Genomic DNA, 115343 nt, shown 5'->3' with positions numbered 1-115343 from the left:
CTAAAAAGATATAATTTTCACTTTATTAAGATTAATAAAACAGCCCACATCATTCTTTATACAAATGGTAAATCCAATTGGGTAAACCATGGTTTTGGCTGAATTTTAAAAATTCAATCACAATGTTGATTTTATATCTTGAATCTTTTACACTACTGTTAAGTGGTTAACACAAATAAATTTTTTTACACTTAAATGTAAGCGCTAACAAATAATTACAACTAAGTCATAGCACTAGATTAATTACATATTTCATAGATTTACAGTTTTATTGATTTCACCATTTCACATAGGAGTTGATTAGTTGGCAATCTTGTTTGACAGTGATATCAATTGGGATTCTTGCTTACAGTTTGGTACTAGGCAATTCTTCAAAGAGAAAGCATCTATTTACCAGCAAGGTATGATGGGGGATGGATTTTATTATATCCAAAAGGGATTAATTAAAGTGACTACTACCACTTCGATTGGAAAAGAGCGCTTGTTAAACATCGCCATTCCTGGGCAATTATTAGGAGTGCAAGCGATGGACCGTCAGCCCCATTTTACGACGGCAACAGCGGTAAATGACTCTATACTTTATTTTTTCTCTTGTGAACATTTTCAAAAATTAATTAAGGATCAGCCTTCAATCCTTAACATTTTTATCAAAACCGTCATTCATAAAATGCACATCCTAGCTGATAAAATATATTTGGACTCTCTCACACCAGATCAACAATTGGCGGTGATTCTTCTAAATATTTGTTACGAGTTTAAGAATTATGAAGCTCCTCTTACACAACAAGACCTTACAAAATGCACTGGCTTAACGAGAATCACATTATATAAGATTTTAAAACAATGGAAAGAAGAAGAAATCCTTGAGATCCATAAGAAAAAATTCTTAATAAAAAAACCGGATGAATTAAAAAAACTTCTTGGTAAGGTGTTGTAATGAAAAATCTGCGTTATTCATGGCGACCATTTTTAAAATACGGAAAAAAACTTGAGGTAGAAGAAAATGAAATCGTTTACCATCAGGGCAGTGAAGGCAAGGGCTTTTTCTATTTATCTAGGGGTGGTATAAAGATCACTCTCCTTTCACATGAAGGTGTAGAGCGAACGGTGAATTATGTTCCAGAAGGTATGTTATTTGGGGAGCATGGAACTAGAAATGAACCCTATTTAACCTCTGCCATCTCAAACTGTCAATCTGAAATTTATTTTTTCTCTGATGAAGCTTTAGTGATGATTTGTAAAGAACATCCTGAGGCGGCATGTATTTTTACTAATTCATTAATCTATAAATTTAGGATTCTGGCAGAAATTATTGCCTTTCTTAATTCACCTATAGAACAGCAAATGGCTCATTTCCTTTTAAAACTAGTAAGTGAAAATGGTAATTTTTCAATCGACCAAACATCGTTTGCCCGCTACATAGGAACTTCCCGGATTACCGTAAATAAAATACTTAATAAGTGGAAAAATCAACAATGGATCCAAATCTCAAAACGTACGATCGACATCCTTGAAATCGATCGATTAAAAGAACTCAGAGACTCAGGTGTGATAAACATTTTAAACTTGGATGTATTAATGTTATCCAATTAAGAATAAAGATAAATGAATAGAAGCAGGAACCCTTGTAGGGTTTCCTGCTTCATTTTTAAAGATTTACTTTTACATATTTAGCTAAATAGATTTGTCCTTTTTGCTTGTAGTTTAGGAGAAATCCGGCAGGTACACAGTTGGACGTGATGGGTAATCCCACATCCGCGATAAGCCTATTACCTTCTACTTTCCAGTTTACGGATTGATAGAGCGGGAATCGATGGTGATAATAAGTATTTTTACAAATATTGGCTGCTTTCCATTTTTGACCTCTCCCGGTAATTTGAATGGTTTTATTCGTTGCTGTAATTTCGAAAACACGTTCTATGGTGTGGACGGGGTTGTCGATGTCCATCTCCTCGTAAGCCTGCCTTCCATTTGCAGTTTCTACTCGCTGGAGAATGTGTGCCTCCTTCTGTACTACCCATGTCCCTGTGCCAAGAGTTATTATTACGACGACTTCTTTTATTCCATCATTATTGAGATCTATTACATGTAGTTCGGGAGTCCGTGATTCACTCATTGCCACTTCCCATCCGAATGTTTCTACCACTTCTTTCCCTATTTTGACTCGAAAATCAATATACAGTTCTTCTTTTGGATTAGGAGTAGCATATAAATAAACCTTTTCCTTCTCATTTGCTACGACGAGAGTTTGTCTCGGTTCGGTTGGTACCTCAGCAGATACTATATTTGATGCGATAAATATCATACAAGCTAGGATAGCCAGGATTCTTTTCAATGCTTGCCCTTCTTTCCATTCTTGTTGTAAAGTTTGTGGCATAGCTAAAAACATACTGTGAAATGCTTCCAAATTAATTTATTTTATTATGTGATTTTGAAGTGGCACTAGCTTAGATTCCTTGATGCCTTCTAGCACTAGTCTTGCTATTTTCTTGGCACCAGTCTCCTTAAAATGTGTGTTGTCCTGAACACCATTTGGATAGTTCTTGTTCTCCCCAGGTTTTAGCCAAAGAAAAACATCCTTCGTCCTATCGGGTCCAAGCTCTTGAAACAATTCCTTGCTATTGGCAGTAAGGTCAATCACAGGTACATGTTCCTCCAAACCAAGTTCTTTCATAGCTGCTGGATACTCACCATGTGAATTACGTGCACTGCCTTCTTTGGTAAAGTTCCTTCGTTCAACGGGTGTAACAAGGACAGGAATAGCTTGTTTGGCACGCGCACCATCAATATATTGTTTTAAATAGCTCTTATATGTAGAGTACGGTACAGTATAACGGCTCGGATCGTTTATTTTTTCGTCATTATGTCCAAATTGAATAAAAAGGTAATCCCCTTTCTTAATTTGCTTCAAGATGGATACGAGTCTCCTTTCAGCAATAAAACTTTTTGAACTCCTTCCTGGTATAGCAGCATTTTTCACCACAATGGTATTATCGAAATAGCGTTGAATAAATTGTCCCCAACCCGCTCGAGGTGCATACGAACTTGAATATTCAGAAACAGTTGAGTCTCCCGCTAGATATACTGTTATACGTTTTTTGTGGGGGTATCCGTTATTGGCCATTTTGGCAAAGCTATTTATTGATATTAATCCAAAAACTAGTAATAGCAAGGTTGCCATTACTATTTTCCCATTAACTTTTTTTCGCATACCACCACTCCTTGATGTTAACCTCTAGGTATATTATATCGGTGATTATGTACCGATTATGCATTATTGGTGACTTTAATCGTTCGAGCGCCCCCTATGTCATGAAAAAAATATTGGCGACCAGACCCATCAAAATGAAGGGGCCTAGTCGCCAATTGAGATGGATCCATTTCTCTGTATCCTTAGAAACTATTTCAGATTGATACTATGTCTAAATTGATCATAATCCGTTTTAATAAAATGAAAGGCTGAAGCGTTTCCGCCGTGATCGGGGTGAGTTATTTTTAATAATTTTTTATACCTTGTTAAGACCTCTTTATCGCTCGCCATTTTTGAAAGTCCCAATTTTTGACGATAATCAATTGTGTGAGAAGGAGAAGGTGTATGGACTTTTTCTTCAAATTCAGGGTCTTTTTGTTTTCCTTTAAATAGTTCACCTTTTATTTTTAGCAGTTCATTCGTCAAATCAATATTCTCTTTTAGCAATTTCTTAGTTTCCATTTGAAATTCACTTTTCTCTTTTTCCAGTTTCATCAAATCTTTTTTTAATATGTCTATTTGCTGGATTAATCTAGCTATTGAGGTTTGATGGAGATGTTCGATTCCTTTTATATGTTCATCCTGTGCCTTTAATTTTACTTTTAATTGACGGATCATCATATCCAAATCGGAAGGACGATTAGTTAACGGTTTTGATGCTGATTCTTTAAGCGGATAGGTAGGTTTCTGTATTCCACTGCCCACTTTTTCAATCTGTCCTTCACGAAGCATTCGACGAACGATTTGAACAGCCGTGCTATCGGCAACCCCTGCGTCCTTTAATAAATGAAAGGCTTGATCTGTATTGTTAAGTATGTACCCCGTATCCTGTCCTGATCCCTTATAGGTAATCTTTCTTTCACGAAACCAACGTCTAACGGTTTGAATACTAGTATCTTCAGTGACTCCTGCTTCTATTAACAACTCGAAAGCTTGATCTGTGTTCAAAATGTTCCCCTTCATTCTCACTTTTTTATCATTATTTTATATGAGGAAATTTATAATGTGAATGGATAAAAGAGACTATCATTTTCGACAAAGACCACTATCAATGGTCACGATTTACTATATAATTTAATAAATGCTTTAAAAAAGAAATATTGCGCGGTATCTCCTGCAATGCTTCCATTGCCTGACAGTAATGTTCCCACATCTCTTTTCTAGCCCCTTCAGAACCTAGAATAGACACAAAAGTCGAGTTATTGTTTTCTGCATCCTTGCCAATGGGTTTTCCTAATAAATTCGTATCCCCTTCAACATCAAGCAGATCATCCTTTATCTGGAAAGCAATTCCGGCATGATGGGCGAATTTTTTTAAAGCGGCTATTTCGGACTCCTGCACTCGGGCAAGTATAGCAGGCATGATCAACGATGCTTCGAATGCTAAACCCGTTTTATAAAAGCACATTGTATTCAATTGTTCCAACGTCAATTGTTTCCCTTTAGAATTCAAGTCCATCGCTTGACCCATACACATAACTGCCGTCATCTCTGCCGAATAGTGGATTAATTGAAGGACAATGTTTGAATCAAATTGGTCAAGAGATGCTTGTTCTTCAATAGCTTTCTGAGTCAGGAAAAGGCCCGTTAACTCCGCGATCGAAACGTTAAAAACCTGATGGAGAGTTGGACGCCCTCTACGGGTAGAGGCATTATCCTGGGATGGTAAATCATCGAAGATTAAGGAAGCCGTATGCATATATTCTAATGATTTCAAAAGCGGCACGATGGCAGATCTATTTAGTCCATATTCGTTTACTCCCATAACCCAAGTCATGATGGGCCTTAATCGCTTTCCATCCCCTTCAAGACTGTAATTGGCAGCATCAATTAGTGGCTCAACGTCCTTAGTTTTATGGATTTTCAAGATTTGGTTGATCTCACTGCGAATGGATTCAACCGTATCTTTAAAAATTTCCTGCTCGTTTCGTTGATTCCTCAGCGTTATTATCATATGGTCTCGGAGTAGTTTATCAAAGAAATCAACATCATCCGCTTTACGCACCATTTTTTGAATGACACGATTAAATGCAGGATTTCCAGCAGCAAAAAGCTGCATCACTTCTTTATATTTATCTCTGCCCATACGTTCTTTATAGCGCTTAAGGCCGTTTATTGCCCGATCGAGAATCACCTCACAGGCCTTGCTATCTGAATGATACACCTCATGGATCAAGTTGGAAATAACAGTCCAGTATAATTCAAACGGGTTAATCAAATCGGCACGTTGATCATGATATTTTAAATAATAGGTATAGGGTGTTACCCTGCCATCTTTCAAGTCTTCATACATATCAGCAAAATCATCCGCAAGCTGGTTGTAAATACCGTAAAAAAAGGTGCGATTATCAATGCCTTCATCTTCTGGAGCATTAATGACCGAGCGAACAATCAATCGAGATGAAGAGGATTTTAAAATGACTGGTATATATAGTTCTTCATTTGTGTAAGTTGGATTGGATAAATCCTTTATACGGTCTACTTCCTGAGAATGAAAAAACACGTAGGCCAGCTCGAAAAACTTCTGTCTAGTTTCTAGTCGCAGACTAGATGTTATGTACTCAAAGGCATCCCGAAGTTCGGAATGAATAAATCGGATCAGATTCACATTTTTTCCTGTCCAATTACCTAATTTAGGAACGATTCCTGTAATGAGACTGGTGCGTATCAAATTGGAATACTGTTTTTCCTCTTCTATAGATAAGATTCCTGCATCAAGAAGGTCGTCAATAAAGGGATAGGTCAAACCATAGGAATATCCTAGTCTAATTGCATCAGCAAGTTTCTGTGAGCGCTCTTCAGCGGATAACTCATCCCCCATTTCTTCCATTTCATTCATGAATACCCCAGCGATGATTTTAATGAGCTTGCGCTGAGCATTTTCAGCATCCATCCCGTTTGGAATATTAGCAGAGACAGTCTTGAGTTTGTTAAATACCCAAATCAGTGTGGATTCAATGCCCTCCTTTTGGGCCATACGGTATAATCCCGCCATACTAAACATCTCATTATTTGTCTTTCGTTCTGGAGAACCTGAATGAATCAGTTGATTTTTCAAGTTGTCAACAACACGTTTGACTCTTGTCTGTGTCTCTGGAGAATCAAGGGCCTTTCCTAAATCGCGCATGAAAATATAAGAAATGCTCCGATCTAAGTAATTATCTAATTTACCAGTGTAATTTAGCCATTGGATATAATTGTGATAAGCTCGAGAATCAGGTTTTCCCTTGCCACGAGAAATGAAGGATAATATAGAATGATGGATATGGTTCCGTTTCCAGGATTGAATATCTTTTGTGATCGTCTGAACATAGTTCTTTTCTACAACCTGTTTATAAAGTGAATGAAAATAATGAGCAGCTTTCTGCTCTGCAATCTGATAGCTTAAATTTGGGTTTTTTATTAACTCCTTATTCATACATTTCATTACCCTCTTCTTAAGGTTGTTTTATTCTAATTAACTATCAAACTATTCTAATTATATTTAATGTTATAGAGTTTAACAATATAGTTATTAAATAACGAGACCGTTTAAATAATAAACGGTCTTCAAAAAGTTAAAATAAAATTGTCGATAAAAATACAACTGTGGTTACTGTAATCGCGCTAAGTAAAGTAGATAACAAAACAACTTGTGCAGCGTATTCTGGATGATTTCCATATTCTAATGCGAACAAAGCACTATTCCTTGATGTTGGAAACGAGCTTGCTATAAACAACGCCTGTGCTGTAGTTCCATCCAGCTTTAAAGTTAAAATAATAATAAATGCAATGGCTGGAGATAAGATTAAACGACCAAATAAACTTAAAATCAGCGGCAATGAGAAACGACTGATTTTTATATAAGCACTTTGTGCCCCTAATGTAATTAGCGCCACTGCCAAAAATGCATTGGAAGTATTGTTTATTGGAGTCCATAGAAAAGTTGGGACGTCGATATGATACATATGGAGGAACAATCCTAATAAAAAGGCATATATGACGGGGCTTTTTAGAAACTCCTTCATTGCTTTCAATCCATTTTGATCAACGGAAACAGAATTCAGTAATCCATATGTGTAGGTAAGCAAATTTTGAAAAATCATGACAACAATTTGTATGGATGCACCCAATGGGTTATGTTGAAAAACGAGCTGACTGACAGGTAAACCAAAGTTTCCAGAATTATTTAGGACGACACTATTTTTAAAAGTGGAAGACAGTCCGTTATCAAATCTTGCCACCTTTGATATTAGACTACTTATGATCATTAAGCATGAACATTGTATTACTAAAAAGCCAAGAATATGCAAAAGTGTTTCTCCGCCAACATTATTTTGATAAATATTGACAAAACTGACACAAGGCATGAGAAAGTAAGTATTTAGCTTTGATAAAGTGTTCATATCAAACTTAAATTTCCGATGGAGAAAGACACCAGCTCCTATTAAGGCAAATACAGGCAAAATGACATTTAATACAATAAGTAAGAATACTTCCATAAAACTCTCCTTTATTCTACTCCCTTAAAATCAAATTTAGTCCAAAAACTCTTATATGAGTCTTTGGACCATGATCTAACTTTTAGATTGGAATAATTGACAATAGAACCGCAACTAAAATCATCACCGCTGTAGATCCGCATGCCCATTTTAGAAATGAGCGCTGAAGATCGCCGAAATCTTCTCCAACCATACCAACTAATAAATAAGTAGACGGTACTAATGGGCTTAATAAATGAACCGGTAATCCTAATAGTGATGCTCTTCCAATCATTGCTGGATCAATTCCATACACACTTGCCGCTTTAGCAAGCAATGGTAAAACTCCATAATAAAAGGCATCATTCGACATAAAAAATGTAAATGGAGCACTAGCTATTGCTGTAATGAGAGCAAAATGGGAGCCCAAAACATCAGGAATATGAGTAATCATCGAATGTGCCATGGCATCCACCATTTTCGTCCCTGAAAGAATACCCGTAAAAATCCCTGCAGCAAATACCATGGAAACAACAGATAATGCATTATCCGCGTAGTGCATGATTCGTTCTTTTTGTTCATGTATATTTGGATAATTAAGCGTAATCGCAATGGCAAAACCTATCATAAACAATACGGTAGAAGGCAGTAATTCTTGGATTAAAGCAACTAAAAGTAGAACAGTTAATAGATAGTTTACAAGGATTAGTTTTGGACGTTTCAGATAAGCATCCTCAGAAGTAGCTGCCATCATTGACATCGTACTATAATCTATTTCTGCAACTCCTACACGTTTGCGCTCTTTTCTACCAAGGCAATAAGCCATAAATAATACAAACAACACACCGCCTATCATGCTTGGGATTACCGGTGTAAAGATATCCCCCATCTCAAGATGAAGTGCTGTCATTGCTCTAGCAGTTGGTCCTCCCCATGGAAGAAGGTTCATCACACCTGAAGAAGATACAGCAATTCCTGCCAGGACCAGAGGTCTCATGCCAATACGTTTATACAAAGGAAGCATTGCTGAAATGGTAATCATATATGTAGTCGTTCCATCACCATCAAGGGAAATTAATAACGCAAGGACTGCTGTTCCAATCGCTATTTTTACAGGATCCCCTTTTACGACTTTCAAGATTGTCGAGATGATCGGATCAAATACACCTGCATCTATCAAAATTCCAAAAAAGAGAATGGCAAAAAGAATCATGATTCCTGTTGGTGCTACGCTTCTAATCCCCTCAAGCGCCATTGGTCCTAATTCTTTTCCAAATCCACCTATTAATGCAAATACAACCGGCACCACCATTAAAGCGATCATAGCTGATAGACGTTTTGTCATAATAAGTATCATAAAAATAAAAATCATTAAAAATCCTAAAGTTGCCAGCATCATCTTCACCCCTTTTGTTAGTAAATTAATAATAATCTAAATATTCTAAGGTGAAAACGTTTCCAAAATAAAGTTATTATCGTACATTATTCTATATTTAGTTCATTTTGTTCACGGATATCTTAACACGCAAAAAGGATGCCAATTGGCATCCTCACTTAACAGAATAATATTTTCTCTCCGGCCTCCCAACAATTCCATACACCACTTCCGCTTTTGCCTCTTTTATAGAGGAAAGATATTCAAGATATCTCCGTGCTGTAATTCTAGATGCACCAATCTCCTTTCCCACTTCTTCAGCAGAAAGACTCTGTTTTTTCAATTGAAGAGTGTTTTTCACCTTTTCAAGGGTAATTTCATCAATTCCTTTAGGTAATCCAGTACCCTTCCCCAACTTTTCAGTCGTATTTTTACCGAACAGGAGGTCAACATAATTCTGGTCAACCTCTTGGCCTGACGATAGAATAGAGTGTTTTTTAATAAATTCTAAGACCACTTCTTCAAATCTTTCTCTATTTACAGGTTTAATTAAATAATTTTCTACTCCGTAGCTTAAAGCTTTTTCGAGGAAAATCTTATCAGTCGCAGCTGTGACCATAATAATGCTTATCTTTGGGAAACGCTCTCGAATGATGGGAAGCAAATCAGACCCTAGCATATCTGGCATATAGACATCAAGAATCAATAAGTCGGGGATTTTCTCCTTTAGCAGGTCTAGAGTTTGCTCACCATTTAATGACTTTCCCACAACCTCGATTTCCTTAAACTTATTTAAAAATTTTTCATGGATATCGGCTATTCGGAAATCATCTTCTGCAATCGCTACTTTTATCCTATTCAAGTTTTTCACTCCTCTCAATTTCCTTCGGCAGGTATACGGTAAAAATAGTTCCACTTTCCTTGGTACTCTGCACCTCAATCATACCATTCATTTCCAACACAGCATCCTCTGCATTGGATAGGCCAAATCCCCTCGGCTCAGACCCTTCTTTAGATGTAAACCCTCTTGAAAAAAGGAGTGGAATTTCCACATCAGTTATTCCTTTCCCATTATCCGAAATCTCAAATATGATATCACTGCCAATATCTGTAGCAAAGAATTTTACCGTGGGAGAACCCACACCATAAACAGCTTCAAATGCATTGTCAATTAGGTTTCCAAGAATTACAATTAAGTTCGAAAGTTTAAAATGGGATGGCAATTCCTTTAAAAAGCTATCAGAAATGATCTCAAACTTTATTTTCTTTTCAGAAGCCTTACCCAATTTTCCTAACAGAATAGCTTGGACTTTCGTGTCTTTGATATGGTTAAAAACAATAGAATTCTGAAATTGCAACACCTGTGTTTCAGATTGGAGCATTTCAATGGCCTGTTCGGTTTCTCCTAGCTGTAGAAGTCCTAATAACACATATAACTTATTGGTATATTCATGTGTTTGCGCACGAAGATCTTCCGAATAGCTATTTACTTCTGATAGGGTGTTTAACATTTGCTCAATTTCTGTTTTATCACGAAAAGAAGCAACCACTCCACTTACGCCAGACTCTTCAAAGAGTGGAGTACAGTTGACAATAACAGTTTTATCTTTCCAGACCATTTCTTTATCAACTTGTGGGTTTCCTGATTTTAAAACTTCATATAAATAATCAGAAGGAAACAGGCCATCTACTTTTATATGACGGACTGACCCGTTTATTTGTAATAGTCTTTTAGCTGGCTGATTCATCATCGTGATGAATCCCTCTTTATTAATTGCTAAAATCCCTTCTTTCACTCCATGCAGCACTGCATTCTTTTCTTTATATAGTGCAGCAATTTCAAAAGGTTCTAACCCCATGGTATCTTTACGAATATTTTTTCCCAGAAGGATACTCCCAAAAAGAGAAACCAAAAATGCAAAAAGAGATACAAGAAGTACCTTGTTAAGATTATTCATAATTTGCTGATGGACATCTTCAAGCAAAAAACCTACAGAAACGATTCCGATCACTTCACCCTTTTTATTAAAAATAGGTGATTTCCCTCTTATTGAAGGCCCGAGTGAACCCTTAGCCTTAGACACATAATATTCCCCTTGCTTAATTGCCCTCTCGTTATCTCCACCTTTCATTTTCTTACCAATCATCGATGGTAAAGGATGCGAAAATCTTGTCCCCTCTTTGTTTCCGATGACAACAAACTCTGCACCGGTTTCATTCCGAATCTTCTCTGCTAAAGGCTGTATTGTTTTGGATGGATCACTTGTCTGAACCGAAGAAATAATCGTGGGTATAAATGAAACCGTTCTTGAAATTTCAAGCGCCATCCTGCCCCTGTTTTCCTCTATTTGTTTACTTTCCATATAACTGAAAAATACTGTTAACAAAATGATTAAAAATAACCCTAGTAATAGAACAAGCCCAAATATTTTTATCTGTAGCGATATGTTTTTGGATTTCAGGTGGCATACCTCCTTATTGAACTGCGTGGAATCGCACAAAATTCATTATATCCTTTTAAGGCTCAGATTTCTTTGTGGAAGTTGCCGTTAGTAAAAATAAAAAAAGTACCCCTACGAAAGAGGTACATTGAGTAATTTAAACTATTTTAAAGTTGTAGCCACTGTACTTTCGGGTGATGTTACTTTGTCATAAAAATCGACGAATTTATCACGGTCGGCACTGTCACGGTAAGCCATGGCCACACGTGGATGTTCATTCAGTACACCTGAAATCATATAAGGAATGATATAGCCCCACTCCCACTTTTCACGCATTTCAAGCATATGTTTCTCAATAACTCCAAGAACTGGTTTAATCTCGTAGCTTGATTTTTGGATGTAGCTAACGAGAAGTTCTGTATTACAGTTACCTGCTGCCCGGCCCATGCCATATACAGACGAATCCAAGTAGGTAACCCCATTTCTAAGTGCAGTTAAAGTATTGGCAAAGGCTAACTGCATATTGTTATGTGTATGGATTCCCAGTTGTTTGTTAGGGATCATCTCTTTGAATTTCTTTACTTGATGCTCAATATCTACTGGGTCTAGACTACCAAAAGAATCAACAATATAGACCACATCAACAGGGCTTTGCTTCACCAATTCAAACGCTTTAATCAGCTGTTGTTCAGGTACACTTGATAATGCCATAATGTTAAGGGAAGTTTCATAACCCAAATCATGGAACATCTGGACAAGTTCTAAGCCCTTATCCACTTCACGGATATAGCAAGCCACACGAATCATATCTAGAACACTTTGTTCACGAGGGAGAATATCGTTGGGATCTACACGCCCAATATCTACTAGAGCTGATAGCTTGGTGAACTTTTTCACAGGGATAATTTCCTTCAAGAAGTTATCATCAAGAAATCTCCATGGATTTGGCTCGGTCGCATTAAGAAGTTTAGGAGAATTTTTGTAACCAATCTCCATGTATTCAACACCTGAAGCACTAAGACCTTCATACAAGTCTTGAACAAATTCGACACTAAAGTCCCAATTGTTAACTAGCCCTCCATCTCGAATGGTACAGTCTAAAATTTTGCTACTTTGTTCCATAATCGTATTTCCCCCTGTATATTTCACTTTTTCAATATTATTTCACACTTTTATGCTTTTAAGCGCTAAAATTTCTTATTGTGTTTATATCACGGTTTGTCCAACGATGTCAACCTAATTTCCGAAAATTCGTAAAATCTTCGAATATATCAATATATTAGCCCTACTGTGATTTAAACATTTTCCCAGGATTTAATATACCAAGTGGATCAAATTGGTCTTTTATCATTTTCATTAGATGAATAGAACTAGCATGTTCTTTATATAGATAGTCAATTTTTCCAAGTCCAATTCCATGTTCGCCTGTAGCTGTTCCACCACATTCAATCGCAAATTCTACAATTTTTTGGTTAACGGTATGTGCCATATCTGACTCAACATGGTCCTTCGGATCAATCATAATTAATGCATGAAAGTTTCCATCTCCAACATGACCAACGATACCGCCAACCAATCCATAAGTTTCGAGTAACATACTTGCATGAGAAATGGCATCAGGCAGCTTGGATAATGGAACACACACGTCCGTACTCATATTTTTCTTCGCTGGATAACCATGTTTAAAGGCATATGCAAGGGTATGACGCGCCTCCCACAACTTCGCTTTTTTCAGAGAGTCTGTTTCGTATTCAAATTGACAACAACCTTCTAAATCTGCTAATTCTTTCGCAAATTTAACATCGGCCTTAATCCCTTCTTCATTTCCGTGGAACTCCATAAATAGTGTTGGCTGCTCAGGATATAAAGTTCCGTTATGTACATTTACTTGTTTCATAGAACGAGCATCAACAAGTTCAATTCGGGCTATGGGGATGCCCGCGGAGACCATAGCGTTCGCCGCATTAATCGCATGATCGACAGAAGGAAAGACAGCTCTGCATGCAAGTGTCGCTTCCGGAATTCCAAAAACTTTTAAAGTGATTTCAGTAAAAACTCCTAATGTTCCTTCTGAGCCAACAAATAAAGGTGTTAAATTATACCCTGAAGAAGATTTTGCTGCTAACCCGCCTAGGTTTACTATTTCCCCATTTGCTAAAACTACTTCAAGTCCTCTAACTACATCTTTCATGGCACCATATTTAACAGTGGTTGTACCTGAGGCATTCGTACTCGTCATCCCGCCAATCGTCGCGTCTGCACCAGGGTCAACTGGAAAGAAGAGACCATACTTTTTAAGTGCCTTATTTAATTGTTTACGAGTAACACCCGGTTGCACCTTTATAAGAAGGTCCTTTTCCCTAACTTCAATGATATGATTCATGAATTGAAAATCCATTGAGATTCCGCCTGAAACGGGGATTGGATGTCCTTCTAGGCTGGAACCGGCCCCAAAAGGGACAACTGGTATTTTATACTTATATGCTATTTTCATAATTTCTGAAATCTCTATTTTACTTTTAGGGAAAACCACGATATCTGGTTTTACAGGTTGATGATACGATTCATCCTTGCTATGATGTTCTAAAATGGTAGGATTTTCACTTATTTGTTCATCAGGCAGAAGGTCTCTCAGAGCTTTTTTCCATTCCAAAGATTATACATCCTCTCATCGTAAGTAATTATTAATTCATTATTACTCTATTATTATCTTTTTACAAATAATTCACACAATTCTCCGCAATGTTTTTCTATTATCCAAATAGACTATGAAAAAACAGTGTTATTTTATCTTATGTTTGCTGGTCTAATTGTTTGGAGGCGACCAACTAATATAAAGGTAAATGTTAACGAATAATTTGCTATTAGACTAGTTGAAAAAGGCATTGGATTTTAAAATCCCAATGCCTGAATGTTTCCTTCTTTCATTTTAAACTGCTTTAGATAAGCTAATGTCTTGTACTTCAGTAGTTTTTCCTTTTTTCAAGCTAATCATTGCGATAAAGGAGATACAGTAGAGTAGTGCGAGATATCCCATTGCTGCCGTAACATTAGCATGCTGCAAGATATATCCTACTAATATTGGAGATAATCCTCCTAATGCTCGTCCAAAGTTAAAGATTGTGTTGGTTGCTGTGCTTCGAATTTCTACTGAATAGAAACTGCTTATTAATGCCCCATAACCCGCAAACATACCATTCGAGAAGAACCCGACGATTGCACCCCCGATTAATAGACCCGCACTCCCTGACGCATAGGCATATAAAAAGACAGCGACTGCTGATGCGAATAAGAAGATTCCATATGAGCGTTTCATCCCAAAGCGATCGATAAAGTGTCCAAAGGTTAACATTCCTGCAATCATACCAGCCGCAGTGCTAATCGTCCAAAGGGCAGAGTTTGAAACCGACAAACCTTGGGATTGTTGCAGCATAGATGGAAGCCAAATCATCAAACCATTATATCCAGCAATTTGGACAGTTGCCATGATCGCTAGAGCAATCGTTGTTACTGAGGTTCTTGGCGTCGCAAACAATTGCTTTAATTTCCATTCTCTGGGCACAAGTTGTTTTTTATTCTGGGTTTTCAACCATTCAGGTGATTCATCCAATTTCTTTCTTACGATAAAGGCGAAGATAACCGGAACCAATCCGGTGAAAAACAATCCCCTCCAGCCCCATGAAGGAAGGATGATTGCACTAAGAAGAGCAGCAAGAATCACACCGTATTGAGCACCAACGCTGACATAAGAAGAAGCTCGTCCTTGTTTATTTTTTGGCCACGCTTCCGCTACAAGCGCCATACCGATCCCGTATTCCCCTCCTGCACCTAAGCCGGCAATAAATCGAAAGATGTAAACTTGTTCAATATTTTCGGCTAAGCCGGTTAATGCGGTCCCGATAGCAAATAGTAGAATTGTGTAAGTAAAGATTTTAACTCTCCCAAATTTATCTGCTAATATACCGAAAATGACTCCCCCAGCTAGCATTCCTAGATTTGTAATTGAAGAAATGAGACCGCCTGCCACCATGTCAATATGAAACTGAGCAATAATCATTGACATGGCAAAGGAGATGAACATGATATCCATGCCCTCTAATGTTAACCCTGCAACTGATGCGACTACTGTTTTTCTGCGATAATCCATTTCTGTCGTTCTCCTTTCAAGCCTCTCTGGACTATGATTAAAAGATAGTTGGCAAAAATAAAATGCCCTTTCATCCAAAGGACAAAAGGGCATTCATATACGTAACAAAGTATACATGAATTTTACTTTTGCCTTTTTGGCCTCTCTGGACCAATTTAAAGGAATTTAATTTCAACTAATAGTATCACGATAATTTTCATGTGACAATAAGAAATAACTAGTATTTTCTTTTGGAAAGAAGGTCATCACATTATTCACTTCTATTAAATGATTCACTGAGATTCTTTAACGTGTAAAGTCTGCCAGTTAACAGAAATAATTCATCGTAACTATTTTTTACGTATTCCTCAATAATTTTGAGCCCTTCTTTAAATTGATCCACTAAATAATACGTATACTTTTCATCCCAATCAAACTTATTAATTCTAAACAATTCATCTGAAAGGATCTGAAACTTATACTCTTCTATAAGAAGTTTTATTTGAAACAATTTGTCTGGTGTAAACCTGTTGCTGTTTTTATTGATATGACTTTTTTGAACATATGTTATAAATCCATTAATATTTTCAGCAAGCAAATTCGCCTTTTGCATCTCAAACTTCATAACGGACACTCCTCACTATCGAAAAAACATTATTATGAAGAGTGTATGTTTTGAGACATCAGTCTGACACCCTTTTTCTTTTTAAATGAATATAAAATGAATAAAAGAATGAACCAAACAGGTGTTAATAATAAAGCGGTACGAGTTGCTTCGGCAAATAGCATAATAATAAGAATGAGTGCAAATATCGTTAGGACGACATAATTGATAAACGGTGCGAACGGTGCTTTAAAAATCGACTTTTCATGTAAATCAGGACGTGATTTCCGGTAGCGCAAATGACAAATTAATATGATGCTCCAAACCCAAATAAAACAAATCGCACTGATCGTTGTCACGATACCAAAGGCTTGTTCTGGAATCAGTTTACTTAAAAGAGCACCGGCTGATAGAACAAGTGTGGAAATAAATAATGCGTTACTTGGTACATGGTTTTTATTTAATTTAGCGAATTTAGCAGGTCCCTGTTTATGACCACTTAAATTAAACAAAATTCGGCTGGTTGAAAATAATCCGCTGTTACACGCTGATGCCGCTGATGTTAAGACAACAAAATTGATAATTCCTGCTGCAATTGGAATTCCTACTAAGCTAAACGTCTTAACAAATGGACTATTAGCTGCATTCAGTTCAGTCCAAGGATTGATACATAAAAGAATGAAAAGGGCTCCCACATAGAAAAATAGAATTCGCAACGGGATTTTATTAATGGCAGATGGAATATTTCTTCGAGGATTAGATGTTTCCGCTGCGGAGACACCTACTAATTCAACACCTACAAATGCAAAAACAACCATTTGAAAAGACAAAAAGAAACCTGATATCCCATTTGGAAAAAGACCACCGTGTCCCCAGAGATTCTTGATTGAAACTGTTCCCGAATCGGTTTGAAATCCAATAACCAATAAAATGATTCCTATTACGATTAAAGCTAGAATGGTAATTACTTTGATGATTGCAAACCAAAACTCTAACTCTCCAAATAGCTTTACGGTTAGTAAATTTAATCCCAATAATACAATTAAGCAGATTAAAGCAGGTATCCATTGCGGAATATCGAACCAATATTGCACATATACCCCCACAGCAATAATATCAGCCATGGCGGTCATGATCCAACAAAACCAATACGTCCATCCTGTCACATAACCAGCCCACGGTCCAATGTACTCTTCCGCAAAATCCGTGAATGATTGATAGCCCGCATTCGATAATAGCAGTTCCCCAAGTGCCCTCATCACAAAAAAACAAGCAATACCGACGATTAAATAAGCAAATATGATAGATGGACCTGCTAACTGGATCGCTCTTCCTGAACCAAGAAATAAACCTGTACCAATCGTACCGCCAATCGCAATGAGTTGTACATGACGATCTTTTAAATCTCGTTTTAATTCTTGCTGTGCCATTTTCATTTCCTCCTTATTTTTGTAAAGTTCAAGTTGTGAATTGATGAGCAAAAGGTTAAAAACCATAAAAAAAGAGACTGGATCAGCTCCAATCTCATGGTCAAAAGAATAACAAATAATATTTATTACTCTTTTATTAGAATAACAAATAAAATATGTACTCTTCTGTCCTTTTGCCTGAGATTGTGAACCCTTCGGCGCCGCAGATTTCTGCGGTCTCTCCAGAAGCTGCTCCTGCTATAGTTTGACCCATAACAATCATAGCTTGCTTATTATTTAATTTTGAATAGAAGAACCAAAGGTTCAAATCCCCGCTAAAAATTATTCAACCATCATCAAATCTTAAATTTTACATTATTGTTAAATAATTTTTAATTTTAGTAGTATTCAATCACTTTGTCAATACATATTTTCAGGGCCTAGATTGGAGAACAAAAAATAAACCCACCTCATTCGTGAAGGGGTTCATTTTTTTCTTAATCTCCTAGGACCAAAAAATATTGAATATGATTGGCTGAGATGGGGGTGACCGCCATAATGCGATAACCGATACTTAGTAATTGTGACAACGTTTCTGCACAATTTTGCCGTGGCGGCTCAATTGGAGCATGGTAACTTTTATAAAGATTTATGAATTGATTATGGTTTGTACAGTGGAGCAAGATCACATGTCTACCGGTCCATGCTTGACCAATCATTGTTTGGGGTTGACCTTGAATTTCCCTTTTACTTCTCATAATGAACACCCTCGTGGATTGATACTATAGATTATGGAAAAAACCTTGTACAATGTTCTTACCATTTCTAACACAAAACGATAATTCTATAAGGTGTGGTTTGGGCGGGGATACTTTTGGTGGCTGGTCCATAAATGACAATAAGATCCCTGTTCGCGGGGTTTCTTGTAAAGGGTTGCCCATTTGTTAAAAGTATTTGGGTATATGGAGATATATTTAATCGTAACCGTCCATCACTACTCTCCAATTCACTATTAAAGTAATCAACTTTTACATTCTGATATGGGCTATCTTTAACCATGACAAGCGCTGGATATTGTGGAGGGTAAATAAGAATAGCAGGTGCATTTCCGTCATAATAACCAGTCACGCGATCTCCTATAGCCACAATTGCATGGTCAACAAAATAAGTCGTGGATGACACCACGAAATTCACAATTGCTCCCGTGCCATTTTCTACAGATATTAATTTATTACAGCCTTCTCCTGTACCATGTTGACCTACAAGGTCAGTAATCATGGTGACAGTTCCATGAAACGAAAAAAATTTTGTCATCCATTTACCTCCTATGCTGATAAAAAATGCAGCTCGACACTAGTACGTACTGCTTAACTTTGTTCCAAAAATCTCTGTTGCCAATGATGTGGATATAAATTGAGTTCCATTCCATGTTAAAAGGTTTTCGACATAACCTAATGTATCCGCATTAGACGTACCAATAATCCGTTGAAGAACAAGTAAATCATAATTTATTCCTTTTCCATTTGTAACAATGGGATATAACGCTGTTGCTGCAAGAACCTCGCCCTGAACTGGCTGTTTTAATTTTCCATTTTCATCATAGAGCTCAGATAGATAATCATAACCTTTGTAACTAATGTCTAGGGTGAAAAGCAAATCTAACGAAGGGCTTCCCACAGTCACTTTATAAAAATCCTCATAATTGACTTTGAATCTATAACTTTTATTATATATTTCAACATCAAACAATAGCATAGGGATATTATTTCTATAGGAGTAAATATAGAAAATACCGTATCCTCCGCTTCCCCCCGTTTCAATACTTACCAAAATATCCAATATATTATCATTAGAAAAATCCCCGAGAAAAAGCTGAGCATTGTATCCAGCATTATTTTGAAGATTAATAGATGAAATCCGTTTCGAACGCCCGTCTTGAATGACTAGTGTAATTTGATCAGCGAAGACTTCAGTTTCACCGTTTTTTCTTCCATATAAATAGACGTAATCTGCTATACCGTCACCTGTAACATCACCTTTCCTCATGCCAAGCAACATAAAGTTTCCAGGATAAGTATCATTAACAAAGGTTTGTTCTTGAAATTGCCTGTACAAATAGATCCCCCCTTCAAACATTTGTATGACTTGATTTACCATATGCAGGTAAATGCCTAGATGACACCGTTTTTAGGTCTGGAAGGAGTTTTGCTGAAAAATAAATACACTTATACGAAAGTACAAGTTGATAGGTAAATAACTAATGAATAAATAAGCTTATGACAAATCCAATCGTTTACATGCTTTTAATAAGGCAACAGAAACTCAAAAGAGAGCGGATACTTTCCCCCTCTCTTTTGTTGATGCTTAGTTTTCATTATTTTAGTCTAGGTTTAGCAGGATCACAGTTGGGTGGATCAAGTTTTGTCGATTCTGCTAACTTCATTAGATAATAACATTCTTCACGGTACATATGATCCGCCATTAAGGGGGCAAAGGTACCTAATGCTTGCTTACTTAGTCTAAGTTCTTCTATTTCCTGTAGAAAGTTTTGAAATAACTTAATTTCTAATTGACTGTCTAAGTTCATTTTATCCAAAGCAGGAAAAGAAGCTAAATTGGTTCTTAAATACCCTGCAAGTTCCACGGATTTTAAGTAGAAATTCTCAAAATTCTTCAAATATGAATTGCTTTTTTCTCTAAGTTTTTTTTCAACACCATCTAAATTGGTGGATATTGCTTCTGCATGCCCTGCCGCATCCAATAACCATAATAGGTGATGGTGGAGCTCGTGATACACAGGCGGGACTTCCCCAGCCTTTAAGTGCTCTAAAATTCTTAAATACTCCTCTAATTCATTTACCATATGATTTATAAAGGTAGGCGAAAGGTGAATTTTTATTTTTCCAATCAGATGTTTTCTTAATAATTCCAATTTAAATTCTCTTAATTTTATAACTTCGGATTCAGCTTCCCTGGATAATGTCCATAAATTTGCGGATTTCGTACGCTCAAGTAATGTGTCAAATTCTCTTATAAACGTTAAAGCCGTTTCAATTTCCTCTGTTTGAACGGGGGCTAACGATTCGTATATAAACCTTGAATGATCACCTAATATTTGGAGCCAGAATCGGTGTTCGAATCTAGCAGTTTTCTCAAAGACATCATTCATGTTTATTCCTCCCAAATAGTAATCCACACGCTATATTGATGTTATTCTTCTAACTTGCTTCTTATGAACAAAGTTAGGAAAAATAATTATGCATAACCTTGCCGCGAATGTGGATAAACATCTTCTTGAAGGACATGCATATGATTAGTAAGTAAAAAGGAGACCTATGTTTATTGACATTGGTCTCCCTTTAGTTTCATAATTTATTTGTTTATTATTTTATGTCCTTCAGTAAATCCTCATAAATTTCGTTATATTCCTTAGCAGATTGCAACCAACTGTAATCTTGACCCATTGCCTTTTTTACTAAGTTAGTCCAATATTCTTTTTGATGATAAAAATAAATGGCTCTTTTAATGGTATGGAGCATATCATGGGCGTTGAAATTCTTAAAAGTGAAGCCGTTACCATTACCAGTAAATTCATTAAAAGAATGGACGGTATCATTTAAGCCACCGGTTTCTCTGACAATGGGGATTGTTCCGTACTGTAAGGCAATAAGCTGTCCTAATCCACAGGGTTCAAACTGTGAAGGCATTAAAAATAAATCAGCCCCCGCATAAATTTGATGTGCCAGCGTTTCATTAAAGCCCAAGTATACTCGTACTTTATCCGGATACTTATGTGCCATTTGCTTTAAGAAGTTTTCATATGTAGGGTCTCCTGAACCAAGCACTATGAATTGGATATCTTCCTGAATCATAGTTTGAAATACATGGAGTACTAAATCCAAGCCTTTTTGACTTGTTAAGCGTGTGACCATGGCAATGATTGGCGTACTTTCTTTTTCTGGCAGCCCAAAATATTGCTGTAATTCTTGTTTATTTTCCACTTTGCCTTCTAGGGATTCGAGGTCATAAGGTAGAGCAATATCACGATCTATTTTAGGATTATAGGCTGTATCATCAATTCCATTTACAATTCCAATTAGCTTATGACTATATTTTCGTAATAACCCATCAAGTCTTTCCCCAAAATATGGATTTTGAATTTCCTCTTTATATGTTGGGCTGACAGTGGTTACAATATCAGATGCAATAATGCCACCTTTCATAAAGCTAATATTCCCATAAAATTCAAGTTGTTCACTATTAAAATATTGATGGCCTAATCCTAGCTGCTCACTCATCACCTCATATGGAAAAATCCCTTGAAATTGTAAATTGTGAATCGTAAAGACTGTTTTAATATCCTTATACATTGGTATATGACGATAATTAGCATCTAATACAAAATTTACCATTCCCGTATGCCAATCATGGCAATGGATCACATCTGGAATAAAATCGAGATGCGGAATACACTCTAGAACGGCCTTAGAGAAAAATGAGAATCGTTCACCATCATCATAATGACCATATAAGGAATCTCGAAAAAAATAATATTCGTTATCAATCAGATGATAGGTTATTCCATCATGCTCAGCAGTTAGGATACCGCAGTATTGACTGCGAAATCCTACCTGTACATTTATCGCTTGTTGAAAATGAAATAAATTTTTAAGTTTCTCAGGAATTAAACTGTAATTTGGTAAAATAACACGTACTTCAGTCCCTAACTTTTTTAACGCCTTAGGAAGTGCACCCGCTACATCCGCAAGGCCCCCTGTTTTGACAAACGGAACACACTCTGATACTGCAAATAAAACTTTCACGTATTCTCAACGCCCCTTTTGGACTTTCCCTTTTTCTACTAGGTAGGGTTTCTCTCTCGTACCTACCAATTGTACACCATTATCAATCTTGACATCCTTATCCAAAATTACACTATCTAGAATACAATTCTCTCCTATTTGACACTTCTGCATAATAATAGAATTACGAATCACAGCTCCTTTTCCAACTTTAACCGAACGGAAAAGAATACTATTATCTATTTCTCCTTGAATAATACAACCATTTGCAATCATCGAGTTCGTAACCTTTGCAGCATTTTTATATTGTGTTGGCGGCTCATCCTTTACCTTCGTAAAGATTGGCTCATTCTTAGTAAAAACCTGCTTCCATACGGTTGGCTGCAGCAAATCTAAACTATTTTGATAGTAGCTTTGGAGAGAGTCAATTGTGGTAATATAGCCAGCCCATTCATACATATTAATTTTAAATTTATGACGTTTATCATGTATAACATCAAAAATCGTGTAATATCCTTGATTTTTGTATTGTTCAAACAGAGAGAGTAATAAATTCTTATCCAAAATGTAAGTTTGCAGCGATTGTCCATTATGAAAAACCTCAGTAATATCTGCTTCATTTTCGATATGGTGATCTAATATTTTACAAAAATCAATAGACCCGATTGTATTGCAATTCGTAATTACTACGTATTTTTGTTTACTTCGTAAAAAATAAGTAATATTTTTCGCAAAATGGGCAAAGGAACCAAATCGCTCGATTCTGGAAGTGCCCTCAGGAGAAAAGACAAACAGACCATCACGCTTTCTGTCCAAGTCCCATTGTTTACCGGATCCTAAATGATCTATCAGTGAACGGACTTCTTTTCCCGTAAAAATAGCTACATTCGTAATGCCTGAGTTCACCATATTTGATAACATAAAATCGACTAATCGATATCGGCCGGCAAAGGGAAGTGATGCGAGAGACCGATGAGCAGTTAGGTTTTTAAACGTGTCAAATTCATTAGTTGCATTAATAATTCCAAGCATTGAGCACGGCATAGAATCGCCCTTCCTTTTCTGAATTTTTAACTAATCTTCCTCCGCATACAATATGACGGCATCACTGTTCTTTGAATGGCGAATTACGGCATTGTCCTCCACTTTCATTCCTGGAGCGATAATAGCGCGCTCAATTACCGCATTTTTCCCGACTCGGGCATCTGGCATGATCACAGAGTCATGGATGACACTTCCTTCTTCCACTGTAACTCCTTGGAACAAAACGGAATGCTTAATTGTCCCTTCTACAATACAGCCTTCATTTATTAATGATTCTTCGATGTGAGCAGTCGGTGCGATATATTGTGGCGGATGGTTTGGATTAACCGAGTAGACTCTCCAATTCCGGTCATAAAGATCCAAGTTCGTTTCCTCTTTTAATAAGTCCATATTCGCCTCCCACAGGCTGCCTACAGTCCCAACATCCTTCCAGTAACCTTTGAATGGATAAGCCACAACTTTTTTCTTTTCTTCGAGTAGTAGTGGAATTATATCCTTGCCAAAATCATTGGATGATTCAGGGTTTTTATCATCCATTTCTAAAAAGGTTTTTAAAACCGGCCATTTAAAAATGTATATTCCCATCGATGCTAAGTTACTTTTTGGATCTTTCGGTTTTTCCTCAAACTCAATAATGTCTAAATCCACATTTGTATTCATAATCCCAAAACGGCTTGCTTCCTCCCAAGGCACCTCAATGACAGAGATGGAAACATCTGCCTCCTTATCAATATGATAATCGAGCATTTTAGAATAATCCATTTTATAAATATGGTCTCCAGACAGAATGAGGACGTATTCTGGATTGTATTGTTTTAAATAATTTATATTCTGATAAATCGCGTTCGCCGTACCTTTATACCACCTAAGACCTGCCGTCTCCGAATAGGGAGGCAAAACGGTAACGCCGCCACTAATTCTATCTAAATCCCAGGCGTTTCCAATTCCAATATAAGTATGCAATACAAGGGGCAGATACTGAGTCAATACTCCAACCGTATCAATTCCTGAGTTTGTGCAGTTACTTAATGGAAAGTCAATAATTCGATATTTCCCTCCAAATGAAACCGCCGGCTTTGCTTTATCTCTTGTTAGTGCACTCAATCGGCTACCTTGACCGCCTGCTAGCAGCATGGCTACGCACTGTTTTTTCTTTCCCATATCTTTTACTCCCCTTTCTTGTTTTCACTGGTCGTAAGATGGATATACCGAAAGGCGGGATCGTCATTTCTAGATGACTTGTCTGGTTATGAAACGCTTTATCAACGGATTTGATCTTCTTTTTATTTATTTGCCCAGAGCCACCAAAGGAAACCGCATCACTATTAAAAATTTCATGGTAATAGGTGTAGGATGGAACCCCAACTTTAAAGTTTTCATATACGATTTCGGTAAAATTACAAACGATAATAAGAAGATCACTTTGATTTTTTCCTTTTCTTATAAAAGAGAAAATACTTTGATCTTTGTTATTAGCATCAATCCACTCAAATCCTTCATTTGAATGATCTAGCTCCCACAATGCTTTCGTACGTTTGTAGAACTGCATCAATTCTTTAAAGTAATGATGTAAAACGCGGTGCATCTCAAATTCGTGTAATTCCCAATCTAAATCCTCTAAATCCTTCCATTCATCAAACTGACCAAATTCTCCACCCATAAATAGGAGCTTTTTACCTGGGTGTGCCATTAGAAACCCATATAATAAGCGTAGCTGGGCAAATTTCCGCCAATAATCGCCCGGCATTTTATTTAAAAGTGATTTTTTACCGTGTACAACTTCATCATGTGAGAATGGTAGGACAAAGTTTTCAGAGTAAGCATACATAATAGAGAAAGTTACTTTATCATGCAAATACTTTCTATCCCGAGGTTCCGCCTCCATATATTTCAAAATATCATTCATCCAACCCATATTCCATTTATAGTTAAAGCCTAAACCCCCTTCATAAGTAGGTCCTGTAACAAGCGGCCAATCTGTCGAATCTTCTGCAATCATTAAGACTGTTGGATCGGTCTCAAAAACCACTTTATTCAGATTTCGTAAGAAGGAAACTGCATATTCATTTTTTTGAAAAATCCCCCCTGCATTCCAGTACAGCATATTGGCAACCGCATCCACACGAAATCCATCAACGTGGTAGTATTTCATCCAGAATAAGGCGTTAGAAATTAAAAAGCTTTTTACTTCACCTTTCCCCAAATCAAAATTTGCTGTTCCCCACACCTCATTCTCTCGGACAAATACATCTTTATATTCATAGACAGGCCGACCATCAAACATATATAAACCATGGGCATCCTTACAGAAATGTCCAGGAACCCAATCAAGAATAACACCGATACCGTTTTGATGGCATTGGTCGATAAAATACATTAAATCTTGTGGACTGCCATATCGACTTGTCGAAGAAAAGTATCCTGTTCCTTGATATCCCCATGAACGATCATACGGATGTTCAACGAGCGGCATCATTTCAATATGTGTAAAATGATGCTCAAGCACGTATGGAATCAGTTCATCAGCTAACTCTCTATATGTATAAAATGTTTCCTTATCCTTTTTCCTCCAAGAACCTAAATGAACCTCGTAAATGGCAAGTGGTTCTTCGTAAACACTTTTCTTTCTTTTATTTTCGAACCATTTTTGATCCTTCCAATTATATCCTTCAATATTATAAATAACAGAAGCAGTATGAGGCCTGAGCTCTGAATAAAATGCATAGGGATCTGCTTTTAAGAACGTATTTCCGGCGGCTGTATAAATTTGATACTTATAGATTTCATCTTCTAGGAGGCCTGGTATAAATATGGACCATATTCCTTCGTTATTGAGCTTAGACATTCCATGATTGCTGCCATCCCATTTATTGAAGTTTCCGACCACTTTAACTTCAATAGCATGAGGAGCCCAAACAGAGAAGCGAGTACCCTTTACCCCTTTTTGCGTTTCAAGATGAGCACCAAATACTTTGTAGCTTTCATACAAACTTCCTTCATGAAAAAGGTGTACTTCATAATCTGTAGGATTTGTTACATTCACATTTTCACCTCTTTCTTTCAATGTTTTGGCTCTTTTGTAGTTTTTCATAAATGAAGTGTTTAATGCATAACAAATAGAGTTTGCAAGAAGATGAAAACGACTCCGAAAAATCAGAGTCGCCTATATTAATTATCAGTATTTTTCAAGAAATAATTTATTACTTTTCTATACCGCCAAATATCTTTAGTATCAACTGGGAATTCCTTTATATCCCAATACGTTTGGTATTTCCTATGTGCAGTCAGTGTACCATCAGGATATTGCATAAACGTAAGTACTCCATTATTTTCTTCATCTTCTATGGCGATGTAGTGTTTAGAACCATCCCAGCTCGCCAAATCACCAAATCTCTCACAAAACTGCTCCACATTCGCTTTGCTTCGAATAATCATAACATTCCCTCCCGCCTCATTTTAATTTGATAGTATTATAACATACTAGAATGGTATTGCATTATTACAAGAGTTATAAAAGTCATAAAAATTCGCAATATTCATTAGATTTAATCATAGAAATAGTACAGAAGTATTAATTCGTTCCGTTCAAGCTCCTGGAGGGGAAATGAGCATGGTATTGGCAAGTAAACAGACATAATCAATTCGAACGATTGATTAATGAGGTAATTGAAATGATGAAAACCCTGCCATATTAATACTAACAATAAAAAAATCCCAAGCTAGATAGAATTTGTATATCTACCGCTTAGGGATTTTCTATTATATCAAAATCGTCTTCTTCGATTACGCAAGAACGCTGGAATATCTAGAGATTCTTCTGGCTGTTCTGGGTGTCTGTCATAATCTTGCATTGGTTCACTTCGGTGGATTGGATTACGTTGTACTCGTTGCTCCCTTTGATATGGATTGGGTATTTCTTCAATTGACGGCTGGGTAGCTGTTGGAATTATTATATCTTCTTTCTCAGTGAAACCAGTGGCAATAACCGTCACAATAATTTCTTCAACTAAGTTCTCGTTTATAACTGAACCAAAAATCATATTTAATTCTTCATGAGAAGCAGAAGCAACGATATCTGCTGCCTCCTGTACTTCAAACAGACTTAAATTATTCCCCCCAGTTATGTTCATGATTACACCATGAGCACCATTAATCGAAGTTTCAAGTAATGGACTATTTAAAGCTTTCTGTGCAGCCTCAACAGCACGATCTTTACCTTTGGCAATCCCAATTCCCATTAACGCAGTTCCCTTATGGGACATAACCGTCTTCACGTCAGCAAAATCTAGATTGATTAAACCTGGTACAGCAATTAAATCGGAAATTCCTTGAACACCTTGTCGTAGTACATTATCCGCTTCACGGAAAGCTTCAATCATCGGTGTCTTTTTATCTACTATCTCTAATAAGCGATCGTTAGGAATAATAATCAAGGTGTCTACCGCTTCCCTCATACCGCTAATTCCATTTTCTGCGTTCGTTGCACGCTTTTTGCCTTCAAATTTAAACGGACGTGTTACAACCCCAATTGTCAGCGCACCAAGATTTCGGGCAATTTCAGCAATGGCAGGCGCTGCGCCTGTTCCTGTTCCACCGCCCATTCCTGCTGTAACAAAAACCATATCTGCGCCTTCCAACACTTCCTTGATTTGCTGTTTACTTTCTTCCACAGCTCTTCTGCCTATTTCCGGATTTGCTCCTGCTCCCAAACCCCTTGTCAATGCTGTACCGATTTGCATTGTGACGGCTGCCTTAGATTGATGAAGAGCTTGTGCATCGGTATTAACGGCAATAAATTCTACACCCTCAACGCCTTCTTCAATCATACGATTCACGGCGTTATTTCCCCCGCCGCCTACACCGATGACTTTAATCGTGGCGAGTTGGTCCATAGATGTATCAAATTCTAACATGTTCATTTCTCCTCTATAGTAATTTAGGTGGCAGGATTTTTCCTGATGCTTTCCAATAATCGCAGACCAAAAATTTTTTTCCAGATCGAAAAAAAGGCGGCATTTTTGATTTAGTTGTAGTCTACTTAACTATAAATATATTGTCCAGTTAAGATACACCTATTTATCTGATAAAAAAATAGTAAAAAAAACTCACCTTCAATTACTGAAACTGTCTTCTCTTTTTTATTATTTGGCTGTGTTAAACATGTCTGTTGATTTCCGTTCCAGGCACAAGCGGTTCGCGGGCGTGCCGGGGAGCCNNCCCGCAGGAGTCTTCGTGCCTGAAACGAAGGTCAACAGAGTGTTAATATCAACATTAATCTTTAACACAGCCTATTATTTAAAAGTAAAAAAAGGGAAACCAGTGTGGTTTATTCACATTGGTTTCCCTTTTATTCATACCTTTAAGCGATTATTATAATGAGCAAGTCTGTCTAAATCCGCAGTCATTCTACGACACCTAATATAGTCCTTTTTACGGCGTTTTTCGACTCTCATTCTCACTGTATGATTTCTACTGTAGTCTTCATAACCTACTCCATGGGCACTACGCATCGCTTTTTCCATTTCGCTCGTATAACTTAATTGTAAATGATTAATAACAAAATCATTCCTTTCAGTTTTTTTCACTTGGCGAATTGTTCTTTAATGTAGGTTTCATCTTATCATTGAATGCTGGGTCACACAAAGTCGAAAAAACGGTGTATTTTGCTGTATTAAGGAATGTCATCCAAACTCGAGAATATATCTCAGACATTCTAACTTTTTTAGCCAAATCCTTCCATATAATGCTTAACCTATAATTCCCATTGCTGATCATCAGTGACTGAGTTGACCATTAAATAAAGAAAACATCTATATAGTTCAGAAGATTGATTTTCTAACAAATAAAAGGAAATTTTCAATGATTTATAGAAATGTTAAATTGGAGGTGCAGTGTTATGACGATCATATATACACCTAGTGACGTACAGGAATTGCTTGGAATTGATGCAATTACATTACGGAAGTATGCTACCCACTTGGAAGGTCATGGGTATCTCGTTCAGCGTAATAGTAGAGGACATAGAACATATTTTGATAAGGATATTCTCACCCTCCGCAAAATAATCGAATTCACTAAACAAGAGGGTATGACGATGGACCGTTCTGTCGAAGCAGTAATGGCATTGGCCAATGAAGAAAATAACCTGGTTACTGAAGAAAATAATTCGGTAACCTTTAAGGAAGTAGTGCCCTTACAGACAATTAATGATGGCGATGCTGAGCAGAATACTAATACTAATGAGCTATTGAATCGTGTAGAACATTTGGAGGAAATAAACGTAGAATTAATCAAACTTTTGAAGGAGAAGGCAGTACGGGAAGCTAAGCAAGAAGAGAAAATTAATCAAATATGGAAGTATGTAGACCGGATGGAGCACCAGGAGAAGGAACGCGGGCTAATGATTGATGAAGAAACAAGAAAGCAAATCGCAGCCGCAGAGCAAAAGAAATGGTGGCAGTGGTGGAAATGAGAAGAGCCGTGCTAAAGATAAGCATGGCTTCTTTTTACAAGCATATGTCAGCAATGAAAAATTTTTTCATCTCGGGCATTAGTCGCCTCCACTTGTTACCGGTGTTTGTTGATTTCTTGTTTGCACTAGCCGGCTCCTGCATTTTGACCTTCCCACCTGGCTCATACACAGTCACTACACTTATAAAAATAACAACAATCCCCCAAATTAATCCTTTACTACCTAATACCTTTTTCCTTGATTCAAGAGCTAATGGTATGATGATAATACCGAACGGCTGATACTCTCATTTGCATACAATCCTTTGTAAAAATCATTTAATCCTATCAATAGCGAAATGAAAAATTTGAACAAGTACGCACTTCTTCATTACATAGTGAAAAAAACTATACTGTAAAATTTATTTAGTTTCCCCTACCTTATTTTATTAGGAAAAAATTATCTTTTCTTTTCCATACTAAAAAGAAGAATTACTATTATACTTTTTCTAAAGTGAACAAGGCACTACAAAATACTAAAAATAATTATTAAATTATCATGAAATTAGGTTGACCCCCCTTGGTCGGAGTCAACCTTAGATTACCAGTTAAAATTTATCTAATCGACTCTTGACTTACTAAAGGTTTCAACCCAGCTGTTTCCATATAATCTTTTCCCCAGTTATACATAGCATCGAGAATCGGCATCAAGCTTCTCCCTTGTTCAGTAAGGGAGTATTCTACTTTTGGAGGAACCACGGGATAGACTTCGCGTTTTACAATCAAGTCTTCTTCCAGTTCTCGCAATTGATTAACTAGCATTCTCTGTGTGATCCCTGGCATAAGAGCTTTCAGTTCACCAAATCGCTTCGTTCCCTCTTTGCCTAGATGCCATAATATAAGCATCTTCCATTTACCACCGATAACGGAAAGAGTTAATTCTTTTTCACAATTAAACATCTTATCCTGCATTCGTGACATTTCACTTCACCTCCATATTTATTATAACTCACAGTATACTTTTTTCACTATATAAAATAAAAGTATGTACTTGTAATATACTTCCATACATTATATATTAGCAGTGAATACAGAATTCTATTCTGCTGCTCAAGAAAGGAGTTAAAAAAAATGGAACAATTTAAAGCATTGATGATTGATAAAAATGAAAACGATTTTTCTGTTCAAGTCAAAAATATTACCTTAAATGAGTTACCTCAAGGTGATGTTTTAATCAAAGTTGTTTATTCTGCTATTAACTATAAAGATGGTTTAGCAAGTATTCCGAATGGGAAAATCATTACAACCTATCCCTTTATTCCAGGTATTGATTTAGCAGGGGTAGTCGTATCCTCTCAAGACCCACGTTTCCGTGAAGGGGACGAAGTCATTGCAACAAGCTATGAAATTGGTGTTTCCCATTATGGTGGTTATAGTGAATTTGCCCGAATTCCTGGTGATTGGATTGTCCAATTACCCAAAAATTTAACGTTGAAAGAATCAATGATTTTGGGGACAGCAGGTATTACTGCAGCCCTCTCCATTCAAAGGTTAGAAGATAACGGTTTAACACCAGAAAAAGGCAAAGTTCTTGTTACAGGAGCAACTGGCGGCGTAGGTAGTTTAGCTGTTTCCATGCTTTCAAAAAGAGGATACGAAGTAGTCGCTAGTACTGGTAAATTTTCTGAGCATACTTTTTTACATAAGATCGGTGCAAAAGAGATTATTTCTCGTGAAGATGTCTTTAACGGTAAAATCAAGCCCCTTGATAAACAAATATGGGCTGCGGCGGTTGATCCAGTAGGGGGGGAGACACTTGCATCCATCTTAAGTAAAATCCAATACAATGGTTCTGTTGCGGTCAGTGGTTTAACTGGTGGAGGAAGCATTCCTACCTCCGTGTTTCCGTTTATTTTACGTGGCATAAACCTTCTCGGTATTGATTCTGTTTATTGTCCAATGGATGTTCGGCAAGAACTATGGAATCGCATGACAACCGATTTAAAACCTTCTACTCTTTCTGAAATTATACAGAAAGAAATTACACTTAAAGAATTACCTCAAAACTTGCCTACTATTTTAAAAGGACAAGCAAGAGGTAGAATCATTGTAAAGATATAAAAAAAATAAGAGAAGAGAGGGACTCAAATTCTCTCTCTTATGTTCTTACCTACTTAACATGACCACATTTTTTCTTGATCTAAAGTGATCACCAAGTCAGTCACTCCAACAAACAACCCATTTTCAACGACTCCCGGTATCATGTTAAGCATTCGTTCTAACATTTCAGGCTGAACGTGCTCAGGAATTTGGCAGTCAAAAATATAGTTCCCATGATCTAATTCTTTGCCAAACTTTCGTGATCATTGGCAGAGGGAGGTTGTTCCATCCATCCCTTTTCTATTAATAGATTTATACTTATTCCATCTTCAGCAATTAAGGCAACTTCGTTAATCATTCGTGCGTAATCTGCCGTTAAGTCTCTTCTTTGTCCCATTGAATCTCGTACCTCTTTAGATTAACAAACTTGACTGAATCCTAACTCCAATACCATTTTCACCATTGTTTTCTGCATTTCAAGATGCACACCACTGATTTTAATTGCGTTAATAGGTCTACGTTTCCCGAACCAACCAGTTAAATAATTTTGCTTCCTAACAAAATCAATCTTTTGTTGAAAACTTATTTCTATTTTAGTTAGAACCGCTGCTTGGCAGGGTGATAAGCTTCAATTCAACATCCATTTAGGCCATTATACTAAGTGGGCTCCACCATCAATAAGAACAGCCGTACCAGTAGTAAAACCATTTTTAGCAAGGTATACATAGGTTTCAGCTATGTCTTCCGGCTTTGCAATCCGGCCAACAGGGAGCTGTTGTGCAATGCCGTTGAACAGTGCTTGCCTCTGATCATCTGGCATTCCTGCATAGATTGGAGTGTCTACGATTCCAGGTGAAACCACGTTTACCCTAATAGGGGCTAGGTCTACGGAAAGTCCTCGAACCAATCCTTCAATGGCTGAATTGATTGCCGCTAACGTAGTAGCGCCTTGAGGAGGACGAACGCCATATACACCAGAGGTTAAGGTGATTGAGCTCTCATTGTTTAAATATGGAAGTGCTGAGCGGACGGTAATATATTGCCCCCAGAACTTACTATCAAACGCCTCTTTAGCACTTGCCACAGGCAATTCGCTAAAGTGCCCCATTGCGCCTTCTCCTGCTGTTACCACAAGGTGGTCAAATTTTCCAACCTTGCTGAAAAATTCTGCTACTTTTTCTTCGCTTCGAAAATCGATTCTTCACTTTCCAACATTTGTTTCAGCACTTTAGCAGCATTTCGGTTAATTTTGCAGTTCATATCATTGTCTCCTATTCTAACAACTTTTATCTTTTTAATTAAGGAATCCTGTAAACAACCTCATAACCTGATTTCACGGTTTCATCCATATTCAATTCCCTAGAAAAATCAAAAAGGTTTCCTTGCTGATGTCCTCCTTTTTACCTTTCGCTTTTTGTAATTTCTGCCAGAAGCTCGTATGAATGCAGGCGAGCTTTGTGGTCGTAAACTTGGGCAATGGCCATGATTTCATCTGCCTGGCTCTCCTCCAAAAATGTATGCAGCTTGTCCTTTACCGTCTGCTGGCTGCCAACAATCGATGAGCCTAATTGCTGCTCGAGAGCCTTTAATTGGTAGCTGCTGGACACTTCGGATATGTCATCTACCGGTGGTTGAAGCGGTGTAAGGTTGCCACTCATCAGATTCAAAAATTGCTGCTGTATTGTTGTAAAAAGGCGCTTTGCCTCTTTATCCGTTTCTGCTGTAATGATATTCAATGCCACCATCGCATACGGCTTATCGAGAACATTCGAAGGCTTAAACGCCTTGCGATAGATCTGTAGAGCACCCAGAGTGTTAAGTGGCGAGAAATGGGCGGCAAACGCGAATGGCAAACCCAGTTCTCCGGCCAGCTGCGCACTGAAGCCGCTTGAACCCAGCAGCCAGACTGGAATATTCAAACCTTCACCTGGAATCGCTTTTATAGGGTTCCCTTGTGCCAGTGATGGATCAAAGTAACCGCGGAGTTCCGCTAATTGCTCAGGAAAGTCATCTCCGGCACTTCCCAAGTCGCGTCTCAATGCACGAGCGGTCCCCTGATCTGTACCAGGTGCCCGCCCCAGACCAAAGTCAATTCGCCCAGGATATAATGATTCAAGAGTGCCAAACTGCTCAGCGATGACGAGCGGTGCGTGATTCGGCAGCATGATTCCTCCTGAACCAATCCTGATTTTTGATGTACCTGCTGCCACATGGGACATCACCACAGAAGTGGCGGAACTGGCGATAAACGGCATATTATGATGTTCTGCGAGCCAAAAACGGTTGTAACCAAGTTTTTCAGCAAGCTGTGCGAGTTCCAATGTATGGCGGAAAGAGTCAGCAGGAGTACTTCCGGCTGTTATCGGTGAAAGATCAAGCACCGAGAATGGAATTTCGTTTAGTTTATTTGCATGTTTAGACATAAGTTCATCTTCTTCCCTATCTAATTTTTTTAAAAAACTAATCTAATACTGGAATTTTATGCGTCGGAAAGTAAGGCAACACAAACTCTCCAAGCTCCTGGATGACTTCCTCGGGAGGGCGCTTTGAAAAATACAATACAAATGCCAGGTGATTGACACCAATGGATTGAAATTGATATAGAATTTCTAATAACTGTTTGCGCCCTACACGAAATCCTAACGGAATCGGAACAGGAAACGAATCGGCATTTTCCGATAAATCGATAAATAAAGTCTGAGTGAAAGGTTTAAACACTCCTGGAGCGTGAATTTCCGACAACTCGCGATATTCGTTAATCAATTGAGTTTGTTGTGGGAAAATCCTCGGGTACTGGATCCAGCCGTCCCCATTCTGGGCGATCCATTCAATCGATTGATTGCTGAATCCTGTCACCATGGTCGGAATCGAAGAAAAAGGTTTGGGGATCATTCTCATATCCGTTCCATCGATGATGCCTAAATCGCTGTTGATTGTCGGATTGTCCTCCTTTAACAGCCGTTCAAGGAATGCATAATTCTTTTTAAACAGCCCTCCACTTTCCAGCTTGGATATTCCCAAAGCTGTGAAATCTTTATCCCGGTCTCCTGAAGCCACTCCCATGATCAGGCGTTCAGGAAACAACCGGTCAATAGATGATGCTTCCTTTGCCACTCGGACAGGATGGCGCAGCGGGAGGACCACACTCGCCGTCCCAAGTGCAATATCCTTGGTATGGGCCGCAAGATAGGTCAAATAAATCCATACATCATACATTTGACCATTATCATCAATATTCAAATTCTGAATCGTAACGTCCCGAAGCCACAATGCCGCGAAACCATGGTCTTCAATTTTGCGGGCAAGCGACAGCTGATTCTCCATAATCGGATATTTGGACATCCTTGCCGTCGGAATCGCGAAACCAAGCGTCATTTTATCCTGTTGGTACAACCTGTTAAATGCTCGATGCTGTAATAAACTCACTTCAATTCTCCTTATATTTTTGTACCAATGTATTTTTCGAACTTTTTAATCGTCTCCTCATTACGGCGATAATACGTCCATTGTCCGATTCGCTTCATTTCAACCAGTCTGCTTTGCAGCAGAATCGATAAATACTGTGAAGTAGTGGATTGCGAAATCCCGGCCTTGCTTCGGATATCCCCTACGCAAACCCCGCCTTCAAATCCTTCATCAGCAATAATATGGGCTTGCGGTGAAAAATGACTGTCGGGATCTTTTAACATTTGAAGAATGCTCACCCTCGTCTGGTTCGACAATGCCTTAAAAATTTCAACGGCTTGTTCATCATTTAAGCGTTCCAATTCCTGCTTCAATGTCATTTGCCTCTTTCTATATCGATTATCACTATCCCAATGGAAGCTGGATAGATGATCTGAAAGTATAACGCCAAATCGGTAATTCGCGATATTAATATATTAGCCATCTGGTCCGTCCAAATCAAAAGATTTGTTTCGAAGGAGATACGGCGAAAAACTCCCATCTTAAAAAAGACGACTAAAAAACCTGCATATAACAGGTTTTTCCGACGGTTCCGCCACTCCATCTTTGTAAACTTATTCCATTATCTTTAGCTTATACACTTCTCTAGTTGATACAAGGTCTGCAATATTGTTCCTGTATTCCTGATAATGAGCCGACTGAATATGGTGTTCCAGCGCTTCCTCATCCTTCCACACTTCATATAAAACAAAAGTTTGGTCTTCAGATTGGTGCAAGTCATACTTTATACAACCCGCCTCTTCCCTTGATGCAGCTTGGACCTTTTTGAGTTCTGATAATAGTTGCCCCTGCAGGCCTTCTTTTGGTTTTAATACAGCAGTAATTACAATATGCTCCATTTTCATCCCCCTTAATAATGAATAGTTTGTCTTTCTTTTATAAAGTTTTTAAGGTGGCGGTGGCGTACCAGATCCACCAATAACAATTTCGGAATTAAACAATTAAGAATAAGCTTACATTTACAATGTTGCTTTACAAAACCTATTAGAAAAGAAGCACCTTCGCTTAACTGTAAGGAGGGTGCTTTTTTCTACCCATCATTAAAAATTAAAATGTTCGAAAGGTCCAACACGACTAAACCAAGGCATTTTTAATCCATTTTATTAATCATTTTTGGTAACATATTCCTTCACCCATTGCTGGGTGCAATCTTCAAGGCAACCTGTGTTATATCGTTCTCCTCCTTCTATCCCCTGAATCACTTGTTTAATGCGTTGAATTTCGTAAACTTTTTCCATATGTAACACTTTCTTTGTTTGAGAAGGAAGCAATGATAGGCGCAAACCGGGCGAAGGTTAGCTTACGAAGAAGCAGCTTGCCAGTCAGGCATAGGCAACGGGCCTGCTTTTTGCCCGTTGTCGTTCAAAATCGAGTGAAGCCCAATGACTTTGGGTCAGTTGGGAAGCGTTTTTGCTTCCTTACTGACCCTTAGCCTACTTGGCTTTGCCTATTTTGTTTGCCTGGCGCTGCCCTTCACACGGTCATAAGCCCACTCATTATAATTGAGAGAACAAAGAAGGCTACTTCCGTCCGAGCGTGGCAGTCACTATCCAGAGGTATAAGACGCCTAATGGCAAAGGGTTCGATGCCCTTTTGCCATTAAAAAAACATGGTCTGAGCATCCGATGCGAACAGCTGCAGAAAGGTAGAAGCATCGGTTGAAAGGAGAGGCTCGATGCAAGAGCTTTTCAATTAAGAAAAGCGATTTTTATTCAATAGAATTTCGAAGAAAGACTTCGAAGAAAAAGAGCGTACTGTCTCCTTGCGTCAGCATGGAGGCAGTCGGCCTTTTTAGGGGTCCGATGCCCCTAAAAAGCCGCCAACACACTTTTAGTCATTAGGAGCAATACATAGCGAGCGACACGATTCATGGCGTAGCCGGGAATTTTCCATGCTCTTAGGTACACTAAAACATCCGATTAACATCTTCCCATTCGTCCAAACAAAGCTACTCCGGTCTGTTGTTGTTTTAGAGGATCCTTCATTAACGCTATCGCGGCAACAACTGCCATAAATGCCTTTTGTGCTGATTCTCAATCCTGAGCAAATTTCTTACTGTCGGGTATGTTCCTATTCTTATTTTTATTTCTTCTCACACTGCTGAATTTGATGGATGCTGCTGAAGTCGCTGTATAAATTCAAATTTTTTTGAATTTTGTTGAATTTTAGCTTATAATTATTGTCGACTGATTTCATTAAAAATTTACATTGTCCTAATAAACGAATATTTCTAAACAATCCTCTTTTCTTATTTAACGCACTTTATAACAAAAAATGTAAGCGTATACACTATCCCTAATTTTTATAAGAGGTGATATAGAATGAAAAGTCAATTTATTTCATTAAATGTTAACGAATCTCCAACCGATGAAAAAGTGAGGCTTTCAAAAGTTTGGGGAAATTTTATTTCCGGAAAAGAATTGGATGTAAAAGTGAGACCTCTAACCCAGCAATCATGGATTCGTTCCTTAGAACATGGTATCAATCCGATAAGAGGAATAGCCCCATTTACTTTAACAGAGGAAAAGATTTTAGAATATAAATCGTCTATGCCTCTTTATTCCATTATAAAACCTATATTTTCAGAATTAAAAGAAGTAGCTATCGACTCAGGTCATCTAGTGGTTTTTTGCAATAATAATGGAGAAATTATTGATTTAGAAGGAGATTCGTTGCTTAAAAGGGCAGCGGAAAGAATGAATTTTACAGTTGGAACTTCATGGTTAGAAAATAATATTGGAACTAATGGTATTGGTACTGCTCTCGCTACAGGTTCTCCTATGCAAGTTTTTGCTAGTGAGCATTTTTGTGAACCCGTCCATAATTGGACATGTTCAGCCGCTCCTATTAGAGATCCTGCAACAAATGAAATTATTGGAGTAATTAATTTAACAGGGGAATGGAGGCTGATACATCCTCACTCGTTGTCTACTGCTATTTCAATAGCACAGACCATTGAAGGGAAACTTCTTAATATACTTGAACTTGAACGGTATAAGTTATTGGACCATTATATTGAATCAAGTATTAGAAACCCAAATAGAGTAACAGCAATACTTGATCGTGCAGGTCAAGTAATAAAGGCTAACCATCTTTTTTATGCAAATGGATGGGTCGAGGACAATAGCAACTGTATAACTGATCTAGAAAATCTAAATTTAATAAATGAGCAAAGATGGCAGTCGAAAAAAAGTGAAGGTTGGTGGTTCGAATTAGTTCCTTTTTATTATAGGAATAAACGAATCGGATCCGTTGTACAGGCTATTTCACCAAAGGTTTCCGCGAAGATTTCTGAAAATAATGTAAAATATTCTTTCTTAAATCTTATTGGTGAATCTAAAGATTTTCAATCTGTGATTTCAGAAGCTCGTACTATTGCAGACCTAAATTTACCGGTACTTATTGAAGGAGAAAGCGGAACCGGAAAGGAATTATTCGCACAATCTATTCATGCTGCTAGTTCTCGTTCTTCAGGACCCTTTATTGCTGTTAACTGTGGGGCAATTCAAAAAGACCTTGCAGAGAGTGAATTATTTGGTTATGAAGAGGGAACCTTTACAGGAGGACAAAAGGGAGGAAGATCAGGGAAATTCCAACAGGCCGAAGGCGGAACTATATTTCTAGATGAAATAGGGGAAATGCCGTTAAATTTGCAAACCATTTTACTACGAGTTCTTGAAGAAGGAGAAATTGTTCGCCTTGGTGGTAAGAAGCCTATGAAATTAAATGTAAGAGTTATTGCAGCTACCAACCGTGATTTAAAAAAAGCTTCACAAGAGGGAACATTTCGTCTTGATCTTTATTATCGACTGAACATTCTTTCGCTACAGATCCCACCATTGCGTGGTAGATCGGAAGATATTCCTCTGCTACTAGACCATTTGTTAAAAAACGTTTGTAGGCAGATGGGACGCCCCCAACTTAAGATCGATAATGAAGCATTACAATTCCTTGAACAATACGAATGGCCTGGGAATGTTCGAGAACTGCGAAATTTCGTTTATAAAATGGTTGTGAAAGTACTAGATAATAATCCAATAACTATTTCTGATCTTCCAAAAGAAATTATTGATCATAAAAACAATAAACAGCATGACTATAATACTTCAAATCATAACAATACTAAATATGGGCAATCTCTCTTAACCCCACAATATGATTCCAAAACTAATATCCAACTTTTAAAAGATCAGGAACTACAGACTATATTAAAGGTGCTTGATGACGTAAATGGTAATGTTAAAGAGGCTGCTAAAAGACTAGGAATACATCGAAGTACAATATACCGAAAGCTCTCGCGTCTTAATGAACTTAAAAATCAAGGGAATGTTACTACGTTTACTACATAAAGTACTTACACGAAAAATGTTGTGAATTATATAAATTTATAAAATAAAAAAATCACAAAGTCATTTCAGAGAAGTGATATTATTCCTTTTGTGTAGACAGTTTAGACCTATGGCTATCCTAGGATTACAGCTGTCATCAGATAAAATTCCTATTCTTTATTTTTTAGAACTTGACATAATCCTGCAGACTTTTCGGTGAATAACTACCTTTTTAGAATTAAGGACAGACGTAATTTCTAGCGTCTGTCCTCAAGAAATGTTCAGTTTTATGGTACTAAGATAGCTCGGCCATTTATTTTACCTTCATGGAGTAATTGTAGAACTTCGTTCACTTGATCAAAAGGAAACTTAGTAGAGTGAAGTTTTACTTTACCTCGACCAAACAGTACCATAAGTTCGTACAATTCGTTATAGTTACCAACTAAGCTACCAACAATGCTATATTCATTATTTATAATATTTAAAGATGGGACGTTTACAGTTCCACCATAACCAACCACAAAATAATGCCCACCCTTTCGAAGCATCTTCATACTATCAGCATGGGTTTGGTCCGATCCCACAAAGTCTATAATGATATCGGGTCCTTTGTCTTCTGTTAATATTTTTATGTTTGGAATCATGTTATGGTCTGCTTTTACTGCGTTGGATGCTCCTAATTCCAACGTCGCATTTAAACGTGCTTCATCTCTATCAACAGTGATAATGTCAGCGTTTCCAAGTTCGCGCATGATTTGTACACCAATATGTCCAAGTCCGCCCATCCCGATCATCACAACTTTAGTTCCAGGCATAGCTAATGGTGCTGCTTTACGAACCGCACGATAAGCTGTAATGCCTGCATCTGCGAATGGAGCTACATCCGCAGGATCCACAATATCAGGTAATTTAATTAGTGCACGTTCAGAAGTTTTTAGGTATTCTGCATATCCTCCATCAACGGTAAGTCCGGAAAATTTTAATTTTTCACAATGCATATCTTCTCCAGCTCTACAACTCAAACATTTTCCACAACTAGATACAGGATGAAGAATTACTGGATCTCCAACTTTAAAATCAGTAACAGCGGAACCCACTTCATGAACCCATCCAGCATTTTCATGTCCAATAATATGAGGCAATTCAGTTTCTAAGGTTTCAGCCCATACGCCTTCTATTAAATGTAAATCGGTATGACAAACCCCAGCGCCAGCAACTTTAATAATGACATCCGTCGGGTCGGTTATCACTGGATTGGGGACCTCTTCAATAACTAATGGTTTGTTATATTCATATAATCGTGCTGCTTTCATTCATTTCCATCTCCTTTTTCTGATTATTTTGTTTGATAACGTGTATCCAGTAGGCCACGACAATAGATACCATTAAACTCCATTGACATACGTGTTCTTCTAGCTTCTAATAGATAGTCTTTAAGTTCTAACGGTTCGATTCTTTCTCCTGTATGCTTTTTAAAAGCTAAATCATTAGGATGACTACTTAATCCTAAATCTTTATTAAGGGTTAAATAACGATTTAAAACTGCTCTATCTTGAATAGCAGAATGGGATTCTAGTTCATTTATAGTAAGGCTTAATAATTCCTTATCCATTCCAAAGTTAATCAAGTCACGAAGTAGCTTCTCTTGTCTTGCAATATACGATTTGATTTGGAACTTTTTCCGCACTTCATTTAAATCTCCTGATGCCATATCACTAAAAACTTCACTGAATGATTTTCCTTCAGCCACTCCTTTATTTATTGCCTCTGAAGCAGAATGATCTTTAAGATTAAAATTGAAGTTTTTTACCCAGGGAATTTCCATTACTCGATCCCTGATGTCTTCGGCCATTATAAAAGCGAAATTTGGAGAACACCAATAAGTGGGAAGACGCATTGAAACACTGACATTATCTCCTTCAATATTCACTTCATCTATGAAATTCATCTCTACAACAGACTTGTCAAGCTCAGGGTCGTATACTAAATTAAGTTTCTCCATAACTATTTCGTGATGTCGCAATTGGAATTCTCCTTTCCTAAACTGATTTCTATTATAGAACAGCTAATTTTTCCTTACGTAATAGTGCTTTCTGTGTTTCAATATCAATGTTATAGAGGGCAGCCGCGTTTTGGCCTAAAATTTTCTTCTTTACATTTAGATCCAACTTAGCTCCTGTCTCTTGAGCAATATCATCAGGTAATTCAAAGGCCATAAATTTCTCAATTAGCCAACCTGGTTCCCAAATCGCATAATCACTACCAAATAGAATTCTGTCTTCACCTACCCAGTAAAGTAACTCACTTATGATTTCTGCAAAATATCGAGGTCTATCGTGAATGAACGGCATAACCACAGCCAATCCGGCATACACATTTTTTTCCTGAGTAGCGATCCAACAAAAATCTTCTAATCTAGGAAGGCCGCAATGCTCTACTATAAAATTTAATTCAGGATAACAACTAGCTGCATCGTCTACGTCAGCAACATCAAAAGCATCTCTATTTAAAGGAGTAACTGTTGGTCCTTTATGAACATGAATATTTTTAATTCCTAGTTCGATACATTTCTCAAGATATCTCTTAGTCCGAGGTTCTGATAATTTATAACCTTTTGATTGCCCATACCAGTCAGCGGTATAAAGTTTAATACCTTGCCAACCATACTTTTCTATATTTTCTTCTAATTTTTCTAGGCCAAGTTCACCGTGTCGAGGATCAAGCGTACCGTTACAGATAAAACGATTTTTATACTGTTTAGCTAAGCGGTCATTGGCTTCAAAATCTCCGAATCCATTTTTATAAAATTCATTAAGCCAAACGGGTTGAAAAATAGCCATGTCTGCGTAGCCTTTTACTAAAACATCATTAACTAAATCAACAGGATTCATTTTTCTAAACTTTTCATAAGGCCATAAAAGATCTTTAGGAGTATGATCTTTATGGTAGTCATAAAAACAACTAATAAATTCTTCACCATGTCGATTTAATTGGTTTTCTGGACTTCCATCCCATAGGGCTATATGTGCATCAATAACAAAAATTTCTTCTCCATTAGCAGTTTTAAACATTTCAATTCCTCCCGGTATTATTTTACGAAAATTAAATTCTAAGAAAATTCACTACAGTTATTTTAGTAGTTTTATAAATTCCTTTATAAATTCGGGATGATCAATCCATGCGCGTGATGTAACAAAGTTTCCATCTACAACCACTTTTTCATCAACAAACGTTGCTCCCGCAGCCTTTAAGTCTGGCTCTAAAGACCAAAATGCTGCACATCGTTTTCCTTTTAGATAGCCTAACGGAATAAGAGCAATTGCTGCATGACATTCGAAGGCTAATGGTTTATTAGACTCTACAAAATGTTTCACAATTTCATTAAAAGATTTATCATTTCGAATATATTCAGGAGCTCTTCCACCAGGAATGACAGCGCCTTCATATTCACTCGGATTAACTTCGCTAAAAGCGAGATTCGCTTCTACACGGTATCCAAGTTTTTCTGTAAAAGTATCAATTCCTGGTTCAAAATCATGAACAACAGTTTGAATGACCTTTTTTGTTGGTGCAGCAATATGAACCGTATATCCTTCCTCTTGTAACCGATGTAAGGGGTACATAACTTCTTGAGACTCTGCCATGTCCCCTGTAATAATTAAAATTTTCCTATCCAACTTAAAAACCTCCTTCCTGTTTCATTAACCTCATGTATATTACTTGCAATTAACGTGCCAATTTAAAATTGAAGATCTTTACTATTGAAATACCATAGATACCGACACTGTCACAGATAAAGATTTCAAAGGATCTTTCCATTTTTTTAGATAATTGAGACAACGAAATGCATTAAGGAACATCATTATTATGTTGTTTTTATAAATTTAATTTCGTGCATGTTTATAAAATAAAACTTTAAAAAGTATTAAATAATACTTTTTCCAAATTCGCAATATTCAACTTTTGTCTTAAAATGCTACATTAATTACTTTATTTTGCGACAAATTTTAGTTATTAATCTAGTGAAAATGGTTTAAATGCTAGATAAATATTTGCATAAAACTTGCTAATATAATTTACGAAAGAGTTTTAACTAAAACCTATGAAATCAACAAGACGAAATAACGCTTACTTAGAAATTCCTCAAATAATTAGAAATAATAAAAAAATGATGATTTAGGTATGGTTAGGTTACTGGTTCACTATCGGTCACTAGGGAGTATTTAGCCTTAACATCCATAGATCAGGACTAATTTGCGGTAACGGAGAAGCCTCTTCATTATCTATGTATCCAATAACGTGAATATCCTAATGTCTCCCCAATGCGTGCGAGATTCATTGATTCCTGTAATGCTTCTTTTGCCGTTTGATTAGTTGAGATAGGAGACTGATCTAAAATGCTTAATTTCATAAGATGAAAATCCCCTTTTCTATTATTCCGCTTCTTTCAATGTCAATTTATATTCACCAATTTGCCCTTTTTCGTATAGATTCGTAATTGATGTTGAATATTCTTGAATCGTTCCGCGGAACTCAAGATGTCTCTCGAGTACGATTACATCAAATCTTCCTTTGTATAATAACGTTACTATGTCATGGTAGTCGTCACTTGTAACATAAAAAGTTAACGATATCTGAGTTTTACCTTCTATCTTTTTTTCATCATATTGTGTGATTTTAATTTTAGTATCATTTAGTTGGATTTCTGTAACCATTTCATCATCGTCCCTTTCTAAAAGATAACATCTTCCTTATACATTTAACGTACTCTAACTTAGTTAGAAATGACGCCGTATGATATGATTTTTCTAGAATATCGTGACGAACGTAAACTTTCTACGTTCGTCACAACCATGTAAAAAGTTAATCAACCGGTAATACACCCGTTCGTAATATAAGGTTAGCCAGAATTTTCTGGTTGACCTTTTTGTTTATGGTCTTATTATTACGGTAGTCGGGGTAGAACTTCGCACCCGTGGAACTCGATTCCGTCAGCTAAACTGTTCACCCCCTACTTGTATAAACATGTTTCAGGCTGGTTGGGACCATGATCCCGTTTAACAAGCGAACCTATGACATTACAAGCAGCTATAGGGGATACCGACTAATATGTATTTCTAGGAGGAGGAGAAATCAATATGAATCCAGTGATTGGTCTGGATGTATCAAAAGGAGAAAGCCAAGTTCAAGCATTTTTAGATAAAGGTAAACCATATCGTAAGAGTTTTAGTATTAAACATGCCAATTTGGTGGATCTTTCCGTTTATACCAAAATACCCAGTAGAATACTAAGTTAGATTAAAGGTAAATGATGATATATTCCTATTAAGTACTCTTTTGCTTTAATAAGTGGTTTGTATTCTTCCTCCATCAAATAGTCGAGAATAAATCGATCGTTTTCTTTTTTTATATCCCTAAGAGTAAAGAAATAAGGTGAATCTTCTTGTAGATCTTTTAAATCTTCAATTCGTTCCGCCAACACTTTGTTTTAAAGTTAAATAGTAAGACTATATAAGCGGTTTGTCTCATAGTATACTTTTTAACACTATGTAAAATAAAAGTGCGTACTTTAATTGTTGTTATATACGTTGTATACTTGCAATTGTTCAGTGAAGGGACATGATATCCCTTATTGCTGGCAGGTACAGATAATGCACTATAAGGATAATATTACTGTAAAAGTATAATTACCCTTTGAGAACATTATCACTGTACAACAATAAAAAAATTATAGGAGTGAATATAGATGGAATTACAATTAGCATTAGATTTAGTCAATATCCCAGAAGCAATTCAGTTGGTAAAAGAAGTGGAGGAACATATTGATATCGTAGAAATCGGAACACCTGTTGTTATCAATGAAGGTCTCCATGCAGTAAAGGCAATAAAAGAAGCATTCCCTAATTTAAAAGTTTTAGCAGACCTAAAAATCATGGATGCAGCTGGTTATGAAGTAATGAAAGCTTCTGAAGCAGGTGCAGATATCGTCACAATTCTTGGTACTGCTGAAGATATGTCTATTAAAGGTGCTGCTGAAGAAGCGAAAAAACAAGGTAAAAAAATCCTTGTTGATATGATTGCTGTAAAAGATCTTGCTGGACGTGCAAAAGAAGTGGACGCTATGGGTGTTGATTATATTTGTGTGCACACTGGCTACGATCTACAAGCTGTTGGAAAGAACTCATTTGAAGATTTACAAACTATTAAAAGTGTTGTAAAAAATGCTAAAACTGCAATCGCAGGTGGTATTAAATTAGACACACTTCCAGAAGTCATCAAAGTACAACCAGACCTTGTCATTGTAGGTGGCGGGATAACTGGACAAGCTGATAAAAAAGCTGCTGCTGCCAAAATGCAACAAATGATTAATCAAGGGTAATTCAGATCATGAATACAACTCAATACCTAGCTGAAATCATAAAAGAGTTAAATCGCTCCGTAGATTTAATTTCGGATGATGAAGCTGAAAAATTAGTAAATGGGATTCTTGAATCAAAAAAAATCTTTGTTGCAGGCGCAGGTAGATCTGGATTTATGGCCAAATCATTCGCCATGCGAATGATGCACATGGGGATAGATGCCTATGTGATTGGAGAAACAGTAACCCCTAACTTTGAAAAAGATGACATCTTAATCATTGGATCAGGTTCAGGAGAAACAAAAGGTTTAGTTTCCATGGCTGAGAAAGCAAAAAGCATCGGTGGGACGATTGCAGCTGTAACCATTTTCCCTGAGTCCACTATTGGACAATTAGCGGATATCACAATTAAGTTGCCTGGCTCACCTAAAGATCAGTCGGAGAGTGATTTTAAGACGATTCAACCAATGGGCTCATTATTTGAGCAAACACTTTTACTATTTTACGACGCTGTGATTCTTCGGTTCATGGAGAAAAAAGGTTTGGATACCAATAAAATGTACGGTAGACACGCCAACTTAGAATAAATATATTATTCCTCGATGGAAAGACCTAAAGCTGTTTCCATGCAAAATTGCGGTCTTTCTGTTAGAATGAACTACTTCAATTTGTAATAATTTTAGGAGTGATAAAATGATTTCTTTAAATGGAAAAACTGCAATAGTTACTGGCGCAGGTAGAGGCATTGGACGTGCTACTGCTATCGCCTTAGCAAAAGAAGGCGTTCATTTAGGCCTAATCGGCTTAAATATGGCTAATCTAGAAAAGGTAGCTGCTGAACTAGCACAATTTGATGTAAAGGTTTCTGCAGCAACTGCAGATGTGACCGATCTTGAATCCGTTACCCATGCTGTTGAACATATCAAATCAGACTTAGGCCCAATTGATATCCTAATCAACAATGCTGGTGTTGCTAAATTTGGTGGGTTCCTTGATCTAACACCAGAAGAATGGGAAAAAATCATCCAAGTCAATTTAATGGGTGTGTATAATGTAACAAGAGCAGTATTACCAGGAATGATTGAAAGAAAATCAGGAGATATCATCAATATCTCTTCATCTGCTGGCCAAAAAGGTGCTCCAGTTACAAGTGCTTACAGTGCTTCTAAATTCGCTGTTTTAGGGCTAACAGAATCACTTATGCTAGAAGTAAGAAAACATAATGTCCGTGTTACTGCTTTAACACCAAGTACGGTCGTTACAGATTTAGCCATTGATACAAATCTTGTTAAAGGCAATGAAGAAAACGTGATGCACCCAGAAGACCTTGCAGAATTAGTCGTGGCTAGTTTAAAATTTAATCCAAGAGTATTCGTTAAAACAGCTGGATTATGGTCAACAAATCCATCATAAAACGAAGCAGATCCAGTGGGGTCTGCTTCTTTAGTTCGTACAAAATACTCTTATATGTATCTATGATACAAGGACATTACTTTCTATAAATCAACAATTAACTGGTTAACTTCATTCTGTGCTAAGCGTACAAGTATTTAATCGTATAAAGTAATAATTTGCCCATCCATGATTTTAATTAAAATATAATTTTTCCTATTAGTTCTTCCCTTTTATATTTATATCGCAAAACTTTTCATTTACATGGCCTTTTCAGCTATTTATTCTTTAATCTATTAAATCGATTAATTTTATATTGTTCAAAATCCCATTTCGATAAAAATTCTTTTGTAGAAAAATAGCCCGACCTATAGAGAAAATCGACTTCATCCCTATCCAAGTCAAAATCAGTAGCATTGATGTCACCTGTTGGAATTTGAATGGTCCGTTCAATTGCATCCTTGTTCAAATATCGTAAGTCATGGGCCTGAATCATTGTTTTAATTATGTTTTTAAAAAGGTGGAGGGGGGTTGGAATAACAGCATCTATGTTCACTTTATCTTTAACAAAACGAAAGCCGAACGTTGGAAACCGAGGATTGGCCGTATCAAATAACCATATTGGGAAGTTACTAAGTAAACCGCCATCTAAAATATAAGATTTTTTGCGGTCTTTTGATTTCCAGATAACAGGACGGTAAAAAAATGGCAACGATGCACTCATCATAACGGCGGATGAAATTTTTAAATCAGCAGGAGTCATCCCATAGCGGTCCAGATCATCTGGTAAAATAAGCATTTGCCCATTCGAAACATCAGAAGCAATTATTTTTAATTTATCTTTTGGAAGATCTGCAAACGTCTTAATCCCTTTATCTGTAAGAAGCGAATCCAGCCATGTTTCTAAATAATCATTTTTATAAATACCAAGATGAAACATTAGTTCTAATAAGGAGCCAAAAATAGGAATTCGATTCAAGTACGTCCTGCCTCGAAGCTTTGAAAAATCTAGTTTACTTAATTGATCTCTAATTTCATAGCTTTTATAACCGCTGGCCAAAAGTGCAGCGATGATAGCTCCAGCTGATGTTCCAGCCAATCTCTGCCATTCTACTTTTTCCTCTTCCATCGCATGAATCGCTCCAATAAAAGCAATTCCCCTAGCCCCACCACCTTCAAAAACAGCATCTGCCTTCAATATTTTTCCACCTCCCTATTTATTCATTCATTATATATCCTACCTATTTCACTATTTCATTGATAAGTAAGAATCAAACGAATTAATAACTCTATAATAGTATCTTTATAGTATACTGCCTGTGATTATACGTCGAAAGTCATATTTCCCATTTCTTTCTACCTCATCTTTTTTAAATAGTAAAATTAAACCTTCCATGGAATATACAAAAAAATGAGGATTAACATCCCTCATTTTTTTGTATATTTCATCGAATAGTTTTTGGTTGCTCAATTCCTATTCTTGATCTTGCAATCTGACATCTTCTGTTTTTGATTCTATTACATGAACAAGTTCTTCAATAATATCGTTTAGTCTCATAATGCTGGTATCTTTTCTTAAAATATTTGAAGTTTTATATATTAAAGTCTTTTCTTGGTCACTCATAAATAAAGTCTTTTCTTGGTCACTCATAAAAATGCCTCCACTTTTATTAGATATCAAAAAGTCAATTGAATCTTCTTACGGTGCAAGTAATCTATGACTGAAATACATTCCACATATCTACGAGAAAGGTTTCTAATCAGAATTAATATACTGATCTAAAATTTTTCTATAATCATTTTTAGGTGATGATTCATTAATAAATCGTGTATTTAACTCATTAGCCAATAGCAGAACAAAATCTTTGCAGAGATTTAACTTAATAGCAGAATCAAAGGCTTCTAGCAATTGTTCAGTGCTAAGGTTATGCATACTTGCTCACTCCACTTTACTCAATTACCTACATTCAAGTAATAATATGAAGATGGAATACTCAGTTGTAAAATCGTTATTATTAAAAAAAGCAGCTTGCCTTGAAGGTAAAGCTGCTTTTTTGTGCAATTTAGGTTATCTATTAACAAAGAAAGGCACATCTTTAATAAAATGTTGTTTCTTTTAGAAATGTATATTATTTACTTGGAGCTACTAGTCCACGTACGCTATCTTCCAATCTACGAGCAATATCTTCATGCGTTTCTCTAGCTTGTTTTAAATAGTTGTCTGTTACAGATTCCCAAGCATTCAGTGCTTCATTTGTAGATTCGATGAATGCCTCGCTGCTTTGTTCTAAACGCTGCTCTGTTTTTTCAATTAATTCAAATGCAGAGTTAATTGGAGTTAAATAAAGCTCCTCTAATTTACTAGCTGCCTCATTTACTTGACTTTTTAAAGATTCAGTCATTACTTCAGTAGATTCATTTCCGTTAATAACATTGTATTGGAATATCCCATTACGCAAATTGCTATTTATTGTTGTAGCTTGTTCAAAAAGACCCTTTAAAGTATTGCGGTACACTCCATTGAACTTGGTTGTTTCTTTTATAGCCTTTAAGTAAAGTTCTTGCTGTTGTTCTCTAAGTTCTCTTGTACGAGAAACTGCAGATTCAAATTGGCCCCAAAAAATATTAATAAATGAATCCGTAACATAGCTTGTTTCGTTCTGCTTCTCTACTTTTAGAACTTCCACTTTTGGTACTTCCACTTTTGAAACTTCCACTTTTTTAACCTCTCCTTTTTTAACTTCCTTTTTTAGGACTTCTTCTTTTTGATCAATCACCTTTTGGCTCATCTTCGTTCCTCCTCATTTGTTTCGTTAATTTCTCTATTTTATCCTCCATATGAAAAGGAGGAAGGTAGAGCTCGAGAAAACTCATGTACATGTTGAAGAATTTATCGAGCATGGATTGGTATTGCTCGAGTTGTATTGCATGGCCCTTTAAATAACCTTTTCCAGTATCAGTTATTGAATAACATCGTTTGGCAGGACCACTTCCATTTGTATGCCACTCTGATTGCACAAGATTGTCTTTCTCTAGTTGTCTCAATAAACGATACAAGTTTCCTTGGTCAAGAGTGTTAAAACCGAGAGCTTGAAGCTTTTGAATGAGTTCATAGCCATGAAGTGACACCCTACTAAGAAGCAATAATATAAATGGAAGGATAAATTGCTTAGATGGAGTAACATTTTTTTCATTATTGTTATTTGTCATGACTACACCTCAATAAAATTACTATAGGTGTATTTTACACATATGAGCTAGATTTCGTCAATAGCACAAAGACAAAAAATGTATAATATTTATACAATTTAATAATGAATAAATTTTATGACTATTAAAAACAGATCTGTAACAATTGCTTATGAATTAGGGGAATTGCTGTCTAACTCCCCTCTTCATTATTTCATATTTCCGTAAGTTATTATTAAAAATTATCTCATGAATTTGGAACAAATTGAATATATAGTTACAGTTACTAAAGCAGGATCATTATCAAAGGCAGCTAATCAATTAATGGATTTATCCTTTGAGCGCAATCTCATTATGTAATAGGTATTACACCCTACTCTTTAATTCTTACTTTTTTTCATCAGAAAAATAAGATTGACAAAACTTTGTTGAAAAACTTATACTTCAATTGTTAACCAATAAATAACTTGAGTTTACATTAAATGAATAGGGGGATATAATGCTTCGATCACACAATCAATTAAAAATGTGGATTTTGAGTGCTTTATTTGCTGCCATTATCGGCATCTTGGCTCAAGTTACAATCCCATTACCACTTGTTCCGATTACAGGACAAACACTTGCAGTTGGTTTAGCTGCGACAATTTTAGGATCTAGATACGGCACTCTTTCTGTTATTTTTTATGCCTTACTTGGGTCTATAGGCATTCCTGTTTTTAGTGGAATGTCAGGTGGATTCGGGGTGATAGTAGGTCCCACTGGGGGTTATATTATTGGCTTCATCCCAGCAGCATTTTTAACAGGCTATATTTTAGAAAAAACTAGCTTCTCTGTCATGAAAGGTATGATTGCAAATACAGTCGGTATGTTTGTCACTTTGGTTATCGGGACCATTTGGCTAAAACTTTCGGTTGATATGACTTGGACGGCTGCCTTTACTTCTGGGTTTTTACCATTTATTGTCGTTGGTTTAATTAAAGCATTTTTAGCATCATGGATTGGGATTACGGTCTATAAAAGACTTGTATCAGCAAAATTGTTATCTTCATCTAATCAAATAACTGGTTAAAATATTCGAATCAAGATAGAAAAAGGCACCTACCACAAGTAATAAGGGTAGGTGCCTTTTCTAATAAAAAGAGTTTATTTAGCTGAAAAATGAAAAAGCGTTTCTACTTGTCGAACTACTTCATCTTTATCCGCCTCAACCACTTTGAAATGCTGTGGTTTATTAAACAATTCACTTATTTGTTCAGGTAATGGCTGCTTAATATCACAACGTTCGATAGACTCATTAAATTTTGCAGGATGAGCGGTTGCAAGAGTGACACAAACCTCATTTGGTTGATTACACGTTTCGTATGCTGCGACCCCGCAAGCAGTGTGTGGGTCTAATAAATACCTTGTTTCATCATAGTACTTACTGATAGTTTGCAAGCATTCTTCCCCAACAACTCCATGCGCTGCAAAATCTTTTTTCACTTGATGGAGTAATTCCTCGTTAACGATGATTTTTCCGTCCGTCTTGAATTTCTCCATTAAGTCAGTCACATCTTTAGGATTTTCACCTAGCAAGTAGTACAGATAACGTTCAAAATTGCTTGCGACTTGGATATCCATAGAAGGACTATAGGTACTGCGGAATTCACCAGGCTGGTACACGCCATCACGGATAAAATCTTCTAAAATGTTATTCTCATTTGTTGCTACGATTAGTTTACCTACAGGAAGTCCCATTTTCTTGGCAAGATATCCAGCAAAAATATCTCCGAAATTACCGGTCGGCACACTGAAGTTAACACTCTTTATGTCATTCTCTTTTTTAATTTGGAAGTACGCATAGAAATAATAAACGGTCTGCGCTAAAATACGAACAAAGTTAATGGAATTAATGGCACGCAGGTGATATTTATTTTTCAGCTCGACATCTGCAAACAATTCCTTGATAATTCTTTGACCATCATCAAACGTTCCTTTTATAGCCAAATTCAATACACTTTGGTCATCAATAGTCGTCATTTGTAATTCTTGCACCTTACTTACTTTACCGTGGGGATGCAAAATACAAATGCGAATGCCTTCTTTTCCTCTTACACCTTCAATGGCTGATGCCCCCGTATCTCCCGAAGTTGCACCAAGAATATGAATCGTTTCACCCTTCTTCTTTGAAACATAGGAATATAGGTTTCCTAAGAATTGCAGAGCAATATCTTTAAAAGCAAAGGTTGGTCCATGGAAAAGTTCTAATACATACATATTATCCTTAAGCTTTTGTACCGGTGTTACCTCTGGGTGGCGGAAGCTAGCATAGCTTTTTTGGATCAATTCCTTTAACTCATTTTCTGGAATTTCACCGTCAACATAATAGGAAAAGATTTCGAAAGCTAATTCTTGATAAGTAAGTTTTGACATTGCCTTTAACTTTTCTGCAGGAAGTTGAGGGATTTTCTCTGGTACCAATAATCCCCCATCGTTTGCCAATCCCATTAAGACTGTATCAATAAAACCAATTTTATTTACGCTTCCGCGTGTACTAACAAAGTTCATAGTTATCCTCCATTGTTGATAATTTTTTAGATTAATATTGGTGCTGTTGTTTTTCTTCTAATATTCTTGGCACTTTAATATATAAAATTTATTGTAACATAATTGAGCGAATAGTCTATAAATTGTCGTTTTTGAAAGCGTTTTTATATTAATTACATGTTTCGATAGTAGATTTCCTCGCAATTACTCAACAAATAGGGGTACTCCTCATATTTCATAAGAAAGTGACGATAAAAACTCAATACACATATACAGGAATAAAAAGGATTATATGGAATATTACTCTTACAAGAAAAAAATCTTGTGACAAAAATTGAAAGGTTGTGAGTTAATGAGACTTTCTGATCTACAACCTAAGAAAAACTTCAGCTACATCTTCATTCAATTTCCTGGAATGAAAATGAATGTCCCTATGCTCTCGAGTGAGGAGAGAAAGGCGGTGAAAGAAGAGGTTGCTTTATGTCTCCAATTAAATAGCAATAAAAAGGTTCATCAACTCTATTTTGTCCGCACAGAAAGTATTAAACCCTTTGACTTTACCGATGAAGGAATTGGAGCAAAAGCATTTTATAGAGTTGTGAAGCTAAATGAAAACACCCAAAACTCAAACACGAATGAATACGTAGAATTTGCCACGATTATTACAGATGAAGTAAAAATTGTACAGAAGAAAACAGAAACAGGCTTCGACTTCGTCTTAATGTTAAATAAACGTGAAATCGGAATAGTTGCTTCGATGGAAGTAGAAGTTGCTAAAATAGAATATGAATCAGTGCTAACCACTAAAGAATCGAATGAGCTTGTTGCTACTAAAGATAATAGTAAAAAAAATAAACCTGTCCATGACAGGAGAGCAATCATGGAGATTTTCTTAGGAGGCAATGTCTTTCAGGATATTGGAGTTATGAAATCGATCCGAATACTTTTGGAGGGCGTTAAAAGAAAAGTGCGGGTCTTTTCTCCTGCGGCATTAGATTTTCTCGGTCCGGGTGATCAGAACCAAACCATTTTAAACATGAGGGGGTGTAAATGAGAGTCGTTACTTTAATAAAAACTTCATAATAGTAAAATCGAATCAAAAGGATTAAATGGATAATCCTTTTCGATAGAATACACTTTAGGAAAGGAATGAATATAGGCCTCAAGCCTGTTACTTAATAAGGAAAACTAATCGAATCCATTTATTATAGGGACTTAACCAATGAGTTAAGTCCTTTTACTTTTCAGACAATTACATACTCAGATTTTTGGTGCCTTGAAACATATGGATTATTCGTAACCCAAAAGCGCCATGGATAATCCCGCGCTTCACCAGATTTGTCAATTCCAATCCTTTTGCCGACGGATATACTTTCCGGACAAAAGCCTTTGGCGATATATAAAGGTGGAAGTGTAAGGGGATGGCTATAATCCTCCATGGTAATCCCCAAGGATTTTGTCAAATTGCCAGGGCCATTGGTCAATTTTATAAGCTCTTCCACACCTCTCCTAATTTTCATTAACTCGAGACCCGATTGAGGTTCAAGGGCCCGGATCAAAACTGCTTCTGGTTTTTCTATACCGCCGCTTACCACATTGAAAAGACAGTGTGTGTGCATTAAATAAGTATACGCAAGGCCCGAATGTTGGAACATGACTTCGGTTCTAGCCGTCCTTCTATTATTGTAACTGTGTGCAGCCCTATCCCCTGGACCTATATAAGCCTCTGTTTCAACTATGTATCCTGCTGCCATCCCCTCACTCGTTTCTTTTACAAGGAGGCATCCGAGCAATGCCTTTGCCAGTTCAAGGGTGGGCTGATCATAAAAATCCAAAGGTAATGGTACGATTTCTTTTGTGAATTCTCCCACGTTCTATGCCCTCCATTTAAATGATTTTCTTTCACGAAAATATTTGAATGTCTATAAAAAATTGTTTGTTTATTATTAACATTTAATCCTCTCGTTATATATTAACTTTATAGATGTTGATTTTTGTTTCATTTATCGCCAATTTCTTCATTTATTGACTAGGAGAATTTTGACCTGTATTGTATCAAATAACGGACCGATTCCAGGGGAACGTATATAGAAATTTTGCAGGAGAGAAGGGGTATGGTTAATGAAGCAATATAACACGCGGGCAATCATGGCGTCGCTGCTCATTTGCGGTTTTGTTGGTATGTTTAGTGAGACGGCACTTAACATTGCGATTAGTAATTTAATGGATGTGTTTCAAATTTCGGCCGCGACCGCACAGTGGTTGACGACGGGATTTTTGCTTACACTCGGCATTCTAATGCCGATGACTGGATTGCTGCTACAATGGTTTACAACTAGGCAATTGTTTATCGGGTCGCTCGTGAGCTCTATTGTCGGCACAGTGATTGCGGCGCTCGCGTTCAACTTTGAAATGCTAATGGTCGCTCGCATTCTACAGGCGGCAGGCATGGGTCTTTTGATTCCGCTCATGTTCAATACAATCCTCGTCGTGTATCCACCTGAGAAACGTGGAGCCGCGATGGGCTTCGTTGGACTTGTCATCATGTTCGCGCCGGCAACTGGCCCAACTGTTGCAGGTCTCCTAATCGAATATTTTACATGGCACTACATCTTCTGGCTCTCGCTTCCATTTTTGGTTATTGGGCTGTTGGTAGGGCTGAAATATTTGGAAAATGTCACCGATGTAACAAAGCCTCGGATTGACTTACTATCCGTGGTATTATCAACGATCGGTTTCGGAGGGGTTGTCTACGGTTTCAGCAAAGCAGGAGAAGGTTCCGAGGGTTGGACCAGCACAGTCGTGCTTGCTTCTATTGCTATCGGGTTAATCGCGCTCGCTTTGTTCACACTACGGCAGATGACTATGAGCGACCCGATGATGGACCTGCGCGTCTTCAAGTATCCAATGTACAATGTAGGATTACTTATGGTGCTCTCGTGTATGATGATCATTTTGTCGAGCATGATTATTCTGCCAATGTTTCTTCAAAATGGTATGAAACTGTCAGCATTTACTGCTGGGCTCATGCTGTTGCCGGGCAGCGCACTAAACGGCATCTTATCACCACGTATGGGACGTTTATTCGATAAGTATGGACCGAAGTGGCTGGTTATTCCCGGACTTGTTGTCGTTGCGGTAACGTTATGGTTTTTCTCCAGCATATCCACCACATCATCGGTCGCTTTTATCGTCGTCCTTCATATCGGATTAATGATCGGCATTTCCATGGTGTGGATGCCTGCACAGACCAACGGCCTGAACCAGCTGCCACCTGCCTTATACCCACACGGAACGGCTGTCATGAACACGTTGCAGCAGGTCGCGGGTGCGATTGGTACTGCAATCGCAATCATCATCCTCACATCTGGAATGGAGAAGTATTTGCATGACTCCTCTGCACCAACTCAGCAGACAGAGGTGGCTAACGCTATGACGGCGGGCTCACAGCATGTGTTCTTGTTTGCAATGATCGTGACGCTGGTCGGTCTCGTTTTGGCCTTCTTCATCCGCCGCGTTGTCGTCAACCATTCAGCAATGAATCCAATGCATTAATGACTATTTCTAATTTTGTCTGAGGACTTCCTACACAGGTTGTCCTCTTTTTCTAGGCCAAAAAAGGCTCGTTTGCATTTCCATTTAAAAATAACCCCCTGTCCTCTCACATTTTACCAGATAGCCAGCAGGAAAAATTACTCGTTCTGGGTAGGTCAATTGGTGGTATTTTTTTAAATATAGCTTCTCACAAAATAACAAAAAGCCACCAATTGGTGACTTTTTGTTATTTAATAGTGTTGATCTAATCCTATATCTTATATTACTCCCTGTGCGATCATCGCATCTGCTACTTTTACAAATCCAGCGATATTGGCACCGACAACTAGATTCCCGGGTGCTTCATAATCTACTGATGCTTTCATACTCTTAGAATATATATCTTTCATAATTCCTTGTAATTTTAAGTCCACTTCTTCTTGTGTCCATGTAAGCCTTGCACTATTTTGCGCCATTTCTAACGCAGAGACTGCAACTCCACCTGCATTTGCTGCTTTGGCAGGAGCAAATAAAACATGATGTTCGATAAACGTCTCGATTGCCTCCAGAGTTGAAGGCATATTTGCACCTTCGCCCACTGCCTTAACACCATTCGAAACTAAAATGTCTGCCGCTTCCTTATTTAACTCATTTTGCGTTGCACAAGGTAATGCAATATCACAAGGGATGGACCAGATGCCTGAACACCCTTCTTGATAGATTGCATCTGGATGTTCTTTAACATATTCAAAAATTCTTTTATTCTCTATTTCTTTTAATCGTTTGACCGTATCTAGATTAATACCGTTTGGATCATAAACGTAACCGCTTGAATCACTGCATGCTACTACTTTTGCTCCAAATTCCAATGCTTTTTCGATTGCATAAATAGAGACGTTTCCAGAACCCGATACTACCACTGTACTTCCTTCGAAGCTTAATCCATTATCCTTGAGCATTTCTTCAACAAAATATACTAATCCATATCCTGTTGCCTCTTTCCGGCCTAAGCTCCCGCCATAACCAATGCCTTTCCCAGTTAGAACCCCTGCTTCATATGCACCTTTTAGTCTTTTATATTGTCCGAACATATACCCGATTTCTCTAGCTCCTACTCCAATATCACCAGCAGGAACATCCACATCCGGCCCGATATGTCTGCTAAGCTCCGTCATAAAACTCTGACAGAATCGCATAATTTCAAAATCGGATTTCCCTTTCGGGTCAAAGTCAGAACCGCCTTTTCCACCGCCGATTGGCTGACCTGTTAATGAGTTTTTGAAGATTTGCTCAAACCCGAGAAATTTTATGATGCTTGCATTAACAGATGGATGAAAACGTAGTCCCCCCTTATAAGGTCCAATCGAGCTGCTAAACTGAACACGATACCCGCGATTCACTTGTACATTCCCTCGATCATCTACCCATGGGACACGAAAGCTAATTAAGCGCTCAGGTTCCATCATTCTTTCGAGGACAGCTTGCTTAATATATATTGGATTTTTCACAAGGACAGGTACTAAAGAATCAAGTACTTCTTTAACAGCCTGCTGGAATTCCCCTTCATTTGGATTACGCATTTGAACCGTTTTAAATAAACGATTTACGTATTCTTTAACGATTTGCAATTGATTCTCTTCTACTCTGTCCAGCATTTTCATATCGGTCAGCCCCTAATGTATTATAAAGTTAAGAAAATTCCCTTTTCTTACGTGTGTTTTCATTTTATAATTTTATAATTAATAGTTTCAATCTTAATTTTCGATGAAATTAATGCGTTTTACGCATTAAATGGAGTGATATAAAAATGGAAATAAGGCAAATTCAATATTTCTTGGAAGTGGCAAAAAGAGAACATGTGACTGAGGCTGCAGTTGCCTTGCATGTTGCTCAATCTTCGGTCAGCAGACAAATCTTCAATTTAGAAGAAGAATTAGGTGTAAAACTTTTTATACGTGAGGGAAGAAGTGTAAAGTTAACCCCTTTAGGCAGAATTTTTTATGAACGAATGAAACAAGTGTGGTATTTAATGGAGGACGCAAAGCGAGAAGTAGAAGAAAATTTAAACCCTGAAAAAGGAACCGTTCGAATTGCATTCCCGATTAGCATGGCGGCCCATACATTGCCTTCTATCATTTACGCATTCCGTATTCGGTACCCAGAAGCGAAATTTCAAATGAGTAATGCCCTTTATTATGATTTAATCGATGGTGTGATAAACGGTGAATTTAATTTGGCCATGATTGCCCCCATGCCCAATCAGGAAAAAGAGAAAAAAATCAAAGGAGCTACGTTATTTACAGAAAATATCGTTGCCCTCCTCCCGCTCCATCATCCATTATCTGATCGGAAAACAATTCGGCTGCGGGATTTAAGGAATGACCCATTTTGTGTCCTTCCTGAAGGGTTTGTATTTCGCGAACAGGTGGTTCAAGCATGCAATGATTCAGGTTTTTCACCACAAATCGACTTTGAAGGAAAAGATATTGATGCATTAAAAGGCTTAGTCTCTGCAGGCTTAGGTGTAGCATTGATGCCTGAGATGACATTGGTAGATAACACCCCGCGTTCTACCGTGGTGCTTCCAATTTCCGATGCGAATCTCACTCGAACAGTCGGTGTCATCTATCCGACCCAACGTAAACTGCTCCCAACCGAAGCATTATTTTATGATTTTCTGCTTGAAACTTATGAAAGATTAAATGAGTTTCGGAATTAATATGTTCTTATCCGCCAGAAGTAAAAAAAGAGGCAGGCCTTTTAAAAGGTCCTGCCTCCCGATCCTTAATGATTATTGTACCTGTAATGGACACTGCCGTTTGAATTTGATGGTAAAAAATATCAAAGTTGCAGTTAGGAATAAAACAAAGAAAATCGCAATGTGCCCGATATTATTCCACATATAACCGAAATCACCAGTTGAGATAATCGACCTGAAGCCAGAAATCGAATAGGTCATAGGTAAGAATTTCATTATATTTTGCAGGAATGTTGGGCCTAGTTCAATCGGGTACGTTCCTGCACTGCCTGTTAACTGTAATATTAAGATAATAACCGCTATGAAACGTCCAGGATTATCAAGAGCTGTAACAAGGAATTGAATGATGGCTAAGAATGCCCAGCTCGTAAAGATACTTAGCATTATGAAATATGGAATGCTCTTCACTTCGAGACCAAGACCCGACAGCATAACCGCATCTACTAAAAGCGCCTGGCCAATTCCTACAGCTAAAATAACACTTGTTTTTCCAATGAACCATCTAAAACCGTTCTTCGGCTCCGAGGCTGGTTCAAACATTGGAAAAATAACGGAGAGCATTAGAGCACCGACAAAAAGACTAAGTGACAAGAAATAAGGTGCTAATCCACTGCCATAGTTTGGAACATGGTTCATCTTGTTGTTTGAAAGTTTTACTGGATCAGCGAACATATCATAAACTCGATCATTGGCTTTTACATCACTGGCATCCTTAGCTCCTTCAGATAGTTGATCGCCCAATTCCTTCGATCCATCCACTAGTTTAGTCATCCCGCTGTTCAAATCCTTCGAACCACTCGCAAGGGCGGACATTCCGTTATTTAAGTCTTTTTCACCCTGATATAGCGATGTGGTGCCAGATGCTAATTTATTTGCCCCCTGTGCTAACTTATTTGTCCCTTCATTTAATAAAGCGGAACTGGATGATAATTTCCCTAACCCTGAAGTTAGACTGTTTGAACCACTTTCAAGTTGACCGAATCCTTTTTGTGCTTCCTCAATCTTTGCACCAAACTGGGTAAGTCCTTGAGTTATCTGTTCTTGGCCATTTAATACCTGTTTTGCTCCGCCAGATAATTGGGTAATACCATCAGCCAGTTTCTGTTGTCCTTGATTCAACTGATTAGCCCCTTCGGCTAATGAATCGGAGCCTTGTTTTATCTTCTCAGCACTGCTAGACAAATCTCCTACACCAGAAGCAACCTGCTGGCTGCCTTTCGACAATTTGGTCAGGCTATCCTTTAGTGCGTTTAGTTTTTCCTTCTCTGTTGGATCAGTCGTACTATCCTCCATGCTGCTTACTTGATCGAGCAGCTGCTGAAGTCCTTGACTGACCGTATCTGCACCGGACTTGGTATGGTCAGCTCCTGTCTTCCAACTACCTAAGGAAGCTGAGAGCTGCTCAGAACCATTTACAATCTGCTTTGATCCGTTTTGCAGACTAGGAACATTTTCTGCAACAGATGTTAATCCATCCGATAATTGCTTCGTGCCATTCTCTGCTTTTTTCGCACCTGCTATCAACTTCGTATTGGCATCTTTCATTTGGCTGAGACCAGTGCTGAATTGCTGCAATCCGCTTTGGAGCTGTTTTGAACCTGATGAAGCTGAAACCACTCCATTTGAAAAAGCAACAGATTTATCTGCTAAAACCTCAAGGTTTTGCTTAATCGTTTTAGCACCATCGTCTACTGATTTTGCACCATTCGCTAATTTTTCTGCACCACTGTTAGCAGATGTAATTCCATCTGATAAACTACCTGCCCCTTCTTTGGCTTCTGCCATCCCGTTTGAAAGTTCCCCCGCTCCATCACTAGCTTTGTTCAACCCTTTAGCGACATCCTTTAAACTGTCAAACATGGACTCGGCATAGGTCTTGGTGACGGATTCGGACACGGCTGCTTTTATCTTTTCAACAGCTGAATCACCGATTTTGGATGATAAATAGTTATTACCTTCATTTACGGTATAGATTAGATTTAGTTTTTTTGGACTTTCACTTTGTAAAGTCGTGGCATTTTTTGAAAAGTCTTTTGGAATTTCAATTTCCAAATAATAATCTTGATTCTTCAAACCTTGTTTTGCCTTTTCTGTACTGACAAAATTCCAATTAAAAGTTTTTTTCTCTTTCAAATTCTCAACTAAATCACGGCCAACTGTTAAGTGCTCTCCATTGTACTCGGCACCTTGGTCATTATTGACAATTGCAACAGGCATTCTGTCCAAATGGGAATATGGATCCCAAAAAGCCCATAAGTAGGTTCCACTATAAAGAACAGGAATCGTCATCACACCGATAATTGCGATTAGTAATTTACGCGTCCGAAAAATCCGTAGAAATTCACTTTTCACAGAAGGGAAAAATTTCAAGTAACTCACCTCATTCATATTCTTATTTCAGTCCGTTGTGACCGTAATCCCCATTTAGTCATTTTGAGACAAAAAAATATTCACCCGATTGACCATTTTAGTTTTTTAGTCATTTATAAGACTTTGTTATAATACCACAACTTATTTTTAGTTTCAACCATTTCAGTGTTGATTTTTGTTTTGAGAATAGACCATCAAGTCAATACTAGTAGCGGAGAAAAACGGCAAACAACTATGCCCGATTGGATGGATCGGCTGATTCATGAAGGGAAATTGTGTTAGGAGAACATCACTATGACCAAGGAAGAGGTAGTTAAACTTTTAATACTTATAGAATCGGTATATCCCAACTGCGTATTAAAGGGCGAGACGGTCCAGCAATGGTTCCAATTTTGTTCAGAAATAGATTACGAAATAGTAATGGGCCAGGTGAAAAACCACATTCGAAAAAGCCCCTTTCCACCTGCGTTTGCTGATATCGCAGTATTCACTTCTGTAGAAAATGATTTCCCAGAAACATTACAAAATGGAAAGAAGAAAATGAAACATGAATGGAAATCTGACCATCGAAATTTAATACCTGAATGGCTTGGCGAATATTCAGCAAGAAAAAATGTTTAACATAATAAAAAAATAAACCGAAAATATAAAGCTTCCAAAAGAAAACTTATATTTCGGTTTTTATAGTTTATCTGTATAAAGTTATAATAGACCCACCATTTGGAGACCATGTGTAATTCCATTGTCGTCAACGGATTTTGTCACATATTTTGCAACTGCCTTTACACTTTCTTCCGCATTCCCCATTGCCACACTATTTTTAATGGTGGTCAGCATTTCCAAATCATTAAGCCCATCACCAAAGGCAAATTGGTTTTCTTTTGGGATACCTAATTTTTCAACTATTTTTTCAATCCCTTTTGCTTTTGAGCCGCCGTTAGGGAGTACATCGACTGAAACAGGATGCCATCTTACAAAATCAAATTCACGAAACTCCTGTTCATATTGTTTCTCTTCCCCTTCTGGACAAAAAAGGAGAGATTGAAACAGCTCGCGTCCTTTGTAATAATTCGGATCGTGCGAAGGAAAACGGCTAATTTTTAATGTAGCAATACTTTCTGTAATGTAGCTATGCTCTGGTACATTCGTTTTCATATCCTCGTGATCCATAAAGACTACCGGATGATTGTTAAGAAGAGCTGCTTCTGTTAACTTTTCAATTGCTGAGGCATTTAAAGAATTTTTATATAACTCTTCACCTCTTAACACGACGTATTGTCCGTTATAACTTACAAATGTAGTAATATCCAATTCTTTTCGCAGATCCTCAAACATAAACGGGGCTCGTCCTGTTGCTATGGCTACTTCATGTCCAAGTTCTTTTAATTTAAAAATGGATTCTTTCGTTGAAAGCGGTAGTTCTTTATCATGATTAAGCAGCGTGCCATCTATATCAAAGAATATAATACTTTTATGGGTCATTTTATGATTCCTGCTTTCGATGTGTATTTTTCTTATTAATTCCCATTGGGTTTATTTATTATTTTACCTGAGCGACTGCCTCCCCTTGATAAATCCGAAAGGCTGGAACAATCGTGTCTGAAACAATTTCTTTTCCTTTTTCACGAATGAAATCTAATTTATAATAGGCGTCAAATCTTTGGCTGATTTCCGTTTTTACCAGTTCAGGCGGAGTAACGACGATGAATTGGAACTTCAGTTTTTCGGCGACTGCGAAGATCGGGTCAAGGACATGTGCGGAAGCGGCCTGACCGAACGGATTATCACAGACTAATGGAACCCAGCTTTGAATGGTTTCGCTTTTGACGGATAATAACATCATCATCATTACCATTCGGGCAGATAACTTCTGTCCCCCACTGCCATCGGACTTCGTTTTAGAACCCTGATTAATCGTCTGCCAGGTAGAATAATGTTCTTTTTGCGGTTTCCCGTACATAAAGGCATTATCTGTTCGCATATTATAGACCATCAGTTCAGGGTATCGATTTCGAAGTGAAACAAATAAAATTTGCTCATCACTTATCAGTTGTTTGATTTCTTCATCTAATAATCGGTTATTGTCATCAATCATATCAAATTGTTTGGTAATTTTGTTAATGGCAGTTACAAAGTGCTGCTTTAGCAGTGGTTCGATATCTTCAGCCTTTTTAGGTAAGATATCTTCTTTGAGCTGGACAAGTGGAAATGATCCTCGTTCATTTTTTAACTTCATTTTCGAAACCATCGAACGAATGGCCTCTGAAATGCTCATTACTTTCATGCTGGCACGGCTGGCCCAAAAGTTTTGAGCTCTTTCTGCTCTTTCTTTGTCGCGTTCTAATTGTTCCAATCCACTTTGTGAAAAACGTTTCATATTTTTAACGATGGACTGGATATGCGAATAATGCCTTGTATCCAAATGGTCTAGTGTCGTTAACACTTCATTTTTAAAACGTATCTCCCAATCTTTCCCTTCAATCGTGAGCTTTAAATTCCTTAATGATTGATCGATTTTCGCATGCTTCTCTTGGCCTTCATCCTGAATCGCTTGATGTTCTTCACACCAGGCTAGGATACACGCTTTTCCTTGACTCTTAATTTTTTCTAGATCATCATTCGTAAAAACTGCAGCATCCTCTTTTAAGATAACGGAAAGCGTTAATAAATCGCCTTCATAACCCGTAATTTTGGAGTCCGTTTCTTTTTGGCGTTTCTCAGCCTGCTTGATTTCTTCTTTCGCTAATCTCGTTTGGTCTTTAATTTCTACTTCCTTGACTTCTAAGTCAAGGGCTTCCCACTGTTCAGGCTGTTTTTCATGTTTCTCGACTTTCTTCCCTAACTTATCACGCTGTTCACCCGCATGCTTTAAGGACGTTTCCGCCACCGTTACAGCCGTTCCTTGTTCCCGTTCTTCTTTTTCTGCTGTCTTCGCTTCCTTCTGTGCCGTATGCAGCATAGTCTCTAATATACTTAGAGGTTCATCAGGTTCTGCTGCTTTATTCCAGTCCTGATCATGGGTAGTCAGTTTTTTCTCTAATTTCTTTTGCTGCTTTTGTTCGGTTTCTCTTTTTGCTTGAAGAACGAGTAATTCTCTAGCCTGTTCTTCTTTTGATTTTTGAAGCTGTTTTAACTCTTCCGTACTTCCGTTAATCTCTTGTAGTAAATGCGTTGAAAGATGAGGGACCTCTTCGGATTGTTCGGCTTTTTCCTCAGCAGGAAAAGCTGCTTCTTCAATAAAAAACCGGATTTCCTTAATATTTTGCTCAGTTGTAAGCTTCCATTCCACATACGTTTGATTCCACTGGTTTTGTAGTTCAACTGTATTCTGGTGCTCTTTCCCTATATCTTGCTGCTGAGCTCCTAAGGCTTCCTTTAGCATTTCTTTCTCGAGTTTCACCCGTTTATTTTCATGATGAAGAGTTTTTTCTTGATCAAACTCCTCTAATTTTTCTACATTTCTAGTAAGTTTCTCAATTTTACCTTTTGTCTTTTCTAGTTGTTCTTTTAACCCAAGCTGTAATACTTTTTCTTTTTCTTCCTGTGTTTTAATTTCCTGCAATTGCGTCTTTTTAGTAAGTAGAGCGTTTTGTTCCTGAGTGAGAACTTTTTCGATATCAGTCGAAAGTTCGCTAGATAAAAATCGATCAATTTCTTTTAAAATACGACGCAGGGAGATTTCTGTCTTTTCAATTTCTAGAAGTGTATCTTTCTTTTCGTCTATTTGTTTAGCAATCGTTATTTTCCAACTGGTGAATTGATTTTTATCACTTAATAGATCTTTCTCCGATCCATTAATAATTACAAAGGACGGGTGGTGATATTCGCTGTTCATTTCCTCACGCAAGAAAATTGGTACAGGACTTTTAAACATCCTTCCTGTAAGAACCTGCTGATTAATTTTTTGCCATTGCTGCCCGCTTACGACCAACCCGTATGGAAGGAGCGGATACGTCATAAGGGAATGAGCCATTTCCTCTGAACTTAATGATTGGAGAAATTGGGTTCCATAAAATACATCAATTCCCGTCTTCTCATCGATCCATTCCTTTAATTCCTTCACATCCTTGTTTGCGATCCAGAAGGGCTCATCGTTTAAGGAATGGTCGAGTTGTGTTTCCCAAAGTTCCTTCTTTATTTGTTCAGCTTGTTGGCGGTTATTGCAGAGAATTTCTTCTATTTGGAATGCGTACTTCGACAAGAGTGATTGAGTAAATGGTGCTGTGACATCATCAATTAAACCAAGTAGCTTATCAAAGAGTTTTGCCTCTTTTTGTTTTTGCTCTTCATTTGCTATGTTTAAGTCTTCACATTTTTCCTCTGAATACTGAATCGATTGGACAAGCGTACCATGTGAAGTGGCAAGTTGATTTTGCTTTTCACTAGATTCTTTATCTTTTGCCTGCAGCTCAACTAATCCAGCCTTTTTATCTTCAATTTGTTTCAAAAAACTCTCGATCAAGCCCTTTAAGTCATAGGTTAAGCGATCGCCAAATTCTTGGATAAGTGCCGCTTCCTTCGACTCAAACCTATGCATTTGTGTATAAAGAAAATCAATTTCCGTACTTAGTTGAGCTATTTCTTTTGTCTTTTGTTTATCCTGCTGCAACAGCCCCGATGCTTTTTTATGTAAGAACTTTTGATAGCCCAAATACCGGTTTACACCATCTTGAATCAACAAATAGGATTGCTCCCATTGCTTTCTAGCTTCTTGTTTAATTTCTTCCATTCTTTGATTCACTTGCTCTAAGCCGCTGTTTTGCTCTAATGTCGCAATCTGCTGTGATAGAGAGCGAATAGTTTGTTCGTTTTCACTCCACTCTTTTAATAACAGCTGAAAGTCTAGTTGTGCTTTTCGTTCCTGTTTCTCTTTAACAATTGTTTGTAAGGAAGTATGTTTCTCCCTTTCTTCCACTAATTTCTTCTCCCAGTCCATGACCTCTCTATGAGCTTTCGCAAACTCTAAATTATCTTTCTGATAGCGCAAATCTGCCTGTCTAATCGCCAGTTTTTCCAATTTTTTCTCTAAACCATGCAGCATTTCCTCTTCCGATTGCTTCAAGTGTTCTAATGCACCAAGCAGTTGTCTTCCGGTCTGTATACTTGCATGAACAATTTCTTTATGTTCTACTCCTTTAGCTACGTACTCTTCAAATGGGACAATGTCTTCTAAAAATTCTTTATGGGCTTGCTCTCTTTTTAACAGAACAGGCAGGTCCTTCGCGATACTAGCCTGGCTTTTGAAAATTTCTACTAAATCGTTCTTTTGATGTTCAGCTCGATGCAACACTTGACTTACTGTAGGAATGATTCGTTTTTGAAAGAGAGAATGATCATCCTCAGCGCCCTCGAAATATTTTCCAACGCCCCCTTCATCCTTGTTAATTTCCTTCATAATATCCCAGTCTTTACGATTAATACCATATGTATCAAGGATGCGATAGTGCTTCTTCGGATCTCGGTAAACGTCATATCCATTCCATTTTAGATAGTCCTTTAAGCTTTCCGTTTCAGCAACCTCACCATTTTCATAAAGTGGAATATGCTCAAGCGATGCCTCTTCTTTCCGTTCAAATTCTCTTGTATAAAAGGTAAAAATAGGGAGAATTTTTGCTTCCTGTTCCAATGGTATCCCTTCATGTCCACCTTCATCATTCATCGAAATCCGCTGCTCGGCTGAGAACATCCCGCCCGTCACCAGATGCCGGTTTTCCGCCCCATCTAATTCCCACTGAATGAGAACATGGAAGGTATAGGGAATAAATTGCTCTTTATTGTTAAAGAAAAACTGCTGATAATATCGATTGTTTTGTTTTCCCCACGATGTTCCAGGTTTGAGTATTTGGAAAATAGTCTGGAGGAACACACCTTTCCCGCCCCCATTCATCATGGCAATGAGCCCATTTGTTGATGTCTCATCATTATGAAAATTAAACGTGGTATCTTTATATTGCTTTTGCATGCCATCATACTTGAGGCCGACAATTCTAATTCGATGGATTTTCGGCATGCATATCCTCCTCTGTAGTCATTAATTTTTTAAAAACTTCATAACGATCATAATCATGATACAAATATTCAATTCGCTCAAAAAGTTCTTGTTTGGGAATAACCTTAGCTATATCGTCCCGATCAAGAATGACAATAAGCCCCTCTGTCTCTAATAAGCGCATAGCGCCGGCAATTAAACCGATACGGGTCCGTCTATTGCCTTTTTTACTCCCATAATCATCCGAGTCAACCTCCATGTATTTCCATGTTGTTACAACTTCCTTCATATCAATCCGTTCTTCTTCTCCAAAGGTCGGTTCAACTTTAAGAATGCTCTCCCATTTCATCATTAAGTCATTGACTTGCCGTTCTAATGCATAGTAACTAATCCCTTCCCGCTTTGTGCGGATTTTTGCTGCCTGGTTGCGGTCTATGGCTGCTAAAAAAGACATAATGACAACGCTAATCAGATGAAAATGTTTCTTCGTTTCAACTTGTCTATGCTTTTCCTTCATATGGGTAAAATTCGTAGCAAAGACAGATCCGGTTGGCTGAACAACTAAGTGGATCCGTTTAGGCGATTCAATGATATATGTACCTGATTCGTCTGCCAATAAAAGAACGGTCTGTCTCACTTCCGGATCAAAATATGTCTGAAAGTGTTCGCTATTTTCGTCGATGACTTTATCTTTCAATAAAGAAAAATAGACAGCTGATGCTCTTTTGATCGTTTCTGCATTCATCATTTCTCCTCCTGAACACAAATTTTAAAAGGGGTAATTTTCATTTGATACCATTGATGCGGCTCTGCCCGATGGTCAAACATGGTATAAATCTTTAAGCCTTCGAAGACTTGAAATTGCGGATATTCCTTCATTAATTTATAAAGAAGAATTTCCCTCTCATCTGTTAAGGTTTCTTCCTTTCGATGCAGCACTTGAATCTTCAGCGGTTTTTTATCGAACATCATCCACAAATCAATCGTTTCAGATTCTTCAAACCATAAATCCTGTACTTCTAGTGGCAGCTCGGCTATATCAGCTAACGAGAACTCACGGTTTGTTTGTAAAAATTGAAAAACATAACTCCATGCCTTAATAACTGAATCCCAGTTCGTCACTCGCAACCGAGTAATGTTTTCTTCTGCCTCTTCTTCAATAACGGCATCAGTTAGTTGTTTTTCATCAAATTCTTGTTCGCCCCAAATCCAATCGAGCGGCAGAATAAATTCATTCTTCGGTGAAAATAACGGAGAAAGGACACCTTCTATTATCTCGAAATTTTTGATCCCTTCCTGCATGAACCAATTTTCATAAAAATGCTCCCGAAATGAAACCAGACTGTTTTCCCAAAACAATGAAGGGTTTTCCGCCTTTAATTTCATTTCATAGGAAATATTTTGAATGACTAGCTTAGCAAAACGATCATGCAATTGTCTTGTATGGCCAATTTTTTCTTGAAGAAGAATCAATTCTTTCTGCATAAAATCATCTTCTTCATTCCTGCGTTTGGTCTTTTCTATCATATTAGTAATGGTCCGGAAGTGATTCTTTTCTTCTTCAAATTGCTTTTCAATTTCAACCCGATTGTCGGCCCTTTGCCATTCCTCTTCCATTAATAAGATTTTGGGATTGTTAATCATTTCTTTTTGAAAGGTGAATTCATTTGCCATTAAGCGGTTTACTCTTGAAATGAGGTGATCGAGGTTTCGTGTAGCTTTTCGAAAATTACCGTTCTTAATCAACTGCATACTATAGAGCTGTTCTATTGTAATGGAGAATTCCTCTGCCATTTCTCTGCTCATAAAAATCATTTCCTGAGAGACATCCGTGAGTTTATAAACAATGGATCCGCCTATTTCTAAGTTCGTATATAATTCATCCATCGTGACATATCGATAGGTTTGAGTTTCCCATGATTGTCTGATTTCATCGTAATATAGAGCTTCAAACGGTTTACTATACTCTTCCTTTCCCTGATATAAAAGGCCACTGGTAATTCGTTCAATTTGCTTTTCGTCTGCTAAAAGCTTCATTTGCTTTATGGAATCTTCCACCATGTATTTGATATCGGATTTACTTCTATGATCATCATCATTTAATTCTCGATAAAAAATGGTGAGTAGCACATGCATGAGAATGGTTTGGATATGAGGTTTTAGATCCCCCACCTCCATTCCTCTGCCAAGTTCAAATAATGGATTTAATCGTTGCATCCGCTGGGCGAATCCTTCCCATGACTCGTTCACATCCATCGCCTCCATGATTCGATCGTTAACACTTCTTGCGCTATCCGCTTATTTTCCTGCCATAAATCCTGTAATAGCGCTTGCTCTTCTTCTGTAAACCATTGAAAGAATAAATCACGGTATTTGAGGTTTTGTGTTTGACCTTGTTTCTGTTCATTCCTTTGTTCTATACATTCGAGCATCTTTCGGTAAATTTTTAAGGCTGGCTGAATACAGCAATCTGGATATTTTTCGATAAGCCGAATAAGGATTCCGTAACCTGCAGCATCAAGGTCTCCTGCATAATAGAAAAGATAGGATTTAGGTGGAAACATTCTAAAGAAAAAGGAGAAGCTCCGTTCAATTTTCGTTCCTTCACCATAAATAATCAGTTCTGGTTCATAGTCGAGTTGATTTGCTTCCAATAACTTAATGGATGTATGAAAGAAAGATAGATTTTCGACGATTAGAACTCTCTGAATATCTTTCATTTCTTTCCCTTGTTTCATCCAAAAGACAAAAGGCTCGCCGTAGTTTACCATTTTAAGCTGGTCTTCTCCAATGCCAATTCTAGCTAAAAAACCTTTTCCATCAGGAAAGCTATCACTGTCGAGTAAGAATTTTTCATGACCAAAAAGCTCTAGGCTTCTTTCTTCGACTGACACGACCTCCCGTTCCTGACTGGACTTTAGAAATGTATAGACATTCTGGATACGATTCCATTCATCTTTCGTTTGCCATTCAGGATGCCGTTCATAAAAGGAAAAATCAAACTGATCACCTAATTTCATCATTTCAAGACGATCCCATTTGTTTTCCTGAACTTTTAAATTTACCCAGTGATATAACGATAGAGATGGTGTTCTTCCATTATATTGATTATTTAGAATGGGGATTAGTTGTCCTTCTTCTTTCAATGTTTCAATGGCACGATAAAACAGCGAATAACCATCCATTTCAAAATAATCATCTATTAGCTTCCGCAACTGAAGTTCTAAATCGTTAATATTTATTTTCTTTTTTTGTTTAGGGTGTTGAATATCAGCTATAAAACTTCTCACCCGTGTTTCAATGATGTCGATTGTATTCACCTACTTAGATCTTCTTAGTTTCATAGAAATAGACTATTACAGCCAATTTGGACATCCTTTTATTATAAACTAGTTGTGATATGGTTGGTAAATGAAATTTTCTTAAAATAGTGACTGGATGCGAAAGGACAAAAAAACAATGCTAAAACACTCGAACCTAAGAGTGGAATTTAATCAAAAAACCGCACAAGTGAAAAATCACCGTGCGGTTAGTTTTTAACTTCATGTATATCAATACTGATAAATTAAAGTCCACTAGTGTCTTCATCTGTTTTGCCCCACTGACTTGTCAGTTGATCGAGTTTTTCCATACAAACTTTAAGCCGATTAACCTCGGTATGGAGTAATGAAACATGGTGGTGTAGACCTGCTTCTCTTTCCACAATCGCCCGCTGCATTTCTTCCGGTGCAGGTCCTCCAGGAAGCGACCGAATTTTCACAAAGTGTTCTGGGTCCATTGCTGTGCGAATAATCTCATCCGATAAATTCAATGGAAATCCGACAACTGTTTTTGCAGCTTCGTCTACGAGTACAGATGTGACATGAGTCGCATTTAGTCCCCTTGCCAAGGCAATTTTCACCACCTGGCTGGCTATGGAATGTGAGGTTCGGAACGGTATGTTTGCTTTCCTAAATAGCGTATCGGCCAATTCAGTTATCGTGGCAAAACTTTCTTGGGCCCTTCTTTTTAAAAGTGCTTCATTTACTTCCAACGTTCCGACCACCACTTTTACTAACCGAAAAACTTGATCAATGAGGTGCAGGCCCTTCCATAAATATGGCTGAAGGTCATCCTCAGTATCATTTATATCTCCGTACGGTGTGTTATGTAACATTTGAAGTACGGTTTGGGCATTTCCAATTCCGCTTGAACTTAATGCACGAATATGCTCTAGTGATACAGGATTTCTTTTTTGCGGCATAATGGAACTCTTCTGAACATAAGGGTCTGCCACACGAATCGCTGAAAATTCCTGGCTGGACCATAAGAGAAGGTCTTGTGAAAATCGGCCGAGATTGATAAAGGTTAATTGGATCGCTGTGGCAATTTCCCCTAAATAATCGGCACCGCCAATCGAATCATAGGCACTCTTGATGATTTTCGGAAATCCTAATAGCTCTGCGACTGTTTTTCGGTCAATCGGAAATCCGGTTGTAGTAAGTGCAGCAGCGCCGAGTGGACTTACATTGCAAGTATCATAGGCTGCTTTCAATCTTTTTAAGTCACGGTCAACGACATCGTACATACCCAGAAGATAATGGGAGAACGTCATCGGCTGGGCTTGCTGCGTATGGGTATGCCCCAAGACAATGGTTTCCTTATAGTTCTCGATCACCCTCAAAAGTGTTTCTTGAAACGATAGCAGCGCCCGGGTGGCGAGGAGAATCTTGTCCCTAAGAACCATCCTGTATATTGCAACACCCATATCGTTCCTACTCCGGGCAAGGTGCAAACTTCCGCCAATCTCGCCAGCTACATTCATAATTTTACTTTCCACAAGAAAAAAAAGATCCTCATACTGTCCATCATAGGTGGAATTAAGAAGTGCTTCCTTATCAAGTGCGGAAATCCCTGCCACAATTTGGGATGCTCCATTCTCCTCCAACAACCCTTGTTCTTTCAACATAATCAGGTGGGCTTTATGGACAGCGAGCATCGGCTCTAATAAAGTTTGTTTGGCATGCTCATAAGCAGGTGCCAATACTACCTCTGAATAGGTCGCTCCTGGAAACTCTCGTCCTTCATTTTCAAAAGTGCTATCCTTAATATTCATCACAATACCCCCTATTAATAATTATGTTACTTCAGTTCCCTCAATCCCCAATTTCTGCAGATTTGGGGGCTTTTCTTCCGCTTGTCAGCATAGAATGTAGACAAGCGGAAGTGATCTCTCAATGAAAATAGTTAACCTGGAGGGAATAACCTAATGCAATTTATTGAAGATGTTAAAGACGTCAAATTTAGCTTTTTGGAAAAACCGCCAGCGTCGTCTATGACTTATGCCTTTGTTTATGTTAATAATCACAACGAATACTTTGCAGTCAAAAATGGAGAGCGTTTGTCACGTAGTGAATTGCGGATTGGCAAATATAATAGGGTTTATACAGTCAATATGCAGCAGCAAACTATCGCCTACAAGGAGGAAGTCCCTTCGGCAACAAGAGGTAGAAGGTTTTCTGTCAATTTATTTATCGATATTGCTGTTGAACACCCCGAAAGGTTAGTTCAACAAAATGCAGGAGAAATTGGCAACATTTTCAACAATAATCTGCCCTTCTGGGTGGAGTCGGAAGCAAGATTTTTTCCTATTGAAGAGGATCTGAGTTTTGCCAGACATATTGAAGAATTTTTTCAAACCTCGCGATTGGTAAAGGTGTTAAGAGAGGCTGGTATTGTGGTTCGAAATGTTCGTGTTTTGATCCGGCAAGGTATTCGGGACCAGCGCCATGATGAGGCGATCGCCGATTTAGACCGGAATGCAGAACTAGCCGCCTATCAAGAAGCTCTGGACTTGGAGGAAGCACGCCGGATTTCGGCCTCGATTAAAGAAGCCCTTCAAGCAGGTGATTTTATCACTGCAGGGAAGCTTGGAGAAAAAAATGAAATGGCAAAGCGGTTAGTAGAATCGGAGTTTAGCCAAAATCAAGCCTTCAAATATGAGGTAAACAAACAACTTTTAAACTTGATCAACGATCACACTATTAACCAGTTTGAGGCAGAACAAAGATTGGCCAAGCTAAAAAAACTATTCCCCTATCTCCCCGTCAATTTGGAAAACATCAATAGAAAAAAACAGATTGAAGGTCCAAGGAGAGAACTTTCATCCTATTTATATAAAGGAGATTAGCGATTGTGGAATCCATTTTAAATCAGCTGTTTTGGATCTGGTCACTTATTTCTGTACTTCCGGAATGGTTGCGTATTTTTTTGGTTCTCTTTGTGTTCCTGCAGCTCGCAAGGCTGATTTTGTTGTACATGGTTCCTCCCTTCTTAAACTTGTTGTGCCGTTTGTTGAAAAAAATGCTTTATCCCATTTCTTACCCAATCATGGCACTTCTTTGCACGATCCAAAGAAGCCGGAGAGAAGAGGGAAAAGCTGACATTTCTGTTTGGATTGATATAATTGAAGGATTGCTCGCCTTGTTCGAAAGATTTTTCAACAGAATCATACAGCTTTCCATGAAACGGAAAAGAAATAAGACAAGGATTAAAAGATGGTCCTTCTATTCTGCCACAACTCTAGTGATCTTGCTTACTGCAGCAATCATCAACAATCCAAATGAGTGGTATACACAAAAATGGAAGAAAACTGAGGTCTGGTTAAACCAAGAACATGTGCACATACAAGCATCCGTGACTTCACCTGAACGAAAAGAATTAATTTTAAATAAGAAATATGAAGAAGGCGGAAATATTCGTGATGCTCCTACACTAACCGCGCCCCATCTATACACTATTACAAATGGTGAAATAATGCACTTTTTAAATGAAGAACAAGTTGACTCCAAAGGAATAAAGTGGCTAAAAGTTCAAACCCCAAACGGAATTGAAGGCTGGATTTCAGCCCTGATTGTCAGGGAAAAATAAATTGAGAGAGACCATCTGAGTGTCGCAATGAATGGAACCATTTCCATTATTTAATGATCCTTTGTCACTAGTTTACGGAAGAGATTGGTCTTCATTCGCTTGATGATGACCTTTCCTTCGGCTTTCTTATGAAGTTTTGGTCAATAGTAACTAATTTTTCACCAACACTATTATAACAAAAGTAAAAATCCCACCTTCCATAATAGAAAGTGAGATTTTCACCAATAAATCCTCAAATTTAAGCTTGATAAAAAACTATTTAAACCAATCTACATTTTACTCTGTCCTATCAACTATTGATTGCTTGATAAAGTGAATTGAGCAATATCCCCACTGCAAGTACGAACAAAAAAACATGTGCGTGGTTTATCGTACGCTTTCGTTTATTTTGAAGAAAAATCCATATCCAAAGGATAGCTAAAAGGATATTAATCATGTCCCCTACAAGTTCATTTCCTGGCAATGGCACCCTCTCCTTATAGTCTTAAGCAAATACGATCGTTTTATTACCGTGAACAAGTACCTTATCCTCTACGTGCCAGGAAACGGCCTCAGCAAGAACCCTTCTCTCCACATGACGTCCGGCGGTCTTTAAATCCTCTGCAGTATAGCGTTGGTTAATTCGCTGTACATCCTGTTCAATAATTGGTCCTTCATCAAGATCATTCGTAACGTAATGTGCAGTTGCACCGATTAACTTTACACCACGGTTAAATGCTCTCACGTAAGGATTTGCGCCAACAAATGCCGGCAAGAATGAATGATGGATGTTGATAATTTGATTAGGATACTTTGAAATAAAGTTAGGGGAAAGTATCTGCATATATCTAGCAAGGACAATTAAGTCCACCTTCCCTTTCATTAATTCTAATGCTTTCTGTTCGGCATCTTCTTTCGTTTCGTGAGACATTGGAATATGATAAAAAGGGATGCCATAACTTTCAACTACTTCTTTTAAACTAGTATGATTACTAATTACCATTGGGATATCTACTGAAATTTCATTGGATTTCCAGCGCCAAAGAAGTTCGTTTAGACAATGATCAGTTTTCGAAACAAAGATAGCCATCCGCTTTCTTTTTTCATTATTGCTCAACTGCCAAACTAAGGCATGATCCTGCGCAAGCTCATGTAAATCTTCTTCAAGCTTTTTAATAGAAGGTTCAAATTCTTCCAACTCGAACTCGATTCTCATAAAAAACATACCTGCTCTTGGATCTGTTGTATGTTGATCAAAGTGGACAATATTGGCTTTGTGTTCTAATAAAAAATTCGTGACAGTCGAGATAATACCCGGCTTTTCCCGACATGAAATTAGTAATTTTGCCCGGTTGGGCTTCGATGTTGTGATCACGCTTATACACCATCCTTAAGATTATTAATTATGTATTATAGAAGGACGAATACCCTCGTAATGAGTTAGGCATGAATTTCCTGTCCATACACAGCAAGGGCAGCTTCACCAATAGCTTCGGCTAATGTAGGATGCGGATGAATTGTATGGGCAATATCCATTGCTGTTGCATTCAATACACAAGCAAGCCCGGCCTCAGTAATCATATCCGTTACATGTGGACCTACCATATGTGCTCCTAAAAGCTTATTCGTTCCTTCTTCAACAACCAGTTTGACAAATCCGTCAGATTCACCAAAAACCAATGCCTTTCCAATCGCACGGAAGGAGAATTTACCAACCTTCACCAGATAGCCCTTTTCCTTTGCAGCTTCCTCTGTGAGCCCGACACTCGCTACTTCTGGGCTGCAATAGATACATCTGGCAATAAGGTTTGAATCAAGTAGATTTGGCGTTTTACCTGCCATATGTTCAATAGCAATGATTCCTTCATGTGAAGCAGCATGGGCAAGCTGTAAGCCGCCAATGACATCACCAATGGCGTAAATGTTCGGTTCATTTGTTTGGTAGAACTCATTTGTTTGAATAAAAAACGGATTTAGTTCAACGGCCGTTTTTTCAAGGCCAAAACCTTCTGTATTTGGAGAGCGCCCTACAGATACCAAAAGTTTGTCTGCAGAAAATGGTGTTTCTTTGCCTTTATGCTCCGCTTTAATGGAAACACCCTCACCTTTTTCCAGCGTTTCTGGAAGAACTTTTGCTCCTGTAACGATTTTTACTCCTTTTTTCTTCATCAAACGCTGTACTTCCTTTGAAATATCTGTATCTTCTGATGGTAAAATACGCTCGGCAAATTCAATTACAGTAACTTGGATGCCGAAGTCAGAAAGCATAGATGCCCATTCGATTCCTATTACCCCGCCGCCAACGATAATGATAGAACTCGGAAGCTTCTTCATTTTTAGCGCTTCATCCGAAGTCATCACATACTTCTCATCCACTTCAAGGCCAGGAAGTGTTCTTGGACGGGACCCTGTGGCAATTAAGATATTTTTGGGGCTTAAAATGACTTCCCCTTCATCATTATTCAATTCCACTAACACATCTTTTGTCTGTGTAATACTTCCCTTTCCATCAAAAACATCGATCTTTCCTTTTTTCATTAAATGTTGGACACCTTTATATAGGCGGTCCGTAATTTCTTCTTTCCGGGCCTGTACTTTTGAAAAATTAAGACCCACTACAGGGGCAATTACACCATACTTATCTGCATGCTTTGTTTGAGCGAATACTTCTGCACTTCTTAATAGGGCCTTACTCGGAATACAACCAGCGTGAAGGCATGTTCCACCAATTTTTCCTTTTTCAATAACCGCCGCTCTTAAACCTAATTGTGAAGCGCGAATGGCAGCTACGTACCCACCCGTGCCACCACCGATAATTACGACATCATATTCTTTTGTCATGTGTGTTATCTCCTCTTAACATTATATCTGTCGGAAAACTGCTGAATCTTTCCTATATAGTTAATAAGCTTCTCTACCCGATTAATCGATTGGAATGGCACATGCACTAGAGGCAAAGCTTTCCCCAACTACAAATCCTTGTTCTGTGCTATAGTCAATATGCGTTTCCTCATCTAAATAGCGTTTTGTAAAACGGTCTATTTGAATTTGGATCCCTTCTATTTCCATACATAAATCGTTTCGCCGAGGTTCATCAAATACAATTGAAAACCTAACAGACATTCCGCATCCTCCGCTAACTTCGGCATCAATCCGAGGATTATGATTTTCATTCGCCATCATTTCTTTTAGTTTATTGGTGGCCGCTTCTGTCATTTTTATTATCATAGACTTTCTTCTCCTTACACCTATTTCATTACACAATTACATTTGCGGCATTGACCTGTTCGTCCGCATGATAAGAGGAGCGAACAAGAGGACCTGCCTCGCAGTTACTAAATCCTTTTGACATGGCGATCGTTTTTAGTTCCTCAAACTCTTGTGGACTCCAATACTTTTGAACTTTTAAATGATGTTTGGTAGGCTGCAAATATTGACCAATTGTCATAATATCCACATGGTTCGCTCGAAGATCGCCCATCGTTTCGATAATTTCTTCCTTTGTTTCTCCAAGTCCAATCATAATACTTGATTTGGTTGGAATACTGGCATTCATTTCTTTAGCCCGGCGCAAAAACTCTAAGGAACGTTCATACGTTGCCCGTGCCCGAATACTTGGTGATAACCGTTTAACTGTTTCAATATTGTGATTTAATATATCAGGCCTTGCATCCATTAATGTTTTTAAGTTTTCATATTCACCTTTCATGTCGGACGGAAGGACCTCAATGCTGCAAAATGGATTTCGGCGTCTTACAGCTCTGATCGTTTCTGCAAATACCCCCGCTCCGCCATCTTTTAAATCATCTCGAGCAACAGCGGTAATCACGACATGTTTTAAGCCCATTTTTTCCACTGAATCTGCTACACGCTCTGGCTCTTCCCAATCAAGTTCTGTCGGCAGGCCCGTTTGAACCGCACAAAACCGGCAGGCTCGCGTACAAATACTTCCTAATATCATAAAAGTCGCTGTTTTCCGTTCAGCCCAGCATTCATGAATATTTGGACATTTTGCTTCTTCACAGACGGTATGAAGGTTTTTTTCACGCATCATTTTTTTTAGGCCTGTATATTGTTCATTTGTATTTAGTTTTATTTTTAACCACTCTGGTTTTCGAACATAATTTGTAGACATGTCTATCACTCCTAAAAACAGACATTAGATTTTTTGTATTGGCTGTGTGTTAAATAGGTCTGTTGGTTTCCGTTCCAGGCACTTCGCTTNNCCCGCAGGAGTCTTCGTGCCTGGAACGAAGGCCAACAGGGTTTCAAAATCAACATAACCGTTAACACAGCCTTTGTATTTAATAAACCACCAAGAATGAGAGATCATAGGAAGGTTTATTGTCTCCATTTCTTCATTCCTAGTGGTTCAATGATCATTCGTTTAAGATTTTACTGTTACCTTTTGATTAGTTTCTTCTATTATATATCGTAAGATTGGTTGTCTCGCCGCTTGTACTTCATCCAACCGGCCGATGACTGTCGTGTGTGGTGCCTCTAAAACAATCTCTGGGTTTTCTTCTACTTCTTTTGCAATTTTTATCATCACATCGGCAAAGGCATCCATTGTTTCCTTTGACTCCGTTTCTGTAGGTTCAATCATCAAACACTCCTCAACATTCAGCGGGAAGTAGATGGTCGGTGGATGATAGCCAAAATCAAGGAGCCGTTTTGCCATATCAAGAGTTCTTACACCCAGTTTTTTCTGTCTAGAACCGGATAAGACAAATTCATGTTTACACACTTGGGAATACGGAGCATCAAAATATGGTTCAAGTTTTTTACGGAGGTAGTTCGCATGAAGCACTGCCCCCTCAGAAACTTGACGTAATCCCACAGGTCCCATCGTACGAATATAGGTATAAGCACGAACCAAAATTCCAAAGTTTCCATAATATCCTTTTACACGGCCAATTGATAGCGGATGATTCGAGTTCAGTACATATTTCTCACCGTCTTTTTCAATACGTGGGACAGGTAAGTACGGAATGAGTTTCTTTTTCACACCGACTGGACCAGCTCCTGGGCCGCCACCGCCATGTGGAGTCGTGAACGTCTTATGAAGATTTAAATGCACAATATCAAATCCCATATGACCCGGTGTTGTTTTTCCAAGAATGGCGTTGGCATTTGCTCCATCGTAGTATAATAAGCCGCCTGCTTCATGAACAACTTTGGCAATTTCCAAAATTTCTTTCTCAAACAATCCAAGTGTATTAGGATTTGTCAGCATCAATGCAGCTGTATCCTGATCCACGTGCTTTTTTAATTCTTCTAAGTCGACCAATCCATTTTCATTGGAAGGAATAGTGACTGTTTTAAACCCGGCAACCGTTGCACTGGCAGGATTTGTACCATGAGCGGAGTCCGGAACGAGGACCTTTGTTCTTTTTTCTCCTTTTTGTTCAAGATAGGCTTTTACCATCATTAAGCCAGTCCATTCTCCCTGTGCTCCTGCAGAAGGCTGTAACGTTACTGCATCCATGCCGGTGATCTCTGCTAATTCTTCCTGCAAATTATATAAAAGCTCTAAAGCGCCCTGAACCGTTTCTGCCGGCTGATAAGGGTGTATGCGGCTAAAGCCATCAAAACGGGCAACATCTTCGTTAATTTTCGGGTTGTATTTCATCGTACAAGAACCTAATGGATAGAACCCATTATCAATTCCGTGGTTTCGGTTGGAAAGTGCTGTGTAATGACGGACAAGCTGAAGTTCTGATACTTCCGGGAGCTCGGCTGGTATATCACGAATCAAATGCTTCGGGTATTTCGTGTTTAAATCAATACGATCGACGTCAGTTTCCGGCAGGCTTGAACCCATACGACCTTCACGACTAATTTCAAAGATTAGCTCATTATATTCAATCATTTACAACTTCCTCCAATACTTTTACAAATTGGTCAATCTCTTCTTTTGTTCTCTGCTCTGTTACTGCAATAAGCATTTGATTGTCAAAACTATAATCACTTTCTAAATCAAATCCTCCGATGATTCCCGCCTCAAGCAGTTTGGTATTGACCTCTTTGACCGGACGAGGTAGTTCCACCACAAATTCATTAAAAAATGGTGATTGATTGATAATGATAAAGCCTGCCTTTTGCAGACACTTTGCCATATAGTCAGCTTTCTCAATGTTCAATTGAGCCATCTGACGAATTCCTTGCTTGCCTAGTGCAGTCATGCAAATAGAGGAAGCAAGCGCATTTAATGCCTGATTGGAACAAATATTAGAAGACGCTTTATCACGTCGAATATGCTGTTCACGTGCTTGCAGCGTTAACACAAATCCACGTTTTCCTTGCTCATCCCTTGTTTGTCCTACAATCCGCCCCGGTACTTTACGCATAAATTTTTTGTGAACTGCGAAATAACCGCAGTGTGGGCCTCCAAAGGCCATCGGTATTCCTAATGGCTGCATATCACCCACCACAATATCTGCCCCGAGTTTACCTGGTGACTGCAGAAGCGCCAGTGCCAATGGATTAGCACTTACAATGAGTAATGCTCCTTGTGTATCCGCAATTTTTTTAATTTCTGCCAAATCTTCAATCGATCCGAAGAAATTCGGGTATTGAACAATAACGGCGGCAATGCTCTTATCCATTTGTTCTTTTAGTCCTCTTAAATCGGTGACATCATCAACAAGATTGACTTCTTCTACTGCATATTCTTGGCCGCGTGCTACTGTATTTAATATTGCTCGTGATTCAGGATGAACCGCTTTTGAAACAAGCACTTTTGCACGCCTTGTTGATGAAATAGCAAGTGAAGCAGCTTCTGCAAGTGATGTAAAGCCATCGTACATGGAAGAGTTGGCCACATCCATTCCTGTTAACTCACAAACCATTGTCTGGAATTCAAAAATGGCTTGCAATTCACCTTGACTGATTTCTGGTTGGTATGGTGTATAAGCTGTGTAAAATTCTGAACGTGAAATCATATGATTTACTACGCTTGGAATGTAGTGATCATATGTACCTGCACCAAGAAAGGTTGGATAGTTATTTGCACTTTTGTTTTTGGAAGCAAGCTGTTGCATTTTTTTCAACAGAAGCGGCTCTGGAACCGCTTCGGGAATGTTTAACTCACCCTCTAAACGTATTTCTTTTGGAATGTCCTCAAATAAATCATCGATTGAAGACATGTTTAAAAATGTGAGCATCTCCTCTTGATCTTGATTCGTATCAGGAAGGTACCTAAATGTGTTGGTCATCTTATTCCCCTCCCTCAATATACGCCTGATACTCATCTTCATTTAATAGGGATTTTAACTCCTCTGGATTAGATAGTTCCACTTCTACTAACCACCCTGCATCATATGGCTGTTCATTGATTGTCTCAGGACTATCGTTTAAATCCTCGTTTACACAAACAACCGTGCCTGATACTGGAGCGTAAATTTCAGAAACGGCTTTAACCGATTCGATGGTTCCCATCGATTCCTCCACTGTAACTTCATCATCTACCTCCGGAGTTTCAACAAACACGATATCCCCTAATTGTTTTTGTGCAAAATGAGAAATTCCAATTCGTACCCGATTTCCGTCTAGTTGTAATACCCATTCGTGTTCCTTGCTATATAGTAAACTTGCAGTTGCGTTTATCATAATTTTACTTCCCTTCATTTTTGTATTTGAATTTGACCATCTATCATGTAATTAAGTACTGTGGGTATCGAATTCTATGATTTTATTAACCCATTTTATAAAACGGTGTCTTAATTACTACTGCATCAATTTGTTTATTACGGATTTCTACTTTTATTTGTGTGTCAACTTGTGCATACTCCGCTGATATAAGAGCAAGACCAATACTTTTCTTTAGAGTGGGTGATTGTGTTCCCGATGTAATGACACCAATTTCCTCTCCACTCTCTGAAACTACTTTATAACCGTGACGGGGAATCCCACGACCAGTAACTTCAATTCCTACTAATTTGCGTTTTAATCCTTCTTCTTTTTGTCTTAAAAGTGCCTCTTTTCCAATAAAATCACTTTCTTTATTGGTTTTCACCGCGAAGCCGATTCCTGCTTCAAGGGGACTAATATCGCTTAACAGTTCTTGACCATAAAGTGCAAGACGTGCCTCTAAACGAAGGGTGTCACGTGCACCCAATCCGCATGGCTTTAAGCCATCTTCACACCCTGCTTCTATCAGTTTTTCCCATAGTGCTTCCGCCTGACCAGCTGCTAAATAAAGTTCAAAACCATTTTCACCTGTATAACCTGTACGTGATACGAGGATATCTGTTATTCCGGAAACATTAACATGTTGTGCAAATTTAAATGAGCCAATTTCAGATAGATTGGTTTCCGTTAGTTTTTGCAAAATACGTTCAGCCTCTGGTCCTTGAATGGCTAGCTGCGCAATTTCATTGGAGATATTTTTGAGTGTTACCTCTCCTTTTACATGTTGCTTCATCCATTCAAAGTCTTTATCAATGTTGGCCGCATTGATGACGAGTAAATATTTATCATGCGTTAATTTATAAACTAGTAAATCATCGACCGTTCCGCCGTTCTGGTAGCACATTGCAGTATACTGTGCCTGATTGATACTGAGCTTCGTCACATCGTTTGTGACCAGATAGTTTATGTAGCTTTCTGCATCTTTTCCCTCTACCACTACTTCACCCATATGAGAGACATCAAAAAGTCCTGCTCGGTTACGTACTGACTCATGCTCTTCTAAAATACTTGAAAACTGTACCGGAAGCTCCCAGCCGCCAAAATCAATGACCTTTGCGCCATGTTTTTTATATGTTTTAAATAAGGGTGTCCGTTTTAACAATGTATTAGTAGTCATTGTGTTACCTCCGATTTAGATTTCCGACAAAATAACTGTTCTTTTACCTTTTTACCTGTTTCGGTCATCGCCAGCCCGCCAAGTGCGGTTTCCCTTAGTGTCCTTGGCATTTCCTTTCCAACCTTATACATCGCTTCTATGACTTCGTCACATGGAATCCGGCTTTCCACGCCAGCAAGTGATAGATCGGCAGCAGAAAAGGCAATCGAGGTACCAATGACATTTCGCTTAATACAAGGTACTTCAACAAGTCCTGCAACCGGATCACACACCAAACCTAATAATGATTTCATCGCAATGGAGGTGGCATTTACGGCTTGTTGTGGTGTACCGCCTTTTAGCTCTACGATTGTCCCCGCTGCCATTGCCGTTGCGGATCCCACTTCTGCCTGACAGCCTCCTGCTGCTCCTGAAATAAAGGAACGGTTGGCAATCACGTAACCTAGCATACTTGCTGTAAATAAGCCCATGACTAAATCTTTATATGAATAGGTGTCATTTTTATAAAGTGAAAATAATACACCAGGTAAAATACCAGCCGCTCCTGCGGTTGGTGTAGCTACAATAATCCCCATACGTGCATTGCTTTCAGATGTAGCTAATGAAAACGTCATGGCATTACTAATGTAATTTCCTGACAAGGCTTTACCTTGAGTCATGTAGTTATACATTTTCACAGCATCACCGCCGGAAATACCACTTGGTGCTGTTGAGCCGTCTTTAATGCCGCTATCAACGGCTTCCTTCATTTTGATTAATCGTTCTTCCATCATGCTGATAATGGTTTCTTCGTCTCTTCCTGACTTTTTCGCTTCCATCATCAACATGATTTCACCAATGGTTTTTTGTTCTCTTTCACAAGCTTCAATCAGTTCTGCCATGGACTTAATTTCCATTAAATTGCCTCCATAAATACTTTCTCGTTTGGTTGGAAATGGCTAGCGAGGGACGTAAAGTCATCACCTGAACTTAACCGAATATCTACTTTTCTTTCGTTAATCATAAAGATTTTCGATAAACCACCGCCAAGCGATACACCCCCAACTTTTACAGCCCGATTATTGCATTTTGCTGTCACAATCGTTGTATTGGGATGGTTATAATACGTACATTTGTCTTCAAACTCGAATTGGTACTGCATACCATCCTTCTTTGCCCACTCCAACGAATTTTTTATTCGTGGATCATCGGTCTTCATTCCAAGTAATCCGCCTATGAGCGCTTTATCCGTTCCATGTCCTTGGTACGTTTCGGCAAAAGAATCATAAAATACAATTTTTGTCTCTTCTGGACAACGACCTAACAGTTCATAAATAAATTTACCGATTGACACAACACCTGCGGTATGAGAGCTCGATGGTCCAACCATAATCGGGCCGATTATATCAAAGCAACTTTGAAATTCCATGAATTGTCTCCTTCTTAAACAGTAATTGGCTGTTGAAATAGTGGATAGTTACCACAAATATTTTTAGTAGTTTCTTTTGCTTGTTTAAGAACTTCTAGATTACCTTTACTTTTCAGAACAGAAGCGATTACTTTTCCAATCTTCTCCATATCATCCTGCTTCATTCCGCGAGTTGTTAAAGCAGCAGTTCCCATGCGGATTCCACTTGTGACAAACGGACTTGCAGGATCATATGGGATCGTGTTTTTGTTAACAGTAATACCTGCTTCTTCTAACAATTTCTCTGCTTCTTTACCTGTTAAGTTCCACGGGCGAACATCTAGAAGAACAATGTGATTGTCTGTACCTCCAGAGACAAGGGTTGCTCCTTCTTTCTTTAACGTATCCGCTAGTGCTGTTGCATTATCAATGATTTGTTTCGCGTAATCTTTAAAGCTTGGATGTAAAGCTTCATTGAAAGCAACTGCTTTAGCTGCAATGATGTGCATAAGGGGGCCGCCTTGTAAACCTGGAAACACAGATTTATTAATCGCTTTGATAATCTCTTCATCGTTTGATAAAACAATACCGCCTCGTGGGCCTCGTAACGTTTTATGTGTAGTACTTGTCACAACATCTGCATATGGAACTGGCGATGGATGAAGACCAGCGGCAACAAGTCCTGCAATATGCGCCATATCCACCATAAATTTTGCACCCACTTGATCAGCAATTTGTCTAAAGCGTGCAAAATCAATCGTTCTTGGATAAGCACTTGCCCCTGCAATAATCAATTTTGGCTCTTCTTTTTTCGCAACTTCTTCCAGCTCATCATAATCAATCAAATGTGTGTCTTCTTTTACGCCATATGACACAACCTCAAACCATTTCCCTGAAATACTAACAGGACTTCCATGCGTTAAATGTCCACCTTGTGAAAGGTTCATTCCCATGATTTTATCGCCAGGCTGAAGAAGTGCGAAAAAAACAGCAAAGTTAGCTTGTGCACCTGAGTGAGGTTGAACGTTTGCATATTTAGCACCAAACAGCTTTGTTAAACGATCAATAGCTTCTTGTTCTGCCACATCGACAAATTCACATCCGCCATAGTAACGCTTTCCTGGATAGCCTTCTGCATATTTATTGGTCATCACACTTCCCATTGCTTCTAGGACATCTTGGCTAACGAAGTTTTCCGATGCAATCAACTCCAATGTTTGATGCTGACGATCCTGCTCCTTTTTAATCGCTTCAAAAATGGTTTGATCATTCTGTTGTAAACTCATGTTAACTCCTCCTTGAAATATTGTTCAGGCTCCCCTTTATGCTTCAAACATCTGCTTTTTTGCACGCAAAAAAGGACAGAAGAAGGGGAAGCAAAAAGCTTCATATTCCCTTCTCTGTCCTTTTTACCTGAGAGTTTAGTTCTGTTACGAACATTCCCCTTTGGTGGCATAAATTTAATGCGCTCTCCAGAGTTGCGTCCCGCTGTGGTTCCATCTACCTGAGAGATTAATTCCAAGGGTTTTTTTGGAACTTGCTCCTTCGGTGGCGTGTAAAAATTGCACTCTCCCACAACCGTCATCCGCTCTATTTTTTTATTATTTTCAGAATAATTGTTACTGGAAACCAAGTCAAGCTTTTTTTGAAAACGGTATCAAAAATGGATCATAAGACATTTTTGAGTTAGGTATTAATTTTCTGCTATCTTTTCCTGATTGACTTGATCTGCATAGTTTGCCTTCATATTCCGCATCTTATAGATGGCAATTAGTAAAATAAACCAAACTGGAGTTACAAACAAGGCAACGCGAGTATCTTCTGCAAGTGCAAGCACAACCAGAACAAATGCTAGAAAAGCTAGGATCAAGTAATTAGAAAATGGATAAAGCGGCAATTTAAATTTGTTTATTTTTGCTAGATCTGGTCTTGTTTTTCGGTATTTCAAATGGCTGATAATTGTAATACCCCAAATAAAGATGAAACATACGGTAGAAATACTTGTTATTAGGGTAAATACTCCTTCTGGCATAACATAGTTCAACACAACGGCAATTAAAATGACCACAGTTGAAAAGAGCAATGCATTTGAAGGTACTTTACGGGAAGTAAGTTTTGTAAATGGTACAGGTGCATTTTTATCTCTGGCAAGTGAGTATACCATCCGGCTTGTACTAAAGATGGCACTGTTACAGGCCGAAGCCGCGGAAGTTAGAACGACAAAATTGACAATACCAGCAGCTGCAGCGATTCCAACCGCCACGAAGACTTGAACAAATGGGCTTTTCGCAGGATTTATCGCGTTCCATGGATAAATACTCATGATGATAATAAGGGCTCCAACGTAGAAAATCAAAACTCGAATAGGAATATTATTGATGGCCTTTGGAATTACTTTTTCTGGGTTTTCGGTTTCACCTGCTGTAAGTCCTACCAGTTCAATGCCAACAAACGCAAACACAACCATCTGGAATGAGAGAATAAACCCATTTATGCCATTTGGAAACCAGCCGTCATGGCTCCATAAATTCGTGAAACTGGATGCTCCTGCATTGGTAGAAAAGCCTTTAATAATCATGAACACACCGATGACAATGAGTGCCAGTATCGCGATGACTTTAATTAATGCGAACCAGAATTCCATTTCGCCGAAAAGTTTGACAGTAGCGAGGTTCATAACTAGCAAGATGACAAGCGCAATTAATCCTGGCATCCACTGTGGTACAGAAGGAAACCAATATTGGGTATAAAGACCAACTGCTGTTAAGTCTGCCATTGCAATTGATATCCAGCAAAACCAGTAGGTCCATCCTGTGATAAAAGCTGCCATATTACCTAAATAGTCTCTTACAAAGTCAACAAAAGAATGATAGTTCAAATTGGTTAAGAGCAGTTCCCCAAGTGCCCGCATGATCAAAAAGCAAATGACACCTGTAATTAAGTAAGCAAATAATATTGATGGACCAGCTAAATGTATAGATTTTCCGGCACCTAGAAATAATCCTGTTCCGATTGCTCCACCAATAGCGATTAATTGTACGTGCCTATTTTTTAGGCCTCTATCCAATTTCTGTTCCTGCATATGAATTCCCACCCTCTACTTTTTTATTTTTAAAAAGGTCAGTCCCATCCGATTACAATTCTTGCCCTCCTTATTTTATTAATTCGTTGTTTCCCTAATCAGTAGATAAAAAATATAAAAAGCCATTAAAGAAGTTTTTGATGATCTTCACTTTTTATATGGCTAATACTAATGTAGGCGTAGTAGTGATTAATTAGAATTTTGTTCGTTTCTGCAACAAAAAAAGGACAGAAGAAGGCAATGTTTCACCTTCTCTGTCCTTTTACCTGAAAGTTTGTTCCGCATAAAAGCGGATCCCCTTTGGTGGCATATACAGAAATATGCACTCTCCAGAGCTACGTCATGTAATGGTTCTTTTTACCTGAGAGATTAATTCCAAGGATTTTATGGAACTTGCTCCGTCGGCGGCGACATTCGTCACTCTCTCCCAATACAATCAATCGTAAACTATTAAATTATCTAAAAATTGAAAGCGTATTCACAATGCTATATTCTCATAGACATATTCCATTGTCAATCAAATAATAAATAAAATTTAGAATTTTCTTTTTTTGAATAACAAAAAATAGCCCTAACAAAAAGTAGGGCCTGAATGAATATTTTTATTGGCGTTAAGTTAAAAGAAATCAAAAAATGACGATTTTATCGCTGGAATCTTTTTTTCGAAAAGATCTATCTCAGTCTTGGAACCTTTCAAATATCCCATTTCAAAAAGTTCCATCGGTCTCTTGTACCCGAATAGAATCGCTGAAAGGGAGTTAATATTTAATTGAATCCCTTTTTTGGGAGGATGAACACATTGACCTCCCGTTTTTTCTTTAAACACCCTGATTTCTCCCTTTCCTAGCAGATAACTCCCATTATTCCATGGTGCATGTGTATCTTCAAGATGGAGGAACAGTGGCTCATTTTCTTGTAGGAACGGAAATTTCAGTAAACATGCTTCAGCGTCGACAACCCTTGCCATAAAATAGGGAGCTAACTCATTTTTCACCTTTGGCTGGGGCAGAAAATAAGGAAATGGATCGTGAGTTGCAAGAGTCATAGTAACTGTTTCAACCATGGAGTCATGCTGGCAGATAAAATTCCATAGCCCTTTTCTCGCATCGTGGTCAAGAGCAACCAGCTCCTCCACCTCCATTTTTCTATCTTTCACCTGGTACAGAAGATAGCCCTTTGCCTCGTTCGAGGAATGGTAATAAACAGCAAGCTGTGAATCCTCATTATAAACGTGTTTTTTCCACCAATTTGTATCGCGTTTTAACATTCCAGTATGTTGCGTGGAAAATTGCTGGTAAATCATTTCAATCTCCTCATTATGGGACTCTCTGGAATATCTCTTTATAAAACCTGTCTGGGTTTCAAGGAACTTAAGGTTTGCTTTTTCAAACGTTAATTTCTTCTGTTCACTTAAAATCTCCCATCCATATTTCCGATAAAAAGAGATATCAAATGGGTGTAAAAGCGATACAATCATATTACTATTTCGCATGTGTTTCAAAGATTCGATAATGAGTGCGTTTACATAACCGTTTCGTCTAAATTCAGGGTATGAAGCAACTCCAGCGATTCCACCCATTTTCCATTCGGCATCCTTCATGAAAATGGTGAGTGGCATAATATGCAGTTTCGCAGCCAGATTGTCGTCTTCATCCCATATTCCTAGAATAGTATGATTTTTCAATGATTCTTTTCTAGCCGGTATATCAACTTCCGGGATCTTATATTGAAAAGCATACATTGATAGTTTCATTGCTTCTAAGTATTCATTCTCGGTAATTTCTCTAACCTGCATTTAACCCAATCCCTTTCATTCCTCGACGTTAGTATATTTATGATTTTAATGATAAAACAATATGCTTATTTTTCCAACAATATTTGGAAATCAGATACGATCTTTACTTCAACTATAAAAATCAATTTCTTCTAAAAAAGCCTCGTTTGCTTCATTGGGTTTCCCAACAAGCACACGAGGCTGCCCTGACATCATTGGATTAAACTTCTCTGGTTTGGCTTACCTTTTCTCTAGTTAAAGCATTTTTAAACTGCTCGATTAGAATAGGAACGATTTCGAAGGCATCGCCCACAATTCCATAATGGCAATTCTGAAAAATGGCAGCCTCTTTGTCCTTATTTATGGCAATAATTAACCCGGAGTTTTTCATTCCCACAATATGTTGAATTGCTCCGGAGATTCCAATTGCAAAATATATTTTTGGTGTTACCGTTACACCGGTTTGCCCCACTTGATGAGCATGGTCGATCCAACCCGCTTCTACTACATCTCTGCTTGCACCAACCGCTCCTCCAAGCGTTTCAGCCAATTGGTGGATGATCTGAAATCCTTCGAAGCTCCCTAATCCTTTCCCACCTGCAACAATAATGTCCGCTTCGTCGATTCGAACTTTCTTTACTGTTTCCTTTACAATTTCCAAGACCTTTGTCCGAATATCTTCTTCCTTCAGGGGTATAGTTTCCTCAACAATCTTGCCGCTTCTCCCCGGCACCGGGTCCAGTGCCTTCATGACTTTAGCGCGTACTGTCGCCATTTGCGGCCGGTATTTTTTACATAAAATAGTCGCCATTATATTTCCGCCAAAAGCCGGTCTGCTCGCCAGTAGTAAACCGGTTTCCTCTTCCACATCAAGTTCCGTTGTATCCGCTGTCAAACCTGTCGGAAGATCGGTGGCAACAGCACTTGCCAGGTCTTTTCCTGTTGAGGTGGCCCCGTAGAGAATAATTTCTGGTTTATATTTGTCAGCACACTCCAGCAGCGCCTTCATGAAAGTTTCAGTCCGGTAATGTTTAAAGATAGGTTGATCATATACATACACGGTATCGGCTCCATATTCAAAAATGGTCTTTGTTAATTGTTTAACATTTTCCCCGATTAGAATACCGGCCAATTCCACTCCCCGCTTGTCTGCCAACTTCCTACCGGCACCCAGTAGTTCTAGGGATACGGAAGCAACTACACCATCCTTTTGTTCAATAAATACCCAAACACCTTTGTAATCTTTGAAATCCAATTACACTCCCTCCTTTGTTTCAAACAACTCTTTCTTTTCTAGCAGGACAGAGAGCAATTGCTCAACTTGTGCAGATGGGCTACCTTCAAGGAACGTACCCCCTGCCGGTTTCTGCGGAGCCCATACTTTGGAAACAATCGTTGGAGATCCCTTCAATCCAAGCTGTTTAATATCTACCTCTTCCAAGTCATCGACAGACCAGATGTGAGGATTATATCTGGCTGCTTTCAGCATGTTTGGCAGCGGAGAATAGGGTACTTCATTAATTGTTTTTTCAACAGAAAACAGACATGGCAATGTGGACCTTACGACTTCATATCCTTCCTCAAACTTGCGATGAACAATAGCATATCCTTCCTCTTGATTTACTTCCGCTACTTTATTCACAGACGTAAGGGGTGGAATATCAAGACGTCGAGCAATTCCGGGTCCGACTTGCCCGGTATCTCCATCGATGGACATTTTCCCGCAAATGATTAAATCAACGGGTTTCGTTTTTGCAATTTTTTCAATCGCTTTTGTTACGGCATAGCTCGTTGCCAATGTATCCGCACCTGCAAACCGGCGGTCCGTGATTAAATATCCCTCATCGGCACCTATCTCAATACACTTTTTAATAGCGGTAACCGCTGGAGGCGGCCCCATTGTTACAACAGATACGATTCCTCCATACCTATTCTTTAGACGAACCGCCTCTTCAACAGCATGAGCATCATACGGATTCAAGATCGCGGGCGCCGTCCTGCGGTCCATCGTGTTTGTTTTTGGATTCATCTTGATAATTTTGGTGTCAGGCACTTGCTTGATACAGGCTACAATATGCAGCATTTAACCCCTCCCCTTTATTAAAAAACACTTCGTTTCTTTAGTTACAAGTAATGTGAAACTCGGTGGCTGTTTTCCGGCTAAGAAGCCTTTTTACTCCCGTTACTTTTACTTTATTAGAAGAGATGTCCATACATTCGAACTTTCTAACAATATCTATGTAAATGTTGCAAATGACAGAAGTTTTGAACTCTTGTTTGTTAGCCAAATATAGAATAAAAAAACACGACTCTTATTAATTTTGAGTCATGTTTTTCATCTGGCGCTTTTCCTTAATACAAATCACACCTATCACACCAATCATAGAGAAGATAACTGGAGTAATGAAACCGTAGTAGTATCCATTACCCACACTACCTGAAGCTGTCAGAAAATGATCCAAAATATATCCAAAAATGCTTGGCAGCAATACCGCACTTAGAAATCCGCCTGTATTCGCAAACCCCGATACAATGCCGGATTCTATCATCGGAAAAGATTGGCGAACGACAGCAAAAGTTAAGGCACTTGCCCCGTAACCAAAGCCAATGATAAAGAAAAGCAGAACGAGCACGGAAAAGGGTGGATTCCCCTTAAATAAAAGAAAGAAGGACCAACTCAATAAAATCATAGTATGAACAATAACATAAGGTCGTTTAATTGTGTCTAATCGACTTGAAATCCAACTAGTTAGAGGTGCACCAATAAGTGCTCCAATCAGTCCAATCATAATAAGTTGACTTGCATCTGAACGAGTCATTCCATAGACATCCATCCCATAAGGCACTGCCCACGAACCGATAAATCCCACATAAGCACCTACAACCCCAAAGTGACAAAAAAATAAAGCCCAGGCCTGTCGATTCGAGAATATTCTTCGTAGTAATGTAAACGTTTTTTCGCGTGGTATCACCTCTTTAACAGCGGCGGATTTGGTAAGAAAAATTTGGTTTGGTTTTTTTATGAGAACAAAATAAAGAAGGATTCCACAAAGACATAAGAGCAGTCCTGCTGAAAAAAATGCCCCCCTCCAACCAAGTAAATTAATTAATATGGAGAACGGGACTGTTGCAAAAAGGAAACCAAGACTTCCCGTCATTCCCGCCAAACCAATTAATCGAACAAATTCCTTTACTTTAAACCATTGACCCAAAATTAACACCATATTTACCCAAATGGTCGCATCCCCCGTCCCCGTCAGTATTCTGGCCAAAAACAGGACAATTTCATCGGTACCAAGACTATACATGATTGTACCTATGCCAGTAAGTATGGCACCTATCACGAGGAAAAAATTGGGTCCATACCGATCTGCCAAAATACCCATTGGAATTTGCAATCCTGTGTATACAAAAAATTGTATACTTGTAAGTAAACCAATCGTTGTAGCAGTTACATTAAAATCCTTCATCACTTGTTCTGTAATCAACCCCGGTGCAGTTCGTTGGCTCGCCATCAATAAATAAGTAAACATGACAGAAGCAAATACAATCCATCTAAATCTGCTATTTTGTTTGTCCAATGATTTCTACTCCTATTTTCTTTTACTCCTATTTATATGGATTTTCTTTAACGGTAGATGTGGAAAATTACCTTAAAATCTAATAAATGTTTCAAAATTCCATTTATTAAATATTATTTGTATGATATTATTTTTAAAAAAAGAAGGGGTTAACATATGGAATCCACATTCTCACCACCAAAAACAACATCTAAGACAAAAGTCATTGTCATCAATGCATTATTCATTGCCCTAACTCTTTTAGCTACGATGTTCATTAACATTAAGCTCCCAATTATGGGTAACGGAGGGCTTATCCATCTGGGCAACGTTCCACTTTTTATTGCTGCCCTGGTTTACGGCAAGAAAACAGGAGCCATAGCTGGAGCTTTCGGTATGGGGTTCTTCGATCTAATCTCAGGCTGGGCTATTTGGTCCCCATTCACATTTATCATCGTAGGTGCAATGGGCTTTGTAGTCGGACTTATTTCCGAAAAAGTACCTGGCAATAAAATGTTTGTTAACACTCTAGCAATTGCCACCGCATTAATAATTAAGGTTGTTGGCTATTATTTTGCAGAAGTGATCCTTTATAGCAATTGGATACAGCCATTCGGCTCCATCCCTGGTAACATCATGCAGGTCGTAATAGCAGGTATCATTGTAGTACCTTTAGCAGAACGCTTAAAGAGTAGAGCCTTCAGATAACTTAATATAAAGTGCAGAGTCTATTTTTAGTTTATTCATGGAGAGAGGATATTTCCTCTCTTTTTTTAATAGGTTTACGTAAATCCATTTCATCTTAGACCTTTGTCTCCCCTCCCCTATCTTCAAAAATGTAAACTCTCTCATAATTACCTATCTAATTGAATAGGATTAATGGTGACATGAAATTTTACACCCCTTTTTCAGATTCCTTTTGGTTTTATTCATCCATTATTTTTTACTATTATTTAAAGTCCAATGTTTTTAGTAGTATAGAATAACTTTCTATTACAATATTAAAGGAGGGCAACTCAATGAGCGAGTTTGTTTCAGCATTTCAAGGGATTCCAACCACATGCATTTCTGACACAATGCAAGGATTAAATAACATGGATCCATTAATTAAACCATTAAAAGAGGAATACAGAATAGCAGGTCGTGCCTATACTGTAAAAATGCCTGTTGGTGATAATCAATGCGTGTTACGTGCGATTCGTGAAGCCAAGCCAGGAGATATTCTCGTAGTGGATGCCAAAGGTGATAGCTATCGTACCATTGCAGGGGATTTTATCCTTGGACTTGCACAAACATTAGGAATTGCAGGGATCGTAACCGATGGGGTTATTCGTGACATCCTTGGTGTAAAAAAGCTTAATTTTCCAGTCTTCTGCAAAGGTACGACTGTTGCATCCAGTGCTAAGGGTGGTTGGGGAGAAGTAAACGTGCCGATTTCTTGCGGTGGAACCTCAGTAAGCCCCGGAGATATCATTGTAGCGGATGCTGATGGGGTTGTAGTCGTTCCGAAAGCTATTGAGGAAAAAGTATTAAGGATAGCAAAAGAAAAGCTAGTTAAAGATCAAGAACGGGATGAGAAAGTTTCCGGAAAACCAGTTGAAGTAATCCGCTATTTAGATAGTATGTTGAAATAAATAGATAACCAAAAGAAGGGAAACGCGATAGTGACGTTTCTCTTCTCTTTTTTTTCATTTTATTAGAAAAGAGAAAAATACTTTAATGGGCTGCAATCTAGGATGATCATTCCACAAAAATCCTTTTTTTTCCATATAAAAATTTCTTATAGATAAGTATAATTTTTATCAATTTTTATTATTCTGAAAACTATATTATTATCATCCGTATAGTAACTTATATTTTTTTAATAAAGGCGCAACACAAATAATGATTAATAAATGGGAGAGAAAAAAATTTATGTCAATTTTACATGAAGAAGCATTAAGGATACATAAGGAAAAGCAAGGAAAACTTGGCGTTATGTCAAAGGTCCCCTTGCGTGATGCAAAGGATTTGAGCCTTGCTTATTCTCCTGGGGTTGCTGAGCCGTGTATGGAAATTTATAAAGATGAAAACAAAGTGTATGACTATACAATAAAAGGGAACCTCGTTGCTGTTGTCTCCAACGGAACAGCTGTATTAGGGCTTGGAAATATTGGACCTAAAGCCGCTATGCCAGTCATGGAGGGGAAAGCCTTATTATTCAAATCATTTGCAGATGTTGATGCATTCCCAATTTGCTTAGATACATCAGATCCAGACAAGATTGTCGAGGTCGTTAAATTATTAGAGCCGACTTTTGGTGGTGTGAATTTGGAAGATATTGCTGCACCGCAATGCTTCGAAATCGAAGACAGATTGAGAAAAATTTGTAATATTCCAATTTTCCATGATGATCAGCATGGCACAGCCATTGTTACCGCTGCAGGGTTAATTAATGCGTTGAAACTCGTTGACAAAAAATTAGAAGATATTCGTGTTGTTGCAAACGGCGCAGGTGCTGCAGGGGTAGCGATCGTTAAGCTGCTGCTTAATATGGGTGTAAAAGATGTTATTTTATGTGATACAAAAGGAATCATTTATGAAGGTCGCCCAGATGGGATGAATCGTTTTAAGGAGGAACTGGCACGCATCACTAATAAAGAACAAAAGCAAGGTACACTGGCAGATGCTCTTGTTGGGGCGGATGTATTTGTTGGAGTATCAGCAGCTGGAGCCGTTACAAAAGAAATGGTTTGTTCGATGAATCGTGATTCTATTATATTTGCAATGGCAAATCCGATTCCGGAAATCATGCCGGAAGAAGCAAAGGAAGCTGGAGCATTTGTTGTCGGGACAGGCCGTTCGGACTTTCCAAATCAAGTCAATAACGTATTAGCATTCCCTGGCATTTTCCGCGGTGCTTTAGATGTTAGTGCAAAAGAAATCAACGAAGAAATGAAACTAGCAGCTGTTTATGCGATTGCTGGGTTAATTGAGGATGAAGAGCTTACCCCGGATTATGTTATTCCGGATCCATTTGATCCTAGAGTAGCTGCACATGTTGCCGCTGCAGTAGCTAAGGCTGCAATGGAAACAGGAGTTTCACAAAGGACTATTAATATAAACGAGATCGAAGAACGTTTATTGGTATTAAGGGACTAACCTGTCATAGCTTAAATTCTATATTGCAATATATAAAAAAACAATATAATAAGGAGAGAGAGGACACACCTATGTCCCCTCTCCTTATTTTTTTCTCCCCATTTATCAAACCTTGATTTTTTATATGCAAAAAAACTGGGACAGTGTTCCTGCCCCATGTCATAATTATTGTCAATCCATATAGCGATGTTCTCTCAGATTATTCAAAATAGAGATTTCCTGTAATAATTTCTCTCCAATATTTGTTTCTCTTACCTTTTTTCTCTTTAATTCTTTATCTACCAATCTTTTTATTGATAAAACATCAGTACCGTTTAGCAGGACATCTTCTTTTGAATTAAAATGCTTATGTGCGACGAGCTGCATACCATAGGAATTATAGAGTAATGTATATCCTGCAATACCTGTTGTTGATTGATAAGCTTTAGAGAAACCGCCATCGATGACAATCATCTTACCATTTGCTTTAATTGGATTTTCTCCCTCAATTTCTTTCACTGGTGTATGTCCATTTATAATATGCCCCTGGTCAGGATTCAGATCAAATTCAGTTAGAATTCTGCGGCAAAAATCTTCATTTTCACGTAAATGATAGTATGGATTCTTCCCCTCTCTATGAGTGGACTTATCCTTAATAAAGTACCTCTCAAAAGTTGTCATTTCTTTTTTTCCAAAGAGTGAGGAATATTCTCCTGTCCATAAATACCAGACCATATCTGTCGCAAGATCATCTGTCTCTTCAGGATGTGCAAAAGAATGGCGCAAATAATGTTCAAATACATCCAGTAAATCACGACCTGAATAGGTTTTATTTTCAATCACCATTTTTCCCATATTCCCTTCTTCATCAAGAGGAATACAACCATGTATTAATAGGTTCCCATTATATTTTAAATACAGACTCCCTTTCTTCATTAAGAAATTCATATGTCTAGCAAGCTTTTCAGAATGCTGGATAGAAAATAATAATTTTTCCATAACCTGCTTTTCTTCTTCTAATAATTGATCAGGCTGCTCCGGATTTATGGTTGCAAAGCAAGTATTTTCTAGAGGGTAGGTCCTCCCGTTAATCGTTATTTCGCTCTTGTCATAATCAATTTTCTCAAGCAATAGCCTTTCTGACATATTAAAATTCGGGCGTCTCTTTATAATAGGCATTTCGAGTTTAAACTGAATCATCGCAATTGCTTGATGAATTTTCGTTATTTGTAATTTTTCATGGTCCGAAAATTTCTTTTCCGAATGTAGCTTAGGCCTGAAAGCTGGATTGTCCTCGTAGTATTTCTCCGCAAGATTCAGCAGGGGCCTAAGATTGATTCCATATACATCTTCAATAATATCCAAATTGTCGTATCTCGCACAGATCCGTATGATATTAGCGAGACAAACCATTGAACCAGCAAATGCACCCAGCCATAATACATCATGGTTTCCCCACTGAATATCAACGGAATGATAATTGATCAAAGTATCCATGATTTTATCAGGTTCAGGTCCACGATCATAAATATCCCCCACTACATGAAGATGATCGACAACTAATCTCTGTGTGGTATAGGCAAGCCCTGTTATGAGTTTATCTGCCTGACCTAAAGAGATGATCTGTTGGACTATTTCCGTATAATATTGTTCTTTATTTGTAGATTGGTATGTTTTGTATAGCAGCTCTTCTATAATAAACACAAACTGACTCGGTAATGCTTTTCTTAATTTCGAACGTGTATATTTAGAGGATGCATGAGAAATAAGCCTTATCATCCGCTCAATGATTACAATGTACCATTGGTTTAATTCTTCTTCATTACTAAAATGATTTTTAATTATTTGTAACTTTTCTTCAGGATAATAAACTAATGCCGCAAATTCATTTATTTCTTTTTCAAATAAAACATCTTGAAACAAGTCCCTGATTTTCTCTTTTACATTCCCTGAACCATTTCTTAACACATGTTGAAAAGCCTGATATTCCCCATGTAAATCACTGACAAAATGTTCTGTTCCCTTTGGTAAATTAAGAATGGCTTCCAGATTAATAATTTCAGTTACTACTTTTTCTTCACAATCATATTTTTGGACAAGTAAGTCTAGGTACTTTGAGTTCAAAATTATGTATCCCCTTTCAAAATTCATCATTTATTTTCTATGTATTCGATTGAGATATATTATTTATATTATCAGATAAACTTAAATTATAGTTAAATTACCATTAAGAATCTCTATGTCAACTAGATTTTTTAACAATTACCAAAAAAAAAAGGTTTGGGCCTTTAGCACATTGGGGTGCAAGAAACCCAAACCTCTTATAAACTTAATAATCTGGCAGTCTTCAAATGGTGACATTGCAATGCTACAGAGACACTATTAAAGTCAACGATATCATATTCTAAGTAATTCGAATTCTACCAACTCTTCTATTTCGATTAGGATGTTTATTACTCATTGCTCCTTGAGATTTAGGAATACCTGGAAGTGATATGAGGCCAGCCTTAAACAGGGTATACCCGATAAATGTAGCATAGATCGTGCTTCCGATCAGAAACCAGATAAGTCTTCTGCCAACATTGCGTAACATATTTTCACCTCTTTAACCTCTAATTGGTGATAAATATGATGAAATCATCTTTTTTATGTCGTCTTATTCAACTCTGCCATCCTTATTCACTTCCGAGAATTCCAGGAAATTACTTAAACTTAATAGTTAGGATGAGGGAGGAGACTTTTACTTTTCCCCACCAAATCGAAGCTTCAATAAAAAACCATACATAAACAGGGAAACCATAATACCCATCATTTAAAAAAAGTAGTGGAACATCGTCCCGCTACTTCATATTTTAAAAATCCATATCTATAATCTCTTTAATTGTCCCTGTAACTCGATCACTTTCGAGCAATTGACCTTCTTTCAAATCGTTCACTTCATTAGCTTGTTCCACAACGGCCGTTGTGTTACTTGGATTTGCAGTATCAACTGGACGAACAATAAGTTCACTTTTAAGTCTATTAATTTCATTTAATAACTCGCTGCGAAGGGATTTTAACAACGTTTGGAATTGATCCTTATCTAACTTTTGCTCACCAAGTTTTGTTACAAAATCCTGTAACTCGTTTGTTTGAACGGACCCGACCCCAGTTCTGCCAACATCGAAACGGGAGGCAAATTCTTGTTTAAGTTGGTTGATCTTAGCTAAAAACTCTTCACGAAGTGTATCTATTGTCTCTTCTTTTTCAAATTTATTCATATCCTTCTCAACAAGCTTTGTTAGATAATCCTCCAGTTCATTTGCTTGGGCTTTTTGCTCAAGAAATGAATACACTTTTGGAGAGATTTTCGAAGTTTTTAATGTCAACCCTACATGTTCGTTTTTACTTACTGACTCCATCTTCATTAATCTGAACACATCCGTTTGGAGATTAGCAGCCGTTAAAAAAAAGTTTGAGAGAGCGTAAAATGGTGCAAACATCTGTGCACCCAGATGGGAATCCCTATTGTTTACTCCGGAAGCGGACTTATCACCAAGAAGATGATCTTTGTTGCTCATACGTTCTTCTCCCCTTCTTATGCGAAAACAGCGTTTGTTTCATGCCTGCTTAGAATTTCTAGTCCATACAAATTTAACTTTCTTGAATCAGGTAGGAATAGATGATTTTGCTCTCTAATTTCGACGCCATACCTTGTATCAATCGATTCCTCGATGAAGCGTTTAAGAATCCCTGCGATTCCACCTATATAAACATATTTATAAACTTTATCTTTAGGAGATGGGAAAGTGTTTTCAATTTTCGTTAATAATATTTGCGTGTACTCTCTTAATGACTCATGGATTTGCTCTGTAAGATCAACTTTTTTACCACTATTTCCATCCTGTTGCTCCATTTTTGTTTTCTCGATTGTTTTAATAATGAATTCTTCTAGCGAGCGAACATCCTCAAAATACTCAAGTAACTTTTCACTTCTCAGTTTATCGATATGCTTTAAGTACGAAATGTCAGCAAAACAGTTTAATGAATCCCTGCTCTTAGGAGCTTGAAGTCCGGCTTGAAGCAAAGCAAGATCAACAGTCCCTCCCCCTAAATCGACAATTAGGGTTTCATAATTATTAAATGAATTGGCTTCCTCACGATCTTGCAAATCAAAATCTTTTTTAATTGCCCAACGAGCAACTTCGCTTTCAATCCGGCATTTGCTAGTTTCGACGTGAATGGAAATAACTCTTTCAAATCCTGGAGTTAAAATCGCTACTTGGTGCTCCCCTTCAAATCGGCTGGCCATTTTATTCTGCATATCACTGAACTTGTTCGTTTTCTTAAGTAACCAAATTGGAAGCATGGTTGAAAAATAATTAATGTTCACTCTATTATCTTCTTGACCATTCCCTTTTAATACATTGTAATAGGCCACTGAAGCCAGGAACATCACGTAAGGAATCTCAGATTCTGTTTTATCATGAAGCTTGTTGATATGAATATTTCCTAACACCTGCTTTTCCGCTGAATCGCCCACCAGATAATATTTCTCTACACCGTCTATCTTAGTTGAAATGAGCATATTTTGAAGAAGGTATTGGGGATCATTAAAAGTAGACGGATAGTGGCCGTCTGCCTTTTCCTTCGTTATTTCTACGACATTTGTAGGAACCTCAAAATAATAACCATCTACAAGGGTTTGAAAGATAGAATTACCAAAATCGACATTTTGACGTTTTATATCCATTATTTCTCCTCTTTTCATGCTTTTTCCTGATATTAAGTATATATTCTTCTCTTCCATTTGTCTAAATATGTTAATAGTTTTTTAGATTTTGAAAATTTAATATGAATGCTTTTGTAATGGTTTTAAATTCCTGCCTTGAAAAATATAAAAAAGACTGCAGGTGCGGAAACACCATACAGTCTTAGACAATTAACATTCCTTCATACAAGCTAGACTATTTTAAACCCATTGAATTGAGCCGAACTCACCATGTGGATGGTTTTGTAATTTAAATTTCCTATACTCATATTCTAATTTCGATAATGGAAATTTATAAAGCTGTTGATCATCTTTATTATATACATTTAAAAAAATTAGTTTATTGATAAGTTTGTTCCGCTTTTTTTCATCATTTTTTCTCATCATAAACACTCCTTCTGTTTTCAACAAACTTCCCTTGCTTCCATCAACTTTAAATTCAGTCTGATTAAATTTTTTATTAGATTAATAATATTATAAACCCAATAATTCCTATCTGTAAAGTATGAATTAAAAAAATAATGAAGGCACTATCATCCTGACAGTACCTTGGGGATTTCCATTTATTTGAGACAGGGGTCAATTTGTAAATTGGTTGGCTTAAACTAAAGTCAAATGATTTCAATATCGAATTCCATGTATTTATTTAAATTATGACTTAATGGACCGTCTTCGGTAATTAAGTAATCAAGTTCTGAAACAGGACCAACCAAGTAATTGGAAATCGTATTAAGTTTACTTCTTGTAACCAGGGTTGCGATCTTATTTGAACTTTTAATCATCTGACGTTTAGCATAAGACTCTTCTATATGAGGAATGCTGATACCAAAGTCAGGGTGCAAAGAATACACTCCTAAAAAACAGAGATCGGCTCTAATATTTTTAAGCACTTCAATAACATCTAATCCTACAGTCACAAAAGATTCTTTAAAAAAGGTTCCTCCCAAAAGGATGATATCAATATTTGGATGTTTGGATAATGCCAAACTAATAGAGGGACTATTCGTAATAACGGTCCCTTTAAACTCTAGTGGAATTTCTTGAGCCAGAAAAAGATTGGTTGTGCTTCCATCTATTAAAAGAACTTGTCCATCTTTAATTATTTTCACTGCTTTTAAGGCTAATTCTTTTTTTGCATCTATATTTTCTTCCGTTCTTTCAGAAAATGTTAAAGCGCTCGCAGATGCAGGAAATGCCCCGCCGTGTACTCTCTTGAGAAGACCTAATGAATCCATTTCCCTTAAATCTCGTCTAATTGTGTCCTCGGATACATCCCATTTCATGCTTAATTCTTTAGCAACGACTTTCCCTTCTTTTTCAAGTATTTGTAAAATCTTGCTTTGTCGTTCTTTTCTCAGCATAACAATGATCAGCCTCCGTGTTTTTGCATGTTTTTTCTTATATTATATTATTTTTTCTTGAATTCACAAATTTTTTTTAAAAACAGGCAAAGTTATTCTTGTTTTTTCTTGTTTTTAAAGATAGAATATTCACGAATAAGAAAAAACTTGCGTTAAAATGCAAAAGCAAGAAATTCTTTGAGGCAAGTAAACAAACCAATTATTTAAAATCATATGAATAAAGAGGAGGAAAAATGATGAATAATAGTATCGAAACACTAGCTGTAAATACGATTCGCACCTTATCAATTGACGCGATCAATAGTGCTAATTCCGGTCATCCAGGCCTGCCTATGGGGGCTGCTCCAATGGCCTATGCACTTTGGGCGAATCATCTAAATCATAATTCTGCAAATGCAAAATGGTTTAATCGAGATCGTTTTATTCTTTCTGCCGGACACGGCTCTAGCTTGTTGTATAGTTTGCTTCATTTAGCTGGGTACAATGTATCTTTAGAAGATTTAAAAAGTTTTAGAAAACTTAATAGCAAAACACCTGGTCATCCAGAATTTGGTCACACAGACGGTGTTGAAGCAACAACTGGGCCATTAGGGCAAGGGATTGCAAATGCAGTAGGAATGGCGATGGCTGAAGCGCATTTAGCTGCAAAATTCAATCAAGATGGATATCCTGTCATTGACCATTATACATATGCTTTAGTGGGCGATGGAGATTTAATGGAGGGCGTCTCTTATGAAGCCATGTCAATGGCTGGCCATATGAAACTAGGAAAATTAATTGCATTATATGACTCCAATGATATTTCTTTGGACGGTGAATTAAACCTTTCCTTTTCAGAAGACATACAAAAGAGAACTGAATCCGCTCATTGGCAATATTTACGAGTAGAAGATGGCAATGATGTAGCAGAAATCTCAAATGCTATTACACTAGCTAAACAAAATGTAAACCAACCAACCTTGATCGAAATTAGAACTACGATTGGTTTTGGAAGTCCCAAAGTGGCAGGATCAAACAAGGCACATGGAAATCCACTTGGAGCAGAAGAAGCTCGTGCAACAAAAGAGGTATATGGCTGGCACTATGAAGAGGATTTCTTTGTACCAGAAGAGGTTAAAGCACATTTTGAAGAGCTAAAACAAAGAGGAATGGGTCAAGAAGAACAATGGAATGCATTATTCCAGTCTTATCAAGAGACATATCCTGAATTAGCAAAAGAACTGCAACAAGCCATCACGGGAGAGGTTTTAATTAATGAAGAAGACATCCTGACATTTGAAACAGGTAAAACAATCTCTACTCGTGTAGCCAGCGGAGAAGCTATTAACCATTTTGTCAAATCAGTTCCTTCTATTTTTGGAGGAAGCGCAGATCTTTCTCATTCCACAATGACAGATATCAAGGAAAACGCAGCATTCGCGGTAGAATCATTTAGTGGACGGAATATTTATTTTGGTGTCCGGGAACACGCAATGGGAGCGGCTGGCAATGGTTTAGCTCTTCATGGAGGAGTAAAGCCATTTGTAAGCACATTCTTTGTTTTCAATGATTATCTCAGACCATCCATTCGTCTGGCAGCCTTGCAAAAGCTTCCTGTCACTTATGTATTTACTCATGATTCAATTGCGGTTGGTGAGGATGGTCCAACGCATGAGCCAGTTGAGCAGCTAGCTTCTCTTCGTGCCATCCCAGGGCTAACCGTCATTCGTCCATCAGATGCGAACGAAACAGCAAATGCTTGGGCATATGCACTAAAACAAACAGACGGTCCTGTTGCGATGGTCCTAAGTCGTCAAAACCTTCCTGTGCTCCAAGAAACACAAGCGGGTTTAGACAACCTTTCAAAGGGAGCTTACGTATTAACCCAAACAAATGACCAACCAGAGGTTATCTTAATCGCAACTGGTTCGGAAGTGTCATTAGCCATTAACGCGAAAGCTGAACTTGAAAAAGAAAATGTATCAGTTCGCGTTGTCGCTATGCCAAGCTGGGAACTTTTCGATCGTCAACCGAAGGAGTATAAAGAGCTTGTCCTCCCTGCTTCGATCAAAAAGCGTGTGGCACTCGAAATGGGTATCTCTCTTGGCTGGGAACGCTATGTAGGATTAGAAGGGAAAGTATTATCGATTGAAACTTTCGGTGCTTCAGGAACAGGCGCTGCAGTCATGGAGCTATTTGGATTTACGACTGAAAATGTTGTTCAAACTGCTAAAAGTCTACTATAATCTTAATATGGAGGAAATTTACGATGAAATTATTTATTGATACTGCAAACCTTGTTGATATTAAAAAGGCATATAAAATTGGTGTTTTATCAGGTGTTACAACTAATCCTTCCCTTGTTGCGAAGGAAGGCGTAAAATTCGAAGACCGCATTGAAGAAATCTGCCAAGCAGTTCCAAAAGTAGAGTCTGTTTCCGCTGAGGTAACTCCAGATGCCGTTACAGCTGACGAAATGATTGCTCAAGCTGAGGAGCTTATTAAAATTAACGGCGGAGATGAGAAAATTACAATCAAGCTTCCTATGACTTTAGACGGTTTAGAGGCTTGCCGTTATCTTGCTGATAAAGGCGTTAAAACAAATGTTACGCTTATCTTTACAGTAAACCAAGCGCTATTAGCGGCTCGTGCAGGTGCAACTTATGTATCTCCATTTTTAGGACGCTTAGATGATATTTCCGAAGACGGCGTACAATTAGTATCAAAAGTAGCTGAACTTTTCAACATTCATAATTTCGACACACAAATTATTGCCGCATCTGTTCGTCACCCAGATCATGTTACTCGTGTAGCAATGGCAGGTGCACATATTGCAACGATTCCGTTTTCAGTCATTGAGCAAATTTCAAAACATCCACTTACTAATCAAGGGATGGAAAAATTCGCTGCAGATTGGGAAAATACTCTTAAAAACTAAGTTATAGAAAACACGACAGGTTAATCGCCTGTCGTGTTTTTAATCCCAATTCACTTTTTATGATTAATTTATATAATGGTTTGAATATATTACTGGAACCTCCAACCATTTAACATTTCAAAAAAGTGACTTTGATTCATGTCAGTCAGGTTCACTAAAAAAGGAGTCTCCCCTTTTTCTTTTAATACCTTCGCAGCCGGACCATCTCCAATTGGTGTACAAAATAATAAATTAGTTCCGTTCAACTCTAAAATTCTACAACGTGCATTGGTTTGCGTATCAATATACTCCTTGCCTTGTCTAAGACAAAACAATTTCTTCCAAATTTCTACTGTTTGATCCAAATCATTTACGACAAAACCAACACTTTCCAATTTTGGCTGGCCTAATATGTGTGACCCTATCAGTCTTTGTTCCTCTAATTCCGAATACCTTTCTTCATCTGATTTCTCCCATTGAATAAAAAATGGTAAAGAAACCTTGTTTTCTGCGTATTCAGGGAATAACAATGACCACCTGATTACTTGACCATCAGCACGAACTCTCTCCCCAGTTAGCGGCCCATATACGGTAAGTCCTTCCACTTTAAGTTTGATTGCTAGTTCTTCCATTTGATTTGTTCGGATTGCTATTTTCGCAGGACCTTCCCGACTTTCTTTTGCCAGCTGTCGAACGATTTGCGTAATCAATCGATTTTCATCATGTTTTTCAGCTATTGATACATTCTCAATTCCTAAAAACTCAATATAACTTAATCCAAAATAGGTTAGGGTATTATATGTTCCCCAAGATTCATGTCGCCCACCCTTCACAACATGAAGTCCTCTTTGTTTTAACGCAGAAATAGCTTCCTCTGGTTTCTTAAAAAACCAAACAAGGTGATCAAAGTAAAATTGCATTATTGTACTCCTCTACAAATAAAATAAACTTCAAAAATTGAGTCATAAAGTCTTGTTATTTAATGCCGCCAACCTCTGAATCATAATAGAATTGTTTCCTTTTCTAATTTACGATGAAGTACTTCTCCCATACGCTTCATACCTTCCCTAATTTTCTCTATAGGCATATTCGAATAATTTAAACGTAAAGCATTGTTCTCTGTTCCATTCGGAAAAAATGGCGAACCAGGAACAAACGCAACATTATTTGCCAAACATTCAGCGAATAACTCCCTAGAATCAACAGACTCAGGAAGCTCAACCCAAATAAATAATCCACCTTCTGGCTTACTGTAGGACAAATTCTTTGGGAAAAATTCCTCAATGCAAGATAACATAACTGTACATCTTTCTTTATAAACTGCTTTGATATTATTAATGTGCTCTTCGATATTGTAAAGTTCCAAATATTTTGCTGTAATTCTTTGAGCAAAGCTATCAGTATGTAAATCAGCTGTTTGCTTAAAAGCAACGTACTTTTCAATAAAAGGTTCATCTGCACAAATCCACCCGAGTCGAAGACCGGGAGTAAAAATCTTAGAAAAGGTGCTGATATAAATCACTCTGCCCTCTGTGTCAAAATATTTTACAGGCGGGAGTGTTTCCCCAGCAAATCTAATCGCTCCATAAGGATTATCCTCTACAATCAGTACATCATATTGATTTGCAAGCTCTATCATTTTCTTTCGTCTTTCTAGCTTTAATGTGCGACCTGTAGGGTTTTGGAAATCTGGAATTGTATAGATTAATTTCGTATTAGGATGCTCTTTCAGCTTTTTCTCTAGCTCTTCCATAACCATCCCATCATCATCCATAACTACTTCAACAAATTTGGGATTGTATGACTTGAATGCATTTATTGCTGCAAGGTAGGTTGGGCTTTCACAAATAATCGTATCTCCCTCATTGATAAATATTCTTCTAGTAAGATCGATGGCTTGCTGGGATCCTGATGTGATCAGAATTTTATCAATCGTAGAGTTGATTTTCATACCTTTCATTCTTTGATTAATAGCTTCTCTTAAAGGAATATATCCTTCAGTCGTACTATATTGAAGAGAAGCCGCACCTTCTTCATTCAATACTGCATTGCATGAATTCTTAAGAGCTTCTACAGGGAACAACTCTGGAGCTGGCAGGCCACCTGCAAAAGAGATAACCTCTGGTCTTTCGGTTACTTTTAATATTTCACGTGTCTCAGAAGGTTTTACTAAATTAGTTCTGCAAATTTATTTTCCACTTTTCATCATTCCTTTTTAATAATAACTAACTTCACGTTAGAATACGCTGAATTTTCAGTTACTTTTTCAGAACATCTTAACACACACGCAAAAAAACCATACAACAATATAATTGTATGGCAAACAATATTATGAATGTAAAGCAAATTCAATTAGGTATAATCGTTTAGTAAACCTTTGAGAATGATCAATCCTTGCTTAAGCTCTTCGAGTGTTTCTGTTGCACTTACGGCAATTCTTACAGCACGCTCTGGACAAACTATTTCCAACTACAAAACGTTCCGCCGCAAACACTTGTACCCCATGCTGGGCAGCTACCTTTTCAAATTCCGCACCTGTGATTTTGCCTGGTAATAATAACCAACGAAAAATACCTGTTTCAGTACCTAAACAGGTATAGTCTGACAAATATTGATTTACGACTTGGTTTCTACGAATCGTTTGTTCCCGATGACTCTGAATGATGTTTTCAAATTGATTCGATACAATCGTACGTGCTGACAGTTCTGCTAATAATGGGGAAACCGATATATTAAGATTATAAAGTGCCTTTGAAATTGGCTTCTTGAATCGACTGGACACGGCCACATAGGCTAGGCGTAACCCCGGTGCTATTAATTTCGATAAACTTGCAATATAGATAACCTGTTCTGGAGCAAATGATGCTACTGCTGGAATTGGATTTTCGTTGAGGAGTTGATAGGTTGCATCTTCGATAATGAACTGATCATACTTTTTAGCAATTGCTGCAATCGTTTTTCGATTCTCAACAGACAAACAGGAAGCTGTCGGATTATGATAATCTGGAATCAAATATATGCCTTTAATATTGTCATTTTTACAGGCATATTCAAAGGCATTTGGACTCATTTCATCGTTCTCTGACTTTATCGGGACTATTTGCACACTAAGCATCGCGGCAACCGTTTTTAAGCCAGGGTAGGTATGAGGGTCAGCACCAATACGGTCCCCAGGCTTACAAAGACTTGCCAATGTAGCAGCAATCGCATTTTGACCACCATTTGTAAATAAAATGTGATCAACGGTTGTTTCAAATCCACCTCTTCGGATTAGCTTTTGTGCTGCAACCTTTTGCCAGAGGCTTTCCCCTGTTCGACCATACCCAAACCATTTTGCATAATCAGGCTCTTGCAGCATATTTTTCAGTTGGAGTAGTAGTGGCTCGTATGAAGCATTATCTGGTAGTGTCGCTCCCATTTCAATTAAATACTTCGGCTTTGTATCTTCAAGTAAATACGAATTCGATAACGCATCAAATGATACAAATGTGCCACTTCCCACAGAGGCACTGATCAATCCCTTTAACTCACACATTTTTAATGCTTTTGAAATGGTACTCAAATTTAAATCTAAATAATCGGCCAATTCGCGCTGTGGGGGAAGCTTTGTTCCGGGTAATAAAACACCGTTTAAAATATCCTGTTCCAATTGCCCTGCAAGTGTTTGATAAATTGGCTTTTTTGTTTTATCAATCGATGGCTTCCAGCTCATCGGATAGTTTTCAAACGAATTAATCGGCATGATACGCATCCTTTTTCATACAATTATATGATTGTGTGGTTTATAAAACAATTGCAGGCTCATTAAATCAAATCAATAACCTTATTCCACTCACAAAGTATTGCAACAAGAAAAAAGGATCCTCTCTGCAACCTCTTATCGACAAACACTCATTGGTTTCGTTAAGGCCTCTCCGATTGTGGCCCCTTGCTGTTGATTAATTGGATACGTTTCGGACACTCTAGAAATAGGAGGTGCGTCTTTATGTATTCTTGGATATACTCTCATTTTATAAACACAGGCTGGTTTGTCATCACTGTGTTCTCGATTCCTTTAGTTTTATTAGCTTTTTTATTATACTTTGAGGTAAAACAGCATATGCAAAATAATGACGGTAGTCAAAATCAATAGTACATCGCGTTATTTCTTCCATATCACGCACCATTACCCGCACATATCCGAAATACCGCGTTCATTCTATTATATTCCCCCGGTAGGTATAATGTAATATCCTCAATAATTCCGACAAATAAATGATTTTAAAAAGGATAACGCTTACAACTTAGCGAATATATATATTGAGTTACTAATAAAATACACGGAGGGATGTCTTTTGTTGAACTGCAAAAAATGTGAAAAAGAGTTTTATTTCCAAGTTACGGAAATGAATGTCCCTGGAGGCAAAGTGCGTGAGAATATAAATTGCCCACATTGCGGTGAAACAAATGGCTCAGTTCTAACGAGCGGTGTCGTGTATATTCATAAAATTGAGGAAAACTCTAAGAATTAATTAACTATCGATACTTTACACGACAAATGGGCCCTTGTATATAGGGCTTTCTTTAATTTTTGTACAAATAAAAACGCCATCCACGAGTGAGGAAATGATAACCGATTTTTGGTCTTCCTCCAACGTGGCTATCTTATCTTCAATTCCCTGATTATAAATTTTCAAAATCGATTCTGATCATTTATTGAAGCCAGTCTTGTTCTATATTCCTCTTTCATTACTTTATCCCCTAGATTTTTATCTGCTTACAACCAATATATAAAAAATTTTTAATTTCCAAACAAATATTGGTTGCATTTTGCAAATAATTTGTATATAAATAAATCAGAGGTGAAAAAAATGGAAAACGTGAGAGAATTGTTCCAAGTTATGACAAGGCGATTTGGTCTTTTAAATAAAAACTGTTGTCAAATAGGTGAAACTGAAATTTCTCTTGTACAGAGTCATATCCTTTATGAAATTCTACGTCATGATAAACCTTCCATGCAACAGGTTGCTGATACTCTGGGGATGGATATAACCACTTTTAGTCGCCAAATCCAAACACTAGTAAAGATGGAACTAGTTAAAAAAGCGCCTCTTCCTGATGATAGACGTGTTTCAATACTTACTTTAACTACACAAGGAAATTATGTTGCTGCTAAAATTGATGCGGAAATGAATCAATATTTAAATGAAGTATTTTCACATATGAGCGAATTTGAACGTGAAATGGTTATTAAATCAGTCAAATTACTTAACGAAGCAATGTCAAAATCCACTGTTTGTTGTAAACCATTAATTTGAGCAAGAATCACTTGCTCTTTTAATAAAATAAATACTTGCAAATTGCAAGTATTTGAAAGGAGGGATTATAAAACATTTCTTGAAAAAGTCATAAAGAAATGGACTGAAGGTCGACAGTCATCAAGAGTACAATCAAATTGCTGTAGTTGCACATGTTAAACCGTTGGCTTATTGAATAAATCCAAATCATATTATTGATGATTAATCAAATTAAATTATTAGGAGGAAATTGAAATGAAATATGCACATGTTGGTCTTAATGTTACTAACCTAGAAAAATCCATTGGGTTCTACAGTAAAGTTTTTGGAGTTGATCCAGTTAAAGTAAAGCCTGATTATGCAAAGTTTCTTCTTGAAACACCAGGATTAAACTTTACCCTTAATCTTCAAGATAATGTAAGTGGAAATCAAGTAGGACATTTTGGTATTCAGGTTGAAAGCACAGATGAGGTTATTGCTCACAAGAATAGACTTGAAGCAAATGGTATTCATACACAATACGAAGAAATAAACACTACATGCTGCTATGCTCTCCAAGATAAATTTTGGGTTCTTGACCCAGATGGAAACGAATGGGAGTTTTTCTATACAAAAGCAGATATTGAAGTTAACAGTGAAAATGAATCTTCTTGTTGCACTCCTAAACCGAAAGTTGAAAAAGTGGAGCAGTGTTGTTCAACGGCAACTCAAAGCAAAAATACAACTAATTGCTGTTCTTGAAATACTCTAATGATCTATCAAAGGGTCTCCTTATAGATAGAGACCCTTTTAATAAGGGAATATATAATTAAAGAAAGAGATTTTTTCTTATTTTAAACCTATTAGACTTTCTCCTGGGTATTCAATCCTCTTATTCACCAGTTTCAGCAAAACGCTTAATGCGAACTCCAATTTCATCTCGGACACGTTGGAAGAATGCCCATTTTTCTTCTTCAGTTCCTTCTGCCTTTGCAGGGTCATCAAATCCCCAGTGCACTCGTTTTACATGAGGAGGAGTTACTGGGCAGTTATCTGATGCATGTCCGCATAGCGTGACAACCAGATCAGCATTGTTTAAAATTTCAGGGTCGATGACATCAGATGTTTGGTTTGAAATATCGATTCCAGCTTCTTTCATTGATTTTACAGCATTAGGGTTTAATCCATGAGCTTCAAGCCCAGCACTTTTCACTTCCCACTCATCACTTAGATGCTTTTTAGCCCAACCTTCTGCCATTTGGCTACGACAAGAGTTCCCTGTACATAAGAAGTAAATTGTTTTTTTGTTATCCATAATATTCCACCTTCAGAATTAGTTTTAAGCTGCATGTTCTTTAAAATATTTTCTTTTGAACCACAAAGCCACGTTTACTAAAGCAATCATCACTGGCACTTCTACAAGTGGTCCAATGACTGCTGCAAAAGCTGCACCAGAATGGATACCAAATACACCAACAGCTACCGCAATTGCTAATTCAAAGTTATTACTTCCAGCAGTAAAAGCAAGGGTTGTGGTAACAGGATAACTTGCTCCTATCTTCCTTCCCATGAAAAAGGAAACAAAGAACATAATTACAAAGTAAATTAATAAAGGAATTGCAATACGAACTACGTCTAATGGCAAGCTCACAATAGCGTCCCCTTTTAATGAGAACATAAGGATAATCGTAAAAAGTAATGCAATTAATGTAATAGGACTGATTTTAGGAATAAACACTTTCTCGTACCATCGTCTGCCTTTAGCCTTTACCATTGTAAAACGTGTAATCATTCCAGCTATAAAAGGAATTCCAAGATAAATGAAAACAGATTTAGCCACTTCAATCATCGTAATGTTTACTACTGCCCCCTGTATTCCTATCATTTCAGGGATGATGGTTACAAACACATATGCATAAACAGAGAAGAACAACATTTGGAAAATCGAATTGAATGCCACTAAACCTGCTGCATATTCCGTATCACCCTTTGCAAGATCATTCCATACAATGACCATTGCAATACATCGAGCTAAACCGATCATAATAAGACCTACCATATATTCTGGTTTATCAGGAAGAAAAATAATGGCTAATAAAAACATAAGAACTGGTCCAATGATCCAGTTTTGTACAAGCGATAATACTAATACTTTTACATCTTTAAATACACGCCCTATCTCCTCATAACGAACTTTCGCCAATGGAGGATACATCATTAAAATCAAACCAATGGCAAGTGGAATCGATGTTGTTCCTATCTGCAAGCTGTTCATACTATCGACAAAACCTGGAGAGACAAACCCTAATCCTATTCCGATTGCCATAGCAAGAAAAATCCAAAGTGTTAGGTATCGGTCCAGGAACGATAGACGTTTCTTTTCTGTCTTACTCATTTTCTCACTCCCTAGTTAAATAAAACTAACAACCACATCGGAGTGTGGGATTGTTTTTTTCAATCATTTTGATTTTTTCTGTTTGATCAGGTACATGCTCCAAAATATCTTGTATCATTCCATATACCTCAATTTGTTGATTAAGGGAATAGTAAATCCACTGTCCTCTTCGTTCTTCCTTTACCATTCCAGCATCTTTTAATTTTCGAAGGTGCTGACTAATGGATGGTTGACTCATTTCGAACACTTCAAGAAACTCACAAACACAGCATTCCCGTTGTTTCAACATCGCAACAATGGATAATCTTGTTTTATCCCCTAATAGTTTTAATATGTTTGCTGATCGCTCTATATCAACCACTGATTTCAACATGAAGGACATTTCCCCTTATTTTGATATTGTTCATATGTCATAGTTGCCCTAATAATTGCATAATCTCCTTCAAATCAATATATAACTATTTGCTTATATATTAGTTTTAAATTTAATTAACTTCAAGTGCTTAATTGTAAAGATACTGTAAATATACAAAAGATGCTAACCCCTCTGTTTTATTAGCAGTCATAAATATATTATACATCCAATGTCAGGATATTTGATTCAGTTTTGGATTTCATTTTGCTGCCCTCTCTAATCTTCCCTACTTTCGGCTTAACCTATTTGGGCGAATCTTGGTCTGCATAAAAATCAACCTCCAAAAAATAATTATTTGGAGGTTAAAGGAAACGTTCTCTACAGTCTCGCCAACAGCCCTTCTACAGTCTTGTCAGTAGATAGAGGTGAGACTGTGAAGGAATATGTAAAAACTTTATTCAAAGTAAATCTACAAAGACCCTTGATAAATCAACTTTTATGGCGGGACTGCGTGGGAATCGAACCCACCAGACCTGGCACGCAGGTCTCGAGCAGTTTTGAAGTTTGCTGACACCTGTTTTTCTGGTATCTCCATGTATCTTCAAGTGCTGATAAATCAAGGTTTCTTACTTCCTAGTGTTTTCATGTGTCTTTAATATTAAAAATTTGGGCACCAAGCATGGCACCAAAGCACCAAACCATATTTATTTTGAAATATAAAAAAGGCGCCTTTTTATAATTATCTTTTAGTCATTTAGGTCATCATTGACCATTATGACCTGAAATTAAACTAAAAGAAAACAGGATAATCAGAAATCAAAATATATAATTAGGTGAGCTCAACTCTGTCAAGGTTGTAAAGTGAATCTGATTATCACAGAATCATTTGAAAACGTTGGTATAATAGGCTTATCTTTTACAATTATATGATTCAATCAGAAGTAGTTGGTGGCAAAGGCATCTACGGCATCTGTCTTTACTTTTCTTAAACTTGATCCTCTTGCCTTGTATGAAATCAAGGGGTTGATAATAATTAATAAATAACCTCGTTCTTCCAAATAATGAACGACAGGTGTTTGATAGTGCCCAGTAGCTTCTAGTATGATTGAAGGCTTCTTACCAGACTCTTTTTTCACATCCTCCAGAAACAATACAAGATAACTTAGCCCTTCAACTGTATGAGATACCTTAAACTCTTTCTGAATGGTTTGCCTTTATCTAAAAATGCTTGAACTTGACTTTCGCCTTTTGAAATATCCAGACCAACGACTGGATTCATTCAAAATCCTCCTAAACTAGTAATTTGCCAGTACCCCTAATTCCTCCATGCAGTGTCACAGCTTCGCTTGTTATACGAGATCTAAGTCCCAACCAGCCTAAATCATGTTTCTACAAGTAGGGGGCGAACCGTTTAGCTGACGGGGTCAAAGCCCCACGAGCAGATACGTTCTACCCTGGCTACTGTTATAATAAGACCATAAAAAATAAGGTCAACCAGAAATATTTAGCATTCTGGCTAACCTTATAATACGAACGAAGCAGGTTAGCTTAAGAAGAAGCATTTAAATATCTCCCACTTTTTTACCGATTTATGGTAATGTTAAAGTAGTGAATATTTATGAAGAATTACTATGTAATAGTGATTGTCCTCTTTCAATATTTTATGTCTTTTGTTGGTTTAGTTGTTCTATTTCTTATTTTTCGATATGCCGTTAGGAGCGGGATTTCAGAACGAAATTGG

General features: G+C 37.7%; 103 protein-coding genes, 5 pseudogenes and 3 riboswitches. Of the genes and pseudogenes, 24 read left to right on the top strand and 84 right to left on the bottom strand.

Translation table 11 applies throughout. The features are described from left to right. Positions 1-304: 304 nt before the first annotated feature. Together COJ96_RS18150 and COJ96_RS18145 are read left to right on the top strand one after the other, a co-directional pair. A complete protein-coding gene (locus COJ96_RS18150; protein ID WP_098575215.1) occupies positions 305-937 on the top strand; it encodes a Crp/Fnr family transcriptional regulator in 633 nt (210 codons plus the stop codon). After that, positions 937-1593, top strand: a complete 657-nt coding sequence (locus COJ96_RS18145) for a Crp/Fnr family transcriptional regulator (RefSeq protein WP_098575214.1) — start codon at positions 937-939, stop codon at positions 1591-1593. The genes COJ96_RS18150 and COJ96_RS18145 overlap by 1 nt, the downstream gene beginning before the upstream one ends. 55 nt (positions 1594-1648) lie before the next feature. On the opposite strand, the gene COJ96_RS18140 is transcribed toward COJ96_RS18145, so the two are convergent. The 24 genes from COJ96_RS18140 to COJ96_RS30125 form a co-directional block, all read right to left on the bottom strand. Beyond that, positions 1649-2335 carry a hypothetical protein gene (locus tag COJ96_RS18140; RefSeq protein WP_180230171.1) on the bottom strand — a complete coding sequence of 229 codons (687 nt, stop codon included), beginning with the start codon at positions 2333-2335 and terminating at the stop codon, positions 1649-1651. A gap of 78 nt (positions 2336-2413) precedes the next feature. Next, the gene (locus COJ96_RS18135) at positions 2414-3211 is read right to left on the bottom strand and encodes a rhamnogalacturonan acetylesterase (RefSeq protein ID WP_373561714.1); all 798 of its coding nucleotides are present in this window, start codon (positions 3209-3211) and stop codon (positions 2414-2416) included. Positions 3212-3400: 189 nt separating this feature from the next. Continuing rightward, complete coding sequence (locus COJ96_RS18130) at positions 3401-4198, bottom strand: hypothetical protein (RefSeq protein ID WP_098575212.1); 798 nt, start codon at positions 4196-4198, stop codon at positions 3401-3403. Positions 4199-4298: 100 nt separating this feature from the next. Next, complete coding sequence (locus COJ96_RS18125) at positions 4299-6668, bottom strand: polyprenyl synthetase family protein (RefSeq protein ID WP_373561713.1); 2370 nt, start codon at positions 6666-6668, stop codon at positions 4299-4301. A 139-nt stretch (positions 6669-6807) separates the two neighbouring features. Beyond that, entirely contained in the window at positions 6808-7731 is a 924-nt protein-coding gene (locus tag COJ96_RS18120; protein ID WP_098575210.1) for an AEC family transporter, read from the bottom strand. 82 nt (positions 7732-7813) lie between these two features. Then, positions 7814-9106 carry a CitMHS family transporter gene (locus COJ96_RS18115; RefSeq protein WP_098575209.1) on the bottom strand — a complete coding sequence of 431 codons (1293 nt, stop codon included), beginning with the start codon at positions 9104-9106 and terminating at the stop codon, positions 7814-7816. 154 nt (positions 9107-9260) lie between these two features. After that, on the bottom strand, positions 9261-9947 hold the full coding sequence (locus tag COJ96_RS18110) for a response regulator (RefSeq protein ID WP_098575208.1): 687 nt from the start codon (positions 9945-9947) through the stop codon (positions 9261-9263). Next, positions 9940-11586 (bottom strand): ATP-binding protein, encoded by a 1647-nt coding sequence (locus COJ96_RS18105; RefSeq protein WP_306460601.1) that lies wholly within the window; start codon positions 11584-11586, stop codon positions 9940-9942. The genes COJ96_RS18110 and COJ96_RS18105 overlap by 8 nt, the downstream gene beginning before the upstream one ends. Before the next feature lie 102 nt (positions 11587-11688). Next, positions 11689-12648 (bottom strand): aldolase catalytic domain-containing protein, encoded by a 960-nt coding sequence (locus COJ96_RS18100; RefSeq protein ID WP_098575207.1) that lies wholly within the window; start codon positions 12646-12648, stop codon positions 11689-11691. A gap of 163 nt (positions 12649-12811) precedes the next feature. Continuing rightward, positions 12812-14179 carry an FAD-binding oxidoreductase gene (locus tag COJ96_RS18095; protein WP_098575206.1) on the bottom strand — a complete coding sequence of 456 codons (1368 nt, stop codon included), beginning with the start codon at positions 14177-14179 and terminating at the stop codon, positions 12812-12814. Positions 14180-14455: 276 nt separating this feature from the next. Next, positions 14456-15673 (bottom strand): MFS transporter, encoded by a 1218-nt coding sequence (locus tag COJ96_RS18090; RefSeq protein ID WP_098575205.1) that lies wholly within the window; start codon positions 15671-15673, stop codon positions 14456-14458. Between the two features lie 250 nt (positions 15674-15923). Further along, the gene (locus COJ96_RS18085) at positions 15924-16277 is read right to left on the bottom strand and encodes a hypothetical protein (RefSeq protein WP_098575204.1); all 354 of its coding nucleotides are present in this window, start codon (positions 16275-16277) and stop codon (positions 15924-15926) included. A gap of 32 nt (positions 16278-16309) precedes the next feature. Beyond that, on the bottom strand, positions 16310-17686 hold the full coding sequence (locus tag COJ96_RS18080; RefSeq protein ID WP_098575203.1) for an amino acid permease: 1377 nt from the start codon (positions 17684-17686) through the stop codon (positions 16310-16312). Between the two features lie 155 nt (positions 17687-17841). After that, positions 17842-17921, bottom strand: a riboswitch (glycine riboswitch). 241 nt (positions 17922-18162) lie between these two features. After that, complete coding sequence (locus COJ96_RS18075) at positions 18163-18423, bottom strand: hypothetical protein (protein WP_098575202.1); 261 nt, start codon at positions 18421-18423, stop codon at positions 18163-18165. 67 nt (positions 18424-18490) lie between these two features. Beyond that, positions 18491-18979: a hypothetical protein gene (locus COJ96_RS18070; protein WP_098575201.1), complete on the bottom strand. Its 489-nt coding sequence runs from the start codon at positions 18977-18979 to the stop codon at positions 18491-18493. 39 nt (positions 18980-19018) lie between these two features. After that, positions 19019-19780, bottom strand: coding sequence for a VCBS repeat-containing protein (locus COJ96_RS18065; RefSeq protein WP_218936516.1), 762 nt, complete (start codon positions 19778-19780; stop codon positions 19019-19021). A gap of 259 nt (positions 19781-20039) precedes the next feature. Then, positions 20040-20834: a DUF2935 domain-containing protein gene (locus COJ96_RS18060; protein WP_098575200.1), complete on the bottom strand. Its 795-nt coding sequence runs from the start codon at positions 20832-20834 to the stop codon at positions 20040-20042. 214 nt (positions 20835-21048) lie between these two features. Further along, the gene (glgA, locus tag COJ96_RS18055) at positions 21049-22488 is read right to left on the bottom strand and encodes a glycogen synthase GlgA (RefSeq protein WP_098575199.1); all 1440 of its coding nucleotides are present in this window, start codon (positions 22486-22488) and stop codon (positions 21049-21051) included. Between the two features lie 6 nt (positions 22489-22494). Next, positions 22495-23511 carry a GlgC family sugar phosphate nucleotidyltransferase gene (locus tag COJ96_RS18050; protein WP_098575198.1) on the bottom strand — a complete coding sequence of 339 codons (1017 nt, stop codon included), beginning with the start codon at positions 23509-23511 and terminating at the stop codon, positions 22495-22497. 30 nt (positions 23512-23541) lie between these two features. Further along, positions 23542-24672: a glucose-1-phosphate adenylyltransferase gene (locus COJ96_RS18045; protein ID WP_098575197.1), complete on the bottom strand. Its 1131-nt coding sequence runs from the start codon at positions 24670-24672 to the stop codon at positions 23542-23544. Beyond that, on the bottom strand, positions 24620-26554 hold the full coding sequence (glgB, locus tag COJ96_RS18040; protein ID WP_257148556.1) for a 1,4-alpha-glucan branching enzyme: 1935 nt from the start codon (positions 26552-26554) through the stop codon (positions 24620-24622). Before glgB ends, COJ96_RS18045 begins: the two co-directional genes overlap by 53 nt. A gap of 125 nt (positions 26555-26679) precedes the next feature. After that, a complete protein-coding gene (locus tag COJ96_RS18035; RefSeq protein ID WP_098575195.1) occupies positions 26680-26946 on the bottom strand; it encodes a hypothetical protein in 267 nt (88 codons plus the stop codon). A gap of 329 nt (positions 26947-27275) precedes the next feature. Beyond that, positions 27276-28424, bottom strand: a complete 1149-nt coding sequence (ftsZ, locus tag COJ96_RS18030; RefSeq protein ID WP_098575194.1) for a cell division protein FtsZ — start codon at positions 28422-28424, stop codon at positions 27276-27278. Positions 28425-28862: 438 nt separating this feature from the next. Then, on the bottom strand, positions 28863-29021 hold the full coding sequence (locus COJ96_RS30125) for a YuzK family famiily protein (RefSeq protein ID WP_483861185.1): 159 nt from the start codon (positions 29019-29021) through the stop codon (positions 28863-28865). Between the two features lie 386 nt (positions 29022-29407). Between COJ96_RS30125 and COJ96_RS18020 the strand changes: the two genes are divergently transcribed. After that, a complete protein-coding gene (locus tag COJ96_RS18020) occupies positions 29408-29983 on the top strand; it encodes a MerR family transcriptional regulator (RefSeq protein ID WP_180230170.1) in 576 nt (191 codons plus the stop codon). A 593-nt stretch (positions 29984-30576) separates the two neighbouring features. Here the strand turns inward: COJ96_RS18020 and hxlR are convergent. Continuing rightward, positions 30577-30942 carry a transcriptional activator HxlR gene (gene hxlR, locus COJ96_RS18015; protein ID WP_098575191.1) on the bottom strand — a complete coding sequence of 122 codons (366 nt, stop codon included), beginning with the start codon at positions 30940-30942 and terminating at the stop codon, positions 30577-30579. Between the two features lie 150 nt (positions 30943-31092). Here hxlR and COJ96_RS18010 point away from each other — a divergent pair, with 150 nt between their 5' ends. After that, positions 31093-32082 carry an NADPH:quinone oxidoreductase family protein gene (locus COJ96_RS18010; protein ID WP_098575190.1) on the top strand — a complete coding sequence of 330 codons (990 nt, stop codon included), beginning with the start codon at positions 31093-31095 and terminating at the stop codon, positions 32080-32082. Positions 32083-32135: 53 nt separating this feature from the next. On the opposite strand, the pseudogene COJ96_RS18005 reads toward COJ96_RS18010, so the two are convergent. The 8 genes and pseudogenes from COJ96_RS18005 to COJ96_RS29295 all read right to left on the bottom strand — a co-directional run. After that, a pseudogene (locus COJ96_RS18005) lies at positions 32136-32288 on the bottom strand (ribose-5-phosphate isomerase A); the annotation flags it as partial. An 11-nt stretch (positions 32289-32299) separates the two neighbouring features. Beyond that, positions 32300-32635 (bottom strand): annotated as a pseudogene (locus tag COJ96_RS18000) (DUF3231 family protein); the annotation flags it as partial. Between the two features lie 78 nt (positions 32636-32713). Further along, on the bottom strand, positions 32714-33193 hold the full coding sequence (locus tag COJ96_RS17995) for an SDR family oxidoreductase (RefSeq protein ID WP_257148555.1): 480 nt from the start codon (positions 33191-33193) through the stop codon (positions 32714-32716). Between the two features lie 268 nt (positions 33194-33461). Then, positions 33462-34484 (bottom strand): LLM class flavin-dependent oxidoreductase, encoded by a 1023-nt coding sequence (locus COJ96_RS17990; protein ID WP_098575187.1) that lies wholly within the window; start codon positions 34482-34484, stop codon positions 33462-33464. 37 nt (positions 34485-34521) lie between these two features. Further along, positions 34522-35487 (bottom strand): TIGR03571 family LLM class oxidoreductase, encoded by a 966-nt coding sequence (locus COJ96_RS17985; protein WP_098575186.1) that lies wholly within the window; start codon positions 35485-35487, stop codon positions 34522-34524. An 11-nt stretch (positions 35488-35498) separates the two neighbouring features. After that, positions 35499-35846 carry an ArsR/SmtB family transcription factor gene (locus COJ96_RS17980; RefSeq protein WP_098575185.1) on the bottom strand — a complete coding sequence of 116 codons (348 nt, stop codon included), beginning with the start codon at positions 35844-35846 and terminating at the stop codon, positions 35499-35501. A 234-nt stretch (positions 35847-36080) separates the two neighbouring features. Beyond that, positions 36081-36365 carry a putative quinol monooxygenase gene (locus COJ96_RS17970; RefSeq protein WP_098575183.1) on the bottom strand — a complete coding sequence of 95 codons (285 nt, stop codon included), beginning with the start codon at positions 36363-36365 and terminating at the stop codon, positions 36081-36083. Between the two features lie 264 nt (positions 36366-36629). Continuing rightward, on the bottom strand, positions 36630-36764 hold the full coding sequence (locus tag COJ96_RS29295; protein ID WP_257148554.1) for a hypothetical protein: 135 nt from the start codon (positions 36762-36764) through the stop codon (positions 36630-36632). Positions 36765-37847: 1083 nt separating this feature from the next. Here COJ96_RS29295 and COJ96_RS17965 point away from each other — a divergent pair. Then, positions 37848-39875: a sigma-54-dependent Fis family transcriptional regulator gene (locus tag COJ96_RS17965; protein ID WP_098575182.1), complete on the top strand. Its 2028-nt coding sequence runs from the start codon at positions 37848-37850 to the stop codon at positions 39873-39875. Positions 39876-40141: 266 nt separating this feature from the next. On the opposite strand, the gene COJ96_RS17960 is transcribed toward COJ96_RS17965, so the two are convergent. From COJ96_RS17960 to COJ96_RS17935, 6 genes and pseudogenes are all read right to left on the bottom strand, one after another. Then, positions 40142-41167, bottom strand: a complete 1026-nt coding sequence (locus COJ96_RS17960; RefSeq protein WP_098575181.1) for an NAD(P)-dependent alcohol dehydrogenase — start codon at positions 41165-41167, stop codon at positions 40142-40144. 23 nt (positions 41168-41190) lie between these two features. Beyond that, complete coding sequence (locus tag COJ96_RS17955) at positions 41191-41877, bottom strand: iron-sulfur cluster assembly protein (protein ID WP_257148553.1); 687 nt, start codon at positions 41875-41877, stop codon at positions 41191-41193. Between the two features lie 31 nt (positions 41878-41908). Then, complete coding sequence (locus COJ96_RS17950) at positions 41909-42925, bottom strand: amidohydrolase family protein (RefSeq protein WP_098575180.1); 1017 nt, start codon at positions 42923-42925, stop codon at positions 41909-41911. A gap of 57 nt (positions 42926-42982) precedes the next feature. Further along, a complete protein-coding gene (locus COJ96_RS17945) occupies positions 42983-43531 on the bottom strand; it encodes a DJ-1/PfpI family protein (RefSeq protein ID WP_098575179.1) in 549 nt (182 codons plus the stop codon). Positions 43532-44142: 611 nt separating this feature from the next. Continuing rightward, a pseudogene (locus COJ96_RS29290) lies at positions 44143-44265 on the bottom strand (LLM class flavin-dependent oxidoreductase); the annotation flags it as partial. 22 nt (positions 44266-44287) lie between these two features. Beyond that, positions 44288-44569, bottom strand: a complete 282-nt coding sequence (locus tag COJ96_RS17935; RefSeq protein WP_098575178.1) for a DUF3219 family protein — start codon at positions 44567-44569, stop codon at positions 44288-44290. Between the two features lie 423 nt (positions 44570-44992). Here COJ96_RS17935 and COJ96_RS28770 point away from each other — a divergent pair, with 423 nt between their 5' ends. The 4 genes from COJ96_RS28770 (at position 44993) to COJ96_RS17920 (ending at position 47625) form a co-directional block, all read left to right on the top strand. Further along, positions 44993-45151 carry a hypothetical protein gene (locus COJ96_RS28770; RefSeq protein ID WP_180230166.1) on the top strand — a complete coding sequence of 53 codons (159 nt, stop codon included), beginning with the start codon at positions 44993-44995 and terminating at the stop codon, positions 45149-45151. A 449-nt stretch (positions 45152-45600) separates the two neighbouring features. Further along, positions 45601-46233, top strand: a complete 633-nt coding sequence (hxlA, locus tag COJ96_RS17930; RefSeq protein ID WP_098575177.1) for a 3-hexulose-6-phosphate synthase — start codon at positions 45601-45603, stop codon at positions 46231-46233. A gap of 8 nt (positions 46234-46241) precedes the next feature. Beyond that, positions 46242-46799, top strand: a complete 558-nt coding sequence (gene hxlB, locus COJ96_RS17925; protein WP_098575176.1) for a 6-phospho-3-hexuloisomerase — start codon at positions 46242-46244, stop codon at positions 46797-46799. A gap of 106 nt (positions 46800-46905) precedes the next feature. Next, entirely contained in the window at positions 46906-47625 is a 720-nt protein-coding gene (locus tag COJ96_RS17920) for a 3-ketoacyl-ACP reductase (RefSeq protein ID WP_098575175.1), read from the top strand. 256 nt (positions 47626-47881) lie between these two features. On the opposite strand, the gene COJ96_RS17915 is transcribed toward COJ96_RS17920, so the two are convergent. The 5 genes from COJ96_RS17915 to phaQ all read right to left on the bottom strand — a co-directional run bounded on the left by COJ96_RS17915 (position 47882) and on the right by phaQ (position 50814). After that, positions 47882-48802 carry a patatin-like phospholipase family protein gene (locus COJ96_RS17915; protein ID WP_098575174.1) on the bottom strand — a complete coding sequence of 307 codons (921 nt, stop codon included), beginning with the start codon at positions 48800-48802 and terminating at the stop codon, positions 47882-47884. 276 nt (positions 48803-49078) lie between these two features. Further along, positions 49079-49255: a hypothetical protein gene (locus tag COJ96_RS28765; protein ID WP_180230169.1), complete on the bottom strand. Its 177-nt coding sequence runs from the start codon at positions 49253-49255 to the stop codon at positions 49079-49081. A gap of 105 nt (positions 49256-49360) precedes the next feature. Then, positions 49361-49537, bottom strand: coding sequence for a sporulation histidine kinase inhibitor Sda (sda, locus tag COJ96_RS17910; protein WP_098575173.1), 177 nt, complete (start codon positions 49535-49537; stop codon positions 49361-49363). Between the two features lie 196 nt (positions 49538-49733). Beyond that, the gene (locus COJ96_RS17905; protein WP_098575172.1) at positions 49734-50393 is read right to left on the bottom strand and encodes a hypothetical protein; all 660 of its coding nucleotides are present in this window, start codon (positions 50391-50393) and stop codon (positions 49734-49736) included. Further along, positions 50374-50814, bottom strand: a complete 441-nt coding sequence (gene phaQ, locus COJ96_RS17900) for a poly-beta-hydroxybutyrate-responsive repressor (RefSeq protein WP_098575171.1) — start codon at positions 50812-50814, stop codon at positions 50374-50376. Before phaQ ends, COJ96_RS17905 begins: the two co-directional genes overlap by 20 nt. Positions 50815-51292: 478 nt before the next feature. On the opposite strand from phaQ, the gene COJ96_RS17895 reads away from it, so the two are divergent. Continuing rightward, entirely contained in the window at positions 51293-51862 is a 570-nt protein-coding gene (locus COJ96_RS17895) for a biotin transporter BioY (RefSeq protein ID WP_098575170.1), read from the top strand. A gap of 74 nt (positions 51863-51936) precedes the next feature. On the opposite strand, the gene thrC is transcribed toward COJ96_RS17895, so the two are convergent. Then, the gene (gene thrC / locus COJ96_RS17890; RefSeq protein ID WP_098575169.1) at positions 51937-53340 is read right to left on the bottom strand and encodes a threonine synthase; all 1404 of its coding nucleotides are present in this window, start codon (positions 53338-53340) and stop codon (positions 51937-51939) included. Between the two features lie 331 nt (positions 53341-53671). Here thrC and COJ96_RS17885 point away from each other — a divergent pair, with 331 nt between their 5' ends. Beyond that, the gene (locus COJ96_RS17885; RefSeq protein ID WP_098575168.1) at positions 53672-54373 is read left to right on the top strand and encodes a hypothetical protein; all 702 of its coding nucleotides are present in this window, start codon (positions 53672-53674) and stop codon (positions 54371-54373) included. A 190-nt stretch (positions 54374-54563) separates the two neighbouring features. Here COJ96_RS17885 and COJ96_RS17880 read toward each other — a convergent pair whose 3' ends face one another. After that, positions 54564-55190, bottom strand: coding sequence for a DNA-3-methyladenine glycosylase (locus tag COJ96_RS17880; protein ID WP_098575167.1), 627 nt, complete (start codon positions 55188-55190; stop codon positions 54564-54566). Positions 55191-55440: 250 nt separating this feature from the next. On the opposite strand from COJ96_RS17880, the gene COJ96_RS17875 reads away from it, so the two are divergent. After that, positions 55441-56874, top strand: a complete 1434-nt coding sequence (locus tag COJ96_RS17875; protein WP_098575166.1) for a DHA2 family efflux MFS transporter permease subunit — start codon at positions 55441-55443, stop codon at positions 56872-56874. A 257-nt stretch (positions 56875-57131) separates the two neighbouring features. Here COJ96_RS17875 and gdhA read toward each other — a convergent pair whose 3' ends face one another. Continuing rightward, a complete protein-coding gene (gdhA, locus tag COJ96_RS17870; RefSeq protein ID WP_098575165.1) occupies positions 57132-58514 on the bottom strand; it encodes an NADP-specific glutamate dehydrogenase in 1383 nt (460 codons plus the stop codon). Between the two features lie 146 nt (positions 58515-58660). On the opposite strand from gdhA, the gene gltC reads away from it, so the two are divergent. Continuing rightward, entirely contained in the window at positions 58661-59572 is a 912-nt protein-coding gene (gltC, locus tag COJ96_RS17865) for a glutamate biosynthesis transcriptional regulator GltC (RefSeq protein WP_098575164.1), read from the top strand. A gap of 72 nt (positions 59573-59644) precedes the next feature. On the opposite strand, the gene COJ96_RS17860 is transcribed toward gltC, so the two are convergent. After that, positions 59645-61981, bottom strand: a complete 2337-nt coding sequence (locus COJ96_RS17860; RefSeq protein ID WP_257148552.1) for a YhgE/Pip domain-containing protein — start codon at positions 61979-61981, stop codon at positions 59645-59647. Between the two features lie 294 nt (positions 61982-62275). On the opposite strand from COJ96_RS17860, the gene COJ96_RS17855 reads away from it, so the two are divergent. Beyond that, positions 62276-62602: a replicative helicase loader/inhibitor gene (locus COJ96_RS17855; protein ID WP_098575162.1), complete on the top strand. Its 327-nt coding sequence runs from the start codon at positions 62276-62278 to the stop codon at positions 62600-62602. A gap of 81 nt (positions 62603-62683) precedes the next feature. Here the strand turns inward: COJ96_RS17855 and COJ96_RS17850 are convergent, their stop codons facing one another. From COJ96_RS17850 to argH, 6 genes are all read right to left on the bottom strand, one after another. Further along, positions 62684-63463 carry a Cof-type HAD-IIB family hydrolase gene (locus COJ96_RS17850; protein ID WP_098575161.1) on the bottom strand — a complete coding sequence of 260 codons (780 nt, stop codon included), beginning with the start codon at positions 63461-63463 and terminating at the stop codon, positions 62684-62686. 58 nt (positions 63464-63521) lie between these two features. Beyond that, positions 63522-67991, bottom strand: a complete 4470-nt coding sequence (locus COJ96_RS17845) for a coiled-coil domain-containing protein (RefSeq protein ID WP_098575160.1) — start codon at positions 67989-67991, stop codon at positions 63522-63524. Continuing rightward, positions 67969-68718: a DUF6063 family protein gene (locus COJ96_RS17840; RefSeq protein WP_251456007.1), complete on the bottom strand. Its 750-nt coding sequence runs from the start codon at positions 68716-68718 to the stop codon at positions 67969-67971. Before COJ96_RS17840 ends, COJ96_RS17845 begins: the two co-directional genes overlap by 23 nt. Beyond that, positions 68715-70226 carry a hypothetical protein gene (locus tag COJ96_RS17835; protein ID WP_251456009.1) on the bottom strand — a complete coding sequence of 504 codons (1512 nt, stop codon included), beginning with the start codon at positions 70224-70226 and terminating at the stop codon, positions 68715-68717. The genes COJ96_RS17840 and COJ96_RS17835 overlap by 4 nt, the downstream gene beginning before the upstream one ends. Then, positions 70217-71290 (bottom strand): Wadjet anti-phage system protein JetD domain-containing protein, encoded by a 1074-nt coding sequence (locus tag COJ96_RS17830; protein WP_098575157.1) that lies wholly within the window; start codon positions 71288-71290, stop codon positions 70217-70219. Before COJ96_RS17830 ends, COJ96_RS17835 begins: the two co-directional genes overlap by 10 nt. A gap of 245 nt (positions 71291-71535) precedes the next feature. Next, positions 71536-73065, bottom strand: coding sequence for an argininosuccinate lyase (gene argH, locus COJ96_RS17825; RefSeq protein WP_098575156.1), 1530 nt, complete (start codon positions 73063-73065; stop codon positions 71536-71538). 153 nt (positions 73066-73218) lie between these two features. On the opposite strand from argH, the gene COJ96_RS17820 reads away from it, so the two are divergent. Continuing rightward, positions 73219-74139: a hypothetical protein gene (locus COJ96_RS17820; RefSeq protein ID WP_098575155.1), complete on the top strand. Its 921-nt coding sequence runs from the start codon at positions 73219-73221 to the stop codon at positions 74137-74139. Positions 74140-74144: 5 nt separating this feature from the next. Beyond that, positions 74145-74879 carry an SH3 domain-containing protein gene (locus COJ96_RS17815; protein ID WP_098575154.1) on the top strand — a complete coding sequence of 245 codons (735 nt, stop codon included), beginning with the start codon at positions 74145-74147 and terminating at the stop codon, positions 74877-74879. Between the two features lie 289 nt (positions 74880-75168). On the opposite strand, the gene COJ96_RS28760 is transcribed toward COJ96_RS17815, so the two are convergent. From COJ96_RS28760 to COJ96_RS17730, 17 genes are all read right to left on the bottom strand, one after another. Continuing rightward, positions 75169-75342, bottom strand: coding sequence for a hypothetical protein (locus tag COJ96_RS28760; protein ID WP_180230168.1), 174 nt, complete (start codon positions 75340-75342; stop codon positions 75169-75171). A gap of 21 nt (positions 75343-75363) precedes the next feature. Continuing rightward, a complete protein-coding gene (purU, locus tag COJ96_RS17810) occupies positions 75364-76239 on the bottom strand; it encodes a formyltetrahydrofolate deformylase (RefSeq protein ID WP_373561725.1) in 876 nt (291 codons plus the stop codon). A gap of 59 nt (positions 76240-76298) precedes the next feature. Next, positions 76299-77699, bottom strand: coding sequence for a dihydrolipoyl dehydrogenase (gene lpdA, locus COJ96_RS17805; RefSeq protein ID WP_098575153.1), 1401 nt, complete (start codon positions 77697-77699; stop codon positions 76299-76301). A gap of 81 nt (positions 77700-77780) precedes the next feature. Beyond that, positions 77781-78086: a HesB/IscA family protein gene (locus COJ96_RS17800; protein ID WP_098575152.1), complete on the bottom strand. Its 306-nt coding sequence runs from the start codon at positions 78084-78086 to the stop codon at positions 77781-77783. A 28-nt stretch (positions 78087-78114) separates the two neighbouring features. Next, complete coding sequence (gene lipA, locus COJ96_RS17795; RefSeq protein ID WP_098575151.1) at positions 78115-78993, bottom strand: lipoyl synthase; 879 nt, start codon at positions 78991-78993, stop codon at positions 78115-78117. Positions 78994-79245: 252 nt separating this feature from the next. After that, the gene (gene gcvPB / locus COJ96_RS17785) at positions 79246-80730 is read right to left on the bottom strand and encodes an aminomethyl-transferring glycine dehydrogenase subunit GcvPB (protein WP_098575149.1); all 1485 of its coding nucleotides are present in this window, start codon (positions 80728-80730) and stop codon (positions 79246-79248) included. Further along, complete coding sequence (gcvPA, locus tag COJ96_RS17780) at positions 80723-82075, bottom strand: aminomethyl-transferring glycine dehydrogenase subunit GcvPA (RefSeq protein ID WP_098575148.1); 1353 nt, start codon at positions 82073-82075, stop codon at positions 80723-80725. Before gcvPA ends, gcvPB begins: the two co-directional genes overlap by 8 nt. Before the next feature lies 1 nt (position 82076). Next, positions 82077-82469, bottom strand: coding sequence for a glycine cleavage system protein GcvH (gene gcvH / locus COJ96_RS17775; RefSeq protein WP_098575147.1), 393 nt, complete (start codon positions 82467-82469; stop codon positions 82077-82079). An 85-nt stretch (positions 82470-82554) separates the two neighbouring features. Continuing rightward, positions 82555-83667: a glycine cleavage system aminomethyltransferase GcvT gene (gcvT, locus tag COJ96_RS17770; protein ID WP_098575146.1), complete on the bottom strand. Its 1113-nt coding sequence runs from the start codon at positions 83665-83667 to the stop codon at positions 82555-82557. Continuing rightward, positions 83664-84563 (bottom strand): L-serine ammonia-lyase, iron-sulfur-dependent, subunit alpha, encoded by a 900-nt coding sequence (gene sdaAA / locus COJ96_RS17765; protein ID WP_098575145.1) that lies wholly within the window; start codon positions 84561-84563, stop codon positions 83664-83666. Before sdaAA ends, gcvT begins: the two co-directional genes overlap by 4 nt. Further along, entirely contained in the window at positions 84563-85075 is a 513-nt protein-coding gene (locus tag COJ96_RS17760; protein ID WP_098575144.1) for a serine dehydratase beta chain, read from the bottom strand. The genes sdaAA and COJ96_RS17760 overlap by 1 nt, the downstream gene beginning before the upstream one ends. Before the next feature lie 14 nt (positions 85076-85089). Then, positions 85090-86340, bottom strand: coding sequence for a serine hydroxymethyltransferase (glyA, locus tag COJ96_RS17755; RefSeq protein WP_098575143.1), 1251 nt, complete (start codon positions 86338-86340; stop codon positions 85090-85092). Positions 86341-86444: 104 nt separating this feature from the next. Next, positions 86445-86540, bottom strand: a riboswitch (glycine riboswitch). A 207-nt stretch (positions 86541-86747) separates the two neighbouring features. Then, entirely contained in the window at positions 86748-88136 is a 1389-nt protein-coding gene (locus COJ96_RS17750) for an amino acid permease (RefSeq protein ID WP_098575142.1), read from the bottom strand. Positions 88137-88474: 338 nt separating this feature from the next. Beyond that, positions 88475-88576: riboswitch (glycine riboswitch) on the bottom strand. Positions 88577-88752: 176 nt separating this feature from the next. Further along, on the bottom strand, positions 88753-89931 hold the full coding sequence (locus COJ96_RS17745) for a GNAT family N-acetyltransferase (RefSeq protein ID WP_098575141.1): 1179 nt from the start codon (positions 89929-89931) through the stop codon (positions 88753-88755). A 199-nt stretch (positions 89932-90130) separates the two neighbouring features. Continuing rightward, positions 90131-91165, bottom strand: a complete 1035-nt coding sequence (locus COJ96_RS17740) for an electron transfer flavoprotein subunit alpha/FixB family protein (RefSeq protein ID WP_098575140.1) — start codon at positions 91163-91165, stop codon at positions 90131-90133. After that, positions 91166-91993, bottom strand: a complete 828-nt coding sequence (locus tag COJ96_RS17735; RefSeq protein WP_098575139.1) for an electron transfer flavoprotein subunit beta/FixA family protein — start codon at positions 91991-91993, stop codon at positions 91166-91168. It abuts the gene before it with no gap. Positions 91994-92225: 232 nt separating this feature from the next. Next, the gene (locus COJ96_RS17730; protein WP_098575138.1) at positions 92226-93491 is read right to left on the bottom strand and encodes an MFS transporter; all 1266 of its coding nucleotides are present in this window, start codon (positions 93489-93491) and stop codon (positions 92226-92228) included. 156 nt (positions 93492-93647) lie between these two features. On the opposite strand from COJ96_RS17730, the gene COJ96_RS17725 reads away from it, so the two are divergent. The 3 genes from COJ96_RS17725 to ystJ all read left to right on the top strand — a co-directional run bounded on the left by COJ96_RS17725 (position 93648) and on the right by ystJ (position 96611). Further along, on the top strand, positions 93648-94178 hold the full coding sequence (locus COJ96_RS17725) for an ECF transporter S component (protein WP_098575137.1): 531 nt from the start codon (positions 93648-93650) through the stop codon (positions 94176-94178). 311 nt (positions 94179-94489) lie between these two features. Next, positions 94490-95104, top strand: coding sequence for an RraA family protein (locus COJ96_RS17720; protein ID WP_098575136.1), 615 nt, complete (start codon positions 94490-94492; stop codon positions 95102-95104). 280 nt (positions 95105-95384) lie between these two features. Then, positions 95385-96611: an NADP-dependent malic enzyme gene (ystJ, locus tag COJ96_RS17715; RefSeq protein ID WP_098575135.1), complete on the top strand. Its 1227-nt coding sequence runs from the start codon at positions 95385-95387 to the stop codon at positions 96609-96611. Positions 96612-96782: 171 nt separating this feature from the next. On the opposite strand, the gene fbp is transcribed toward ystJ, so the two are convergent. From fbp to COJ96_RS17685, 6 genes are all read right to left on the bottom strand, one after another. After that, positions 96783-98714 carry a fructose-1,6-bisphosphatase gene (gene fbp / locus COJ96_RS17710; protein WP_142333020.1) on the bottom strand — a complete coding sequence of 644 codons (1932 nt, stop codon included), beginning with the start codon at positions 98712-98714 and terminating at the stop codon, positions 96783-96785. 280 nt (positions 98715-98994) lie between these two features. Next, on the bottom strand, positions 98995-99183 hold the full coding sequence (locus COJ96_RS17705) for a hypothetical protein (protein ID WP_098575133.1): 189 nt from the start codon (positions 99181-99183) through the stop codon (positions 98995-98997). A 259-nt stretch (positions 99184-99442) separates the two neighbouring features. Continuing rightward, positions 99443-100150, bottom strand: a complete 708-nt coding sequence (locus COJ96_RS17700) for a hypothetical protein (RefSeq protein ID WP_098575132.1) — start codon at positions 100148-100150, stop codon at positions 99443-99445. Positions 100151-100167: 17 nt separating this feature from the next. After that, positions 100168-101322: a ParM/StbA family protein gene (locus COJ96_RS17695; protein WP_098575131.1), complete on the bottom strand. Its 1155-nt coding sequence runs from the start codon at positions 101320-101322 to the stop codon at positions 100168-100170. Positions 101323-101541: 219 nt separating this feature from the next. Next, positions 101542-101724, bottom strand: coding sequence for a Fur-regulated basic protein FbpA (locus COJ96_RS17690; RefSeq protein WP_098575130.1), 183 nt, complete (start codon positions 101722-101724; stop codon positions 101542-101544). A 227-nt stretch (positions 101725-101951) separates the two neighbouring features. Beyond that, positions 101952-102701: a DeoR/GlpR family DNA-binding transcription regulator gene (locus COJ96_RS17685; RefSeq protein WP_098575129.1), complete on the bottom strand. Its 750-nt coding sequence runs from the start codon at positions 102699-102701 to the stop codon at positions 101952-101954. A 236-nt stretch (positions 102702-102937) separates the two neighbouring features. Between COJ96_RS17685 and tkt the strand changes: the two genes are divergently transcribed. Beyond that, positions 102938-104926, top strand: coding sequence for a transketolase (tkt, locus tag COJ96_RS17680; RefSeq protein ID WP_098575128.1), 1989 nt, complete (start codon positions 102938-102940; stop codon positions 104924-104926). A 23-nt stretch (positions 104927-104949) separates the two neighbouring features. After that, a complete protein-coding gene (gene fsa, locus COJ96_RS17675) occupies positions 104950-105618 on the top strand; it encodes a fructose-6-phosphate aldolase (protein WP_098575127.1) in 669 nt (222 codons plus the stop codon). Positions 105619-105707: 89 nt separating this feature from the next. Here fsa and COJ96_RS17670 read toward each other — a convergent pair whose 3' ends face one another. From COJ96_RS17670 to COJ96_RS17660, 3 genes and pseudogenes are all read right to left on the bottom strand, one after another. After that, entirely contained in the window at positions 105708-106517 is an 810-nt protein-coding gene (locus tag COJ96_RS17670) for a VOC family protein (RefSeq protein WP_098575126.1), read from the bottom strand. An 80-nt stretch (positions 106518-106597) separates the two neighbouring features. Next, on the bottom strand, positions 106598-107785 hold the full coding sequence (locus COJ96_RS17665; RefSeq protein WP_098575125.1) for an aminotransferase-like domain-containing protein: 1188 nt from the start codon (positions 107783-107785) through the stop codon (positions 106598-106600). 164 nt (positions 107786-107949) lie between these two features. Then, a pseudogene (locus COJ96_RS17660) lies at positions 107950-109339 on the bottom strand (aminotransferase-like domain-containing protein). A gap of 243 nt (positions 109340-109582) precedes the next feature. Between COJ96_RS17660 and COJ96_RS28755 the strand changes: the two are divergent. The 3 genes from COJ96_RS28755 (at position 109583) to COJ96_RS17645 (ending at position 111614) form a co-directional block, all read left to right on the top strand. Next, the gene (locus COJ96_RS28755; protein WP_180230167.1) at positions 109583-109729 is read left to right on the top strand and encodes a hypothetical protein; all 147 of its coding nucleotides are present in this window, start codon (positions 109583-109585) and stop codon (positions 109727-109729) included. A 718-nt stretch (positions 109730-110447) separates the two neighbouring features. Further along, entirely contained in the window at positions 110448-110894 is a 447-nt protein-coding gene (locus tag COJ96_RS17650; protein ID WP_098575123.1) for a MarR family winged helix-turn-helix transcriptional regulator, read from the top strand. Positions 110895-111128: 234 nt separating this feature from the next. Beyond that, a complete protein-coding gene (locus COJ96_RS17645) occupies positions 111129-111614 on the top strand; it encodes an ArsI/CadI family heavy metal resistance metalloenzyme (protein ID WP_098575122.1) in 486 nt (161 codons plus the stop codon). A gap of 130 nt (positions 111615-111744) precedes the next feature. On the opposite strand, the gene arsC is transcribed toward COJ96_RS17645, so the two are convergent. The 4 genes and pseudogenes from arsC to COJ96_RS17625 form a co-directional block, all read right to left on the bottom strand. Further along, positions 111745-112167: an arsenate reductase (thioredoxin) gene (arsC, locus tag COJ96_RS17640; RefSeq protein ID WP_098575121.1), complete on the bottom strand. Its 423-nt coding sequence runs from the start codon at positions 112165-112167 to the stop codon at positions 111745-111747. 24 nt (positions 112168-112191) lie between these two features. Then, positions 112192-113247, bottom strand: a complete 1056-nt coding sequence (gene arsB / locus COJ96_RS17635) for an ACR3 family arsenite efflux transporter (RefSeq protein ID WP_098575120.1) — start codon at positions 113245-113247, stop codon at positions 112192-112194. Between the two features lie 25 nt (positions 113248-113272). After that, positions 113273-113620 (bottom strand): ArsR/SmtB family transcription factor, encoded by a 348-nt coding sequence (locus tag COJ96_RS17630; protein WP_098575119.1) that lies wholly within the window; start codon positions 113618-113620, stop codon positions 113273-113275. Positions 113621-114555: 935 nt separating this feature from the next. Then, positions 114556-114881 (bottom strand): annotated as a pseudogene (locus tag COJ96_RS17625) (IS110 family transposase); the annotation flags it as partial. Positions 114882-115343: the final 462 nt, after the last annotated feature.

This window comes from Bacillus sp. AFS073361 (assembly GCF_002567005.1).
GTDB lineage: Bacteria > Bacillota > Bacilli > Bacillales > Cytobacillaceae > Neobacillus.
The sequence above is the reverse complement of the archived record's forward strand: the minus strand, read 5'-3'. Positions and strand labels throughout refer to the sequence as shown.

Coding starts and splice junctions, on each gene's coding strand:
- COJ96_RS17990 (WP_098575187.1), bottom strand. CDS start 34,484: ATGTCTAAACATGCAAATAAACTAAACGAAATTCCATTCTCGGTGCTT.
- COJ96_RS18020 (WP_180230170.1), top strand. CDS start 29,408: ATGACGATCATATATACACCTAGTGACGTACAGGAATTGCTTGGAATT.
- hxlA (WP_098575177.1), top strand. CDS start 45,601: ATGGAATTACAATTAGCATTAGATTTAGTCAATATCCCAGAAGCAATT.
- ftsZ (WP_098575194.1), bottom strand. CDS start 28,424: ATGTTAGAATTTGATACATCTATGGACCAACTCGCCACGATTAAAGTC.
- COJ96_RS17720 (WP_098575136.1), top strand. CDS start 94,490: ATGAGCGAGTTTGTTTCAGCATTTCAAGGGATTCCAACCACATGCATT.
- COJ96_RS28765 (WP_180230169.1), bottom strand. CDS start 49,255: ATGAGTGACCAAGAAAAGACTTTATTTATGAGTGACCAAGAAAAGACT.
- COJ96_RS17905 (WP_098575172.1), bottom strand. CDS start 50,393: ATGAGCCAAAAGGTGATTGATCAAAAAGAAGAAGTCCTAAAAAAGGAA.
- COJ96_RS18035 (WP_098575195.1), bottom strand. CDS start 26,946: ATGATTATTCGAAGCAAAGCGAATGTGGAGCAGTTTTGTGAGAGATTT.
- sdaAA (WP_098575145.1), bottom strand. CDS start 84,563: ATGGAAATTAAGTCCATGGCAGAACTGATTGAAGCTTGTGAAAGAGAA.
- COJ96_RS17650 (WP_098575123.1), top strand. CDS start 110,448: ATGGAAAACGTGAGAGAATTGTTCCAAGTTATGACAAGGCGATTTGGT.
- gcvPB (WP_098575149.1), bottom strand. CDS start 80,730: ATGATTGAATATAATGAGCTAATCTTTGAAATTAGTCGTGAAGGTCGT.
- gltC (WP_098575164.1), top strand. CDS start 58,661: ATGGAAATAAGGCAAATTCAATATTTCTTGGAAGTGGCAAAAAGAGAA.
- COJ96_RS17745 (WP_098575141.1), bottom strand. CDS start 89,931: ATGCAGGTTAGAGAAATTACCGAGAATGAATACTTAGAAGCAATGAAA.
- COJ96_RS18070 (WP_098575201.1), bottom strand. CDS start 18,979: ATGACAAAATTTTTTTCGTTTCATGGAACTGTCACCATGATTACTGAC.
- COJ96_RS17965 (WP_098575182.1), top strand. CDS start 37,848: ATGAAAAGTCAATTTATTTCATTAAATGTTAACGAATCTCCAACCGAT.
- arsC (WP_098575121.1), bottom strand. CDS start 112,167: ATGGATAACAAAAAAACAATTTACTTCTTATGTACAGGGAACTCTTGT.
- COJ96_RS17885 (WP_098575168.1), top strand. CDS start 53,672: ATGAGACTTTCTGATCTACAACCTAAGAAAAACTTCAGCTACATCTTC.
- COJ96_RS17850 (WP_098575161.1), bottom strand. CDS start 63,463: ATGACCCATAAAAGTATTATATTCTTTGATATAGATGGCACGCTGCTT.
- COJ96_RS18115 (WP_098575209.1), bottom strand. CDS start 9,106: ATGCTGGCAACTTTAGGATTTTTAATGATTTTTATTTTTATGATACTT.
- COJ96_RS30125 (WP_483861185.1), bottom strand. CDS start 29,021: ATGCGTAGTGCCCATGGAGTAGGTTATGAAGACTACAGTAGAAATCAT.
- COJ96_RS17840 (WP_251456007.1), bottom strand. CDS start 68,718: ATGATGAATGCAGAAACGATCAAAAGAGCATCAGCTGTCTATTTTTCT.
- COJ96_RS17685 (WP_098575129.1), bottom strand. CDS start 102,701: ATGCTGAGAAAAGAACGACAAAGCAAGATTTTACAAATACTTGAAAAA.
- COJ96_RS17690 (WP_098575130.1), bottom strand. CDS start 101,724: ATGAGAAAAAATGATGAAAAAAAGCGGAACAAACTTATCAATAAACTA.
- COJ96_RS18145 (WP_098575214.1), top strand. CDS start 937: ATGAAAAATCTGCGTTATTCATGGCGACCATTTTTAAAATACGGAAAA.
- COJ96_RS18075 (WP_098575202.1), bottom strand. CDS start 18,423: ATGAGAAGTAAAAGGGAAATTCAAGGTCAACCCCAAACAATGATTGGT.
- COJ96_RS17960 (WP_098575181.1), bottom strand. CDS start 41,167: ATGAAAGCAGCACGATTATATGAATATAACAAACCATTAGTTATTGAA.
- sda (WP_098575173.1), bottom strand. CDS start 49,537: ATGCATAACCTTAGCACTGAACAATTGCTAGAAGCCTTTGATTCTGCT.
- COJ96_RS18050 (WP_098575198.1), bottom strand. CDS start 23,511: ATGCCGTGCTCAATGCTTGGAATTATTAATGCAACTAATGAATTTGAC.
- COJ96_RS17630 (WP_098575119.1), bottom strand. CDS start 113,620: ATGTTGAAATCAGTGGTTGATATAGAGCGATCAGCAAACATATTAAAA.
- gcvPA (WP_098575148.1), bottom strand. CDS start 82,075: ATGACCAACACATTTAGGTACCTTCCTGATACGAATCAAGATCAAGAG.
- thrC (WP_098575169.1), bottom strand. CDS start 53,340: ATGAACTTTGTTAGTACACGCGGAAGCGTAAATAAAATTGGTTTTATT.
- fsa (WP_098575127.1), top strand. CDS start 104,950: ATGAAATTATTTATTGATACTGCAAACCTTGTTGATATTAAAAAGGCA.
- COJ96_RS17735 (WP_098575139.1), bottom strand. CDS start 91,993: ATGCTGCATATTGTAGCCTGTATCAAGCAAGTGCCTGACACCAAAATT.
- COJ96_RS17935 (WP_098575178.1), bottom strand. CDS start 44,569: ATGGTTACAGAAATCCAACTAAATGATACTAAAATTAAAATCACACAA.
- COJ96_RS17705 (WP_098575133.1), bottom strand. CDS start 99,183: ATGTTACGCAATGTTGGCAGAAGACTTATCTGGTTTCTGATCGGAAGC.
- COJ96_RS18085 (WP_098575204.1), bottom strand. CDS start 16,277: ATGAAGTTTGAGATGCAAAAGGCGAATTTGCTTGCTGAAAATATTAAT.
- tkt (WP_098575128.1), top strand. CDS start 102,938: ATGAATAATAGTATCGAAACACTAGCTGTAAATACGATTCGCACCTTA.
- COJ96_RS18120 (WP_098575210.1), bottom strand. CDS start 7,731: ATGGAAGTATTCTTACTTATTGTATTAAATGTCATTTTGCCTGTATTT.
- ystJ (WP_098575135.1), top strand. CDS start 95,385: ATGTCAATTTTACATGAAGAAGCATTAAGGATACATAAGGAAAAGCAA.
- COJ96_RS28770 (WP_180230166.1), top strand. CDS start 44,993: ATGAATCCAGTGATTGGTCTGGATGTATCAAAAGGAGAAAGCCAAGTT.
- COJ96_RS17845 (WP_098575160.1), bottom strand. CDS start 67,991: ATGCCGAAAATCCATCGAATTAGAATTGTCGGCCTCAAGTATGATGGC.
- COJ96_RS17855 (WP_098575162.1), top strand. CDS start 62,276: ATGACCAAGGAAGAGGTAGTTAAACTTTTAATACTTATAGAATCGGTA.
- gcvT (WP_098575146.1), bottom strand. CDS start 83,667: ATGACTACTAATACATTGTTAAAACGGACACCCTTATTTAAAACATAT.
- COJ96_RS17700 (WP_098575132.1), bottom strand. CDS start 100,150: ATGAGCAACAAAGATCATCTTCTTGGTGATAAGTCCGCTTCCGGAGTA.
- COJ96_RS18045 (WP_098575197.1), bottom strand. CDS start 24,672: ATGGGAAAGAAAAAACAGTGCGTAGCCATGCTGCTAGCAGGCGGTCAA.
- COJ96_RS17895 (WP_098575170.1), top strand. CDS start 51,293: ATGCTTCGATCACACAATCAATTAAAAATGTGGATTTTGAGTGCTTTA.
- COJ96_RS17835 (WP_251456009.1), bottom strand. CDS start 70,226: ATGGATGTGAACGAGTCATGGGAAGGATTCGCCCAGCGGATGCAACGA.
- lpdA (WP_098575153.1), bottom strand. CDS start 77,699: ATGACAAAAGAATATGATGTCGTAATTATCGGTGGTGGCACGGGTGGG.
- COJ96_RS17760 (WP_098575144.1), bottom strand. CDS start 85,075: ATGGAATTTCAAAGTTGCTTTGATATAATCGGCCCGATTATGGTTGGA.
- phaQ (WP_098575171.1), bottom strand. CDS start 50,814: ATGACAAATAACAATAATGAAAAAAATGTTACTCCATCTAAGCAATTT.
- COJ96_RS17645 (WP_098575122.1), top strand. CDS start 111,129: ATGAAATATGCACATGTTGGTCTTAATGTTACTAACCTAGAAAAATCC.
- COJ96_RS29295 (WP_257148554.1), bottom strand. CDS start 36,764: ATGGAAAAAGTTTACGAAATTCAACGCATTAAACAAGTGATTCAGGGG.
- COJ96_RS18060 (WP_098575200.1), bottom strand. CDS start 20,834: ATGAATGATGTCTTTGAGAAAACTGCTAGATTCGAACACCGATTCTGG.
- COJ96_RS18080 (WP_098575203.1), bottom strand. CDS start 17,686: ATGGCACAGCAAGAATTAAAACGAGATTTAAAAGATCGTCATGTACAA.
- lipA (WP_098575151.1), bottom strand. CDS start 78,993: ATGTCTACAAATTATGTTCGAAAACCAGAGTGGTTAAAAATAAAACTA.
- argH (WP_098575156.1), bottom strand. CDS start 73,065: ATGAATATTAAGGATAGCACTTTTGAAAATGAAGGACGAGAGTTTCCA.
- glyA (WP_098575143.1), bottom strand. CDS start 86,340: ATGAGTTTACAACAGAATGATCAAACCATTTTTGAAGCGATTAAAAAG.
- COJ96_RS18125 (WP_373561713.1), bottom strand. CDS start 6,668: ATGAATAAGGAGTTAATAAAAAACCCAAATTTAAGCTATCAGATTGCA.
- arsB (WP_098575120.1), bottom strand. CDS start 113,247: ATGAGTAAGACAGAAAAGAAACGTCTATCGTTCCTGGACCGATACCTA.
- COJ96_RS17980 (WP_098575185.1), bottom strand. CDS start 35,846: ATGACATTGAAGCAGGAATTGGAACGCTTAAATGATGAACAAGCCGTT.
- COJ96_RS17820 (WP_098575155.1), top strand. CDS start 73,219: ATGCAATTTATTGAAGATGTTAAAGACGTCAAATTTAGCTTTTTGGAA.
- hxlB (WP_098575176.1), top strand. CDS start 46,242: ATGAATACAACTCAATACCTAGCTGAAATCATAAAAGAGTTAAATCGC.
- COJ96_RS17920 (WP_098575175.1), top strand. CDS start 46,906: ATGATTTCTTTAAATGGAAAAACTGCAATAGTTACTGGCGCAGGTAGA.
- COJ96_RS17725 (WP_098575137.1), top strand. CDS start 93,648: ATGGAATCCACATTCTCACCACCAAAAACAACATCTAAGACAAAAGTC.
- COJ96_RS18010 (WP_098575190.1), top strand. CDS start 31,093: ATGGAACAATTTAAAGCATTGATGATTGATAAAAATGAAAACGATTTT.
- COJ96_RS18090 (WP_098575205.1), bottom strand. CDS start 15,673: ATGGATTATCGCAGAAAAACAGTAGTCGCATCAGTTGCAGGGTTAACA.
- COJ96_RS17800 (WP_098575152.1), bottom strand. CDS start 78,086: ATGATAATAAAAATGACAGAAGCGGCCACCAATAAACTAAAAGAAATG.
- gdhA (WP_098575165.1), bottom strand. CDS start 58,514: ATGAAAATGCTGGACAGAGTAGAAGAGAATCAATTGCAAATCGTTAAA.
- COJ96_RS17695 (WP_098575131.1), bottom strand. CDS start 101,322: ATGGATATAAAACGTCAAAATGTCGATTTTGGTAATTCTATCTTTCAA.
- COJ96_RS18135 (WP_373561714.1), bottom strand. CDS start 3,211: ATGCGAAAAAAAGTTAATGGGAAAATAGTAATGGCAACCTTGCTATTA.
- COJ96_RS28755 (WP_180230167.1), top strand. CDS start 109,583: ATGTATTCTTGGATATACTCTCATTTTATAAACACAGGCTGGTTTGTC.
- gcvH (WP_098575147.1), bottom strand. CDS start 82,469: ATGATAAACGCAACTGCAAGTTTACTATATAGCAAGGAACACGAATGG.
- COJ96_RS17750 (WP_098575142.1), bottom strand. CDS start 88,136: ATGCAGGAACAGAAATTGGATAGAGGCCTAAAAAATAGGCACGTACAA.
- COJ96_RS17670 (WP_098575126.1), bottom strand. CDS start 106,517: ATGCAATTTTACTTTGATCACCTTGTTTGGTTTTTTAAGAAACCAGAG.
- hxlR (WP_098575191.1), bottom strand. CDS start 30,942: ATGTCACGAATGCAGGATAAGATGTTTAATTGTGAAAAAGAATTAACT.
- COJ96_RS17970 (WP_098575183.1), bottom strand. CDS start 36,365: ATGGAGCATATTGTAATTACTGCTGTATTAAAACCAAAAGAAGGCCTG.
- COJ96_RS17875 (WP_098575166.1), top strand. CDS start 55,441: ATGAAGCAATATAACACGCGGGCAATCATGGCGTCGCTGCTCATTTGC.
- COJ96_RS18100 (WP_098575207.1), bottom strand. CDS start 12,648: ATGGAACAAAGTAGCAAAATTTTAGACTGTACCATTCGAGATGGAGGG.
- COJ96_RS17950 (WP_098575180.1), bottom strand. CDS start 42,925: ATGTTTAAAACTGCTAATGGAGAAGAAATTTTTGTTATTGATGCACAT.